Annotated in this window: 92 protein-coding genes, 3 tRNA genes and 3 pseudogenes (2 of these 98 only partly in view); 43 read left to right on the forward strand and 55 right to left on the reverse strand. The window is 37.9% G+C overall.

Features of this window, described 5'->3' with window-relative positions; translation table 11 throughout:
• The 3 genes from DRZ93_RS04005 to DRZ93_RS04015 all read left to right on the forward strand — a co-directional run.
• Positions 1-82: the final stretch of an IS66 family transposase gene (locus tag DRZ93_RS04005; RefSeq protein WP_172458021.1), read on the forward strand. Its footprint begins 2855 nt before the window's first position; 82 of the gene's 2937 nt are visible here — the last part of the coding sequence; its start codon lies off the left edge, out of view; its stop codon occupies positions 80-82.
• A 1078-nt stretch (positions 83-1160) separates the two neighbouring features.
• Positions 1161-2354, forward strand: coding sequence for a class I SAM-dependent rRNA methyltransferase (locus tag DRZ93_RS04010; RefSeq protein ID WP_113745899.1), 1194 nt, complete (start codon positions 1161-1163; stop codon positions 2352-2354).
• A gap of 9 nt (positions 2355-2363) precedes the next feature.
• Positions 2364-2996 carry an MBL fold metallo-hydrolase gene (locus tag DRZ93_RS04015; RefSeq protein ID WP_113744854.1) on the forward strand — a complete coding sequence of 211 codons (633 nt, stop codon included), beginning with the start codon at positions 2364-2366 and terminating at the stop codon, positions 2994-2996.
• A gap of 92 nt (positions 2997-3088) precedes the next feature.
• On the opposite strand, the gene DRZ93_RS04020 is transcribed toward DRZ93_RS04015, so the two are convergent.
• The 3 genes from DRZ93_RS04020 to DRZ93_RS04030 all read right to left on the reverse strand — a co-directional run bounded on the left by DRZ93_RS04020 (position 3089) and on the right by DRZ93_RS04030 (position 5077).
• On the reverse strand, positions 3089-3415 hold the full coding sequence (locus DRZ93_RS04020; RefSeq protein WP_113744855.1) for a YcgL domain-containing protein: 327 nt from the start codon (positions 3413-3415) through the stop codon (positions 3089-3091).
• 152 nt (positions 3416-3567) lie between these two features.
• Positions 3568-4470, reverse strand: a complete 903-nt coding sequence (locus DRZ93_RS04025; protein ID WP_113745900.1) for a macro domain-containing protein — start codon at positions 4468-4470, stop codon at positions 3568-3570.
• Positions 4463-5077 (reverse strand): hypothetical protein, encoded by a 615-nt coding sequence (locus DRZ93_RS04030; RefSeq protein ID WP_113745901.1) that lies wholly within the window; start codon positions 5075-5077, stop codon positions 4463-4465. Before DRZ93_RS04030 ends, DRZ93_RS04025 begins: the two co-directional genes overlap by 8 nt.
• A 999-nt stretch (positions 5078-6076) precedes the next feature.
• On the opposite strand from DRZ93_RS04030, the gene DRZ93_RS04035 reads away from it, so the two are divergent.
• The 23 genes from DRZ93_RS04035 (at position 6077) to DRZ93_RS04145 (ending at position 31545) form a co-directional block, all read left to right on the forward strand.
• Positions 6077-6931 carry a septum site-determining protein MinC gene (locus DRZ93_RS04035; protein ID WP_113744858.1) on the forward strand — a complete coding sequence of 285 codons (855 nt, stop codon included), beginning with the start codon at positions 6077-6079 and terminating at the stop codon, positions 6929-6931.
• A 275-nt stretch (positions 6932-7206) separates the two neighbouring features.
• A complete protein-coding gene (gene minD, locus DRZ93_RS04040; RefSeq protein WP_113745111.1) occupies positions 7207-8007 on the forward strand; it encodes a septum site-determining protein MinD in 801 nt (266 codons plus the stop codon).
• A 9-nt stretch (positions 8008-8016) separates the two neighbouring features.
• Entirely contained in the window at positions 8017-8301 is a 285-nt protein-coding gene (minE, locus tag DRZ93_RS04045; protein WP_113744859.1) for a cell division topological specificity factor MinE, read from the forward strand.
• Positions 8302-8343: 42 nt separating this feature from the next.
• Positions 8344-8817: a DUF805 domain-containing protein gene (locus tag DRZ93_RS04050; protein WP_113745902.1), complete on the forward strand. Its 474-nt coding sequence runs from the start codon at positions 8344-8346 to the stop codon at positions 8815-8817.
• 24 nt (positions 8818-8841) lie between these two features.
• The gene (locus DRZ93_RS04055; protein WP_113745903.1) at positions 8842-9258 is read left to right on the forward strand and encodes a DUF805 domain-containing protein; all 417 of its coding nucleotides are present in this window, start codon (positions 8842-8844) and stop codon (positions 9256-9258) included.
• A gap of 197 nt (positions 9259-9455) precedes the next feature.
• The gene (locus DRZ93_RS04060; RefSeq protein WP_113745904.1) at positions 9456-11168 is read left to right on the forward strand and encodes a polysaccharide biosynthesis/export family protein; all 1713 of its coding nucleotides are present in this window, start codon (positions 9456-9458) and stop codon (positions 11166-11168) included.
• Positions 11169-11214: 46 nt separating this feature from the next.
• A complete protein-coding gene (locus DRZ93_RS04065; RefSeq protein WP_113745905.1) occupies positions 11215-12297 on the forward strand; it encodes a CDP-glycerol glycerophosphotransferase family protein in 1083 nt (360 codons plus the stop codon).
• Positions 12297-13571, forward strand: coding sequence for an adenylyltransferase/cytidyltransferase family protein (locus DRZ93_RS04070; protein ID WP_113745906.1), 1275 nt, complete (start codon positions 12297-12299; stop codon positions 13569-13571). Before DRZ93_RS04065 ends, DRZ93_RS04070 begins: the two co-directional genes overlap by 1 nt.
• Positions 13572-13614: 43 nt before the next feature.
• Positions 13615-14661 (forward strand): pyridoxal-phosphate-dependent aminotransferase family protein, encoded by a 1047-nt coding sequence (locus DRZ93_RS04075; protein WP_172458029.1) that lies wholly within the window; start codon positions 13615-13617, stop codon positions 14659-14661.
• Positions 14662-14731: 70 nt separating this feature from the next.
• Positions 14732-15466, forward strand: coding sequence for a GNAT family N-acetyltransferase (locus DRZ93_RS04080; RefSeq protein WP_172458030.1), 735 nt, complete (start codon positions 14732-14734; stop codon positions 15464-15466).
• Positions 15456-17219 (forward strand): HAD-IIIC family phosphatase, encoded by a 1764-nt coding sequence (locus DRZ93_RS04085; protein ID WP_172458031.1) that lies wholly within the window; start codon positions 15456-15458, stop codon positions 17217-17219. The genes DRZ93_RS04080 and DRZ93_RS04085 overlap by 11 nt, the downstream gene beginning before the upstream one ends.
• A gap of 8 nt (positions 17220-17227) precedes the next feature.
• Entirely contained in the window at positions 17228-17458 is a 231-nt protein-coding gene (locus DRZ93_RS04090; RefSeq protein ID WP_113745909.1) for a hypothetical protein, read from the forward strand.
• Positions 17459-17634: 176 nt separating this feature from the next.
• Entirely contained in the window at positions 17635-20535 is a 2901-nt protein-coding gene (locus DRZ93_RS04095) for a LicD family protein (protein ID WP_113745910.1), read from the forward strand.
• A gap of 75 nt (positions 20536-20610) precedes the next feature.
• Entirely contained in the window at positions 20611-21393 is a 783-nt protein-coding gene (gene rfbF / locus DRZ93_RS04100) for a glucose-1-phosphate cytidylyltransferase (RefSeq protein WP_113745911.1), read from the forward strand.
• A 10-nt stretch (positions 21394-21403) separates the two neighbouring features.
• On the forward strand, positions 21404-22498 hold the full coding sequence (locus tag DRZ93_RS04105; protein ID WP_113745912.1) for an NAD-dependent epimerase/dehydratase family protein: 1095 nt from the start codon (positions 21404-21406) through the stop codon (positions 22496-22498).
• Between the two features lie 2 nt (positions 22499-22500).
• Positions 22501-23769 carry a nucleotide sugar dehydrogenase gene (locus DRZ93_RS04110; RefSeq protein WP_172458032.1) on the forward strand — a complete coding sequence of 423 codons (1269 nt, stop codon included), beginning with the start codon at positions 22501-22503 and terminating at the stop codon, positions 23767-23769.
• Between the two features lie 2 nt (positions 23770-23771).
• Complete coding sequence (locus tag DRZ93_RS04115; RefSeq protein WP_113745914.1) at positions 23772-25079, forward strand: protoporphyrinogen/coproporphyrinogen oxidase; 1308 nt, start codon at positions 23772-23774, stop codon at positions 25077-25079.
• Complete coding sequence (locus tag DRZ93_RS04120) at positions 25048-25938, forward strand: NAD-dependent epimerase/dehydratase family protein (protein ID WP_113745915.1); 891 nt, start codon at positions 25048-25050, stop codon at positions 25936-25938. Before DRZ93_RS04115 ends, DRZ93_RS04120 begins: the two co-directional genes overlap by 32 nt.
• Positions 25931-26854 carry an NAD-dependent epimerase/dehydratase family protein gene (locus DRZ93_RS04125; protein ID WP_113745916.1) on the forward strand — a complete coding sequence of 308 codons (924 nt, stop codon included), beginning with the start codon at positions 25931-25933 and terminating at the stop codon, positions 26852-26854. Before DRZ93_RS04120 ends, DRZ93_RS04125 begins: the two co-directional genes overlap by 8 nt.
• Positions 26851-27816 (forward strand): NAD-dependent epimerase/dehydratase family protein, encoded by a 966-nt coding sequence (locus DRZ93_RS04130; protein WP_113745917.1) that lies wholly within the window; start codon positions 26851-26853, stop codon positions 27814-27816. The genes DRZ93_RS04125 and DRZ93_RS04130 overlap by 4 nt, the downstream gene beginning before the upstream one ends.
• 2 nt (positions 27817-27818) lie before the next feature.
• Positions 27819-28382, forward strand: coding sequence for a dTDP-4-dehydrorhamnose 3,5-epimerase (rfbC, locus tag DRZ93_RS04135; RefSeq protein WP_113745918.1), 564 nt, complete (start codon positions 27819-27821; stop codon positions 28380-28382).
• Positions 28383-28547: 165 nt separating this feature from the next.
• Positions 28548-29921 (forward strand): hypothetical protein, encoded by a 1374-nt coding sequence (locus DRZ93_RS04140; RefSeq protein WP_113745919.1) that lies wholly within the window; start codon positions 28548-28550, stop codon positions 29919-29921.
• Between the two features lie 1228 nt (positions 29922-31149).
• Positions 31150-31545 (forward strand): VOC family protein, encoded by a 396-nt coding sequence (locus DRZ93_RS04145; RefSeq protein WP_113745920.1) that lies wholly within the window; start codon positions 31150-31152, stop codon positions 31543-31545.
• 153 nt (positions 31546-31698) lie between these two features.
• Here DRZ93_RS04145 and DRZ93_RS04150 read toward each other — a convergent pair whose 3' ends face one another.
• The 28 genes and pseudogenes from DRZ93_RS04150 to DRZ93_RS04280 form a co-directional block, all read right to left on the reverse strand.
• Positions 31699-32370 (reverse strand): hypothetical protein, encoded by a 672-nt coding sequence (locus DRZ93_RS04150; RefSeq protein ID WP_146741094.1) that lies wholly within the window; start codon positions 32368-32370, stop codon positions 31699-31701.
• A 712-nt stretch (positions 32371-33082) separates the two neighbouring features.
• Positions 33083-33637 carry a DNA-binding protein gene (locus DRZ93_RS04155; protein ID WP_113742988.1) on the reverse strand — a complete coding sequence of 185 codons (555 nt, stop codon included), beginning with the start codon at positions 33635-33637 and terminating at the stop codon, positions 33083-33085.
• 42 nt (positions 33638-33679) lie between these two features.
• Positions 33680-34435: an ATP-binding protein gene (locus DRZ93_RS04160; RefSeq protein WP_113742986.1), complete on the reverse strand. Its 756-nt coding sequence runs from the start codon at positions 34433-34435 to the stop codon at positions 33680-33682.
• Positions 34436-34444: 9 nt separating this feature from the next.
• Positions 34445-36277: a Mu transposase domain-containing protein gene (locus DRZ93_RS04165; protein ID WP_113745922.1), complete on the reverse strand. Its 1833-nt coding sequence runs from the start codon at positions 36275-36277 to the stop codon at positions 34445-34447.
• Positions 36278-36482: 205 nt separating this feature from the next.
• The gene (locus tag DRZ93_RS04170; RefSeq protein ID WP_113745923.1) at positions 36483-37397 is read right to left on the reverse strand and encodes a hypothetical protein; all 915 of its coding nucleotides are present in this window, start codon (positions 37395-37397) and stop codon (positions 36483-36485) included.
• A gap of 982 nt (positions 37398-38379) precedes the next feature.
• Entirely contained in the window at positions 38380-38949 is a 570-nt protein-coding gene (locus tag DRZ93_RS04180; RefSeq protein WP_113745925.1) for a glycosyltransferase family 2 protein, read from the reverse strand.
• A 1-nt stretch (position 38950) separates the two neighbouring features.
• Positions 38951-40474, reverse strand: a complete 1524-nt coding sequence (locus DRZ93_RS04185; protein ID WP_113745926.1) for a glycosyltransferase family 4 protein — start codon at positions 40472-40474, stop codon at positions 38951-38953.
• A gap of 9 nt (positions 40475-40483) precedes the next feature.
• The gene (locus DRZ93_RS04190) at positions 40484-42454 is read right to left on the reverse strand and encodes a glycosyltransferase family 29 protein (RefSeq protein WP_113745927.1); all 1971 of its coding nucleotides are present in this window, start codon (positions 42452-42454) and stop codon (positions 40484-40486) included.
• Position 42455: 1 nt separating this feature from the next.
• Positions 42456-43577 carry a UDP-galactopyranose mutase gene (locus DRZ93_RS04195; RefSeq protein WP_113745928.1) on the reverse strand — a complete coding sequence of 374 codons (1122 nt, stop codon included), beginning with the start codon at positions 43575-43577 and terminating at the stop codon, positions 42456-42458.
• Positions 43574-44512, reverse strand: a complete 939-nt coding sequence (locus tag DRZ93_RS04200; RefSeq protein WP_113745929.1) for a glycosyltransferase family 2 protein — start codon at positions 44510-44512, stop codon at positions 43574-43576. Before DRZ93_RS04200 ends, DRZ93_RS04195 begins: the two co-directional genes overlap by 4 nt.
• A gap of 2 nt (positions 44513-44514) precedes the next feature.
• Positions 44515-46404, reverse strand: a complete 1890-nt coding sequence (locus DRZ93_RS04205; RefSeq protein ID WP_245933768.1) for a polysaccharide biosynthesis/export family protein — start codon at positions 46402-46404, stop codon at positions 44515-44517.
• A gap of 12 nt (positions 46405-46416) precedes the next feature.
• Entirely contained in the window at positions 46417-47424 is a 1008-nt protein-coding gene (locus DRZ93_RS04210) for a KpsE/RkpR family capsule polysaccharide export protein (RefSeq protein WP_172458033.1), read from the reverse strand.
• 301 nt (positions 47425-47725) lie between these two features.
• Positions 47726-48388 carry an ABC transporter ATP-binding protein gene (locus DRZ93_RS04215; RefSeq protein WP_113744895.1) on the reverse strand — a complete coding sequence of 221 codons (663 nt, stop codon included), beginning with the start codon at positions 48386-48388 and terminating at the stop codon, positions 47726-47728.
• The gene (locus tag DRZ93_RS04220) at positions 48385-49110 is read right to left on the reverse strand and encodes an ABC transporter permease (RefSeq protein WP_218564249.1); all 726 of its coding nucleotides are present in this window, start codon (positions 49108-49110) and stop codon (positions 48385-48387) included. The genes DRZ93_RS04215 and DRZ93_RS04220 overlap by 4 nt, the downstream gene beginning before the upstream one ends.
• 84 nt (positions 49111-49194) lie before the next feature.
• Positions 49195-49584, reverse strand: coding sequence for a hypothetical protein (locus tag DRZ93_RS04225; RefSeq protein WP_113744897.1), 390 nt, complete (start codon positions 49582-49584; stop codon positions 49195-49197).
• A 16-nt stretch (positions 49585-49600) separates the two neighbouring features.
• On the reverse strand, positions 49601-51691 hold the full coding sequence (locus tag DRZ93_RS04230) for a capsular polysaccharide biosynthesis protein (RefSeq protein WP_113745933.1): 2091 nt from the start codon (positions 51689-51691) through the stop codon (positions 49601-49603).
• Positions 51692-53428 (reverse strand): sulfatase-like hydrolase/transferase, encoded by a 1737-nt coding sequence (locus DRZ93_RS04235; RefSeq protein WP_172458034.1) that lies wholly within the window; start codon positions 53426-53428, stop codon positions 51692-51694.
• Positions 53429-53571: 143 nt separating this feature from the next.
• Positions 53572-54489, reverse strand: coding sequence for an SDR family NAD(P)-dependent oxidoreductase (locus DRZ93_RS04240; protein ID WP_113745935.1), 918 nt, complete (start codon positions 54487-54489; stop codon positions 53572-53574).
• 6 nt (positions 54490-54495) lie between these two features.
• Complete coding sequence (locus tag DRZ93_RS04245) at positions 54496-55092, reverse strand: GNAT family N-acetyltransferase (protein WP_113745936.1); 597 nt, start codon at positions 55090-55092, stop codon at positions 54496-54498.
• A 10-nt stretch (positions 55093-55102) separates the two neighbouring features.
• Positions 55103-56383 (reverse strand): capsule biosynthesis protein, encoded by a 1281-nt coding sequence (locus DRZ93_RS04250; RefSeq protein WP_113745937.1) that lies wholly within the window; start codon positions 56381-56383, stop codon positions 55103-55105.
• A 125-nt stretch (positions 56384-56508) separates the two neighbouring features.
• Positions 56509-57846, reverse strand: a complete 1338-nt coding sequence (locus DRZ93_RS04255) for an aminotransferase class I/II-fold pyridoxal phosphate-dependent enzyme (protein ID WP_113745938.1) — start codon at positions 57844-57846, stop codon at positions 56509-56511.
• Positions 57847-57859: 13 nt separating this feature from the next.
• On the reverse strand, positions 57860-65584 hold the full coding sequence (locus tag DRZ93_RS04260) for a type I polyketide synthase (RefSeq protein ID WP_113745939.1): 7725 nt from the start codon (positions 65582-65584) through the stop codon (positions 57860-57862).
• A 601-nt stretch (positions 65585-66185) separates the two neighbouring features.
• Positions 66186-66374 (reverse strand): hypothetical protein, encoded by a 189-nt coding sequence (locus DRZ93_RS13675; protein WP_218564250.1) that lies wholly within the window; start codon positions 66372-66374, stop codon positions 66186-66188.
• Positions 66338-66793, reverse strand: coding sequence for an SPASM domain-containing protein (locus tag DRZ93_RS13855; protein WP_281268112.1), 456 nt, complete (start codon positions 66791-66793; stop codon positions 66338-66340). Before DRZ93_RS13855 ends, DRZ93_RS13675 begins: the two co-directional genes overlap by 37 nt.
• A 36-nt stretch (positions 66794-66829) precedes the next feature.
• A pseudogene (locus tag DRZ93_RS13860) lies at positions 66830-67165 on the reverse strand (radical SAM protein); the annotation flags it as partial.
• Between the two features lie 178 nt (positions 67166-67343).
• Positions 67344-69004 (reverse strand): annotated as a pseudogene (locus DRZ93_RS04270) (sulfatase family protein).
• Positions 69005-69432: 428 nt separating this feature from the next.
• Positions 69433-70515, reverse strand: a complete 1083-nt coding sequence (locus tag DRZ93_RS04275) for a YeiH family protein (RefSeq protein WP_113744906.1) — start codon at positions 70513-70515, stop codon at positions 69433-69435.
• An 87-nt stretch (positions 70516-70602) separates the two neighbouring features.
• Positions 70603-71490: a LysR family transcriptional regulator gene (locus DRZ93_RS04280; RefSeq protein ID WP_113745112.1), complete on the reverse strand. Its 888-nt coding sequence runs from the start codon at positions 71488-71490 to the stop codon at positions 70603-70605.
• A 202-nt stretch (positions 71491-71692) separates the two neighbouring features.
• Between DRZ93_RS04280 and DRZ93_RS04285 the strand changes: the two genes are divergently transcribed.
• The 3 genes from DRZ93_RS04285 to DRZ93_RS04295 all read left to right on the forward strand — a co-directional run bounded on the left by DRZ93_RS04285 (position 71693) and on the right by DRZ93_RS04295 (position 78577).
• Positions 71693-76345 (forward strand): MG2 domain-containing protein, encoded by a 4653-nt coding sequence (locus tag DRZ93_RS04285; protein WP_113745940.1) that lies wholly within the window; start codon positions 71693-71695, stop codon positions 76343-76345.
• Entirely contained in the window at positions 76345-78429 is a 2085-nt protein-coding gene (locus DRZ93_RS04290) for a transglycosylase domain-containing protein (RefSeq protein ID WP_113745941.1), read from the forward strand. Before DRZ93_RS04285 ends, DRZ93_RS04290 begins: the two co-directional genes overlap by 1 nt.
• Positions 78430-78487: 58 nt before the next feature.
• Positions 78488-78577 (forward strand) — tRNA-Leu (locus DRZ93_RS04295).
• Positions 78578-78755: 178 nt separating this feature from the next.
• Here DRZ93_RS04295 and DRZ93_RS04300 read toward each other — a convergent pair.
• Positions 78756-79010, reverse strand: a complete 255-nt coding sequence (locus DRZ93_RS04300; RefSeq protein ID WP_172458036.1) for a helix-turn-helix domain-containing protein — start codon at positions 79008-79010, stop codon at positions 78756-78758.
• A gap of 1022 nt (positions 79011-80032) precedes the next feature.
• Between DRZ93_RS04300 and DRZ93_RS04305 the strand changes: the two genes are divergently transcribed.
• From DRZ93_RS04305 to DRZ93_RS13515, 4 genes are all read left to right on the forward strand, one after another.
• Complete coding sequence (locus tag DRZ93_RS04305; protein WP_113744910.1) at positions 80033-80422, forward strand: flagellin N-terminal helical domain-containing protein; 390 nt, start codon at positions 80033-80035, stop codon at positions 80420-80422.
• A gap of 224 nt (positions 80423-80646) precedes the next feature.
• Complete coding sequence (locus DRZ93_RS04310; protein WP_113745943.1) at positions 80647-81666, forward strand: NAD-dependent epimerase/dehydratase family protein; 1020 nt, start codon at positions 80647-80649, stop codon at positions 81664-81666.
• A gap of 185 nt (positions 81667-81851) precedes the next feature.
• Positions 81852-83186, forward strand: a complete 1335-nt coding sequence (locus DRZ93_RS04315) for an NCS2 family permease (RefSeq protein ID WP_113745944.1) — start codon at positions 81852-81854, stop codon at positions 83184-83186.
• Between the two features lie 317 nt (positions 83187-83503).
• Complete coding sequence (locus DRZ93_RS13515) at positions 83504-83659, forward strand: hypothetical protein (protein WP_172458038.1); 156 nt, start codon at positions 83504-83506, stop codon at positions 83657-83659.
• A gap of 210 nt (positions 83660-83869) precedes the next feature.
• Here DRZ93_RS13515 and DRZ93_RS04320 read toward each other — a convergent pair.
• A tRNA-Thr gene (locus DRZ93_RS04320) sits at positions 83870-83942 on the reverse strand.
• Between the two features lie 55 nt (positions 83943-83997).
• Here DRZ93_RS04320 and DRZ93_RS04325 point away from each other — a divergent pair.
• Positions 83998-84630, forward strand: coding sequence for a tetratricopeptide repeat protein (locus tag DRZ93_RS04325; RefSeq protein WP_113744913.1), 633 nt, complete (start codon positions 83998-84000; stop codon positions 84628-84630).
• Here the strand turns inward: DRZ93_RS04325 and DRZ93_RS04330 are convergent.
• Genes DRZ93_RS04330 through rimP form a run of 5 tightly spaced genes read right to left on the reverse strand, consistent with a single transcriptional unit; the run spans position 84622 to position 89978 of the window.
• Positions 84622-85020, reverse strand: a complete 399-nt coding sequence (locus DRZ93_RS04330) for a hypothetical protein (RefSeq protein ID WP_113744914.1) — start codon at positions 85018-85020, stop codon at positions 84622-84624. The genes DRZ93_RS04325 and DRZ93_RS04330 overlap by 9 nt on opposite strands.
• A gap of 47 nt (positions 85021-85067) precedes the next feature.
• Positions 85068-85427, reverse strand: a complete 360-nt coding sequence (gene rbfA / locus DRZ93_RS04335) for a 30S ribosome-binding factor RbfA (protein ID WP_113744915.1) — start codon at positions 85425-85427, stop codon at positions 85068-85070.
• An 8-nt stretch (positions 85428-85435) separates the two neighbouring features.
• Positions 85436-87973, reverse strand: a complete 2538-nt coding sequence (gene infB, locus DRZ93_RS04340) for a translation initiation factor IF-2 (RefSeq protein WP_113744916.1) — start codon at positions 87971-87973, stop codon at positions 85436-85438.
• An 11-nt stretch (positions 87974-87984) separates the two neighbouring features.
• Positions 87985-89460 (reverse strand): transcription termination factor NusA, encoded by a 1476-nt coding sequence (gene nusA / locus DRZ93_RS04345; protein ID WP_113745946.1) that lies wholly within the window; start codon positions 89458-89460, stop codon positions 87985-87987.
• 14 nt (positions 89461-89474) lie between these two features.
• Positions 89475-89978 (reverse strand): ribosome maturation factor RimP, encoded by a 504-nt coding sequence (gene rimP, locus DRZ93_RS04350; protein ID WP_113744918.1) that lies wholly within the window; start codon positions 89976-89978, stop codon positions 89475-89477.
• A gap of 552 nt (positions 89979-90530) precedes the next feature.
• On the opposite strand from rimP, the gene DRZ93_RS04355 reads away from it, so the two are divergent.
• The 4 genes from DRZ93_RS04355 (at position 90531) to DRZ93_RS04370 (ending at position 95208) form a co-directional block, all read left to right on the forward strand.
• Positions 90531-90917, forward strand: a complete 387-nt coding sequence (locus DRZ93_RS04355) for a FluC/FEX family fluoride channel (protein WP_113745947.1) — start codon at positions 90531-90533, stop codon at positions 90915-90917.
• On the forward strand, positions 90907-91326 hold the full coding sequence (locus DRZ93_RS04360) for a fluoride efflux transporter FluC (RefSeq protein WP_172458040.1): 420 nt from the start codon (positions 90907-90909) through the stop codon (positions 91324-91326). Before DRZ93_RS04355 ends, DRZ93_RS04360 begins: the two co-directional genes overlap by 11 nt.
• Positions 91327-91531: 205 nt before the next feature.
• A complete protein-coding gene (locus tag DRZ93_RS04365) occupies positions 91532-93154 on the forward strand; it encodes a methyl-accepting chemotaxis protein (RefSeq protein WP_113745949.1) in 1623 nt (540 codons plus the stop codon).
• A 440-nt stretch (positions 93155-93594) separates the two neighbouring features.
• Positions 93595-95208, forward strand: a complete 1614-nt coding sequence (locus DRZ93_RS04370; protein WP_113745950.1) for a methyl-accepting chemotaxis protein — start codon at positions 93595-93597, stop codon at positions 95206-95208.
• 195 nt (positions 95209-95403) lie between these two features.
• On the opposite strand, the gene DRZ93_RS04375 is transcribed toward DRZ93_RS04370, so the two are convergent.
• Both DRZ93_RS04375 and rluB read right to left on the reverse strand, forming a co-directional pair.
• On the reverse strand, positions 95404-97011 hold the full coding sequence (locus DRZ93_RS04375; RefSeq protein WP_113745951.1) for a TerC family protein: 1608 nt from the start codon (positions 97009-97011) through the stop codon (positions 95404-95406).
• A 371-nt stretch (positions 97012-97382) separates the two neighbouring features.
• On the reverse strand, positions 97383-98666 hold the full coding sequence (rluB, locus tag DRZ93_RS04380) for a 23S rRNA pseudouridine(2605) synthase RluB (RefSeq protein WP_113745952.1): 1284 nt from the start codon (positions 98664-98666) through the stop codon (positions 97383-97385).
• Positions 98667-98805: 139 nt separating this feature from the next.
• Here rluB and DRZ93_RS04385 point away from each other — a divergent pair, with 139 nt between their 5' ends.
• Together DRZ93_RS04385 and DRZ93_RS04390 are read left to right on the forward strand one after the other, a co-directional pair.
• Positions 98806-99138 (forward strand): cell division protein ZapA, encoded by a 333-nt coding sequence (locus DRZ93_RS04385; protein ID WP_113744925.1) that lies wholly within the window; start codon positions 98806-98808, stop codon positions 99136-99138.
• A 37-nt stretch (positions 99139-99175) separates the two neighbouring features.
• Complete coding sequence (locus DRZ93_RS04390; protein ID WP_113744926.1) at positions 99176-99772, forward strand: 5-formyltetrahydrofolate cyclo-ligase; 597 nt, start codon at positions 99176-99178, stop codon at positions 99770-99772.
• 61 nt (positions 99773-99833) lie between these two features.
• On the opposite strand, the gene DRZ93_RS04395 is transcribed toward DRZ93_RS04390, so the two are convergent.
• The 5 genes from DRZ93_RS04395 to sixA form a co-directional block, all read right to left on the reverse strand.
• Positions 99834-100574 carry a nitroreductase family protein gene (locus tag DRZ93_RS04395; RefSeq protein ID WP_113745953.1) on the reverse strand — a complete coding sequence of 247 codons (741 nt, stop codon included), beginning with the start codon at positions 100572-100574 and terminating at the stop codon, positions 99834-99836.
• A 9-nt stretch (positions 100575-100583) separates the two neighbouring features.
• Positions 100584-101672, reverse strand: coding sequence for a chorismate synthase (gene aroC, locus DRZ93_RS04400; RefSeq protein ID WP_113745954.1), 1089 nt, complete (start codon positions 101670-101672; stop codon positions 100584-100586).
• A gap of 2 nt (positions 101673-101674) precedes the next feature.
• Positions 101675-102571 (reverse strand): 50S ribosomal protein L3 N(5)-glutamine methyltransferase, encoded by an 897-nt coding sequence (prmB, locus tag DRZ93_RS04405; RefSeq protein WP_425450893.1) that lies wholly within the window; start codon positions 102569-102571, stop codon positions 101675-101677.
• A 181-nt stretch (positions 102572-102752) separates the two neighbouring features.
• Positions 102753-102950, reverse strand: coding sequence for a DUF1107 family protein (locus tag DRZ93_RS04410; RefSeq protein WP_113744930.1), 198 nt, complete (start codon positions 102948-102950; stop codon positions 102753-102755).
• A gap of 115 nt (positions 102951-103065) precedes the next feature.
• The gene (gene sixA, locus DRZ93_RS04415; protein ID WP_172458043.1) at positions 103066-103527 is read right to left on the reverse strand and encodes a phosphohistidine phosphatase SixA; all 462 of its coding nucleotides are present in this window, start codon (positions 103525-103527) and stop codon (positions 103066-103068) included.
• 495 nt (positions 103528-104022) lie between these two features.
• On the opposite strand from sixA, the gene DRZ93_RS04420 reads away from it, so the two are divergent.
• A complete protein-coding gene (locus DRZ93_RS04420; protein WP_113744932.1) occupies positions 104023-104424 on the forward strand; it encodes an H-NS family histone-like protein in 402 nt (133 codons plus the stop codon).
• A gap of 70 nt (positions 104425-104494) precedes the next feature.
• On the opposite strand, the gene pyrF is transcribed toward DRZ93_RS04420, so the two are convergent.
• The 7 genes from pyrF to DRZ93_RS04455 form a co-directional block, all read right to left on the reverse strand.
• Positions 104495-105196, reverse strand: a complete 702-nt coding sequence (pyrF, locus tag DRZ93_RS04425) for an orotidine-5'-phosphate decarboxylase (protein ID WP_113744933.1) — start codon at positions 105194-105196, stop codon at positions 104495-104497.
• Positions 105197-105214: 18 nt separating this feature from the next.
• Positions 105215-106378, reverse strand: a complete 1164-nt coding sequence (locus DRZ93_RS04430) for a hypothetical protein (protein ID WP_146740848.1) — start codon at positions 106376-106378, stop codon at positions 105215-105217.
• A 19-nt stretch (positions 106379-106397) separates the two neighbouring features.
• On the reverse strand, positions 106398-106700 hold the full coding sequence (locus tag DRZ93_RS04435) for a lipopolysaccharide assembly protein LapA domain-containing protein (protein ID WP_113744935.1): 303 nt from the start codon (positions 106698-106700) through the stop codon (positions 106398-106400).
• Between the two features lie 65 nt (positions 106701-106765).
• Entirely contained in the window at positions 106766-107071 is a 306-nt protein-coding gene (locus tag DRZ93_RS04440; protein WP_113744936.1) for an HU family DNA-binding protein, read from the reverse strand.
• Between the two features lie 419 nt (positions 107072-107490).
• Entirely contained in the window at positions 107491-109161 is a 1671-nt protein-coding gene (gene rpsA, locus DRZ93_RS04445) for a 30S ribosomal protein S1 (protein ID WP_113744937.1), read from the reverse strand.
• A 103-nt stretch (positions 109162-109264) separates the two neighbouring features.
• Positions 109265-109945 (reverse strand): (d)CMP kinase, encoded by a 681-nt coding sequence (gene cmk, locus DRZ93_RS04450; RefSeq protein ID WP_218564270.1) that lies wholly within the window; start codon positions 109943-109945, stop codon positions 109265-109267.
• A 364-nt stretch (positions 109946-110309) separates the two neighbouring features.
• A complete protein-coding gene (locus DRZ93_RS04455) occupies positions 110310-112136 on the reverse strand; it encodes an AAA family ATPase (RefSeq protein WP_113744939.1) in 1827 nt (608 codons plus the stop codon).
• Positions 112137-112556: 420 nt separating this feature from the next.
• On the opposite strand from DRZ93_RS04455, the gene ribA reads away from it, so the two are divergent.
• On the forward strand, positions 112557-113156 hold the full coding sequence (gene ribA / locus DRZ93_RS04460) for a GTP cyclohydrolase II (protein WP_113744940.1): 600 nt from the start codon (positions 112557-112559) through the stop codon (positions 113154-113156).
• Between the two features lie 220 nt (positions 113157-113376).
• On the opposite strand, the gene DRZ93_RS04465 is transcribed toward ribA, so the two are convergent.
• A tRNA-Ser gene (locus DRZ93_RS04465) sits at positions 113377-113466 on the reverse strand.
• Between the two features lie 17 nt (positions 113467-113483).
• Between DRZ93_RS04465 and DRZ93_RS04470 the strand changes: the two genes are divergently transcribed.
• The gene (locus DRZ93_RS04470) at positions 113484-113816 is read left to right on the forward strand and encodes a TusE/DsrC/DsvC family sulfur relay protein (RefSeq protein WP_113744941.1); all 333 of its coding nucleotides are present in this window, start codon (positions 113484-113486) and stop codon (positions 113814-113816) included.
• A gap of 206 nt (positions 113817-114022) precedes the next feature.
• Here the strand turns inward: DRZ93_RS04470 and pgsA are convergent.
• Together pgsA and truA are read right to left on the reverse strand one after the other, a co-directional pair.
• A pseudogene (gene pgsA / locus DRZ93_RS04475) lies at positions 114023-114577 on the reverse strand (CDP-diacylglycerol--glycerol-3-phosphate 3-phosphatidyltransferase); the annotation flags it as partial.
• Positions 114578-114633: 56 nt separating this feature from the next.
• Positions 114634-115343: the 3' portion of a tRNA pseudouridine(38-40) synthase TruA gene (truA, locus tag DRZ93_RS04480; protein ID WP_113744943.1), read on the reverse strand. It continues 76 nt past the right edge of the window; the window shows 710 of its 786 coding nt (coding positions 77-786); the start codon falls outside the window, past its right edge — the gene reads right to left on this strand; it ends in the stop codon at positions 114634-114636.

Raw genomic sequence — 115343 nt, forward strand, 5'->3', positions numbered from 1 at the left:
TAAGACCATATTTGATGAAATCAGCTATGAAGGACTTACCCCATACGATTTCAAGACTCTGATCTTAAGTCATGGAGAATGATAACCAAGCCTCGGCTCTTTGTGAGCCAAGGCCTATATAAGTGATTAAATGTGTCTTATATTGAGCGCTGCTGAAAATTTTACCTCTGATAACAAGGCTTTTTATCAAAGCATGCATTTAAATAAAAGCCTCTAATGATCCTACACTCTCTGCACTCGAGCTGCTGACCGTCTATAGCCATATATCAAAGCCGGCATGGCTACTCTAATCTATTTGCAACAAGGCAGATCCTATGGGTTTCCCCATGGGAGTTATAGTAATCTGACTTGGTTTTACAATCTAGGGTCGCAATAGTTACTAGTTACAGTTGTTACATATTAGTGGTGCTAACAGGTCAACTGCCAAAAGCGACGCAGTCTGTTGGCATCTTAGATCATGCTCATATGAATATTTAAGATCACATCATATTGTCACAGCAAAACTGTCAATCACTTACATAACGAAGTGGCTTTACCTGGCCTTTGACTAGCTGTCAGTTTTTGCTTTTGTGGTAAGAATGTAATAGCATTGAGACTTTAGAATAGGCTGAGTTACTTTATAAGACAAAAATAAAGTGCAAGAGTAAAATCAAACAGCTTTCAACTTGCGTCGTTTTTTGTAAAAGATCTCTTACTTTGAGTGTAACAAGATAAACTTTAATCAGTTCTGCTACAGATAAAACCTGCATCAGTTTTTTGATGAAGAGAATCTTGGTCTTACTCTTATAATAAGGTAATGGTGGCTTAAACCAGATACAGCTATGTTTACATATTCTGAAAAAGACTAAGTATTGACAGTAATGCCTTAAGATTAGTTCTCCTAACTCTGTCTTATTTACACTAGATAAAAACCCTGTTCTTATTAAACCACTCCTTATATGTGTATGTAGGCAAAAGGGTCAGGGGTATATACTTATAAGCTATCTTTTTACGCTCACTGCGCTAAGAGCCACGCTACCTTAAAGTCTAATTATCTTTACATTATCTACAGCTCCCACCGCTTTAGCCGTCATTATCTGTCATGAACTGTCTGTTTTATTAAAAACGAGCTTTTAACTTTACCTTTTTGTTATAATCAAATCATACAGACTGAGGTAAATATGTATAAAAAAACCTATCTTCATGCCGATCGTGAAAAATCACTGTTAAGAGCCCATCCCTGGATTTTTTCAAAAGCCATAGACAGATATGATGATACTTTGGTCTCTGGCGATATAACCGAGGTATATGATGCCTCTGGCAACTATCTTGCAACAGGTGTTTTCTCAAGACACTCACAGATTGCCATAAGAGTTTTAAGCTTTAAAAAGCAGTGCATTGATTATGATTTTATTTATGCAAAAATACAACGCGCCTTATCTTTAAGAGAGGAGCTTCTCCCACCTGGCAATGATGGTATACGCCTTATAGCCTCAGAGGGTGATGGCATGCCAGGTCTTATTGTAGATAAATACAACAGCCATCTTGTTATATCCATAAGCTCCTATGCCATGGAGGTTATGCGAGACAATATTATAAAGGCCCTGCGCTCTTTACTGCCGGATATGTCAATCTATGAAAGATCTGACACCTCAGCGCGCAAAAAAGAAGGCCTTGAGAAAAGAAATACCATAATTTACGGCACTGAGCCTTCTGATGTTATCTACGTTAGAGAAAATAATGATATTTTTATGCCCATTGATATAAAAAATGGTCATAAAACAGGAGGTTATCTTGATCAAAGAGCCTCACGCCTAAGACTCTCGCAGATTGTAAAGGGCAAAAGCGTTTTAAACTGTTTTTGCTATACAGGCTGTTTTGGACTGTGGGCTCTAAAAGGTAGAGCCTCTCGCGTGATAAATGTCGATGTCTCAGCTCATGCCCTGTCTCTTGCCAAAGATGGTGTTATCTACAATCATCTTGATCCTGGCAGATGCAGATTTATAAAAGAGGATGTTTTTACCTATCTGCGCAAAGAGATTGAACTAGGTCACAGCTATGATGTCATAGTGCTTGATCCGCCAAAGTTTGTGCAGTCACAAAGCACCTTAAAATCAGGCTGCCGCGGCTATCAGGATATAAACAGACTTGCCATGCAGCTTGTATCTGACGGTGGCCGTCTTTTAACCTTTTCCTGCTCAGGTCTGATGCACAGCGATCTCTTTCAGAAAATTGTCTCAGATGCTGCCCTTGAGGCTAATGTTGAGGCCAGAATTATAGGCACACTGCGTCAGGATAAAGATCATGTTGTCCAATCCTCATGCCCCGAGAGCTTTTATCTAAAAGGTCTTGAGCTTGTAATATACAAAAAATAGGAATATGCCATGCTAGATATAATGACATTACCCGTTACAGTTTTTGCCCAGAACTGCCGTCTTATTGTAAATCAGGACAGCGGTAATGCTGTTGCCTGTGATGTGGGCGGCTCTGCAGCTGAGATTTTTCAGCTTATAGAGGATAATGGCTTTAACCTCAAAGCCATTGTGCTCACCCATGGCCATCTTGATCATGTGGGCGGTGCCAAGGCCTTGTCAGAGCTGGCCTCCTGTCCTATTATAGGACCATGCGTTGAGGACAGATTTTTATTTGAATCACTGCATGAGCAGGCAACAGCTTTTTCACTTCCAGACTGTGCCCCTTTTGAGCCTTTGTATGTCAAAGATGGCGATATTTTAAATTTCTTTGATGATGCCTCCTTTGAAGTTATCCATACACCAGGTCATACCCCAGGCGGTATATGTCTGTACTGTAAAGAGGAGAGCTTTTTGCTAAGCGGTGACACCCTCTTTGAAGGCTCTATTGGCAGAACAGACTTTGAGCGTGGCAGTTTTGATGATCTTATATCATCAATTAAAAATAAGCTCTTTACCCTGCCAGATAATGTTGATGTTATGCCAGGTCACGGCGAGGATACAACCATAGGTGCAGAAAAGGCCTCAAATCCTTTTGTGCGCTAGCGTGTTTAAGCTAAAGGCACAGCCTTTAGCTTGGATGTTAAGATCATGTTTAAGGCCCTTTGTCTAAAGATACATACAGGGCCTTTGCTCTCTTAGTGAAAATAATCTGCAATCTTATCCTTTTCAAGAGGTGGCAGACCTAGTCTTTTTCTTTCGATATTGAGCATATTCTCCTCAGGATCATCAAGATCTATACGCACAAAGTAGCCCTTGTCATTAAGTGCCTGCATCAGATCTGCAGCCTTGATCTTTGGCAGCACTCTGTCCTCATGCAGGGCAAACATCATCACAAACTGTGGGGTACCAAAAGCATCAAGCAGTCCAGATGGGATATGTGAAAATACATCCTTTTCTTTAATATAAAGGTATGATCTTAATTTCTTGGAGCTTTTGTATACATATACAAGCTGTTGTGCCATGTTTAACCTCAATTTAATCTTTTATATCTTATCTTTATTGAGTATTAACCTCAATAACCCATCTATACAGCAAAAGTACATCTTAGCTATAACATCATATGTTAAGATGATCTAAAGTCCGTGTGTACTATAAATTTAGAATTTTATGAATTTCAACAAAATTCACATTTGTAATCAAGGTAGATTTTTAATTGCTCAAAATCAATAACATCATCAAGGTAATCTCTTGGATTGATAGATATAATCACTTTATTAGCAATTTTATCTTTAGAGTTTACAAAGCAATCAATTATCATGCGACTCACACTTTCCTTTGTTGCTTCTTTTATTGCCGCTCTCCCAGAACCAATGAGTGGAACACAGAGCGTATCACAATGTCCCATCTCCAGAATAGCATCAACAACTGCTTTTAGGGCTATGCTAACATTTTCTATTGACTGCTCTATGGGCTTTCCATACTTATTAACATCATTTAGAGCAACAAAGTAAAAGTGTTTTCCTTCATGATTAATTTTGGCTACTGTACCAATAGGATATTTTTTTGTAGTTCCAAAACAATCATTAACATCATCTCCTGAAAGACCTTGGAGCTCTAAACTTTCGCTGATCTTTTTATCAAGATTATGTATGTTTTTTTTAAAATATTTTAACTGAAACCTTCCCTGAACACTTCGATAGCTAATATACTCATCTTGCATTTGCGTTCGAAAAAACGTATTGGTTGGAATTATATAACTATTTGCACCTCTAATAGAGAAAATGTCCTGAACACAAATTGCTAATTCCATATCACGATTAGATACCTTTTTTATATAGTTAACCATTTTTCGGTTAATTACACATGAAAAAAGCAATCCGACAATCATAATTATATGCCAATGCTCTTTTATAAATACCTCAAGCTTATCCCATGCGGCTAAATCTTTAAATAAAACAGCCAATGAATAAAACGAAGAAATATAGCCTATAGCGGTACAGATTAACTTATAAATACCCTTTAGTGTATTTACCTCTCCTGTAGTTAATTTCCAAAAAAGTCTTAGCCTATCAATCATATCCGAGGGCCTTCTTAATGCGTTGATAATTTCCTACATTTTTGCTTTCACCTTTGTTTATCCAGAAAGGAAAGGCTTCTGATTCATATTCTTTCATATATGCTGGAAGCCAACTTGGCTGATTATTCAAGGAATTATATATTATAATGATATCTTTTTCCCTTTTCTTGGCTTGGTAAAATTCATGTTGAAGATAAGAAAACTCATTAATATAACCTATATTATCATAAGGTTTAGAAGTTTTATCAAATTTACATTTACTGGTTCCAAGCGAGTTTTGTTTGTATGGGGTGCAGTCACAATGTTCACCGTCTTTAACACGTCTACAAAGATTTCCTGCAGTTCTAGTTCTTGTTTTATCTCCAATTATAAAAATAACTATTGAAGATATATTTATTTGTTTATTAAACTCATTCTTTAAATCACATGGACGACAATCTTGATCCTTAGAAACGCTACCGGAGACTACTTGGGCAGTATCAACATAATTTACCTTATAACGATTATCTTCTGCCCATTTATGCAATTCATCTACAACATCACGATCTCCGTTTTCTTCATCATAGTCCGCGCTTATATAAACACGTTTGCTTTCATTTATGTCCATTTTTAACTCCATTCATTTATACTATATAATTATTCAACTTTCCAGGTTGATAATTATAAGATACACTTAACTAATATTTTACTCTAAATGAGTTTCTAGCCTTTTTAACTCTTAAAGAGTCAATGTTAGCACTTTACCATATATTAAAACCAAAATCCTAGTATAGTTGTTTTATAAGTAAATTACCATGAACCCATAATTTATAAACAATGAGCCTTGGTGCTGAGTCTAAAAATAAATATCCAAGATGAATGTTAGTAGCTTTACTTATCCTCTGTATCTGTGCAAAAGTTGATCTTCTACTTCCTTCCATGCAATTAAATAGTATTTAATGGAATCAGATAAATCTTCAACTTGAATATTTCTAAATATCCAATCTAGGATCTCCTATGAAATATCAACGTGTACGACCATCTTAACTATTCCCAAACATAATCATTTTTATAGCAGGCACCTATATTTGCATTAACACTATGTGGCAGAGCAGTTATAGCTACTTAACCTATTCTCTCTATTGTCTGTCTTTCATCAGAGCTCTTTAACCTTTTACTCAATCTAGCTTATATCTTTGCTACAATTTTATCTATGCTTTTAAGTCTACTTTTCCAATATTTTTTATATTGCAGCAGTGCTATTTTAAAGATTAAAAGCATACAGGCAAAACTTATCTTTCTTATCCACAAAGCTTCTGTAAAGCCTATGATGTTGCAGCGCAGTTTATGAACCTATGCGTCATTCACAGCTTAATTTGTACCTGCATCAGATTACCTATAGCACACCTTTACATGCCAAAGTCAACCTGCCTGTCTTAATCATACTAATAACTACCCGAATATTCTCAAGTACCCAAATATTTTCATGGACGATGCTCTGTATAGCATTTTAAAATGCCTTGATTTATCCAAGTCATACAAGTGCACAATTTGCCCTATGCAAAATCTTATAAATATTAAGATGATGTGGTAAAATCAGCCGATAAACTGTTTAACTTTAAAATATATGAGCAATACATCGTTTCAGGCTTCAGGCACACTCTCACAGGTCAGTCGCAATGCCTATACAGTAACCACAGTTACTGTAGATAACGGCAGTGCATCAGAACTTGAGTCTATCTTAAGTGCCAAATTTGATTTAAATGCCAAGGCCTATTTTAAAATCCCTGTCATTGTAGATGTCAGCCATCTGCGCTACATCGACAACCTTGACTATGAGGGCATGGTGCAGGTCTGTCAGAATCATAATGTATGCCTGCTTGGAGTAAGCGGTGTGGATGATGTTATGTGCATTGATTATCTGCACAGCAAAGATATACCTCTTATCAACTCCAATAAATATATAAAGGTCAAACAGGAAATGGAAAAACCCAAGGTCATTACACAGACCTTTGAGGTAAAAGTTCCAGTTGAAGTACAGATTCCAGTTGAGGTAAAGGTTCCATACGAGGTCAAATGCAATATTCCACCTGTGGTTATAACCCGCCCTGTGCGCTCAGGTGAGAGTGTGGGTGCCCCTGGCAATTCCATTGTTATTTTTGGATCTGTTGGTGCCGGCGCCAAAATCATTGCCGAGCATAATATATTTATCATAGGCGATGTCAAAGGTGCCAATCTTTATGCAGGCAATCCAAAATCCAATGATGATCCGGGCTTTACCGATGCCATTATTTATGTTTCAGGACATTTTGATCCAGGCTTTATTGCCATAGCAGGCAATTATCAGACAGCCGAGGATATGGAAAGAGATCCTTTAATTGGTCCTGGCATAGGAAAAAATGAATCTATTGTTGTATCCTTAGATAGACAAAGTCTACACTACTGGTCGGCAAAAGAATTTATGCAAAACAAAAATGTCTAAATTATAGGAATTAAAAAATGTCAAACACCAAAAAAAAAGACACTGCTGCAGTTACAGATAAAGATGTAGAGCTTAAGACCGTGCAGTCTGATAATAGCGGCTCTGATGTAAAAGGTGATGATAAGGCTCAAAAAGACGAGGCTCAGCAGGATAAAGAAAAAGACAGCAAAGAGACTGATGCCAAAGCTGATGCTAAAAAAGATGGTGGCGATGTAGCAGAAGAGACAGCTGATAAAGACAGTGGCGTTGACAATGATCCATTTAAGGCCCGCGTTATAGTAGTCACCTCTGGCAAGGGCGGTGTGGGCAAGACCACATCATCTGCAGCCATAGCCACAGGCCTTGCTATGGAAGGTCACAAAACCTGTGTTATCGACTTTGACGTAGGTCTTAGAAATCTTGATATCATCATGGGCTGCGAGCGTCGTGTGGTTTATGATCTTATCAATATTGTACAGGGTGAGGCCAAGCTTAATCAGGCCTTAATCAAAGACAAGCATGTGGATAATCTCTACATTATTCCTGCCTCTCAGACTAAGGATAAAGATGCTCTTACTCTTGAGGGTGTGGGCCGAGTTCTGCGCGGTCTTGACAATGCTGGCTTTGAATACATTATCTGTGACAGCCCTGCAGGTATTGAATCAGGTGCCCTTATGGCTCTATACTTTGCCGATGAGGCAGTTGTTACCACCAATCCTGAGGTCTCATCAGTACGTGACTCAGATAGAATCATTGGTATTTTAAATTCAAAATCACGTCGTGCCACCAATGACTGGGAGCCGGTGCAGGCCAAACTGCTTTTAACCCGTTATGTACCAAATCGCGTGACTAAGGATGAAATGCTCTCAGTTGAGGATGTACAGGAGCTTCTGACCATACCGCTTTTAGGTGTAATTCCAGAGTCTCCAGATGTGCTCAAGGCCTCAAACAGCGGTCATCCTGTAATTCTTGAGAAGAATTCGGAGGCAGGTATGGCCTATCAGGATGCTGTGCAGCGTCTGCTTGGCAATGAAGTTGAGCTGCGCTTCACCACTGAAAAAGTGGGTCTTTTCAAAAAACTCTTTGGCAAGAAATAAGGTGGGCTTATGTCTTTAATCAGTATAATTTCAGATGCCTTTACAAAGGATAAGAAACAGTCTGTAAGGGAAAGCGCCAAGCAGCGTCTGCACCTGGTGCTTATCAATGACAGAGCCAATCAGAATGCTCCTGATTTTCTGCCAAAGCTGCGCCTTGAGATCCTGGATGTGCTCAAAAAATACGTCCCTATTGCCAGTGAGGATGACGTTGAGATAAATATTGAGCAGCGAGATGAAACCTCCATTATGGAAATGTCCATCTCCTTTGATAAAAAGGATATAGACAATCAGTAATATAATGCGGCAGTTCTGCCGCTTTTATCTAAGGATTAAAATATGCTTTTTGAAAACCTCAAACAGTCAGTAAGAATCTGCCTTAGTGAAAAGTTCTTTAAGCTAAATGGCAGAGCCCCAAGGGTTGAGTTCTGGTGTTTCATGCTCTTCTCTTTACTGTTAAATATTGCTCTTACTTTAGTAGATTCACTGCCTATTCTGCCAATTGATATTGCCAGCATTGTCTCTTTAGTAATGTTCTTCCCTTCACTTGCTGTAACAGTAAGACGTCTGCATGATCTTGACAGATCTGGCTGGTATATTGCCATTCCTGTCGGAGCTGTTTTAGTTGCAGCACTGCTTTTGATTATGGGCACCACAGTATTTGCCTCTGCAGTTGTGACCTACCTTGGTATGTCACTTATGATTGCAGGTCTGTTTATTGAATTTGCCCTTTTAATCTATCTGATTAAAAAAGGAACAAACGGTGCCAACAGATTTGGTGAAGATCCTCTCTCACAAGGATCATGGGCTTAAACTGACTATATAGCAGACTGGACCATGCAAGATACAATTTTAATTATAAAAAATATTATCCAAAACCGTTACGGCAGTGCTGAAGGCAAGGCCTGCCGTAAAGAGTTCTGGACTTTTGCCCTATTTAGCTATATATCAATAGCTATAGGCTTTATAATCAACTATATTCCTGTTGTTGGTCCGGTTTTCTCTGCAATTGTCGTTATGGGACTCTTTATCCCCTATATAACAACCTCAATGCGCCGGCTTAATGATCTTGGGTTTAATAAATTCCTGGCCCTGCTCCCTTTTGCTCTTGTGGCGCTTGGCCTTAGCGCACTGGCTTTTGCCTCTATTTATAATGATCCTGTGTTAAAAGCTGCCTACCCTATTTTGATTTACGCAGCAGGAGGCTTATTTGCTTTATTGCACATATTGTTCCTGAAAAAAGGAACATTATAAAAATGAAAATATATAACTATTGCTCCTCCAAAAAACTCTCACTCACAATCTTTTTTAACTTCTGATTCTATATTTGGCAAAATGTGACATAGCTCACATCAGATAATTTACCTTATGTAAAATACGACAACTCGTCCCAAAGTCAGTCATCAAGTCTTGGGGCAAGTTCCAACCCAGCTCCGCAAAGCCTTGGTGGTATGCCATTTGTCCCATCCAACATGGGTCAGAGCACAGGCTTAAATCCTTATTTTGGTGCACAGGTTTACAGCCAGAATAACGCTGCAAATTTTAGTAAAAATCAAAATGGAGTCTTACTCCATAATCCGGGCAACAATAATTCCCAGAGCGCGCTTTATTATAGTGCAGGACCTGTACCTCAGGGGCAGCCTGCCTGGTCACAGGGTAATTACTACAGTCAGCAGGGCTATATTCTCATGCCTTTTGGTGCCTCACTCTTTAGAGGGCATTTTGCCAATACTTATGCTGATAACTTAAATGCCTCATACATCATATCCCCAGGCGATCGCATTGTTATACGCATATGGGGTGCCAAGCAATATGATGATGTTTTGGTTGTAGATCAGCAAGGCAATATATTTGTTCCTGAGATTGGCCCTATCAAGGTGGCAGGAGCCACCAATGCCAAGCTACTCTCTACAGTAAAAAGCCGCATAGCTTCTATCTTTACCGATAATATTGAGGTTTATGTAAATTTACAGAGCGCCCAGCCTGTAGGAGTCTATGTTACAGGTTTTGTGCCTCAGCCAGGTCAGTATGCAGGAGGCTCACATGACTCACTGCTCTCCTTTATAGACAGAGCCGGCGGTATTGATATATCACGTGGCTCATTCAGAGAGATACAGCTTTTACGTGGCGGCAAAGTTGTAGCCACATATGACCTGTATGACTTTATCTTAAAAGGTAAAAGACCTGCACAGAGATTAAATGACGGAGATGTCATTTTAGTTAAAGAGAAGACCAATGAGGTACGCGTTATAGGCGACGTGCGTCAGGAGGCCCTGTATGAGCTTAAAAAGGCTAATGAGGGTCAGAGCCTAATCAGCATGGCAAGCCCTGCGCCAAGTGTCTCTCATGTATCTGTATCTGGTATCAGAGACAACATACCTGTTCACTATTATCTGTCTTTAAATGAGTTCAAGAAATTTAAGCTCTCTGATGGAGATGTGGTTGATTTTGTTGCAGACAGAAAAGGTGAGAGCGTCATTGCCAAGATCAGTGGTGCCATTGTAGGCCCTTCAAGATTCCCTGTTGGCAAGGATGTAACTCTGCGCGAGCTTTTAAGCTTTGTAGAGGTGGATCCAAATCTTGCTGACACCTCATCCATCTATATAAGACGTAAATCTGTTGCCATGCAGCAGCAGAAGGCTATAAACGACTCCCTGCGCCGTTTAGAGCAAAGTGCCCTCACTGCTACCTCATCATCTGTAGATGAGGCAAAAATCAGAGTGCAGGAGGCAGATCTAATACAGGACTTTGTTAAAAGAGCAGGACAGATTGAGCCTGATGGAATTGTTGTTGTATCAAGAGGCGGTGTTGTAAGTGATATACGCCTTGAAGATGGCGATGAAGTAATCATACCGCAGCTAAGTGATGTAGTTCTGGTTACAGGAGAAGTCATGATGCCAAAGGCCGTTACCTTTGATGAGGATATGAGCCTTGATGATTATCTTGGTGCTGCAGGTGGTGTATCAAACAGAGCAGATGACAGCAACATTCTTGTGGCAAAGGTTAACGGCGAGGTTGGACTTGCTGATGATTTAGGTATTGCCCCTGGTGACAGAGTAATGGTAATGCCAAGATTTGATTCTAAAAACATGCAGCTTGCCAAAGACATAATGCAGATTATGTATCAGATGGCTGTGGCTACTAAGGTCGTTGTCGATCTATAGATAACTATATCTTTACTAGATCTTATGTAGCGAGTATATAACGCAAATGATAAAAAGATTAAAGCAAATAGCTGCAAATGCAACTTATTCTATTTTAGAAAAATTTTTAGAAAAAGAGCATATAGTTTTATTTGCTGGTTCTGGAAAAGAGGATCTCTTTGAGAATATAACATCTTTGAAAAGCTATTTAGATAGCGAGGGTACAAGCTACATATTATGTCATAAACCAGCTGGATTAATAGAATATATTAGATTAGCCAAAAATCTGTGCAAAGCTAAAGTAGTGGTTATCGATTCTCAATCTCCTGCTGCATATATAAATATTTCAAATAGTACAAAAGTAGTTAATGTATGGCACGCAAGTGGTGCATATAAGACACTAGGCTTTGATGCGATCAGATCAAATCAAAATTATGAAATAGAGTCAAAGCGAGTAGAAAGAATTTTTAAAAAAACTGATTATTTTATATGCTCTTCTCAGGAGCAGGCAAATATTTATTCTAAGGCTTTAAAGCAGGATGAAAAAAAGTTCTTACCTTTAGGAGTTCCAAGAACTGACATATATATAAGAAAAGCAGCTCAGTCTAGAGATGAAAACTCAGTATTTGATAAAGAAGGAATTAATATATTATATGCTCCAACCTTTAGGGGGCGCGAGCTTAGGAAAAACATTCACTTCCTAGAAGAATGTATAGATGTTCTCAATAAAGAGGAAGATATAAATTTATTTTATAAAGGTCATCCAACTACACCAGCCAATAATGTGACAAGCATAATTGATGTATCCAAATATAAAGTAAGCCAATTATTAAATAACTGCGATGCACTAATTACTGATTATTCATCAATTTTATTTGACTTTTTACTTGTAAATAAGCCGATTATTCTATTTGCTCCGGATCTAAATGAGTATAAGAAAAGTAACTTCAGTTTATACTTTGATCCAGAATATATTGCGCCGGGTATGACAGCAAGAACATCTAATGAATTAATAAATTTGATTCGTCAGATATCAAAATCAAGAAATTATTCTATAAATGAACAGCTTAAGCAAAAGATGCTTTCTTCATGCGACGGAAAGTCTACACAACGAGTATGTAATTTCATAAAAAATTTACTGGAGTCATAGTGAAAAAAGTTATTACATATGGCACTTTTGATCTGCTTCATATAGGCCATATAAATATTTTAAAAAGAGCCAAGGCATTAGGTGATTATTTAATAGTCGGTGTTACAGATGACTCTTATGATATATCTCGAGGCAAATTAAATGTTACCCAAAGTGTAGTTGATAGAATAAAGGCCGTTGAAAAAACTGGATTTGCAGATGAGATAATCATTGAAAAAAGAGATGGACAGAAAATTAATGATATCATTCGATATGACATTGATGTTATCGTATTGGGATCAGATTGGATTGGTAAAATTGATTATTTAAAAAAGTACTGTGAAGTTGTATATCTTCCTAGAACAAATAATATATCTAGTACAATGTTAAGGACCGGGCCTAGAGTTCTTACGGTTGCTCTTATTTCCGATTCTAAAGGTATTATAGACGACTTCAACGAGTGTAGACATATTGGAGAAATAGATGTTTCAACTGTATATACAACAGTAAAAAAAGCTGTTGATTTTTTCAATTGTAGCAGTGTCACAATAGTAGACAAAATTGATGACATATGTAATTCAAATATTGATATAGCTATAGTTGATTTACATACAAACGAAGTATATGAATTGATTATTAGATTATTAGAATCCAAAAAATCTGTCTTTATTAAACCTAACATATATTTAGCTAACAAGGATATAGCCTCACTATTTGCAATAGCAGAGTCAAATAAAGTTGAATTATTATTGACTCCACTAGTCCATTTTAACCCTCTTGTTCAACAAATTAAATCTCTTATACATAGTAACTATATAGGAACTCTTCAAAGCATCATTATCGAACAGTCCTGCTCAGAACGAAATCTTGATAAATACCTTGTAGAAGGTCTTTCGTTAATAGCAGACTGGTCAAAACTTGATACAAGTAAAATTAAAGAATCTATAAAGTTATTCGATTACTCGTCAAATGGGATAAGTGTCCTGATTATGAGTGAGAATAAATATTATATACTCAAACTTAATACGAATAAATTTATGGGAAATAGCATTAAATGCTCTGGTGAGTATGGCTGCATAACAAGCAAGTGTAAAATCAATAAACTGCATTATTTTAAGATTATTACAAATTCTCAAAGAAAAATAATTTCTGATCAGGAGATTGTATATTCTTCTCGATTTGGTTTTATTGAATTAATAAAAAACATAAAAAAAACTAAATCAAACTTTGTCATGAATTACGACACAAGTATTATTAATAATGTTCTTGAGGCATTAGTTGTTTTTAGGAGATAAACTTTAAATGCAAGAATTACTTATGATACTAGGACCGGTACAAATGGATGAACAGATTTTAGAGGCCGGCAGAATGCAAGTTCCTTATCCTAGAACGGCTGAGTTCTCTGAGTACTTTAGTAAAATTAACAAGCAACTGCAGAATTTATTTTGTACAAGCCAGCCAGTCTTGACGGTAACAGGCTCTGGTACAGCAGCTATGCAGATGGCTGTTGAAAACCTTGTTGGTCCTGAGAATTTTGCTGTTCATTTTGCTACTGGAACCTTTGGAAAAAGATGGGGTGAAATACTTTCACAGAAGAAACGTAACTTTTTGACCAAAGATATAGAGTTTGGATGTAATGTTTCAGTGCAGGCAATTAAACAGGTCATAGAAGAAAATCCTTGTATAGATACAATTTTTGTAACATATAATGAAACCTCCTCTACGGCTCTATGTGATATTCAGGAAATATCCAATTACGTACGGACAACAGATAAACTTCTTGTAGTCGATGCGGTAAGCTCATTAGGAGCTGAACCTTTGATGATGGATAAATGGGGGGTTGATGTTGTACTAACCGGATCACAGAAATTTATAGGAATTGCTCCAGGTCTTGCTTTTATATCATTTTCAGAAAAAGCCATTAAAAGAATAAACTCACTTTCTTGTGATAATTATTATTTTGATGCAAAAAAATATTTACATGAATGGGAAAGAGGTCAGGTTCCATATACAGCAAGTCTTGGTGTACTAAATCAGCTAAAGGTGCAACTAGACATCTTTGATGACAGAGGTATAGAGACTATACGTTCAGAATATAGGGAAAGGACTGATTATTTAAGAAATAACATAAAGAACCTTGGGTTTAGTCCAGTAGCATCACAAATGGGTAATTGCACATCTGCCTTTTATGTTCCAGATGATATAGATGCATATAAGCTTTCAGTTTTACTCAGACGTAAATATGGTATTTCAATAGGAGCCCCATACCCTGGTGGTAACTCTATCAGAATTGGTAATTTCGGTGCTATATATGAAAAAGAAATTGATTATTGCACCTCATCAATAATTAAATGTTTAGAAGAATTGAGGATGAATAATGTATAAATGTAATACGGACGTGGATTTTAATGATTTAAAGAACACATTGTTCTCAAATCTAAAAGAGTCATATTACATGTACGTTAATCTTGTCAAATATGGCCTGGGGTGTAGTAATGTTGACTTTTTTATTCACAGAAACAGTCAAAGCAAAATTAATATAGCATTAATGCGATACTTTGATACTCTACAAATTTTTTGTATAGATGAAGATATCGATGTTTCATGTATGCAATACGTTAAAAGCATGGTAAATACAATAAGGTGTCCCAATATAACAGGATCAAACTGTTTTATTGAAAAACTACAGGCTTTTTTACCGGAGTTTGAGTATTCTGTTGGTTATAACTATGAGATTAAAAACTACCCTAGTATTTCTTTCAATGAACTGATAGAAATACCATCCGATAAAGAGCTATTTGACTGCGCTGCGCTAATACTCTCAGATGAGATTATTGGCGGCTTTTATGAGCATGAACAGTTAGCATCTCAATTAATAAATCGTAGGAAAGACGGATTTGCTCGTAACTTCATAATAAAAAAAGATAATAAGATTATAGCCCATATTGCTACCTACGCAGAAGCGTCTAAAGTAGCTATTACATCTGGTTTGATAGTTAAAAAAGAATATAGAAATAAACCATATGGTTTTATTCTTGAAAGTAAATTGATTAACGAGCTTCTATCTGAAGATTATAGGGTTTTAACATGCTTACGAAATGAGCAAAGAATTAAATTGTTTGAATCCTTTAACATAACAGATAAAACAACAACTGGCAAGTTAGTAAGGTGTAATGTACATGAATCATAACTTCGTTGAATTATTAAAACATCGCACTGCTTCTATTAAGTTAATGCAACAAACTTTCACAGAAAACAATATCAAGCGTGTAGCTATTTTATCGGATTCAACAACCCAGGAAATCAAAAACTGGGTTCTATACTTCTGTTTAAAAAGAAATATAAATCTTGATTTTTTTGAAGATTCCTTTGGTAGACTCTTTGAAGAATCAACATTTGATAGTAGCAGACTTTTTACTTTTAAGCCTGACATTGTAATTTTGATACCATCTTCAGATAGGTATATAAATAATTCATACAATTACGATTTAGAATTTATAAATAAACAATTTTGTGAGTCAAAAGAAAAGCTACAAACAATAATTTCAAATCTGAAACAATTAAATATACCACTTATATTCTGTAATTTTCCTTATAAGAAAGAGAGAGTTTTAGGAAATTTAGACACAAGACATCCAATAGGTGTAAACGCACAGATACGTAAACTAAATCAATTAATTGAAGATCTAGTAGATACAAATGAAAGCTGCTATCTATGTGACGTACATTATTTATCTGCATATCATGGGCTTAGCAACTGGGAAGATAAATCCCAGAAATTCTTATTTAAATACGATATGTCTCAATGTGCAATTATGGAATTAGGCGATGAGTTGTCTAAAATTATTGCTTCGCTACTCGGAAAAAGTAAAAAACTTCTAATTTGCGACTTAGACAATACACTTTGGGGAGGTATTCTTGGAGAGGACGGAATAGATGGTATTCAGATAGGAAGTTCTTCAGTACAGTCAGAGATATATAATGAGATTCAACGATACATCCTTGCATTAAAAAATAGAGGCATCATACTTGCCATTTGCTCAAAAAACAATGAACAAGATGTTATTGAAGTATTTAATAACAAATCGATGATACTCAACTTAACAGATTTCTCATCTATCAAGGCCAATTGGGACCGTAAGAGTATAAACATTACTAAAATTGCCAGTGAATTGTCATTAGGAATTGATAGCTTCGTTATGCTAGATGATAATCCTGTTGAACGTGAAGAAATAAGGTCAACTATAAGCGAGGTAGCAGTAGTAGATCTCTCTAAAAGTCTAAACTTTGTCGAAGAGCTAGATAGAAGTGGATTTTTTGAGCCTATTAGTATTACTGATGACGATTACAAAAGATCATTAATGTATAAAGAACGTAAACAGAGAGAAGAATATAAAAATACGTTTGCTGATTACTCTGAATACCTTAAAAGCCTGGAGATGATAAACACTATTGAGTATATATCTAGCTCAACTCTTGATAGATGTGTTCAATTAATAAATAAGACAAATCAATTTAATTTAACAACTCAAAGATTGAACAAGGATGAGCTAATAAAGTTTTTGTCTGAGGAAAATAACCGAGGTATTCTAATTAGATCAAAGGACAAGTTCGGAGATAATGGCATTATCTCTGTTATGCTAGTAAGTATAATCAATAAAGAAGTAAATATTATATTATGGCTTATGTCTTGTAGAGTAATAAAAAGAGACATTGAGAAGGATGCAATCAGCGCGCTTTATAAATATGCACAGGACAACCAGCTTGCGTTAATTAGGGGTAAATATAAAAAGTCACCAAAAAATGACCTGGTTGCATCTCTTTATTCAGATTTGGGTTTTAAAATCGAAGCTTATGGTGAATCTGATGCATTGTATTCATTAAATGTAACAGATGAATCCTATAAAACAAGTCAAGTATCAACCTTAATAAATAATATTTAGGAGCATTTATGGAAATAAAAAATTTTATTAGCTTTTTAGAAGACTTCCTGAGATCTTTTTGTGATGATGAAAGTATAAAGCTTGATGAAAACACTACATTATCTGAACTGCCAGGGTGGAGTTCAATGGCTTTAGTTTCATCATTAACAACAATTCAATCTAATTTTAATGTCGTAGCTGACCTAGATAAGGTATATTCTGCCATTACAGTAGGTGATTTATATAAGGCATTTCAGTAGAACAAAAAACAATTTGGGGTACATCATTGATCTACTCCAAATTATACAATCGCATAGTATAAAGTCGCTTACATTTATTTAGATCTATTGAAACTTAAATACTTTCAATAAATGAATTAAAGTTAGTTTGCCGATTAATAATTCGTCATAAATAATATTTACAGTAAAGAGTTTTCATGAATTTACAACAACAAAAAATTCTAAGTCTATTGAAAGTAATCAAGACTATTTGTCTTCAAAATGATATCAAATGGTTTTTGATGTATGGAACGTTGCTTGGTGCAGTAAGGCACAAAGGATTTATTCCATGGGATGATGATGCTGATATTGTGATGTTAAAAAGTGAATATATAAAATTTGAAAAAGCATTTTCATCATCAAATTATAAAAATCAATACTCTTTAAGATCTGCTTTTATTGACCATAAATCAGATGGCCAGCCTTTCGCAAGGTTCTGTGATAACGCCAGTGAAGTAATTTTAAAATTAAATACTGCTTATGATAAATCATATGGCTCTATAATTGATATTTTTATATTGGATGATTTACCATCGGATATTGTAAACCAAAATACTTATTATAACCAACTAGCAGAAAGCATAGAGGTTGCTCATGACAGATATTCTACAAGTTTTTTTATGAACAATAGAGTATCAGCAGCCAAGATAATTTGGAAAAAGATTTTCCTTAAGGGAAGAACACTTAAAAAGTTTGAAAAATTAACAGACTCATTGGGACATAGTAACTCTGAATATGTTATTCAAAGATACAGTATTACTCATATTTACAAAAGAGAGTATTTTGATGAAATGCTTTTTGTAGATTTTGAGACTGAAAAGCTACCTATTCCTTCTTTCTATGTTGATGTATTGAATATCCAGTTTGGTTATATGTGGGATGAGATTCCACAAAATCGACTGGATCATGGTGATAATTTACTCATGCCTTATAGTAAGTTAAGTTATTCTGCAGTGAATCATATACATAGCAACACAAATAACTTGATAAATAAATTTGTACACCTGTTATATAAATACTACTCCATCAAAGAAAAAAATTGTCTTAGAGACAACTGGACTTTAGCTAGAAACATAATTGATGAGATACTACAACAACTGATATCTGGTAATTTACTAACAAGAAATGAAAAAATTGGCATTTACTTATTTTATCAATTGTCACCTTATTTTATAGGTAGGTTAGTTGCACAAAAGTATTATAATATGCATGCATACAGAAATCCTCACGTGCTGCATGTTGATGAAACTATTGCATGTGAATCTATAAAACTACTAATTGATGATGGCATGCTAAATTATGCAGTAAGACTTGCTACGCTTATACATGCTTGTAAAAAATGTACTTCAACTGAATTTAATAATTTGCTTCACCAATTAGATCAGTTATGCAAAATTCATAATAGCTTCCACTACGAAAAATATAAAGAATGTTCAAAAATCTCACATGATTATATAAATGAATATGGTAGTGATAAAATTGTGACTAAGTATCTTAATATGTCTCTTTTTCTTGATGGTAGAGAAGATGAAATATATATAAATTGCGATGATTCACTATTTTACAATACATTCATTAACTATACTAAAAATAGAAGTCTTAAACGTACAGTAATCAATTTTTATGAATACTCTAAATATTCTAAAAATAGTTGCCTACTAAACTATATTAAAAATAGAATAAATTTCATTGCAGACTCAAAATATGAATCAGATCTGGTTGATAAATTAAACATTCAATTAAATTTTTCTCTTGGCTATTCACAGCAAAGATATAATATTAAAAGCTTTTCAACTCAACTAAACAGAGTGCAAAAATTTATTCAATTGGGAAAAAGAAAACTATTTTCACTAGATAAAGGCTTTAATTTAGATCAGCTTGGTGGAATTTTCAAAATCTTAGATAAATCATTAGTACGCCTATATTCAAAAGAGAAGATACGCTCAGAGTTATTCATTCTATATAATGATATAGATCTCTTCTTAAAATCGCTAGATATGAATGAAGATAGAATAAATGGAAACATATTTTATGGATTTACCTCTAATTCACCAACAAATTTTTCTCTAGCGATAAAGAATACATTATATATAGATGCGAAAAATGGAATATCACCAACAAAACGAGCAGGTATTAGTATTAATCCACTTTTTCCAGTTCCTAAAAGTGCTTTATTATTAAAACTATCATATTTTTTAGATTTAATTTATACAAGAAATCTCAGCACTGCACGTTCAATAAATCCAATAATTTTTATATTTTTATCTATCGTAAGTGTATTTGGTATTAAAAAACTTTCTAAGTCATTTTGGTCTTATAAATTGTTTACAATACGTTTTTTTAAACTGTTTGGGTTTAAAAAAGGAGTCTACTATACTTATTTAGATAACAAACTTATTATTATAAATAAGGAAGATCTTATTTATGAAAACATAGATGTAGGGCAATTTACTCGTTATAATTTACACTGCATCCCAAATTACTTTGCAACTTCCAAAGGATTTAAATTTATTCACGAACTTACAGCCTCAAGCCTTGAATCAACACAGATAGTGAATAATAAAATTATTGATACTATGGAAAGAAATGCTTCATATTTGCAATCAACAAATCCAATTCGCTATTTTATTAATAGTAAAATAAACAAAATTTGGAACCGTTTAGAATTGGAGTATTATAAAGCTTTCTTCCATATACTATATAAAAATTTTATTAATGATATTTATAAAATAATAAAGATTAAAGGGATCTCTTATGCATATGATCCACTTGAACCATATATAACAAAATTTTTATACTTTTATCAAAGAGGTCTAATTCTTAATTCAAACTATAATCTTACATTATACTCATTAAAATGTATAAATTTAAAATTTCCGGATTTTAATATAGACAAAATAATAATAAATCTTGATAACTCAGATTATCCAGATTCGAATTCGTACTATCAAGAAAGTGTTGATATTTTAATAGATAGAAAAATTCAACCTTTACAACAAGAAATATCTGAAAAAATTCAACAAATTCTAAAAAGTTCAGAGGTAAATAACCATATGTAAAAATAAGTAATAAATAATTTTATTTATATTGTTATTACATGAACTTTTTTAAAACTTTTCTAATATGGAGTTATTATGAAAACAGTTATTTTAGCAGGTGGACTTGGTACAAGACTAAGTGAAGAAACAGTATCAAAACCTAAACCTATGGTAGAGGTTGGTGATTATCCTATATTATGGCATATAATGAAAATATATAGTCACTATGGATATAATGATTTTATTTTATTGTGTGGCTACAAAGCAAATATGATTAAAAGTTATTTTACAAACTTTTATATCAATAATGCCGATATTCAAATTAACCTTGAATCAAATGAAATCAATATAATAAAAAATCAGAGTGAAGACTGGAAGGTAACCATTTTAAATACTGGAGTTGAGACCCTTACCGGATCTAGAATTAAGATGGCAAAAGATTATATTCTTAATGACTCAGATGATGAATTTATGGTGACATATGGAGATGGTGTCTCAGATGTTAATATTAAATCACTGTTAGAATTTCACAGAAAAAGTAAAAAAACCGCAACTCTTACGGCCGTGCAGCCAATGGGAAGATTTGGCACTCTCTCACTTGATGACTCTGATAATGTTAATCACTTTATAGAAAAGCAGGCAGGTGACGGTGGTTGGGTTAATGGAGGCTTTTTTGTTTTTAACAAAAATGTCTTTGATTATATCCCTGATAGAAACGTTATGTTGGAGGAAGATCCTCTGTTGGATCTAGTCAAAGATAAGCAACTTGCTGCTTATAAGCATACTGGTTTTTGGAAACCTATGGATACTTTAAGAGACAACCATGAGCTCAACAAAATGTGGGCAAGTGGTAAAGCCCCATGGAAAATTTGGAAATAAGGAATAAACTATGAGCTACAATCAAATAATAGTTGAAGATACAAGACGTATGTTCAATGATCTTAACCAAGATCAGAAAGCATTTTTTTCAAACTCAAGCATAATGATAACAGGTGCAGCAGGCTTTTTAGGTTACACCTTTTTACATTTTTTCTGTTTGAAAGCCAAAGAGCTTAATATTAAAAAAATTATTGCATTAGATAATTTTATGTTAAGAACTCCTTCCTGGATTGAAAAGTTAAATAATGATTTTGATATTTTAGAGCTAAAGAAGTTCGATGTAATTAGCGACAGTTTTGAACAAGTCGCTGAGGCTGCCAATGTCGATGTTGTCATTCACATGGCATCTATAGCAAGTCCAACTTTTTATAGAAAATATCCAATTGAAACCATTGACGCTAATATAACTGGCCTAAGAAAGCTGCTTGACTTTTATAGGGATAGAAATTTAAAAGGACTTTTATTTTTTTCAAGCTCAGAAATATATGGAGATCCAAGCCCTGATGCGGTTCCTACTGATGAGGAATATAGAGGATTAGTTTCATGTACCGGTCCACGTGCCTGTTACGATGAATCTAAGCGCTTTGGTGAGACAATTTGCATGCTATACGCTCAAAAATATAACATGCCTATAACTGTTGCAAGACCATTTAACAACTATGGTCCAGGAATGGATATTAACGATTTGCGCGTTCCGGCAGATTTTGCTAAATGTGCATTGAACAATCAAGACATCACAATTCTATCTGATGGTACACCAAAAAGAACCTTCTGTTATGTTTCAGATGCTGTAACTGGTTATTTAAAAGTTTTAGCATCTGGAAAGTATGATTATTTTAACATTGGTATTGATAAGCCTGAAATTAGTGTATCTGAGCTTGCAGAAATCTACAAAAAATCAATAAAAGATCTCAATGGCACAGACATTAATGTTGTAAAACAAACATCACAGGACAAGGATTATCTGACACATAACCCTCAGAGACGTTGTCCAAAAATAAATAAGGCAAAGGAAAAATTAGATTACAACCCTAAAATTCATGTAGATGAAGGTGTTTCTCGTTTCCTTAAATTTTTATTAATTGAGCAAGGTATGGAGAAATAATAATGGTAAATGTTTCAGTTTTAGGCCTTGGTTTTGTTGGGCTAACTACAGCTGTTGGATTTGCAAAACATGGAATCAAAACAAAAGGTTTCGATGTTATTCAAGAAAAAAGAGAGATTATAAAGGGGGGACAAACTCCTTTTATTGAAGAAGGTCTAGACACTGCCCTTGTAGATGTTTTAAATTCAAATGATTTAGTTATTTGTGACGATATTATATCTTGTCTTGCCGATAGTGACGTTGTTTTTCTGTGCATGGGCACCCCTATGGGAGATGACGGTAGTGCTGACTTAAGCTATATTATCAAAGCACTTTCAGATGTTGCATCTTGTCTTAAGCAAATGCATAAAAACCCTGTTGTTATAATTAAATCAACAGTGCCTCCATCTAGCTCTATGACTGTTTTTAAGCCACACCTTGAAAGCCTTGGCTTAACAGTTGGTAAAAATGGTGACATAAGATTATGCAACAATCCTGAGTTCCTGCGAGAAGGACATTCATATTCTGACTTCATGGAGCCTGATAGAGTAGTTATCGGTTCACTCAATGCAGAGGAATACGATGACATAAAGGAAATTTATCAACCTTTTAATGCTCCAATAATTTTTACAACACTAAATACTGCTGAGTTTATAAAATACTTAAGTAATACAACACTATCAACTCTCATATCATATGCTAATGATATGTCGCTACTAGCTGAGTCAGTTGGAGATATAAATATCAAGCAGGCATTTAACGTTCTTTCAATGGATAAGCGCTTTTCAGGTAACCCTGCGAACATAACATCGTATATATATCCAGGATTAGGATTTGGAGGATACTGCTTACCTAAAGATACATTTGCTTTATTGAAGAAGGGAGAGGCCAGTGGTTATCGTTCACCAATTTTGCAAGGAGTACTTGAAGTAAACAAGAATATAGTTACTTCAAGAGCAAAATCAATTATAAGAGATGTTCCAAAAGATAGCAAAATACTTATTCTTGGACTAAGCTTTAAACCTAACAGTGATGATGTTCGTGATAGTCGTTCAGCACTATTAATAAAGCATCTTCAAGAAAATGGCTTTAAAAATATTTTTGCATACGATCCTGTCGCAAATGATATTTTCCAGAAAACATACAAACTTGATAATATTTCATATATATCAGATCTAAAAGCAGGTACAACCGATGTAGATTGCTGCATTTTAGCAACTGCATGGGAAGATATAAAAGAGTTTTACAAGAACTCATCTTTTAAATATATGTACGATTTTAGATTTTGTTAATTATGAAAAATATTCTTGTAGTAGGTGCAGGCCCTTCGGGGCTTGCCTGTGCCAAAAGGCTATCAGAAAACGGCTTTGATGTAACTGTTATAGATAAAAGAGGATATAAGGGAGGGCTCTGCTCTTCTTTTAACATTGATGGCTTTAATTTTGACCGTTTTGTACACTTTAGCTTTACTCAGGATAAAGAAGTAATTTCTTTATTCAATAAATCCTGTAAAGGAAAAGTGAGAGAGTTTAAGCCTAGTGTATATAATTACTTCAAGAGTAAATACATAATGCACCCAGTTCAAAATAATTTGAACTCTCTTGGAGTTGCTAAAGGGCTATTGTATCTTACTTCATATATAACACGAAAAAGATCCAATATAGTCAATTATTATGATTGGCTATGCGCATCTTATGGTAAGAAATTTGCTGACGACTTCCCTGTTTTGTATACCCAAAAATACTGGTGTGCAGATCCCAAAAACATGGAAACAAAGTGGATTGGACCACGAATGAGTAATATATCATTCATTGATTATATACAATCCATTTTTTCAAAAAATGAACGTGTAAAGTATTATCATAAAACTCAAAGATACCCAGAGTTTGGTGGATATGGTTCTTTTTTAAATGAACTAGATGGCTGTTATAAATTAGAGCTTGATACCGAACTTATTTATATTGATGTGACTAATAAAGTCGCTAAAACAACACAAAAAGATATCAAATTCGACTCTATTGTATATACAGCCCCTTTAAAAGAATTTCATAAATTCATAAATGAAGATACATTAAAGAGTAAATGCGATCAGTTGCACCACACAAGCGGTTACATGGTTTCTCTAGGGTTGAATAAAAAGCCTAATAACAAAGGTATTTTCTTTTACATTTATGACAAAGATATCTTGTTTGCAAGAGCATACTATCCACATTTAAAAAGCACAAACAATGTACCTGATGGTTGCTACTCTATGCAGCTTGAATTTTATACGCTTGACGGAAAAGAGATAGAAGCACCTCAGGACACTTTACAATCTTCAATAAATAAAGTTTTACAGTCCATTGATCTGTCTAATGAAAATATGCTGTTTTGTGATATCAAATTTGAAAAATATGCAAATGTATTATTTGATCACGGCATATATAAGGCCAGAGAAGAAATTATTAATGTAGCTAAAAATAATAATATATATCTTGCTGGACGTTTTGGATTATGGGACTACTTATGGTCTGATCAAAGTATAAAAAGTGGCTTTGATGCTGCACTACAGATTATAAATAAGAGGGATTATGATAAAAACTGCTTTAATAACAGGAGCTAAGGGTTTTGTCGGTTCAGCTCTGTGCCAATCATTGCAAAATGACTATCAAATTATTAATGCAAGTCACAGTGACTGCTTAGATTTAAACAGCTTACGTGATTGTTTTGATGCTAATATAAATAGCCATGAAATTGATGTTGTATATATTTTAGGTTGGAGCGGCGTTGCTGTGCAGTCTCAACGCAATTCAATTGACATCCAATTTAACAATGTACAGAGCGTTGTAAATTTGTTAAATGCGTTACGCGCATATAAAGTCAGAAAAATTGTATTTGTAGGATCAGTCTCTGAGTTGGAGTTTATATTTTCATTTGGTAAAAAAGAAAAACTTCCATTAATCACTTGCTATGGTGCAAGCAAGATATATGCAGATACACTCACTCGATATTATTGTCAGGAGAGAAATATATCCTATTCAAGTGGATTTATATCAAGCATCTATGGCCCTGGTGAAATAAGTGATAAATTTATATGTTCAAGTATAAAAAAGCTTTTAAATAATGAACATTTATCATTTTCCTCAGGGAATCAATTATATGATTTTGTATATATAGATGACGCAATATTAGACTTAATAACTCTTAAAGAAGATGAATTTAATGGTCAGTACATTATTGGCTCAGGAAAATATATACCTCTAAAATCTTTTATTCATCAAATGTGTGCAGTCTTTAACAAAGATACTGATGAATTTAGAACGTTTGGCTCAACAGGTGGCGAGAGTCTGGACTTATCTAAACTACCATATAAACTCGAATTTATCTCAAATGTTGCTAATCTTAAAAGAACAGAATTTGTAGAAGGTATCAGAAAAACAGCTGATTTCTTAATTAGTCAAGGAGTTATAAATAATGGATAGAGCAATTGTGTTTGGCGCCAATGGCAATCTTGGTAGTGCAATTGTCAACGCACTGTTAAGTCACAATGTTGAAACACTAGCACTGTCAAGACATAATGACAGATTAGATTGCATTGACAGTCCCATTTTTAGACAAGCTATTGTAGATGCAAAAGATCTTTCTATGATTGATGGAAATACGCTATTGGTTAATTTCGTTAAAGGACATGACTGTGCTTTCTACTATACAGCATGGAAAGGAAATGAGCGTCTAAGAGATGGAACACTACAAGAACAGATGGATAATGTTACATATGTTTCCGATGCCATTGTTCTTGCTGCAAAACTTGGCTGCACAAAGTTCATTTACACAGGAACACAAGATGAGGCAATTTTTGAAAACTATCTTAAAAGTGAATGGAAAACAAAAGCCTGCCCTGAGCATGACATAAACTACATGAGTGCTAAACTTGCAGCACGGGATATGAACCTACTTATAAGCTATTTAAATAAAATAGATTATATACATACTCGCTTCTCTGCTGTTATTAACACAAATCTTGAAGGTGTAGGTTTTATTCCAAATACATTAAAAAAATTGATGAATAATGAACCAATACCAGAAATTGTTAACAATAACCCTATGGAAATCATATCTATAGATGAACTGGCTGAGGCTTATTACCACCTAGGTCTTAAAGGAAAAAATAAAGCTAATTACTATCTTGGTTGCGGTGATGTTGATACTATCAGTAATTTATTTACAAGATTTGTAGCAATAAAAGATAATAAAGATCTTAATTCTTTGAACTTACAGTCTACAGATTTTAGTAAGCAACTTTTGCAAGAGTACGATCCGGCACTACTTTATAAAGATACTAATTTCAAATTCACAAAGAACTTTACCCAAATAGCAAAGGAGATAGTCTTAAAATGAAAAGTGCAATTATAACAGGAGCTACAGGATTCATAGGATCAAGACTTGTAAGATACTTGCTTGCTAATAACTATAAAGTTGTAGCATTGGGACGTGTCGATTTTTCACTAATCGATCCATTGCGCATGCAGAAGCACGAAAATCTGAAATATATCAAATTGGAAATGGAAAATATTGAGGCTTTATTTAATTTTAAAGATCAATTTGGTTTTGATAGTACAGATGAATGCGTATTTTATCACTTTGCTTGGAGTGGACATAAAGGACTATCTGATTTAAGTGTTTCAGGACAAATGAAAAACGTAATTCAGAGTGTTAATGCCTATAAAGTTGCCAACAAACTTGGATGTGATAAGTTTGTTCATGTAGGAACAATGGAAGAGGCCTTTGGCGACGCATACCTAAAATTAGACCATCATGTAAATAACGAATATAACAGACATGTTGTATATGCTGTTGCTAAACAGATAACCCGATTTACGTTAAAGGCACTGCAAAAGGACTTAAAGACTAAACTTATATTAGTATGTAAATCTCATGTGCTTGGGCCAAACGATGCTAGAGACTCGTTACTGAGACAAACTATGAAAATGATTGTCAACGGAGAAAAACTAGAGTTTACTTCAGGCGAGCAAACATTTGATGTAATATCTATTTCTGATTGTGTAAAGGGATTTGAGTCTATTGGCCTTAAAGGCAAAGACAATGCTGAGTATTGGATTGGGTCTGGGCAGCCAAGGGCTCTTAAGGAGTATCTTGAAATTATGATAAATAGATATTCAAAGGGGCACCCTCATGAATTCGGAGCTAAAAAGTACAGTGATCTCAAGCTATCGAAGGAAACTTTTATGCCGCCAGAATTATATAATGACACTGGGTTTAAATGCACACAATCATATGAAGAAGCTTGTGACGAGATGTATGCCTGGTTCCATGATAACAAGCTTGTTGAGGAAAACTAATTATGAACAGATTTGATTTTGAGAAAACTTGTATTGACGGAGTCTACATTGTAACCCCAAAGCCTTTTAAAGACGATAGAGGTTATTACGAAAGGTTTTTCTGTGCCCAAGACTTTTCAGAATTAGGTGTATCAAAGACAATTTGCCAAGTTAATCACTCATATACAGCAAAAAAAGGAACAATTAGAGGATTTCATTTTCAGCATCCACCATATGCAGAGACAAAAGTAGTCAGATGCACCAAAGGAGCAATTATAGACGTAGCCTTGGACTTAAGGCAGGGATCTAGCACTTTTTTACAGACATTTGCTATAGAGCTTAATGATAAAAACTCAAAATATTTAGTTTTACCCAAAGGTATAGCTCATGGCTTTCAAACCCTAGAGGATGATAGTGAAATTATTTACTTTACAGATCACATCTATACCCCAGAGGCAGATGATGGCATTAATCCGTTTGATCCAAAAGTAAATTATAAGTGGCCTTTAGAAGTTACCTCTATAAGTGAGAATGATAAAAATAGAAAACATATATCAAACAACTTTTTAGGTCTAACAGTAAAATAAAAATTAGTTTAAATTGTGTAATTAGAATATTAAAGCAGGTAAGTATTTAATATAAGTATGTGTATAAAACATACTTATATTACCTGAATGCTTTAAATCCACAATTTGATTTAAAAAAATTATACATCTTAATATATACTGCCAATCCATTTTTAGGATTAAATTATGAAAAAAATTTGTATTTTCTATTCTGCTACACCGGGTCGACTATTTGCTCTAGGAACTAGTTTAAATTCATTTTGCAAAGTTCATAAAGACTTAGATTTTGATGCATATGTTCATATTGAAGATATGCAGTCTTTGGACAAAAATAATATTAATACTCCACCAGAAACAGATATTGCAGCAATAAAAAAGATTTGCCCAAATGTTAAATTTCTCTATACCTCTAAAGATAAAGATACAATTTATTCTAATTTAGATTTCTCTCTTTTTACTGCCAAAGATTCAGATAAACCAACTATGAAATTGCCAATAAATATATTGTCATGGCAGTTTCTATTCTCATTACTAGATCAATATACATTTCTTATAAAAATTGATGATGATACTGTATTTAATACGTCCATAGAGAATTGTTTAGACGATTCACAATATGCCATATTGAGAGCTAGTACTAAAAGGATTCATAAAACTTACCTTGGCGCAATAGATCTTATAGAACGCAATTTTGATTATAAATTTACAAGAAAATACAAAGCGTATAATGTTGGTCTATCTATATTTACAAATAGATTATCTCAATTTAGTGAGTTTAGAGATCAATATATAACCTTCGCAAATATGTTTGCAAAGTCAGATGCTTTTGTTGCTCCTATAGATGAGTTTTGTTTCGCCATGACCTGTGCTCATTTTAATATTAAAATTACTAATGACGTACGCTTACAGGTGTTTCCAAAATATGCTAATAATCAAACTGTTGCCTTGCACGCCACAGGACCTGAAAAGTTCTGGAATTCCGAGATAACATCATATATGTCACCAGAGTGGCTTGATAATTATATAAATTGGGTATCTCTAGGAGGATCTAGATATGTATGTGATAATAAATCTCCTTCTATTAACCGCTTGGATAGGTGGAATCAACTTATAACGCCTAAATACTGGATTCAGTTTTTGCAACACCACTCCTTATTTCAGTATATTGAACAATTAGATGATAACTACAATACACAAGTTAAAATTTTTACAATAAAAGGACTGCCAAAAGACTTTATTTACCTAGATATAACATTGGTTTCAACTTCTAATAAAGTAAACAACATTCAGTCTACATTCTGTTTAAACAAGAAATTATTGTCAGAAAAAAGTGAAGAATGTTTAATAGATATCTTTAAAAGAAATAATTATGATGTAATTAATAAAGAGGTGTATTTGTACTTTAAGAGAAGCGCCTCTATTTTGTCTATAGATCAAGAAATTGATTTTCTTGAATTGTTTCTCAATAGAAACATAAATAATATATCGTCTATTTTTGCAGGGCAAAAAGATAAAAGATTTTTTTACACGTCTATTTTTAAGAATAGAAAAAACACTTAACTACATTAGACGATATTAGTAGCATTAAAAAGTCTTCTTTTTAGATTTTGTAACTGCGGGAACACCCCAACAGTTGTTCTTTAAAAATTTACTATAAGTTATTGTTATACTTGAGAAAAGTGTGACGCGAGGATCTCTTCGATCAAATTTCTTTAAAAATACTTATACACTGGCCATATTTTAATATTATGTATTGTCATTTTTCTCGAGAATTAATAGACACTTAATCTTTAACCTTCTTTCAGAGTTGTAATGAGTAGTATAGAGTTCAAGCCAATAGATAACTTGTTCATGCCTAGCTAAATGCGAGCCTATAGCTTTTATATGGGCTAAGGACTATGAACCGCACAAACAAGCTTATTATGATAGTGTACTTCTTCCTGACATTGAAAGGATGAAGGCCTCTTGCGCTATGCAGCCAAACATGATTCGTAAGCAGGAAAATAAAGCCTGTCTTTTAGTTGAACGGCTAAGTTTGACCACGACATATTGCTTGATACTGCTTCCGGTAATATTGTCAATTTCTATAGGAAGAACTACATTGCTCTAAAGCTTCTAGTACCAGGTATACCGGAAAAGGGCTATATGGTAATTCAAAGAACGGTAAATACTGCACACAGGCTTATAGATAAAGAGTTTATTAAAGGAAATAAAAACTATTGCAGGTATGTCATATATTAGAGACTACTGGTTTATAGAGCAGGCTCATAATACTCAGAGTGACCAATTATTCAATCAGAATCAGCTGAAATGTTACAATGAGAATAGTATCTCCAACCACGCTGATCTAAATAAGATTAGAATGAATATATTAAGCTACAATGGGCAGGTTCTAACCTAGGCTCTTGGCAAAATCTATAACTGTAAGTTATTGATATACAAAAGAATATATCATTATTTATCGGAATTTAATGTGTACGAATATCTAGCCGTATTCTGTGTCACAGCGTAATAAAAAGTCCATCTGAATAAGATGATTTTCTAAAAATTTCGATCCAATTCCTCAAAGCCTCAAAAACCATACTGAACTGTTCTTTTTATGAGCAAAATAGCGACATATCTATAAGAGTCTAGGCTAATAAGGCTTACAATGACTTAAAGTAAAGTTTTAAAGAACAACTGCAATGTATACTTGCAAACAAAATTTAAATAAAAGATATATAAATTTATAACATTTTTTGATTAAAACTTAGAGAAAAAATAAGTTCATATTTTTTATTGGTGATTTATGAAAGAAGAGTTAAAAAGTCATATAGGATGGGTCGTACCTTCAATTTCTCAAGCAGTCTCATTTTTTAAACTAATTGGTTATAATGAGATATCAGAAAGAACATATGATCCTATAAGAGAAATTAATATTCTCTTTATTTCAAATATTAACCAAGTTATAGAATTGATTGAACCATCATCAAATAAATCTATAGTCTATTCTTACCTGAAGCGAAATGGACCTGGACCGTATCATTTGTGTCTTTCAATTGATTTAAACAAAGAGATTTCTTCATTGGAAAAAATTAAATTTTTTCCAATCACACAAAAGCAGGAGGCTGTAGCTTTAGGAAATACAAATGTACAATTCTATTATAGTAATAATATTGGAATGATTGAGATTGCGTCAGATTAATGTATATAATTATGATCTTTTCTGCTTTAAAATTGATTTTAATTAAAAGTTTCCCAAAAATCTGTACTATTAAACGGCTTCAATATTTGACGCTATCATAAAGGAAAGTTGTTCCACTCAAGAAGCCGTTTAAATAATAGCATATTTAAGTGTCTATGAACTCTTTTTGGGCCTGCCAACCGGTCTTTTAATCTTGTCAGTTTTTTCAATTTTAGGTCTGCCAGGTTTTCTTTTGGGTCCAATAAATTCAGGCTTTTTCTTTGGTCTTCCTCTTGGTTTGGGCTCAGATGTAACTCCTTGCGAGTCCACTTCTTTTTTCTCTTTATGAGGTCGACCAGCTTTAGCTTTTCTAAGTTTTTCAGGTGCCTGCTTATTGGTACAAAGTCCAAGTTTAATTAATGCCTCAAAGCTCGATTTAACCCCCACTTCCCAGTATCCATCATCTAAATCAGGTATGCCTTCAATAGGTGGATCAGTTCTTCTCCATACGGCATTGAGATCTTCCATAAGCTCTCCATATGTTATGCCGTTTAGTACATTATTTTCCTCAAGCTTGTTTAGAATCCTTGATGTAATCAAGGTTGATATGAAGTTTATAAACTCAAGACCCTGCACAGAAAAGTCATTGTGAACTCTTGTCTCATCAAAGTACTCTTCATTTTTATAGCGATTAAACATAAGCTCAAGAAGCCATCGCTCCTTGAATGTCTTATATACAGAAGATGGTTCTAGATCTAAATCTGACTCAAAAACAATCAATCCGGACTTTTCTTCTCTAGATTTATACTCCTGAGCGTCAAATGAGTTGTTTTTTATCGTTCTCATTATGTAGTTTGTATTTTCTTTTGCATAGCCTGATATATCTCTGAAAGAATACAGATAAAGACCGTCTTTTGTTACAACTTTCCTGCAAACTACTGCTTTGTCCTCATTGTTGAATATTGCGAAGAAGATCTGACGATCTTGTGTTAGAAGATCCGTGGAGTGGTAATTTTTAATATGACCTTCTGGGGTATTTTTAGCTCACAAAAAGACAAAATCTCATCCCTTTTGGCTTACTTTTTTATTATTTCATCATCATTTTTAATTTGTCAATACCTTATTTTTGTAGAAATTCCCGTTACTTTGAACCCATGAGGCTTAAATCTAGCTAGTGTAGCAAAACAAATTTCAATAACAACATATTGATACATAAGGAAATATTGTCCATAAAGATCTGGCTGTGCTACGCTAGAAGATCTTGAAATATTTTTTTAGAAGATCTTTAAAAGCACCATAACTTGTATTGTTTTTGAGAGATATCTAACATATTGGCGTCATATGTCACATAATATGTAAATTAAAGGAACACGCTCCTTTTGTCTAAAAAGAACATGCTCCTTTAATTAAAAGAACATGCTCCTTTAATTAAAAGAACATGTTCTTTTAACTTGTACCTTTAAATGTTCCTTTAATTGTAATTTTTTGATTATAATCAAGTGGATACTCAACAAAAAAGGCCAGCTTTTAAGCCAGCCCTTGTCTACTTTACCCAGTTTTATTTACCAAGCCTGGCTATAGCCTCCAGTATAGCCTGCTGCTTGTCATCGCTTTGCTGCTCCAGCCGCTTGGTTAAATGTGCGTTGGTCTTGGTTTGCTCCGCTAAAAGAGACTCAAGCTCTTTTATCCTTTCATCCTTTTTAGCAATTTGAGCATCTTGCTCTTTTAGCTTCTCCTGAGCTAGATGCAGCTCCTTTTGTGCCTCTGACATAAGCTCACCTATTTCCTTATGCTTTGCATCATACTCATTTTGCAGTCGGGTTCTGTCGGCATTGATCTTATCTCTAAAAGACTCAAACAGGTTTAATGCCACCCTTTGCATGTCCTGCTGGAAGCTTTCTGGCATAGTTTCATTAAAACTGGCCTCCATAATGGTTTTATTGTACTGACGCATAAATGCTGATATGGTTTCATTAGCGCCTCCGACAAGCTCTTTAATAGCACGTATAGTCAGTTTTTTACCTTGCTTATTAAGGGTAGATACAGCCTCATCAAATTTCTCTTTGGTCAGATCGTCACGAAAAGCTTTTTTATCTGATTTAGATGTTGTCATAATAATTATTCTCCAGGTTTTAAAAGAGCATGCTCTTTTGATTTAATCTTCATCAACAGAAGTACGGCGGGAAGTGCCTGGTACAATAAGTGTGTAATTATTGTTAGAGCATCGCTCAACAATAGATTCTGACAGTGAATCACCATCAATACCTCCTTTTAAAATATCAATCCAGGCATCTGGGGATTTTTGAGAGAGAATCACTGTGCTCTTTTTGCCATAGCGCTTGTCCAGAATGTCAAATAAAATGCTTTTCTCGTCAGCATCATATGGGGTGAGGCAGAAGTCGTCCAGGATAAGCATGCTTTTACCTGTTATAACTTTTAACTTGGTGGCGTAGCTTGCAGAGCCTAAATTCATGTGCAGGTTGGCTATAATGTCTTTGGTTGAGTAGTATAAAGTTGAGTTGCCAAGACAGCAGTTGCGTCTCCCTAAAGCTGAAGCAATAAAGGTTTTACCAGATCCAGCTTTACCGTATATGGTCAGGTTGTAGCACTTTTCTACAAACTCAAGAGAGCTTAAGCTATCTATCTTATTGATAAATGTAGGGTCACTGCGTTCTAGATCTTTTAATATCATGCAAAGCTCTGCCTTTACCGGCAGTCTAGAAGCTTTAATTAAAGACTCCTGACGTCTTTTATTTCTTGTATTCTGCTCAGCTGTGAGCATATTGGTCAAAATGGTATCAATGCTGGTGGCCTCCAGCTCCTGAGGGTTGTTTACATATGCATTAAACTGCTCTAAAGCTCCCCTCATATCCAGCTCACGTAATAAAGATTGAATATTTGTAAGTGACATAATTAACTCCTAGCTAAGTTGATTTTTTATATAAGCAAAGCGCTCATCGTATACAGCATGGCCGTTTAAAAATTCTTTAGGCCTAGATTGGTTCTCAGAACCCTGCGTAGATGAGGTTTGTGATGTGATTTCTTTTTGAGGCAATGGCCAGAGCATGAGATCGCAATGTCCTAAGATGACAGCTTCACCAAGGGCCATATAGGTCTTGTCATTGTAGACGTCATCATAATTGTATATGGCAGGCTTTTCATATCTCTCCCATATCTTTATAAGCTCAGAACATATGATACTGTCAAAGCCTTTGTACATATGCTCTTTGACGCAGCGATCAAAGATGCTGTAGTGAGCTTTATTGGCTTTAACAATGGTCAGGAATTTGTGTATATATCTTATTTTGTCAGCATATCCATATTTGCAGTGCGTGAGCTGGAAATCACACCAGCTTTTAACATGCTCCCCAATAGCTTCTGCCCACTCCAACAGTAAATCTTCTTGATTTTTTATGCTAAAGATGTCATATATAAGGTGTTGTTTTTCAATAACACCATGGATGGCTGACAGGCCTTTTACGCCATCCATTCTTTTATAACTTACAATAACAGTATCAAGGCTTAAAAAACTAACTGTCTGATTAGTGGTATGCACTGTGACTTTCTGTCCAATCCATTTAGATGGTATTGCGTATGTATGATCTTCAAAAGTAAAGCGGGCAGTCTCAGACACTGTTATAATGAAGCTTTCAAAGAACCTGTAATCCCATGAGGCAGGCTGTTGCAATAAACCTTTTTCAATATCAAAAAGCTCCTTTCTTGAGCTCTTCATGCCCCTTACCTTGCATTCATTCATCCTGGCAATATGAGGCGCGATAAAAGAGTTTATCTCATCTAATGAACTGAAAGGATTGCCGTCTTTTACGTGGTTGTTGGCAATAGACAGAGCATAACGGGTAACATACTTTACAGCAGCTTCGACAGCGCCCTTGTCTTTAGGCCGTCCGCTGCGACAGGTAAAGACCCCTATATTAAAAAACTCTTTAAAATTAATCATCTCATCTGTAAGCTGACCCTGATAACGAGCAGCCTTCTTAACAGCTGCTTTGAAATTATCAATGCGTATGACATGGGGACAGCCACCAAAATATCTAAAGCTGTCAGCTATGGCATCACACACCACAGGTTGAGACTGATTGGCAATAGCTTTGACAAAGATATAGCGCGATCCAGTAAGTACAGCCACGATAAATGTGGCATAGTGGGTGGCGCCGTTAACCACATAGGGCAATCTAACTCCTGTAAAGTCATACTCAGCCTCACCAGCCATTTCATGCTCTTTCATATAAACAGGCCTCTTAATCTGTTTTTCATGCTCCCGCCATATATGGCATACACGAGATAAAGACAAGAAGCTACTCTCTCCACTATCAACGAACTCTTTATTTTTTGGATCATTGAAGTAATAAAGCTCAATCACTGACTTCCTGGTTAAAGCCAGTTTCTTTTGTGACGGTGTCTTTGCCTCAAGATGCGACTTGATATATTTGTCTTGTAGGTAATCTATATCAGGCATAATTTTATTGTTGCTTTGTACAGGCCTTGTCTTTTTATAGTAGAGTTTATGAAGCTCTTTACTGGTCATACCTCCAATAGACTCTCGGGTTAACTTGAGCTCAGCAACTTTACGACGCAGACGCTGTGCCGTGCCATGAGAAAACCCCTCATGCTCCAGCTGTGCTGCCGTCATAGTCAGGGCTTTAATTAAAGCCCGCTTTAAGGTATCTGGATCCATTTGTCCTCCACTACCAATTTTCTTTTTATGTTTTGCAATGTAATTTATCCTTGGCATAAAGCCTCCTTTAAAAATTGGAGACTCTAAGATACCAAAGATGCCAATGTAAGAATGACAGGGAGGAAATGTTAGTTTTTGTTACTTTGATTTGAAACAAAACTTCAAATCGAGGGGAGCTAAAAATTGACCGCAGGTTTAGGTGCAAATAGAGCACTGAAATACAAGTTCATGTTCCGACTCTTCGGATCTTCTTGCACAATATTCAACACTCATATCTGATGGCACTGTCAAACTCTAAAAGAGAATACTCACTGATTCGTACATCATTGCGCCTTATTGGGGTTATATAGTGAAGATCTTTGTGCTCAGCGAGCTCCTGTCTAATTTTATTTGGTGGAAAGCCTTTGTCGGTTACTATAATTCCTTTTTCTATATTATTGTTCCTAATAAAGGCTCTATAAGCAGAGGCATCTATAATGTTTCCAGGTAAAATCATAGAGCATAATGGCTCCATGGTTTCTATTACATAAGCATAGATAATAGAGACATCTCTGCAACCTTTGACACGAGCCTTCCTTGAAAAATTAGACAAATCGTTAACTATACTTGTATTCTGCTTAAGAGTTCCATCTATAGCAATATGACAAGAAGGCAGGAGTCTGTCTATACGTCTTGCATAAAAATCATGCATCAATTGAGAATTTGAGCCAAGGTGGTAGATGAACTTTGCTACTGTATTCTTGCTAAGGCCCACATAAGGTATAAATTTTGAAATAAAACAATGCTCATAGGCGGACTTCAATCTTGTATTTGTAACTCTAGGTCTTATTACCCTTAGCAAGGCCATAGCGAGAATTGTATCCACATCCCCGCACTCATACACGGCCCTCAAATCGTCTTTTATATCGCCGACTACCGAGAAAGCAAGAGCACTGGCTCCATAAGACAATTTATCTGGCATTACTCCCTGAGATACAATTTTAGTCTCTTTGGCAACATAACGACCATCAATAATATGACCAATAATAGCTCCATTGATAGGCTGGGCCTTTCCTTTGGCATCATACTTAGTACCAGATCTTTGACGAACAGCGTACCTATATCTGCCAGTTCCAGATAGAACTACGACAGTATTTGTAGGTCTTGGGACGGCTCTTATATTCTCAGGTATAGACATAACTAAAACCCTCAAAATATTATCTATTAATTAAGATATAACTGTACATATTATATCATATATGTACAGTTAAAATAATATATTTATAGTATTTTTTTTATGGATTTTATTAATAATGTCACAATAATAGAGCAAAGAAGAATCTGTTGTTAACAAAGGATTTATGTAATTATTTGGTAAGATTAGGGAGATAGTGAATATGATATAATGAGCTTAAAGTAAATCACCATTAGTACAGTTTATGGGGAATCTTTTATTTAATTGTTTATATTAGTCAATTAAATTTTACACAATTGCATTATATCGCAAATTTTACAATAATCAGATTTTAGACAGAGAAGTTATATGTTAAAATTATACAAATTGATGAATGTAACTAGTTAAATCAGAATAAGATCTAAATTAACCTTTTAAAAAAAAGGGGGGGGGGGGGCTCCCCCCCCCCTTATATACCTTTAACTGAGACAAATGTTATTCATTATCATGGGGAGTTTATAAGTCAATCTAAGCTTACTGATCGTTATTATACATGTTCATCTTAAGTTTAAAATTTGCTGTTTTTTCAAATATGCTTTTTGCATTCAATGGATCTATACATAATTCCTTAATGTAATTATATTTTACCGCAGAAATCTCTAAAAGCTTAGGACTTAGATGTTCGAACAAGTTTATATCAAAAACCTTGTCAATATGTCGTAACTGCTCTAAGCAGAGGTAATTGACAACTACTGCGCTGTAGCAATTATAGTAATTTAGAAGGGTTTTGGTATCGCTAAATTTATCAGAAATATTAGCAAGAAAACTATAAGGATTTTTAGAAATTGTAGCTGTTCTAGTAACGCTCTCAGATGTAGAATCATACAAATAAACTGGATCAGTTACACATACTACTCTTGAACACAATTCGAAGAGTTGAAGAGCATATAACCAATCCTCATGCATAACACCTTCAAGGAACTTTAATTTAGATGCAATTTCAAATTTAATTACCCCCACAGGAAAAAAATATGTATTCTACATTGTAATCTTTTAGTCGTGCTAATAATTGGGAATTAGAGACTATATCTTGATTATTAAATTTTAATTTGTGAAGAAAAGACAAATGATACCAATAAAGATCTGCATCATTGTATTTGCTAAAGATAGAAGTAATAAAATTTTTATTCCATCTATCGTCAGCATCTAAGTATACAACATAATTAACAGACTTAAAATTAAATACACCAGCATTTAATGTTAACATATTAATTTTCTTTTGACTAAAATTCTCTAGCTGCCCTTTGGTTGGTAATTTATTATTCAATTGAATATAATTTAGAAAATTAATACCCATGTTTCTTGCGGCGCCTTGTCCCCTATTTTCTTGGCTAATTAAAACCATATTGTCATAATATTTGTATTTTGAGATTTGTTTAATTGTATTATCTACACTCCCATCATTAATTAATATGATTAGTAAGGAATTATATTTCTGATTTATAATAGAATTTAAGCACCTTTCAATATATTTTTCTTTATTGAAGACAGGAATAATAACAGCAATTTTGGGCATATTATTTCAACCTCTTAAGAACTAAATCTTTAAAATATAATTTCGGGTTTTTTACCAATTTTCTCAGTTTTCTTCTAGTTGGTGATATAATTTTTGAACTTACTTTTTGGTCGGAAAGTTTAGGTAAATTTTTATCGACTTCAATATTGTTTGTAGAGTGCTGTTTTACTTGTGAAACAGTTGCAGCATTTACTAAGCTAACTGATGAAATGTTAGCAACAGGATAACTTGTAATTTTGTCACAATATGATAATGAACAATACTTATCTGATATTTCAAAATAGTTATATATATTATCTATTGTACTACAATAATTTTCTTGAAAATTCTTTAAAGATAAATAAGATTCATAGAAATTACGATTTTCATTAGATAAAACAATTCGTCTGTTTTTGTCAGTATTACAAAATTCTGTTATTGCGTTGATAAAAGAGTCGACATTATTTCTTTCAGCATAAAATACACCAGAAATTTTTTCTTTAAGCCATTTATAACCACCAACGTAATTGCAAATAATAACTTTGCCTAATGATAAAGACTCAATCATAGAAAGATCAAACAACGAACCTCTATTAGGGCATAAAACAGCATCAGCCGCATTTATATAGTTTCCAGGTTTTTTAGTAAAAGGGAGTTGAATCCAGTTTGGTGAAGTTATTGGCGCACGAGTAGATTCACCCACTACCACAAAATATATATTTTTATTTTTTGATAATATTTTTTTTGCGGCTTCTATAAGTATGTCATACCCTCTAACATTGACAAATCTTCCAAGATATAGCAACATTGTAGCATCTGATGGAATTTTAAGCTCTTTTCTAATGACTGAAGCACTTGTGTCATAATTTTTTCGTTCTGTTGCAGTTGTACAGAAGAATACAGGTTTGTTTTTTACAATCGTCTGAAATTCAGGCCATGTTTCAAAATATCCCTCCATACTTTCTTCAGTTGGAAAAAATAACGCGTCAGCCAAATTGAAAGCCCAATAATCACGTTGGCTATAGAAATATTTAAATACTTCTATATCTTCTTTCTTGAAATTTCTACCTCTAGTAATTAACTCTATATCTTCACATTCTGGTTTAAATGGATTATGTGTCGTTAAAATTTTAACAACTCTTGATTCTACTCCCATTCTTATTAGTGAGTTATAAATAGGTAAAAAATTATATGCGCCATGTATATGGACAGAAGTAATGTTTTTAGAGTTAATTTTCTGATACTCTGTAATTGGTATAATCTCTCTGAACCATTGTCTTCTTTGATTTATAAATGCCTTGTTTGCGTTATTTAATTCATAGTTATCAATATAGCAAAATCTGGGATCTAAAATTGATTGTAGAGGCTGATAAGATATTCTTTCATCTGGTAAAATATTTGGAAAAATGAAATTACACTTTATATTATCCTTTGTAAGAAATGATGAGTTAAATTGAGAAAAACTATTATATAAAGATGAGATATATCCGACAGATCCACCTTTATTAAGATCATATCCTTGGTGACAGTGTATATAGTGTTGCATATTATTCCCCTATTTTAACTTATTAATAATCATATGAAGTCTTTGCTCTTCTAAATTCCATTTATGAAACGATAATTTTTTCCCGTCACTAGGATCTCCTTTAAAATAGTGTGTGACGCCTTTAGTTTGTGATTTTAAGTCAAATCCAACAAAAGAAATGGTATTAATATTTTTTCTATTTTCATAGAGAAGCTCGGCTACTAAAAGGCCAAGACTCATAACTCTTACATTATTCTCCCATAAATACTTATCACATGGTACTAAAGCAACTCTTATCCCCGATTGTGTAAAGTTATTCAAGGTATTTACACGTGCCTTATTATATGTAACATTTGATTTAAAGCATAGAATGTAATCACAATTTATACAGTTGATTTTATAGTATATAGAATCTAGTGCTGGAGTTAGTACCCAAACGGATGTTTTGTATCCCAAATCTTCTATAAGTTTATATTCTACTGGATAATTATTGAATCTAATGACAATATCATGGCTATCAATAAATTTACCCATCTTACTATTTAATATATTCGGTGCATTCCCAACAACCACTATAGATTTACCCTTAATATATTTTAGAAAATTTTTATAATATTCATTTCCATTTTTATAAAAATGATAAAAATCATTATAGTGTTTAGCAGTGGCCCATTCTTCTGTGGTTATAAGACTTTCTGAGTAAGCTCCGCTTAAAACCTGTGGCTTTAAATACGAAAGGTCTGTAATTATATTGAGATCTTTTAGGAGAAGAAAAAGTCTGCTTTTTATTTGTTCCGAGAGTTTGCTTAATCTTTCAAATGTAATTGTTTGAATAAACCATATAATAAATCGTTTAAATACTACATCATTTCTAGAATGATAACAATTTTCATACACAAGTATGTCATTAAGTGTTTTAGTTAAATTGTTTTCTATCTCAATGGAATTGATTCTTAGGAGCGAAAACAAATAATGGCTATATGATACTATATATGAATAACTTTTATCTAATGAGTCACCCATAGTCGGTAGTGATTTGTACTGAATCTCTTTTTGAACAGAACAACAACTAAAGTCATTTTTGAAACCTAAATTAGTCAAAGTATGCCTTATATTAGGTCTAATATAAATTTGTTGTTCACTGTTTTCTTCTAATACATATTCAATATAGTTTTTGATTTCTTTATTAACTAATAAGCAATCTGTGTTTTTACTTTTATTATAGTATGATACAAGGTGAGCTAAGCAATATCCTAATATTGCACCTTTATAAAATGGATCTGTATTTATAGTTGAATGCAGTGAGAATTCTATGGATTTTATAATATTCAAAAATTTACTTACATTATTAACAGATTGCGCCGAACAGTCTTTGTGGTATAAATATCCTACACCAGGCATTACTCCTATCTTTCCTTCGCGCGTAAGTATGTTAAGAATAAAACCCACATCTTCGTAACTTTTTGAAGATTCATCCATTTTTATATTATTCTTTGTAATATATTCTTTTTTGAAAATACAGGTAGTAATACCGACATTAGCTAGTGCTATGCGTTCTTTGATTTGCTCACGTGTTAACTCTATAGTATCTGAGAAACAAGGAGTGTACATTGTTATTAAATTGTCTTTAAATCCTTCACGAACCTCTATATAAGAATTATAAAAACAGACATCTAAGTTTCTAAGCCTGCTCTCCTTATATAACAACTCATAACAATCAGGTAGTACTTCATCATCACTCTCGCATATGGCGATATACTCTGAACTAGCAAGTTCCAAAGCTGCATTTATTGCACTGCCATATCCGCCATTTGACTTATTGATAATAGTAATATTTTTTTTTGAACAAAAACTATTTAAAACCTCAAGAGTATTATCTGACGAGCCATCATTCACACAAATAATTTCAATATCAGTTAGCGTCTGCAACGCTAACGAATCTAAACAACGCGTTATATACTTATTTACATTATAACAAGGAACAATTATACTTACTGACATTTTATACCCTAATGTTTTGGCACAGTTTGAATGCGTTATCTACTGTGTTTTCCATATCAGTGTAAGCATAGTTACCTAATCTACCAACACAGTATAAATTCTTATATTTGACAGCTTCAGTTTTATAAGTATCAAATTTCTTCTTATTTTCCATATCACCAATAGGGTAATAAGGAGTATCATCAGTATTTTTATCAAATTGCTTTGAGTATTCCTCTATTAGTAGTGACTTGTGATTCTTAGTATACTTATCTATATAAAAATGCTTAGGCTCACAAACTCTTGTATATGGGAATTTACTCTCAGGATAATTAATAACACTGATACCTTGCATGTCTTGCACATTATGGTATTTCATTAGAAAGTATACAGTTCTCCATTCTAAATCTCCATACTTATAATTAAATAGCTTATCAATAGGGCCACTATAAAATGTGAGGTCATCTTTAGCATACTCAAATACTTCCTTATTTGATATTTGATTACTCAATGTTAGGTAGATATTTTTATGATCAACCATTTTCTCAAAAATACTATGATAGCCATCATCGGGTAGAAAAGAGTATTTCTTTTTATAGTATGTAGATTGATAGTTACTCCTAATAGGTATTCTTGCAATTGTATTAGTTGGAAGGTCGGAAGGATTCTTTCCCCATTGTTTTATAGTGTACCCTTTAAAAAATGCTTCATACAATTCTGAGCCAATCTCTGAAATAAGGAAGTCTTCCATATTATTGATACGCTCTTTCGTCTCTGCTTTACTCTTTAAAAATGCTGCCAGCTCAAAAGGTTTTAAATTAAGATTAAAGAACTTATTTATTGTTTCAAGATTAATTGGCATTGGATAAAGATTGTCTTTATAACATGTTTTCACTTCGTGATGAAAATATGACCAGTCACCAAATCGTTTTAAGAAGTTTAAAACTTCAAGGTTATCTAAGTGCAGAATATGAGGTCCATGAATATGATATAAAATTCCTGTTGTTGCATCTACAGTGTCTGCACAGTTTCCTCCAAGGTAAGCGCGACTGTCATATATGTGACATTTATATCCTTTTTCCGCGAGGATTCTTGCGCAAGTTAAGTTGAAAAGTCCTGCGCCAATTAAATAAATATCTCTCACATTAACCTCAATGTAAATAAGTAAAAATTTATAAATTCAATAATGTTCTTTCTTAAAGAAAAAGCCTTTATAAAGTCAACTCTACATGACCTATAAAGTTCAAAGTAAAGAGACTTAAGTTTTATATAATTTTCGTAGCTTACTTTGTTTTTTATACCTTTAATTTCTCTATAAAAACTATAAATAAAAAAAACTAGTTGCCCGCTATAGTGTAATTTAAGATAACTATATTCTTCTTTCCAGTTTAAAATTATGTTATCAATTTTGTCATTATGATTAGAAACAGACTGATTGTCATGAAAACAATAAATGTATTTACAATCATCTATTATTAATATTCTCGGGTTTGCATACCATATACTAATTCTAAACTGCTGATCCTGGTATGACGCACCTTTACCATGACAAAATTTTATCCAATTCTTTCTTAGAAATTCCTTCCTATATATGCCATTTGTAATAGAAGGGTGTGAATACCCTAATCTTTTATATGTGTGCATATTAAAGATTTTATTTGTGTAATTTTTATTATAAGAAAATATTTTGTAGTCTTTATTATCTTTTCTTTTTATCAGTCCATTATATTTGATAATGTCTATACTATTACAATTTGCATATTCTAATAACACAGAAAAGAAATCTTTTTGGATAATATCATCGGGCTCATATAGTCCAATATATTCGCCATATGAATTATCAATACCATAATTAACTGCGGCTCCATAACCTAGATTTTTATTAAGCCTTATTAAGCGAACTCTTTTATCATCAGCTTTCTCAATTTTCTTTTTAAGTTCACTATATATATCTTCTTTAGATCCATCATCTACTACTATAAATTCACAATCTTCTACTTGTTGAGCTATTATGCAATCCAAAAATCTATCAAAAAATTGTGAATTGTTGTATATAGGGATAATTACACTTAGCTTCATGCCTATAAATCCACTATAACCTTAGTAGCCACAGCCATCTGATACATAATCTGCATTATGTCTTTGGCAAGCTGCATGTTTTTAGAATCAAATCTTGGCATTACCATTACTCTGTCACCAGGGGCAATACCTAAATCATCAGCAAGTCCAACCTCGCCGTTAACCTTTGCCACAAGAATGTTGCTGTCATCTGCTCTGTTTGATACACCACCTGCAGCACCAAGATAATCATCAAGGCTCATATCCTCATCAAAGGTAACGGCCTTTGGCATCATGACTTCTCCTGTAACCAGAACTACATCACTTAGCTGCGGTATGATTACTTCATCGCCATCTTCAAGGCGTATATCACTTACAACACCGCCTCTTGATACAACAACAATTCCATCAGGCTCAATCTGTCCTGCTCTTTTAACAAAGTCCTGTATTAGATCTGCCTCCTGCACTCTGATTTTTGCCTCATCTACAGATGATGAGGTAGCAGTGAGGGCACTTTGCTCTAAACGGCGCAGGGAGTCGTTTATAGCCTTCTGCTGCTGCATGGCAACAGATTTACGTCTTATATAGATGGATGAGGTGTCAGCAAGATTTGGATCCACCTCTACAAAGCTTAAAAGCTCGCGCAGAGTTACATCCTTGCCAACAGGGAATCTTGAAGGGCCTACAATGGCACCACTGATCTTGGCAATGACGCTCTCACCTTTTCTGTCTGCAACAAAATCAACCACATCTCCATCAGAGAGCTTAAATTTCTTGAACTCATTTAAAGACAGATAATAGTGAACAGGTATGTTGTCTCTGATACCAGATACAGATACATGAGAGACACTTGGCGCAGGGCTTGCCATGCTGATTAGGCTCTGACCCTCATTAGCCTTTTTAAGCTCATACAGGGCCTCCTGACGCACGTCGCCTATAACGCGTACCTCATTGGTCTTCTCTTTAACTAAAATGACATCTCCGTCATTTAATCTCTGTGCAGGTCTTTTACCTTTTAAGATAAAGTCATACAGGTCATATGTGGCTACAACTTTGCCGCCACGTAAAAGCTGTATCTCTCTGAATGAGCCACGTGATATATCAATACCGCCGGCTCTGTCTATAAAGGAGAGCAGTGAGTCATGTGAGCCTCCTGCATACTGACCTGGCTGAGGCACAAAACCTGTAACATAGACTCCTACAGGCTGGGCGCTCTGTAAATTTACATAAACCTCAATATTATCGGTAAAGATAGAAGCTATGCGGCTTTTTACTGTAGAGAGTAGCTTGGCATTGGTGGCTCCTGCCACCTTGATAGGGCCAATCTCAGGAACAAATATATTGCCTTGCTGATCTACAACCAAAACATCATCATATTGCTTGGCACCCCATATGCGTATAACAATGCGATCGCCTGGGGATATGATGTATGAGGCATTTAAGTTATCAGCATAAGTATTGGCAAAATGCCCTCTAAAGAGTGAGGCACCAAAAGGCATGAGAATATAGCCCTGCTGACTGTAGTAATTACCCTGTGACCAGGCAGGCTGCCCCTGAGGTACAGGTCCTGCACTATAATAAAGCGCGCTCTGGGAATTATTGTTGCCCGGATTATGGAGTAAGACTCCATTTTGATTTTTACTAAAATTTGCAGCGTTATTCTGGCTGTAAACCTGTGCACCAAAATAAGGATTTAAGCCTGTGCTCTGACCCATGTTGGATGGGACAAATGGCATACCACCAAGGCTTTGCGGAGCTGGGTTGGAACTTGCCCCAAGACTTGATGACTGACTTTGGGACGATCCGTCGTATTTTACATAAGGTAAATTATGAGAAGTTGATTCTGCATAGACGCCCTGCGCTGTGAAAATAAGTAACAGAGTAAATAGATTTAATTTATATTTTAAGAACACTATATATACTCCCTATACTAAGCCCAGGTGCTCTTTTATTGCGACAATAATAACGGATATTATAGCCCACATTAAATTTAAAGCAATAAGTAAATAAAATGTATATAAAAGTGGCTTTGGATAGAGCGATTCATCAGGTAATGATGGTTTTGCTATATTTACTACATATAGGTTTTGCGACATTACCTCTATCTTAGCCTTTTCAAGTGAGGTCATTGCAAACTCAAGTTGCTTTCTTGCAAATTCAACATCTATAGTCAATGACTCATAGAGGCCTGCAAGTGTATTAATTGACTGTCCCTGAGTTGATAGTGATGTGACCTTCTCCCTCTCTCTTTCAAGCTGTTGTTCAACGCCAGATAATTTAGATCTCAAGGCTTTGATAGATGGAGCATCTTCCTGCATATATGCAAGAGCTTCAGCAATCTGAGTTCTTATAGAAGTTGCCTGCCCTTCAAGCTCTATGATTAAGCTTTGCAGACCTGTTGCGGTAGTCTTTAAATCTAGATCCTGATGCTGATTTCTAAATTCCTTAAGAGCATTCTGAGCCTGATCAAATTTGTTTTTGGCCACATCAACTTCATTCTGCGCAAGCAACAGAGCATCGTGACGAGCTCTTTCATTCATGCTGTTAATCAGCTTTTCACACTGCATCAGAGCATTTGAAACAATAGAGTGCGCCATTTCTGGGGTATAGGCCCTTACCGATAATGAAATAACACTTGAATCGTTGTTTACTTTTACTAGACTTATCTTCTTCCAGAAAGTTATAACATCATCCGATGTAGGATTTGATGTAAGACGTGAAAACCAGTCATATGAGCTGCTAGTATAATGTTTAAGAACATCAAGCTCCTGATTTATTACATGGACCACATCGGGAGATTTTAAATAATCCTCAACAATTTTGGCCTCCTGCATGGAAGTTGAAGGCACATTAAAAATTTGAGAGGCAAAATCTATGCCTCCAGTTGTTGGAGATATAGTTCTAACAGCAAACTTTGCCTCTGATATATACATAGGCGAGGCAATAAATATATTATAAAAAAGATAAAGAAAAACAGGTGCCAGCACACAGATAAAATATAACTTTACCTTAAATGTAAGTTTTGACCACCAGTTTTTTAATTTAAAAAATACTGTTGTTTTTTCCTCTTTTATCCTGACTTCTGAGTCCAGTACCTCTGCTTGTATTGGGCGCTGAGTATCAATTTCAGAAGAAGCGCTACCTGCCCCACAATTGCTATTCTCTACGCTTACCTTTGTAGTTTCAGGTTTTTTAGGTGCAGTATTTTGATTGTGTTCAACCATCTTTGTTTCTTTATTTTCTTGCATTACAAATTTCCGTATATTTTTCTATAGCCTGTTTAATATCACTGTAATATTCAAGTTTACCCTGATTTAAAACAGCCCCGGCGCTGCAGTGGTGTATGACAGATGATGCTGAATGAGACACATAAATTAAAGTGGCCCGCTCTTTTAATTTATTTAATTCAAGCGCGGCTTTGCGACGAAATACCACATCACCTACAGAAAAAGCCTCATCAATAAGATAAAAGTCAAATCCTACCGCTAATGACAGACCAAAGGCCAGTTTTGATCTCATACCTGATGAATAAGTTTTAAACGGCATGTCAAGGTATTCACCAAGTTCTGAGAATTCCTCAACGTACGCTGTCACCTGCTTTATGTTGGCCCCATAAATTCTACAGACAAAACGCAGATTCTCTCTTCCTGATAAAGATCCATGAAAGCAACCTGCAAAGCCTATTGGCCATGATACTGTAGCATCGCGTATAATGCGACCAGAGTCTGGCTGTTCAGATCCGCCTATAAGGCGAATCATGGTTGACTTGCCGGCACCATTAAGTCCCAGAATAGCTGTGTTTACGCCCTCTTTAAAGGTAACTGACACATTATCAAGAACCTTATGCACTCCAGTATTGGTTCTGTACGATCTGCAGACATTTTCAAGTATAATCACACTTTTCTCCTTGGTCTTACGTAACGTTCAAGCAGTAAACCAAATGATAAAAATATAAGTGTAATCATACCTATATAACTAAAAGAACATCCCTCTGATGGATAACCATAAAACATTGAACTTCTAGCAAGTTCAATCAGTTGCAATATAGGATTGTAAATTAGTATATCAGCAATATCTTGAGAAAAAGTATTTGCAGAAAAAAACACTCCAGAGACAAAAAATAAGACTCTTAGAAAGATTGGAACAATTCTTTCTAGCGCAGGAATGAAAACTGTAGCCGCTGATAGAGTAAGACCAATGCCTAGCCCTAGTAAAGGAGCTAAAAATAGAACAATATATAAATGACTTATTGAGTATATATCTAAATTACCATTAATAGCATCATCAACAAACAACAGAATTATAGATACAATAATTTGGGTAAACCACAATACAATCATTCTTGATAGCATAACATCTAACTCTGTAACTTGAGGAAATGTTAAAAGTGGTTTATTTGCGTCAACTGCGCTAATACATTTACTTATAGTCCCAGAAATAATCGACCAAAAACCAAACCCAATAACAAGGAACTGAGCTGTAGGCATGCCATGAGGAGATGGCGCTCTCATTATTTCACGTAAAATTAAAAAAACTGCTATGCCAAATACAGACTGAATTACCACCCATAAATAGCCAAGGGATGAGTGCCCATAGATAGTATGGATCTCACGCAACATAAGAGCAGTTATAACCCTATACTCTGTTACAAGTGAGCTTTGTAGTTTTTTAAAAAAAGAAAAAGGCATATTAAATAAAATATACTATTTATTTATAGCTTTATTTAAAGAAGGAATATAGTACCAGGTTATGCTGTCATCAGTACATACAGCAAACTCCTGCACTGTTGATGAAGTTTCAAATACAGCTTTGCGACATTTTTGATTTAATGCATTGGTATAAAAGTTAAGTGCATTGACAGTCATTGCGTTACCTACAGGAGAAAACTCAAAGATATCGCTTGAACCTACACTCATCATAGATACATTTTTGGCAAATTGAGCAACCTGTGCAGACTGTTTTACAGCGCTTATCTGTGCCACAGGACGTGAGGCCTTATGCTGCAGCCCTCTTGGGGTGGAGCAGGCAGCAATTGCTGTCAGAGCAATAACTATTATTGAGGCACATCCAACTGCTTTTTTAAAATGTATCATTATAAATTCCTAAATTTTATAATCTTTTTAATCCAAGCTTCTGCTTGAGACGAATAATTAAACGTAATACTTTAACTAAAGCACTGTCTTTAAGGCGTGGAGCATTATCCTGACTAAGGACAGTGCATATATCCTCAACATTGGCATACAGTTTAGTGTGCCAGTCAAAATATGTAGGGTATAAAATCAAAACCCCGGCAACAAGCTCTTTTATATTCAGTATGGCATAGCGTGCTTTATTATCACACATGTCATGGGTAAGCCCCCACCCTGAATAAAAAGGTCTGCCATAGACTTCAACGCTACAGCCTCGAAGCAGAGCTTCAAATCCTGATTGTGATGAGAGCACACAAACTTTATCTGCGATATTATATAAAAAAGCAATGTTAAAATCACTTACTATCATATCACACAAAGTGTCTATTTTATCTCCTGACCTACTGCCTTTTCTGGTAAGAGCCAGAACATCTGGATGAGGTTTATAGATAATAAAAGCGTCTTTGTTGTGCTCCCTGACCCTTTGTAGCAGCGTTAAATTATCCTGTATGTCTCCACCAGCCTTTTTTACTGATGCATCTGTTTCAACCTGTCCTGGCAGCAGAATTATCTCTCTGCCTCCGGCTCTTTTTTTTATATCAGATAAAAATGTATCTATATCAAGAGATGTACCAACATTATATTTGGTAATATTATTTTTATTAAGATAGTCAATAAGCAGCTCAGCCCTCATTATAAGATCTTCATAATCATCTCTTTGTTTAATATTGTTTAGTATGGTATCAAGCTGTGAACCTGACATTGGATCATAATAAATACCATGAGTATCGAGCACAAGGGACATAGGTTTTTCATAGGTGGAGCCAAGCCCCTTTGATCTGACAAAGCCATCTTCAATAAACAAAGTTGCAATACCCTGTTTTTGTGCTCTAAGTTTAATGCTCTCATCAGCCCTTGATGCCCACTGCACTAAAGTTGCATTATGCTCTGTACACAAAGATAAAGCATCATCTGCCTTATCAGTATAAAAAATCTTTGTGCTGTCCTTTAAATAATGCTCTACAAGCTCCCTCTTCCAGGCTGTAGGGTGCAAGAGCACAAAGTTTTTAGTATACATCTGCCCTTTTTCTTTTTGCAGAGCAATTAGATTGATAACCTCATCTATTGAGCATTGCTTTTTAGTTATAGGGTTGATATAGCGACATAATTTTAAATAGGAGGCTGCAAATAAAAGCTCAATACTTACATTTTTGATATGAGATCTGCGCTGTATAGCTACATTGTCTGTAAGATCGTGCGTAAGGCCATAACCTGCATAAAAAGGAGTACCAAAGCAATAGACCTTTTTATTCAAAAGTAAAGCCTCAAAACCCATCTGCGATGTAACTGCAAAAACAGTATCAAATAATTTTAATAAGGATATGGCGTTATAGTTGGTATCTATTACCTCAAGCCCTGTAACTTTTTGCTTTAGCTCCTGTATGTCAATAACACCCTGTTTTTTGCCCTCAAGCACATCAGGATGCACCTTGATATAGATATCATGATCACAAAAATCTTTATTGATTATATAGGCCATGTTTTTAGCTAAATCATCCATGGCCAGGCCTAAAGTTAAACTTGCATCATTTAAGGTCTGATCAATAATCAGTAGTTTTTTACGTCCACTATCTTTATTTGCTTTAAAGATTTTATCTGTAGCTCTTATACCCCTGTTGTACTTTGAAATCTCAAGCTTACATATTTTTTTTATTAAATCTAAACTTTTTCTTGCATATGATGCATCAAACCAGTCTTGGTGTTCAAGATAATGCTCTATAGAAGATTTTTGTCTGGCATCGTAATAGCAGCCGATACTATCTACTGACATGCTGAACATGGGGGCATTATTGACCCCTAAATCATAAGATCTGATAAAGCCATCTTCAAGGGCTATATATGGCACATTAAGCCTGACAGAGAGTGCCCGAGCTTTTCTGGCAGTAGCCTTATGTCCCCATCCTGCAACTGCCTGAACTTCATCCTCTTTGTTATATTGTTCAAGTTCCTTCTGAATGAAAACATCTAAATTTAGAATATCTTTAATACCAGATGACAAAATCTTAAGCATTTAGATATCTCCCTGCTTTAATGTTAGTAAGTGCACTGATATAGGATCCATCATATATGTATCTTTGCCATCAAGATTACAGTGCGCTATCTTAGTGTTATCTTTAGCCTTATCATCTCTCAAAGCAACAGTATGCTCAGCGCATAAATCTTTGCTAAGCTCACATGTAACATCCCCATGCACTGTTTTACAGTCAGAACTGCAGGCATTGAGCTTAGCTACATCACTTTTATCATATGCACTTATGTTATAGGCAAAAATATCAGGTTTTAAGCGCTCATCTGTTGCATAAATGTCCTCTAAAGATGGCAGGTGATCCCCATAGACAATTAAAGATGCACTGCTATCAAGCGCACAGACAAGATGCTCTATGGCACAATCAAAATCATGCTGTCTGCGCCTGTAAATTTCAAGTGGAGTTGCAGGACAGCCATCGTTAGTCGCACTGTGTGCTTTTAAATGTCTTTTTTTATACTCACTTACACTATATGGCCCATGAGCTGCCATAGTTATGGCAAATATAAACACTCTGCCACTACCTCTACAAAGAACATCTGTAAGTTCCCTTGGCAGCGATGCTGTGTCATTTTTGTTATCTGTATCTAAAAGCTTTAATATATACTTACAAAGAGCCATATCTGAATTCATAGCCTTAAAGGCAAGATTATCACCCATTATTTCCTTTGATATAAATAGATCAAAACCAAGATTACGCATAACCTTATGACGCGAGAAAAAATATTTTGAATTTGGATGAATACATATACAGGTATAGCCCCTGCTCTTTAATTTAGAAACTAAGGACGGGAATTTGTAGCGACTTAACAGAATATAAGGGTCATAGGCAAAAATACCAAGTTTTTTTCTTTCAATTCCAGTTAACACACTAAACTCAGAGCGCATGGTATAGGCTCCAAGATAATCTATATCCAAAAGAGAACGCTTGCAAATAGCGCTGCTTTTATCAATAAAACCTGGTTTAGTATCAAGACCCAGGCGATAAAGAGAACAATAGGACTCAGATTGCATTAAAATGATATTCTTTTTAGCGCAGGTTTCAGCACTATCCTTAAGAATATCGTGATCCTTTGCATACCTTGTTTTACATTCTGATAGATGTGCTTGAGATATTTCACTCTCAATGCCTTTGTGCTGAAGATAAGAGGTCAATGAGTGTTTGTGTATATAATGCCATGAGCGTATAAGATCTATACATTGCACAAAAAAAGCACTAAATACTGATAAAGCTGCCCCATCAAAAAGAGCATCATACTCAAGATTATATCTGCCTGATATAAACAGAGCTGTTAACAGACACACTACAGATATAAAGGCACATACAACTCTTACAGACAAGGCAACGTAGGTGTAATCAATGATAAGAAGTATATACAAAAGCAGGGCAAGAGCTAAAGCTATAACAAGATAGTATCTTGTTTTTACATAGGAAAAGTAAAATGAAGGTTTGAGGATTATTTCCTTTAAAAGATAAAAATCCGTAATGACCAGTGGCTCTTTTAAAACTGCAAATTTAAAATAACTTATAATATAAAAAGCAAGAGTAAAGCTTACAACAATAAAAACACCAAGCTCAAACAGAGGACACAAAAGCAGAACAAAACACAAAAAAGATACACATACAAGCGCAGGAAGCAACAGATAGCAGGTACCAAAACCTACACTTTTTTTTATCTCCAGAGCGCTTAAACTCTCCTTTCTGAATCTTTTTATACTCAATAAGCATAACCTGCCAGATAGATAATTTAATAGCACAGAGCCTAAAGCTGTAAAAGCTGCTATGACACAGATCTGAAAATATATCATTTTTGATTCACATGGTAGGTTTTATGTATAAATGCTTTTGTGACTTAGTACAAGATTTATCCTTTGTGTTTAGAATCAGTATCTTGTGCACAAACTCTGCTGCCGCTTTTATCAAACTCCTCTCTTTCCCTATCTTTTTGCACACTAAAATCAAAAGCTCTCATAATATATCTTAAGATAAAATCAGGTACCAGATAACTTAATTTAATACCAAGGTATAGATAAAATGGAAAAGCAAAAACTTTTTTGTGCGCTCTTAGAGCATTTAAAATAAGCTCTGCCGCCCTGTCTGATGAAACCATACCACTTTTTGAGCCAATAAAACGTCTTGACATATCTGTACTTATAAAACCTGGCAGCACTAAAGTGGTTTTTATAACAGAGTGCAACTGCTTTGGCACTGAGGCGTTAAGAGCTCTAAGGTAGTAATTTACAGCAGCCTTTGAGGCACTGTACAGGGGTGATGAGCGCAGGGGCAGTAATGAAGCTAGCGATGAAACAGCCACCAGATGTATGGATCTGTCAGTGTTCTTATAGCAATAGCAGCTCTGTGCATCATTTTTTATGCCTGTGTAGGATATTTTTTGAAGAAACAGATCAAGAGCATAGTATAAAGTCTTGACTGTACCCTTGGTGTTTACATCAAAGGCCCTTTCTATTTCAAAGTCATCCTCTAAAAAATGCTCTGACTCACGGCTTAATGAGATACCGGCATTGGCTATGACAAGAGTCTGACCAGTATGCTCCAAAGCCTTTTCAAGAAATGCCTTTAATTTTGTATTATCCCTTATATCAAAGCTTGCAATATGTAGATTTACCTGATGTCTGTTAGCAAGAGCCGTAAGTATACTGTTGTGCCTGTCAGATCTTACCTGTACATATAAATTTTTAACTAAGGATTGTGTGATTAGTCTTTGTGCAAGAGACAAACCAAGCTGTCCTGACACGCCACTTATAAAAACGCTCTGATACATGTCTTATTAAAGCTCTAATCTTAAAATATAGCCTTTTTCATGTTTAAATGAAGGCAGTGCCTCATAGCTTATACTGTCATGAACTTTAAAGTCATATTTTTCATACATGCCAAGAGCTTTGCTGTTATCTGCATAGCAGTGTAAAAAGATATCCTTGCACTGACAGTCCCTTGCCGCCGCCTTAGCCAGTTCCATAAGCAAAGAGCCAAGTCCCTGCCCCTGATATTTTTCATTTACATATACTGTATTTATATAAAATGAACCTTTATATCCTGAGAGCATTACTTTTTTTAAAAGATTAAATCTCTCCTTATTGAGCATAGATCGCAAAATTAATGGCAGATTGTCATCTAATACCTTATAGGCAAAAAGCATAGCCGCTATCTGACCGTCAGCTCTTGCTTTTACAAGATAGATATTATCGCAGTTAAAGATGTCAGAGCCGTTTTGAGATACAAGCAGCATGGCCTTTTTTATATCTATACGGTTAAAAAGCTTGTCAAGCAGAGTATCTGAAACCTCTGATATTATCCGTATACACTGCTCAAGGCTTGCCTCATCTGCCATCTGCAGTGAAAAGTCAGACTCAAAATCCATACTCATAATCTTTCCTTTAACTATTTATAAAGCGCTTTATAGTACCCTCAACTGCTGCCTGTACACCCTGCTGTGTGTAAAAATCACCCTCTACAAGTGACTGTGAACATAAAAGAGCACAGTAGGCATCAAGCAGTTTTTCATCAACCTTGTCCTCTGTGGACCAGAAATCATGCAGTTTATCGGTAAAGGCGCTTTTGGCAAGACCAGGCATTGAGTAGACGCTATAGCCAAGACAAAAAACGTTTTTCTTCTCTAAAAGGGCACTAAGACCTACAGTTGAGTTGATAAGTACCACAGCCTTTGCGTGTTTGGCCAGAAATACAGTATTGCCATCTTCTATAAAGCACACCCTGTCTTTCACGCCAAGCGATGATGCAACAGCCTTAATAAATCTTCTGTATGGAATAAGTCCATTATCAAGTGGATGATTTTTTATAAGCAGACGCGTGTTTTCAGGTGCATAGCGTGCAAATGAATATATGACACTTAAAATAGCCTCACCCTGTCTTGTGTAAGGGGAGTAGAGCTGAACCTGAGAGTCGTGATTTAACTGCAGCGGATAGAAAAAATAAGGGGCTCTGCTTTTTAAAAATTTATGCAGACTGACGCGCGATTTTCTCTTGCGGCTGTTGCGGGTCAGATATCGGGGCAGAATACCAATCAATTCAAAGAAAATATTATGCTCACGATGGGTTCTGTAATGGAAAAAGCAAGGAAAGAGCAAGGTATTGCCCACATGATGTCTTATGGCATACATAACCTTCTGACGCATTGATTCTACCTTGACTCTTGAGGGCTTAAAAGGCTCAAGATTTTTGGCTATGTCCATGATTTTTTCAGGGCTTTTTGGCAGCGGACTTCTGCCATTGACTCCGTTTTGCTCAAGTGTCACAAAGCCATTGCGCAGATATCCCTCCTCAAACACCCAGACTCTGATTTTCAAATAGCGCGCCAGAAGAATTGCATCCTGATGCATTGGTCTCCAGTCAGAGTATAAGACCAGATCATCTACACCATAATCTTTGAAGATTTTAGATATATAGTAGGTAAAATCGCAGCCTCTGCCATGATAGTTAAAAGTTTTAAAGCTGTCAGCTGCACAATTGCGCGTTTTCCATAAAAACACATCTCCACCGCAGAGATTTATTTTTATAACAAATGCTCCCATCCTGGTCAGTGCCGAGGCAAGTTCGCTGTAAAAATAACTTTGTGGTCCCTGCAAAAATACAAAGACTCTGTCCTTTAGTGAAGAGTCCTGTGATGATAAGTCTGTCAGTGTAGCTTTATTTAACATATTAAAATATATAAACTCTCTTCACGGCACTATAAGAGTCAGCTGCTCTGTGCACTTTTATACTCTAAAAAAACACTATCTTTACGAATTATCTAAATAGATGCCGTGTCATATAGACACAGCCTTTAGTCAGCGCTTATGGTATCAACCTTCTTCTCTGCTTCAGCATCAAGACTCTTTATCAGATCAAGACAGTGTTTTATATCATCCCTGCTATGGCTGTAACTTAAAAACAGACGTATACGTGCCTTTTCCTCTTCAACGGCAGGATAGATTATAGGCAGAGCCAGTACTCCATGCTCAAAAAGCAGATTGGACAGAGCTGTTGCCTTAAGGGATGATCCTATAATAATAGGCAGTACAGCTGTTCCCTGGGCATTGCCTACATCAAGGCCACACTCTAGGGCATAATCTTTGGCAAAAGCACAGATATCCTGCAAAGCGCTTACTCTGAAAGTCTCCTTGTGCATTAAATCCAAAGCTGTATATGAGGCCATAGCCAGTACAGGAGATAAACCTACAGAATATACAAATCCTGCAGAATAATACTTAAGTATTTCAATGAGCTCTTTGCAGCCTGCAATATATCCACCACATGAACACAATGTTTTTGACAGTGTGCCCATATAAATATCAACCTGCACAGGGTCAATACCGCAGTGCTCAAAACTTCCGGCTCCGCTTTTACCTACAACACCTAAAGCATGTGCCTCATCAACCATTAAAAAGGCATTGTAGCGCTGTTTTATGGCCACCAGAGACTGCAGATCAGCCACATCACCGTCCATTGAAAAAACACCCTCAGTCACAATAAGGGTATTTTTGTGATTATGCCTATGTGTCCTTAACAGTTCCTCAAGTGAACTCATATCATTGTGTTTATAGGCAAGACAGGTGGCACCTGAAAACTTAGCGCCAAGCATAATGGAGTTGTGCGAGAGTCTGTCATACACAATAAGATCATCTTTACCAAAGAGAGTTGATATGGCAGAGACATTGGTGGCATGGCCACTTACATAAACAATAGCACTCTCCTGGCCATAATGGGAGGCAAGAGAGTGCTCTAAAAGCTCATGACACGGTCTTTCTCCTGCCACAAGACGTGAAGCTCCGGCACTGGTGCCAAAATCCTGCATGGTCTTATATGCTGCCTCATTGATTCGCTCATCGCCATTGAGCCCTAAATAATCATAGGTGGCAAAATTAAGATAATCCCTGCCATTTATTACACTGTGAGCCTTGGCTATTGTGCTGTGACAGAGCATAAAAGGATTTTGTACACCAACCTCAGAGGCAATATCGCTGTGTGCCTTTATCTTTTTATATAAAAGAAAATCCTTAAACTGTGCTTTTTGCACCTTTTCTCTGTTTAAAGAAACCTGACCACCGGTATTGCCACTGACCTGTCTTGCTTTGAATCTGCTTAACAGAGACTGCGTATCTTTATTATTTGTGTTATGCATAAATTACTTTCTTTTACTGTTTAAGTCCATGCTGTCTGTGCAGATCTGCAACAATACTGTCATCCTCAGTGCCTTTTATCTTATTGACACAGTAAAGAGCAATACCTTCAATGGTACTTCTTCCACTTAAGGCCGCAACCGAGGTCTTAATCTTAAGGTCGCGCTCAAGAACAGCCATAATCTCCATTAAGGATAAAGAATCTATACCCAGATCAATTAAATTGACAGAAGTATTAATCTTGTCTGCCTCAACCCCAAGCTGCGATGAGATTAAATCCACAATCCTTAATGTTAAAGCCTGTGCGGCCACATCAGATGGACTGTTTAAAATAGTATCAACAAGTGAGCTCTCTGACTGAACACCTGCCACACCATACTGTCCGCACAGTGTGTCAAACCTGCTCTCTTTAATGCAGTTTAATGTGCCTATAGAATCAAGAGCTATTGAGCATATAGAATAATTATCATTATAATCTAAAGCTTTGTGCATACTCTCAATAACATCTCTTGCTTTAAGTGCACCAAGGCCAAGCTTGCTTTCAAAAATACTCAAAAGCTTATCATTGCCCTTTAACAGACCCACATCACCAATAGGTCCTAGCAGGAGAGCTACTATATTGTGTCCATACTGTCTTAATTTTGCAGCATAGGCCTCTACCATGGCATTAGCAGCAACATAGTTGGCCTGTCCCTCATTGCCAAATACAGTGGTAATTGAAGAGAACAGCACAGTATAGGCAAAAGGAATTTCTTCTAAGGCAAAGGCCTTTAAAATATTGGCAGCACCATCGGCTTTAGTATGAATTAAAAGCTCATAATCACTAGCTCCAAGATCCTTAAGATAGGCATCATGCAGCTGCACTGCAGCATGATAAAAGCCATCTATGCGCGCACCACTGCTCTTGATGGTTTGTGCAAAAGAGGCAACCTTTTTAAAGTCAGTAACATCAAGACTTATATAATCAACCTGACAGGTACCACCTGCCATAAGAGCCTGCAGTGTCTGCTCTATAGATGCTGTAAGTGTCTTTCTTCCTGTCAGATAAATATGCTTTGCACCTTTTTCAATAAGGTATGAGGCAAGTGACAGACCCATGCCTCCGGTACCGCCTGTGATCAAATAACTGCCACTGCGTTTTTCTGAACTGTCAGATAAAGATCTGCTCTTGTGCCCTGCAATCTCTTTTGTGCTCAATGCGTCACTATCTGTGTTGCATGTAGAGCCTGATGATTTAACAATATCATCGTGTTTTTGTACAAAGCCGTTGAAATCTACTACAATTTTGCCTATATGTAAGGATGATTTCATATCTAAAAATGCCTTTTTAACCTGCAGTGCAGAGTAGACACTCTTAAACAGAGGATGATATGTGCCATTTTCAAACTTCTCAAGTACTTCATTGAGCAGTTTTATTGCAAGATCCTTCTTATAAACAAGAAGCTCATCTACATCCACTCCCATAAATGACAGATTATCTTTAAAAATCTTGAGATTTAATGCATTGTTTTCAAAGAAATCTCTCTTGCCAAGTTCAATAAATCTGCCAAAAGGCCTGAGCAGTCTGATAGAGGCCAGAGCTCCATCCTTATATAAGGAGTTTAAAACTATATCAAGACCTTTACCCTCAGTATCCTTTAAAATCTGCTCGGCAAAATCAAGAGATCTTGAATCATATACATGTTTTACTCCAATTCTTTGCAGCATCTGACGCTTATGTACGGTGCCTGCTGTAGCATAGATCTCAAGACCTAGATCCAAGGCTATCTGTACAGCTGCAAGACCAACACCACCTGCAGCTCCATGAATAAGAATACTCTCGCCCTTTAAGGCCTGAGCCTTGGTTACTATGGAATAATATGCAGTTAAAAATGCAACAGGCAGTGAAGCTGCATTGTTAAATGACATATTCTGAGGAATTTTAAATACTGACTCAACCTTGGCTTTTACATAATTGCCAAAACAGTGGCGGGTAAATGCCAGAACCCTGTCATTGACAGCAACACCTTCAACAGCTTTGCCTGTCTTTACTGCAACACCTGCACACTCAAGTCCAAGAGACTGACCTGAATAGCCATTTTCAAGAGCTTCAGCAGGCAGCAGACCCATAGCCCACATCACATCTCTGTAGTTAAGGCCTACGGCGCAGTTTCTAATTAAAATCTCATCATCTTCAAGTTCACCTAAATCCTCAGGCACAAAAGATAATGATTTTATTGATCCCTGCTGTTTAAAATCAAGGCGATAGGATAAATTCTGACGGGTAGGATCGCTGGTGCTGTCTTCATAAACAAATTCTACACTTTCTCTTAGACAGCCATTAATGAATACCTCATTGACATTGTCTGAATCAAAAGACTGCATTGAGCTTGCAAGATCTAAAAGAGCATGACAATAAGAGATATCATCATCTTTAACACTTAACACCCTGATATCAACAGAAAGCTCATTTCTTATTGTTCTTACAAGATTTAAAAGTGCAAAAGCTAAAATATCCTGACTATAAAGGTCATATTGACCCATCTTTTGAGATTGGTCAGACAAGGCTACATTGGCGCTGATGCTATTATCATCTGATGTCTCAATTAGCTCTTTGCAGTATGGCAGCAGGATTGAAATACTCTTTGGCAGATCATTAGATGCAAGGCTGAGCATTACTTTTGAGATTCTTTCACAAAGACTGCCAAGCTCTCTGTAATCATGTATATGCTCAAGAGAGCTAAAATCAAACACCACGTGTCTGTGGGCAAAGCCTTTATAGGTTATGCGCTGTCTGTATAAATCGCAGCTGTCTTGGTACAGAGAAGATAAATCATATAATCTGCTGCCCTCTTTAAAGATAGAGCAGACATTTGTGTCTGTGATAACAGCTGTATTTTCTATAAAGTCAGCTATAGCCTTTTTATAGGAGGCACTTACAGTCAAGTGCTCTGCTGCCATATTCTTGTCAAAATATGACACACAGCTGCATGAGCTATTGTCCTGCTCTAAAGTAACAGCTGTACTGTTATCTTTGAGTGTTGATGCTGCACAGCCTATCTGCTTTATATAAAAATCATAATTATCTGTTGTATGGTGCACATGATTTTCTATAGCTACCTTAAATGCACAGTTTTCAATCAGACTGTGCAAAATATCACTATTTAATCTTAAATCATGATACCTGTCGGCAAATGAAAGCAGTGTACATATGTAATTATTATAGGAGCTGTCCTTTAAATCAAAGCCTGCAATAATGGCTCCTGCCTTTAACTTTGAGACAAGAGCAGCAAATTGAGAGGCAAATGCTGCATCACACAGAGCATTGTTGCTGATTAAAAGATCAAAACTGCCATCATCAAGAGCGCTCAGCTCATCTAAAGCTACAACCTTTAACTTTCTTAAATACTCATATTTACCTGATATCAGATTTTTGTGCTCAGCATCTTTTACTACAAGAATATACTCTACTTTTCCACTGGCAATAGAGCTCTCTAAAGAGTCAAGCACAATATCATTTTTATAATTGATATCAAGTACGCGCAACACTTTATCTTTTTGTGTATACAGCTCTACCATATCGCCAACAAATGACGCAATTGTTACGCTTAAATCATTTACAGCCTCATTTTGTAAAAAGTAGCTGTCATAAATATTATCTTTGCCAAAACCAAAGAGGGTGTCTATATTCTCATCACCCTCTAGCAGGGCTTTAATAACACAGGCAGTGCGGCAAATAATCTCGGCAGGAGCAAAGCACTCTGGATATTGTCTTACAAGTGAACTAAAGACATCGTCAATATCAGCATCTTCAAGCTCTCTGTCAATTGTGTACCTGCCCTGTTCATCCTTGATGGCAAGATTATATGCGCACAGAAAATCACATAGATAGACAGCAAGAGCCACTCGCTCCTGCTCTTTATCATCTATTATCTGTTCTATGCCAAATATGCTCTTGACATCTGCATAGCTGTCAAAAACTCTGACATTAGACATAATGGCAAGACAAATCAGAACATTGAGGTAATTGACTTTATCCTCATGAGAGCTTAACTTATCTAAAGTATCATCTCCAGGAGCTGCAGAAAGTGCCTTATCTTTTAGCGCTGTAGCAAGAGTGCTGTCAATTGTGTCATCAATAAGCGATCTTAATGTCCTGACTCTGTTTGCAAAAAGACCATCTAGCTTAACTCCATGCTGTGCAAATCTTATATAGCGCACCCCATGCATTGACATCAGACACTCAAGCTTGTCGTTAAATACAAAACAGTCTACAACAGCATTATATCTGTTGATTCTGTTAAGTCTGATGCAGACACTGATGCTTGCAGAGGAAGATACATCCTTATTAACTCTTATTTTAGAGATTAAGGATGGCAACATAAGATCAAAAGATCTGCCCTCACTGTCATCAAGGAAAGCAAAAAGAGACTGCAATATACCGTCTAGGGCATAGATATTTAACTTGGAGCTGTTATTAAAATGCTCTTTGTTATCTATGCGCATATACAGCATATCATCCCTGCGTTTTATCTCTAAAACAGATTTAAAGCAGTTTTTATACTCTATGCCAAAGGACAGTGCCTTTTTATAAAACTCGTCTATATCTATTAAAGAGCAAGAATTATCATCTGCAAAGCACATAGTGCAAACAGGCATGGCAGTGGCCTTAGCTAAGGTGGCCTTGACAATTTCTTCAAAGCTGCCATTATCATTGTAGATCTTTGAGGCAATGGATAAGGCTGTGCCTGAAACCTTGGTTTTAAGCTGCACAATATCATGCTCATTAAAACGCGTTGAGCTTTTTATAACAAAATCATCAAGCGCTACAACAGAGCTGTCCTTTATATCATGGGAGGCTGTCAGCGCTATATTGATAAGAGCAGCTGCCGGCAGCACGCACTCTTTAAAGACAATATGATCATTAAAATAAGGATTACGCTTTAAATCAAATTCATTTATATAGCAGTCACTCTCATATGGAGTCTTTTTGCCAAGAAGCTCATCATAGCTGTATCTGAAGACACCCAGATTCTCATTTGAGATCTTAGATGGCACAAAAATATCATCAAAAGGATATAAAGGTAAAGACAGATTTCTGTCTATATCTTCTTTGGCAAAGACTGCCTGTGTCTTGACAAACATAGGAGAGCTTAAAGCACAGCACAGCTCGTGTCTTAACTTCGCGCCCTTTTTAGCAATAAATGACAGTGTATTTACGCTCTTGCCATAAGTTGAGGCAATATCCTTTACATAGTGCAGTAAAATATCTCTAGGGCCAATTTCAACAAAGTTTACAAAACCATCATTCAAGGCGCTCTCTATGGCATCTGCAAACTTAACCTGATTTCTTATATTATGCCACCAGTAGTCACGGCTCAGACTCTCTCCCTTTCTTAAAAGACCCTTGGTTGCTGTATAAAAATCATATTCTATCTTTTGAGACTGTCCATCATGCAGTGAGCCCAGATCTAAAAGCAGATCATCTTTTATAACATCCATATAGAAGCTGTGGAATGGATAGTTTAAAGATAAAATCTTGGCGCCTACTCCAAAATCCTTTTTAAGCGTATCAACAAGGCCGTGAAGGGCTTCTTTGTCACCACTTAAAGTAAAGCTCTTATGAGTGTTTTCAGCAGCTATTTCAACTTTATCTGTAAAACCGCCTTCCTGCATAATATTAAGAAGCAGAGCCTTATCAATCTTGACTACAGCCATGTCTCCCATATTATAGGTTTTGGCCTGAGCTTTGGATCTGCAGACTATAACATTGCAGGCCTCGTTAAGAGTCAATGCCTTACAATAATAGGCAGCTGCCACCTCTCCTACGCTGTGGCCACAGACACCATCGGCTTTAATGCCATAGAGCTCAAGATAGCGACATAATACAACCTCAATAGCAAAGACTATAGGCTGTACTATTTTGGTATCAGCCAGATCCCAAAGTTTTGCATCCTGATTTATATAATCAATAACCGACCAGTCCTGATACTGTAAAAGGGCTCTGTCAACCTCGCCAAACAGACTGCCAAACACAGGTGAGGCAGATAATAGCTCGCGGCCCATGCCAACATACTGAGAGCCGTTGCCAGAGAAGACAAACATACTTTTGGCCTGATTCTTAAGCCTTGAGACTACCTCAAAGTTTGCCCCGCTGACACTGTCCTTATTATCTAAAAACTCTGCAATAGAGGTTTTTAGCACCTTAAAACTATCTGCCTTTAGATAAAGACACAGTTCAAACTCACTCTGTGTGTAATATGAGGTTGCAATAACAGCCTTGTAATTATCTTCGTTAATCTGCTCATCGTAGGCTTTGACAAGATTATAAATGGCACTTGCAGAGGCTGCAGAAACTTTAAAAAAGCGCTCTAAAACCACATTTAGAGCATCAGTGTCCACTTTTTTATCCGTATTATTTAAAGCTTTTGCGTCATCTTTTGATGTATGCACGCAAGTGCTCATGTTGTCATCATAGGCTTCAATAATAACGTGAGCATTGGTTCCGCCAAAGCCAAAAGAGTTAATACCTATAAGCTCACTGCCACTGACTTTAGGCAACGACAGCTCCTCTTGCACCACCTGTACGCCAAGAGTATCAAAGTCTATTTTTGGATTGAGCTTTTTAATATGTATTGATGGTGGAATCTTCTTGTTTTTAAGTATGGCTATAGCTTTTAATAAACCTGCCATACCTGATGCTGTTTCAAGGTGACCAAGATTGGACTTGGCTGAACCTATATATAAAGGTCTTTTATAATCTGCTGCAACCTTGCTGCCAAGAGCTCTGCCAATAGAGCCAACTTCAATTGGATCACCTACTAAAGTGCCTGTACCATGGGCCTCAACATAAACAAGACGTGACAGATCCTTGTCTTTATATAAACTTTCAAGTAACTCCTGCTGACTTCTATCTGACGGCAGAGAAATACCCATTGTCCTGCCATCCTGATTTACCTTTGAGTCAACAATAGTGGCAATAATATGATCATTGTCAGCTAAAGCTCGATCCAGGGTTTTTAAAATAAGTATGGCACCACCTTCAGCGCGCACATAGCCGTTGGCACTTTCATCAAAAACCTTACAGCGGCCATCTGGTGAGAGCATATGAGCCTGAGAGAAGCCTATAAAAGGCAGAGGAGAGAGCAGAGCGTTAACTCCTCCTGTTATTGCCATACAATCAGGATTTGCTGCAATAAAATTAACTGCCTGATCAAGTGCGACAAGAGATGATGAGCAGGCCGTATCTATGGTCATAGAAGGTCCGTGCAGATCAAAGTAATATGACAGACGATTGGATATAATCGACAGATTGGTTCCTGTCATACCATATGAGCTAATGGCAGGCAAATCATCGGCCTTGGACATGGCCATGTCGGTTGATGCGGCACCTATAAAGACAGCTGTATTGGTTGAGGCAATATCCTTTGGTGACAAATTGGCATTAGATAGAGCATCAAGTGTCATCATAAGACACAGTCTTTGCTGAACATCCATACTTTCAACTTCATTCTTTGACAGGTTGAAAGCCTTATAGTCAAAATTATAAATATTATCTATAACGCCTGCACAGAATGTGGTTGAGTGTCCTTTTGTATTTTCAATTGATGATTCAAACAGATCGGTTTTAAATCTGTCATCAGTCACTCTTTTTACCAAATCACTTTTATTTTCAAGGGCCTTGAAATAGCTATCAAGTGTTTTTAAATTGCCAGGGAGTCTTAAACCTATACCTACTATAGCTATCTTTGGTTTGCGCATTTACTTACTAAAATCCTTGCTTATGCCTCAGGCATTAACTCATAGTACAAAAGTCACATATTTATCCGTATCTAAAAATAAAATGTACAGATACAGATCATGCAAAATAAAATGTTAATACCAATCAACTCTCTTTAAAAGAGATCATCTAAATCCCTATATTATAGCAATACAATACTTGATTGTCACTTTGAGAGATCCCAACTGCTTAACAGATTTGAGTATTTGCATGTATTACATAATCATATTTATATCTTATTTATGACTGTTTATATTTATGGGTAGACACAAAGATGTACACTGATAACAAACTATCCTTGCTCCTCTCTTATCTGTATAAAAGATAAATCTATGAGAAAACCTATCCCAAACAGTTGCCAAAGGCGCAGCTTATTTATATTAAAGCGCCATTATTTCCCACCTTGTGCATGTTTCTGCCTGTTATTACCTTTACTTTTTGCTATCAGATACCCTCTGTTTTTGATAAAAAAATATCAAGGACTGCCTTTATTAGTATGGCCTGTCAGCCTCTGCCAAAAAAAAGGAGTACATCCTCTCTTAGCCATACCCCTTTATAAGATGTTAATCTTGATTTATCCTTTTATAAAGAAGCAATCTTATCGGCAATCTCCTTGACCTTTACATAAGGGATCCTGCTTTGAGCCAGGGATACCATGGCATTAAGATATGGCACCATAATCTTAAAGAGCTCTTTATAGCCCTCACAGAAATAGGTCTGTGCCACACCATTGTTTAAATTGATTCTATGCTTTGGACAGCCGCGTGACATAAAGACAGATACTGACACTCAAGGCAGTCAGAGCTTAAGGTAGTTTTTACTTTATTAATTTTTGCAGCTTCAAGCTTTGTAATATCGCTTGTATGTATATTGCCTATTTTGTATTTTTCATAGACAGCCTGATCACACACATAGATATCACCATTGGCCTCAAGCACAAAATTATTGCAGCACTTATCCTCAAAGACGCATGACAGATGGCCATGACCTAAAACCAGTGAGATAAAGGTTTCAAACTGTCTGACAACAATATGTCCTATATCGTATTTGACCCAGTGTCTGAATATGTCTTTAAAAAAGATGGCATAATCCTGCGGCTCAAGGGCAAATTGCTTTTTATTATATTCAACTGCAACAGCATCAAAATCTCTGTTTTCAGGTGTGGTCTCAATAATCTCTGAAAACTGCATATAGGTTGATCCTATATTTTTTAAAAATTTATAGACCTCAAAGCCGTGTCTGTAATTGGCCTTGTTGATACAGGTCAAGGTATTGAATTTAATTTTATGTTTTTTTAGCAGATCTATACCGCGCAGCACCTCATCAAAGGTACCTTCATTGCGCATATTCTTTCTGTAGGCATCATGCAGCTTTTTAGGGCCGTCAATTGAAATACCTACAAGAATATTATGCTCCTTTATAAACTCACACCACTTGTCATTTAATAAAGTGCCATTGGTTTGTATAGCATTTTCTATAATCTTGGTGCCTTTGTATTTATTCTGCAGCTCTATTGCCTTTTTATAAAAATCAAGTCCCATAAGCAAAGGCTCTCCCCCCTGCCAGGTAAAAAAGACGTGACTGTCACAGGAAAGTCATCACCCTTTGGCAGATAAAAGCAGTAGTCACAGTTTAGATTACAGGAAAAGGAAGTGGGCTTGATGGTAAAGTGCATATACAATCCTTAGCAAAATAGGGGACATTGCTGTCCCCTGCACATATTAAGTTTAAGAAGTTATTCTACTTGGACAGAGCCTCAACAATCTTCTGATATTTTGGCTTGTTAATTGGATTGTTTGGCTCAACTGATTCCTCAAGACGCTTCTTGGCCATAGCCTTTAACTTCTCAACCACCTCAGGCTTTTCAAAGGTCAGATCATGCTTCATCTGCAGATCGCGCAGATCGTACAGAGCAAGAGCATTGTCCTCTGCAGTGTAGATAAGCTGATACTCATTGGTACGTACAGTATAGGTAAACTCACTTAAATTCTCAGTGTTTGGATTGTGAGGATAGTAGTCTGACTCATAGCGTACATACTTATGGTAATTATCCCAAAATGGAATATTTCTGGTATCAAACCAGTGTGAGAATGAGGTTAACCAGATAAGCTCATCGTGTGGAATGCCCTTGTTCTGACCATTTAGGTATGGAAGCAGTGATACACCGTCAAGCTTTAAGCTCTCTGGTACAGGAATGCCTGCTGCATCTAAAGCTGTTGGATAAAAGTCCATGGCTGAGACTAAATTGTCATAGGTGCCTGACTTTAGATGACCCTTCCAGTAGACAAACATCGGGGTGTGAACACCACCTGGATAGGTAAGTGACTTGTAGCCCTTCTGATTGCCGTTCAATGGCAGAGGACCATCAATTACAGCACCGTTGTCTGAGGTGAAGAAAATCAATGTATTGTCAAGCTGACCATTCTTGTCCAGAGTCTCAAGCAGTCTCTTTACGCCCTGATCTACAGAGTAGACAGAAGCATAGTAGTTATCAGCTGTCTGTGAACCTGTGTTGAACTTTGACTGATAGACATCAGGAGCTGCCACATCATTTGGCAGGTGTGGAGCAGAGTAGGCCAGATACAGCATAAATGGCTGGTCGATGGCTTTGGCATTATTTACAGCCTTGATGACAGCATCGGTGAGCTGATCTGAAATATAGCCCTCAGCCTTGATGTGCTCACGGTTTTCAAATAAGGCAGGTGAGTTGTAATAGGCAGTGCCAGCAGGATGGAAGCCCATGAAGTAGGTAAAGCCTCGGTTTTGTGGCTGACCTGCCTCATCACCGTAGGTGACGAAGTTGTCATGATAGTCACGGGTCTGCTGATCCTCAGGTACAGGAATATTGGTAATCTTGGATAAGTGCCACTTACCTACGCAGGCTGTGTAGTAACCATAGTTCTGGAAAAGCTCTGATAAGAATGTCTCTGACAGTGGAATACCGTCCGTGAATCGGTATTGCCATAAACGCCATAGCGTGATGGAGCACGGCCAGTCATAATGGCGGCACGTGATGGGCCTGACATGGCGTGGGCTACATAACCCTGGGTCAGACGAATACCGTCATCCATCATGGCGCGCAAAGTTGGAGTTGAATTCCTGGCAGCCTCAATAGCTTTATCTATACCTATCTTGTAGGTATCAACCACCTCTCTGTTCTCCATTGACTCAACGTCAAAGGAGCTCTCATCATAAGGCAGCTGACCATAGCCTAAATCGTCCATGGTAATAACTATAACATTTGGCTTGTTGGAGGTTGTGTACTCAACAGGAGTGAAGTCGGCAAAGGCCACGTTGGTGGCTGTAGCCTTGTCATTTGTGCCTGCCTGAGCCACACCTGACATGCAGGCTAAAGCTGCTGTTACGGCAAGGGCCATTGAGCTTTTGGAGAAAAATTTCATAACACATCCTCATAAATAAAAATGTACTACAACTATAGTCAACAAAGTGCCAGATCCTGCATTTTAATATTTAAAAGTCCGATATATATCACGAAAGAAAAGACATGAATTTGAGAAATAATAAAAAAGTTATATGGAAATGTATCCGTTTACATACATTTACATAGATGGAGATGATAAAACCGATAAGTTATATCAGATGATATAAAAACGCCATGCAGTATGATGCATGGCGCAAAATTTTAGTGTGTGCTAAAGTACTCGGTCTTTCAAAAATTTTTGCAAATTTTTACTCAAACGTTTACTTGAGCACTATTTTAACACTTTTTACAGAATCTTCGAGTTTTGTGAGTCAATAATGTTTGAAATTCTGTCCAAAGTCATAGTTTTTTGCATTATCCAAAATTGTTGATTAAAGGTCTAAAATATCAATTGCCACAGATTGTGACCACATAATCTGTAATAAAGTAGCCGCCTACACTAAGCCAGATAAAAAGCAAAAGTGCCAATATAAAAGGCTTTGAGCCGGCTTTTTTAAATTTATCAAAGGATGATTCAACACCAAGAGCTGTCATGGCCATAGTCAGAAGAAAATTATCTATATACTCTATCTGCGAATTTAAAGGAAGCTCCTTTACCGACTCTGCACCATACAAAGATGATAGAATTGTATTTAAAATTATGATAAGTACAAAGCCAAAAGCAAAATACGGTATGGTGATTCTGGTTTTGGTCTTTTCACTGTTATTGGCATTGGCACTTTTTTTAACTGACAGGATAAAAGCCATGATTACAAGCACTGGAGCTAGCATCATGACGCGTATCATCTTGGTGATGGTGGCTGTGGCGGCCATACCTGTCAGATCATTTGGATCAAGAGCGTTGCCGGCTCCTGCCACATGTGCCACCTCGTGCAATGTTGCGCCTGTGTAGATGGCAACTGCGGTATCAGACATTGATGAGAGCACACCTGATCTGTATAAAAGAGGATATAAAAACATGGCAATGGTGCCAAAAATCACCACTGTTGATACAGCAATAGCTGTTTTATAACTGTCGCATTTGACCACACCCTCAGCGCCAAGCACTGCAGCTGCGCCACAGATTGAAGAGCCTGTTGCTGTCATAAGGGCAGTCTGTCTGTCCATACGCAGTATACGTCCTAAAAGTACACCCAAAAGCAGTGTGCCTGAGACTATAATGGCATCGACAATGACAGCAGGCATGCCTACTGCATAGACATCTGTCAGCGTAAGTCTGAAGCCATAAAGAACAATACCGGTGCGCAGTATCTGCTTGGTGCAGAATTTAACTCCAGGCTGCCAGCTTGAGGGCAGCTTTTTATAAAGAGTATTGGCGTAAATCATTCCCAGCACAATACCTACAATCAGAGGCGAGATTGACAGTTTCATCACTGCAGGCAGTGAGGCAATATAAAAGGCAGCAAGAGAAAACAATATGATAAAGAGCAGTCCGTGCATGGTATCTGCTCTGTGCTCACGTGTAAACATAGATAGACTCCTTTAAAAAGTATCTATACTCTAATGCACAAAGATGAGCAAATCTAATTGTTTTATGCTATGACTTATAACTTAAAGTTATAGTGCTATATTCTCTTTTACAAAATCAGTAAATTTATCTATATAGTCAAGATGGGCTCCGCGGTTGGTGACAAAGGAAAATTTGCGCCTGAAGGTTATATTTTCAAGATCTATAATCTTAAGGCTTCTGTCAATAAGCTCACGCGCTATAGAGTAGATAGAGACAATTCCAAGGCACGAGCTGTTTTGTAAAAACAGTTTTATGGCCTCGGTTGAGCCCATATGCATGCGCACATTAAGATCGCCAAGCTTTATATTATGCTCATTGAGCACACTCTCTATTACCTCAAGCGTGCCTGAGCCATACTCGCGCAGAATAAGGGGCATACGTTTAAAACTCTCAAGATCAATCTCCTTGTCAATATGCGCAAGCCCTGATGCCACTATCACCAGCTCATCATCTAAAAAAGGTTCATAATCAAGATCTACGCTGCGTGTGGCATTTTCCACAAGCCCTACATCTATCTCATGATTTAAAAGAGCCTTTTGAATATTATCTGAATTGTCATTGACAAGTGAGATCTCAAGACCTGTGTAATGTTCACAAAAGGCGGCCAGAGGTTTTGGCAGCACATACTGCGCTATGGTGGTACTAGCCCCCACTCTTATTGAGCCTGTATAGTTCTGATTTAAAAGGTGCATTGCAAAATCAAGCTCGGTAAAATCCTTTTTTATTTTACGGGCATGGCTTAAAAGCAGCTCACCTGCAGCACTAAGGCTTATGGACGAGCCTTTTCTGTCAAAAAGGCTTACATTGTAATAGCTCTCAAGGGCGGCAATATGTTTGGTTATGGCAGGCTGACTTATACACAGCTGCCTTGAGGCCTTGGTAAAACTCAGATGTCTTGCCACGGCTAAAAAGACTAAAAGACGCGTATATAACATAAAACTCCCTGCCTTATTGCCAAACCCTAGTTTACAGTCAAAACTCTTTGGCATGAACACATTAAGCTGCCTTAGCCATAAGATAGACTTATTATAAGACAAAGTTATAGCAGATCTGCATCGCAAAGTGCTCTAGCAGTTACTTACGTTAAGATCATAACTGCTATAATTTACAAGCTTATTAGCATATGGGGAGCGTTCTATGAAAAAGGCCTTTTTACTGTACTCTTTATTTGTTTTTAGCAGCCTTGCCTCTGCTGCACAATCTGAGCTTAAAATCACAGCTGTGGCTGAAAAATCACTGCAGTATCCGCCATCAGCCTGCCTTTTATCAAATGGTGAGTTTGACTCTGATTTTGATCGCAGCAAAATTGCGCTTTTTGAAAATGAAAACAAAATCAGTGCTAATATCAGTGCCAGCGGCTCGCAGCTGTGCTTTAACAATCTGCACCATGGCAGTACCTACAAGGTTACTGTTGACAGAGGGTTTTCTGATCTAAACGGCCTTAAACTTTCAGATGATGCCACTTTTAACTTCAATCTGCCAGACTCTGCTGCCAATATCTTTAACACACAAGGCATGATTGTGCCGCCAGATGGAGATCTGGCCTCTTTTAGCCTTGAGAGTATCAATGTTAAAAAGCTCTATCTTGATATTTACAGTATTGGCACTAACAATATAGATGATATCAATTTTTATGATTTAAACGGCTCTGACTATGATAAAAAGCATGTGGCGCTGCAAAATGGCAGACTTGTCAAAAAGCTTGATATCAAAACCGCTTTTAAAAGCAATGAGAGAATTACAAGCACCATCAATTTAAAAAAGGATCTGGCGCTGGGCTCTGGCCTTTATATTATACGTGTGCACAATAACAAAAGCGGCTCTGAAAAAATCGAGCGCTATGTGTCACTTATTATCTCCGATCTGTCTTTAACCTCGCTTTATGGCAAAGACAATATTGCAGTTTTGGTCAAATCCTTTTTAAAAGGAACAGTGCTGCCTAAAGTCAAAGTTGAGCTGCGCTCCAGAAACAATGAACTGCTTGAGAGTGGTGTAACTGATAATAAGGGTTTTTATGCCTTTGAAGGACTGTATGACAAAGATGCCTATCATGCCATGAGCCCTGCCTATATCAATGCCTTTTTGGATGATGATCTCTACACTCTAAAGCTTGATGCTCCTGTGTATTTAAATGAAAAGTATTTTAAAAGACAAAGTGCGCAGCATGTCTTTAGCTACTCTGACAGAGGTATATACAGACCAGGTGAGACTTTGCATGGCAGAGTTATCATACGTGATAACAATTACAATGCCCATAAAGGATCTGATCTTGTAGTCAAAGTATTTAATGCCCAGAATCTTGAGGTTGACAGATTGATGTTAAAGGCAGCAGCCCCTGGTGCCTTTGAGTTTGAATACTGCTTTGATAAAAAGATAAGACGCGGCCATCAGCGTTTTGATTTTTCCTTTGACGGAGAACATGTAATAGACAGCCTGTCTGTAAGTGTTGATGATTTTATCCCGCCTACAGTAAAAATAAGTCAGGCTCACAGCGGCGATACCATAGATGTCACTGCCACAGATAAAATTGCCCTGCGTGCTGATTTTTTATATGGAAAAGGCGCTGACAATCTAAAATATCTTGTCACATCGCATCTGTCCTATGATGAAGGGGCCATCAAGGGTTATGAAGATTATCTTTTTGGTATGCAGCCACAATATACAGGGCACAGCACACAAGATGGTCTTACTGACAAAGACGGTCTTTTTTACCATAATTTTAGTGTACAGCAGAGTACCTATCCTCAGTCTCTTGTTTTAAATGCCCAGGTCAATGATACTTTAAATCAGACTGTAAGCTTTAAAAAGATCTTTCATCTTGACTCAAAGATGGCCTATACAGGAGCTTTGAGGGAAGATAAAGGCTCAGTGAGCACATTTGATCTTGTAAATGTCACACGCACAGGTGAGTTTAAAGATCGTGAGGCTTTATATACTCTTGAGAGAGTTAAAAGCTTTTATCATTATGTCTATGTCAATAACACCTGGGATTTTAGAGAGGTTAAAACCAAAAGCTATGTACAAGGCGGCAGTGTTTTAATCAAGGATGACCAAGGCAGGGCCGATCTGTCCTTTGATCTTGATGATGGCAGCTATCTTTTGACTCTAAAGGATAAAGAGTCTGGCAATATTATCTATCAAAGAGAGTTTTATGATGGCTTTAATACAAGCTTTGCTGACTCGCGTCAGAGTTTATTGCAGGTAAGTACAGATAAAAAAAGCTATAAAGCTGGGGAGAGTGTCACTCTTAGCTTTGAGAGCAGTTTTGATGGTATAGCCTCTGTTATGCTCGCCTCTGATAAAATTTTATCTCTTGAGAACAAAAAAATAAAAAAAGGCATTAATACCATCAGCATAAAGGCCCCTAATGAGGCGCGCTCTGATATCTATGCTCTGTTACATGTCACCCGTGCCTTTGCCGATGACAGAGGCTTTATACCGCGCAAGATAGGCCTTGTGCATATACCTTTTGATTTTAGCTCACGTATCTTTAAGATTAAAACCTCACTTGATAAGGATGCTCTTATAAAGCCTTTGAGCACTCTTGCCTTTGATGTTGAGATTGATAAGTGTCAAAACTGTTATTTAAGTGCCTCTTTAGTGGATGAGGCCATTTTATCCATGGCCGATTACAAGATTCCTGATATTGTAAAGGAGCTTTTAACCCCACTGTCCTTTTACTATACAGTCTATGACAGATACAGCTATCTTATGCCGCAGAAGGTAAGTCACAATCAGGGTTATGGTGATGAGAGCGAGGCCTTAGGCTCACTCTCGGCCATTCCCTATAAGATAACGGCCCTTAATAAAAAGCTTATCAGGGTGCAAGATGGCAAGGCTCATCTTGACTTTTCTCTGCCGCAGTTTGCAGGTGCGCTGCGCCTTAATCTTACAGCCTTTGATGATACACATTTTGGCTCTGCAAGCACCTTGATAAAGGTGCGCGACAGTGCCGTTGTCACACCGGTGCTGCCACGCTTTTTAGCTAACCTAGATAAATCCTATTTAAAGCTTGATATTGCCAATATAGAGAATTCAGGCTCAAAATTTGATATTAAGGTTAACTGTAAAGAGCCATTATCCTGTAAAGGCGCACAAAGCTTTGAGGTCAAGACAGATGAGCGTAAAGCCACGCTCTTTGAGCTAAAGGCTTTAGGCTATGGCGTGGGCAGTGTCGATATTGAGGTTACTTCTGATGATTTTTCGTATAAGGACAGTCTTTTTCTGTCTGTACGCCCGTCCTATCCTGATATAAAAGAGAGTGTGACCCATTATGTCAAGGCAGGTAATGAGTCTATGCTCTATCTTAAACATGACTTTGCCAAAGATGCCACCTTACGTGCCTCATTAAGCTCACTGCCAAATCTTAATCTAAAGGCTATAGCCGATGAGCTTTTATCCAGTCAGGGCTATTTTGTTTATGATGCCATAGCAAGAGCCCATGCTCTTTTATATTTAAAAAAATCAGGGGCACTTGATGAGTTTGGCAAGAGCGAAAAAGATGTAAAGATAAAAGCTTTATATGATGAGGCTGACAATATACTGCTTGAGGCTGTCAAAACACTTGAGGGTCTTATCTATCATGACGGCAGATTTTCTTTATCTGATTTAGATGGCAGTTATGATCTCTACTCGCTTTTATGCCTAGATTATCTGACAGATGCCAGGGATCTTGGTTTTAATGTCAACTCAAAGCTTTTAAATCTCTCCTATAACTATGTTAAGGATAATTATAATAACTTTGATTTGTGTGCGCAGGCTTTAGCCTTTAGCGTGCTCTCAAAGTACGACAGGGTCAATGTAGGCAGCATGCGCTATATCTTTGATGAGACAAAATGCAATGATCTGCTCTATTATGTGTATATGGCCAGATCTTTTTTAAATACAGCTGATATAAAAAGAGCCAGGGAGGCGTGTGAGCGGGCCCTTATTTTATATCCTGAGTATTTATCAATCTATGACAGATTATGCACACAGTCACTGTCATTACAAGAGCTCTCCTCTTTGCACTCGTTACTGCAAAGCTATGCTCCATCCCCTATAGCCACCCCTTATTATATAGGCTATGAGCTTTTATCCCTAGCTACAGTGCTTGATGACAATAAGGCTGTAAATACCATTACAGAGCATTTATCTGCTATAAGCTCAGATACAGCCTTTTTATCCTTTAGCGATAACAAGGCTATAGTGCATGCAGCAACAGATGGCAGCAAGATGAGCTTTTATAAGGATGTAGAATTTAAAGGACACAATCCTTACAGCATTGTAAATGACAGCTCTTATGATCTTTTTGCCACCATGTCAGCCTATGGTCTGACACAGTCCATACCTAAGGCATACGAACACAAACTTGGGCTTAAAAAATACTACTATGATAAAAACTTTAAAGCACTTGATAAAACAGATCTTAAAAATCTAAAACCATCTGATAAGATCTATGTGGTTTTAAGGGCCAAACTTATGGCTCTTAGCTTTGGGCATATGGTCATTGAGGATATGCTGCCAGCAGGCTTTGAATTTGAGGCTGTAGATTATAGTCAAGAGCAGATACAAACACTGCTGCCAGATAGTTTTAAAGGCTATTTTGCCTCGGTGCAGATGCAAAGAAGTGATGACAGGATAAGGCTTAAGAGCAATATGAGCTCAGATAATGATGTTTTATATATCTATGCTCTGCGCGCTGTCATGCCTGGCAGTTATGCAGCAGGCTCAGCTACTGCCTTTATGCACAATGCCCCTTTTATACGTGCCTTTGTGCCCTGCGATCAGAAACTTGTGATTAAACACTGATGGTTATAAGGGCCTTAAAATATGCAGCTTTACTTTTTGCTGCATATTTAATTATATCTGCTATTGCAGGAGTGCATGGAGCTACAGAATTTTATAACAGATCGCCTGTTCTGTATGATAAAGATGGCGGCATTATTGCCTATAAACTAAGCTTGGATGACAAGATCCGCTTTTTAACAGAGCATAAAAAGGTTGACCCTTTATATCTTAAAATGCTCCTTGCCAGTGAAGATGAGCGTTTTTACTATCATCTTGGTGTCGATCCTATCTCTATTGTCAGATCACTTATAAGCAATGCACAAGGTTACAATCTCAGCGGCGCCTCAACCCTTGCCATGCAGGTGGCAAGGCTCCTTGATAAAAAAGAGCGCACCTTAATCTCCAAAATCAAAGAGGCCATACAGGCTACCTATCTTACCCTCTATTATGGCAAAGAGCGTATTTTAGATCTGTATCTGACCTTAGCACCCTTTGGTTCAAATATTGAAGGTGTAAGTGCTGCCTCGCTTATGTATTTTAAGCATATGCCAGATAAGCTGACCCCGGATGAGGCTGCGCTGCTTGTAGCACTGCCGCGTGCCCCTGAAAAAATAAGGCCTGACAGGCATAAAAAAAGTGCTATCTATTATAGAAACAGAGTTTTAGATAAGGCCTGCAGGGACTTACTTATAAGTCAAGCCGTACTTGATACAGCGTCAAAGGCAGATATTGATACAGCTTTATATCGCCCATCTCAATCTGCAATGCATTTAGGTTACAGAGCTTTTGCCTCAAGCAAGGTCAAAGAGCATTACTCATATATTGATCCTAAGGTGCAAAATACTTTAAATGCTGTGGCATCCACCTTTGGAGCAAGAGCATCAAGGCATGAGAGTCTTGCCATTATTGCCATTGATAATAAGAGTCATACGGTTGCAGGCTACGTTGGTTCATCTGACAGTAAAAGACAGTTTGTGGATTTTGCAAAGGCCAGGCGCTCAAGCGGCTCTTTATTAAAACCTTTTATCTATGCTATAGCCTTTGACAGGCGCATAGTACTGCCCTTTAGTATTATTGATGATAAACAAAAAAGCTTTAATACCTGGCAGCCTAAAAATTACAGCCGTGAATTTGAAGGGCAGGTAAGTGTGGCCGATGCTCTTGTCAGATCGCTTAATCTGCCGGCAGTTGAAATTTTAAAGGCCCTGCAGCCAGATGAGTTTTTAAATATCATCAATAAAGATGACAGTGTGCTTTTAGACAGTGATGAGAATAATCTGTCTTTAGCTACAGGCAGTGCACAAAGCTCGTTATTAGCGCTGTGTGAGCTCTATGCCATGCTAAAAAACAATGGCCTGTACAATGCCGCCGCTCTTTTTTATCTGCACAATAAGCAAAACCTAACCCTTTCATCACTTTTAAAGAGTGAAAGTACCTTTAAAACACGCAAGGCAGATGATAGAGTCATGTTGTATGAAAGCGGCATAAGATTTAATGAAAGGATGATATCTCAAACCTCTGCTGCCACTATTTATAAAATACTAAAGAGGGTCAAAAGAGTTAAAGGCTATGAGGCTATGGACAGTCTTAGCTATAAAACAGGGACGAGTTATAATTATGTTGATGCCCACGCCATTGGCTCTTTAGGGCGCTATACCATAGCTGTGCGCACAGGAAGAGAAGATGGCAGCAGCAACAGTCCCTATACAGGCTTTAGCCGTGCTGCCCCTGTTTTATTTGAGATTTTCTCAAAACTTGATGTCAAAGATGATAGGAGCTATGTGCCAGGAGATCTTATGATAAAGCCTCCTGAGGGGCTGTCCTATCTGAGCTTTGATAATGAAAAGGATCTTTTTGACAGCACAGCTGAGAAATTACAGATAAACTTTCCTCTTGATAATTCACAGATAATTCCTATTGAAGGGCGTATTTATCTTGATTTACGCGGCGGTTTGCCCCCTTATACAGTTTTTGTCAACGGCTCTCAGAGTGACAGCTGTGAGTATATAGATGCAAATGATTTTGGCCTGTATAACATAGTGGTGCGTGATGCAGCAGGCTCAAGTCATGCTATAAGTGTCTATGTACCTGCAAAAAATCCGTAAAAAAGACTTTTAAAATTAAAAAAATCCTATATAATGAGTTTCACATTAAAAATCTGTTGCCCAGGTGGTGAAATAGGTAGACACAAGGGACTTAAAATCCCTCGAACCTTATACGTTCGTGCCGGTTCGACCCCGGCTCTGGGCACCAGCCTAAAGGATCATCAGATCCTTTTTTTATGCCCGCAATTAAACCATCTCTTTTCTGGCCCTACATTTTAATCTAAAGCTTTGCCCTGTAAGAAAGCTATTTGCAAAAAGAAAAAGCATGAGTTTTATCCCATGCCTTTTTACTTGGTGTAATCTTGTATCCTTAGTTTAAGATTACCTTAGAAGTTGAGCGTACTCTTTGAAGTTTCATGCTCATCTCTTATAGTAAAGACCAGTCGAAACAGTTCGTCATCGCCATTTACTACCGCATCGCGCAACAGAGTTTTGATTTTTAACTCCTGCAGTTCAGATACAGGTCGTTTATTGGTCTCTATCATTGAGATATAAACTTTTGAAACTGAAAGTTTCTCGGCAAGCTCAGCAGCTGTCAGACCCAGAGACTGACGCACTCTTTGAAATAGACGTCCATCCATAGCACACATTCCTAAAAATTTTTAATATTTTGTATAAACTAAAAGTTTAAATTATCTTTCCTTGCGGAAATTGTAATATAAAGTTTTCTTTCAGTTTAAATCTATCATTCACGCCTAATGAAATTCACTATACGGAATGACGTTTTATTTTAGTATAAATGGTTAGTATTTTGTATACTATTTTGCAATTTATACTAATGTTTTTTAATAACATTATCGTCTGTCGATTTTTTAAGATGATCTATGTCATAAAAAACGAAGTTTAGTTTATGCTAATTTTTAAGACTTTGCAATTAATTTTTGTTAACCTATTGTTAATATTAGTTTACTATAATTTAACTTTTACATTCAATTATTAGACTTTAGATAGTAAAAAGCAAAATAATACTCTGTTTATACAAAAACTAACATTTGTTCAAAAAAACTATAATATATTACTAATAATCAACATGTTATTTACTACATCACTTTAAAAAATATGTGCACTAAAATCCATAAAATGTGATATTTATCAAAATATTTCAAAAATTTTATAGAACAACAATGTTAAGCATTTGTCTTGCTTTTATTTTCAAATGAAAATAATTTTTAATCTTTTTATAAAAATTTTTTGAACTAAGATCACAAAAATTGAATATTAATTTTAATTATTCAAAAGTGTATTAATTAATTGTTTACACAAATTAGTCTATTTTTTAATCGTACACTAAAAAAAGCCTGCCATCTTATATGTAATGTCACAAAGCTCCTTTTTATAAGCCTTACACCAAAAGTGGCTACACAACATTTAGCCTCCTGATAATACATGATACAAATACATCCTTTTTCAAAGTTAACACAAGGCCAATGTGTCAAATCACAAGTCCTTCACCTGCTGTCTGCTCTGGCTTTTTATATACGCTGTGAACTGATCTTATCAGTATAAATATTTAAACTTGGCACGGTATTTTCATTAAAACCATAAGCAGTTGCGTGCCATATTTTTGGCATGTAGTTTTTTTATTATAAATTACGGAGAGAACATGGAAGTCCTGAATCGTGCTGACGATGCAGTGAAATGTCGCTCGCTTATGGGTCCGCCCATGCAGGATATTTCTGAAATTGCATCGAAGCTGTGCCTGGCTCAGGCATCTGATGATGCTGACTGCATGCAATACTATGAAGGTCTTGAGACTTTGCTGCATAGATTTAATCAATATGCCTCAAGTCTTAAAGACGGCTCAACCTTTCAGGTAAAGATGGATGAGACCTTATCTGAAATTGCTCTTTTGCTAAAGAGCATCAGATGTCTTACTGTCGATGCTGAAAGCAATACATATTCAGATGAGGAAAAAAGTGCTATTGAAGATGAGATACATATGATTGAATCTGAAATCAGAATGCTGCACAACCGCCTTATGAATAATATCTAGCCCATCATAGTAAGCTATTTCTCCACCTTTTATTACAAGGTGGAGAAATAACTCATCCCCATCCCCTCTGCCCCTGCAGCACAGGTCTTTTTCCCTGCCAAGCTCCTTTTTTAAAACACCATTTAAAAATAAGATATGAGCATTTTTAATTGTGCCGTATTCTGTTATGTTATTGGTATAGGATAAAATTAAGACTTTATTTATGTAAAAAAAGAGATATATCTATGGTTATTTGTGTCTGCGGTGCTTCGGGCTTTATTGGCTCAAATTTTATAAAAAGATGCATAGATGAGCATGAAATTGTGGTTTTAACGCGCAATGTAGCTCACTGTTTAAATATGCTGCGTAAGGTAAAGGCAGATATTGACTCATATTTAAATAAAAAGCTTTATATTATGACCTATGTCGATGCTCTTGATGCCTGTGCCTATCTTTACGGCAAGACCCGCGACATGAGCCGCAAGATTGATGATATTGATGATTTTATTATAAAGATCCACGACAAATCCCTAAATGAGGATATTATCTCTATTTTCAACAAGCTTATGGAGTCTGATGCCATAGTCAATCTGGCAGGAGCCTCAATTGCACAGAAGTTTTTAACTCAAAGCCGTCTTGAGGAGATCAAAAACTCACGTCTTGATGTAATTCAAAAGCTCTATACATTGTTTTTAAAAAAAGAGGGCATAAGCAAAAAAAGAATATTTCTACAGGCCAGCGCCACTGGTGTCTATGATGAAAGTGATGATGTGATAACCGAAAAAACTGCTCCTGGCAGCAATTTTTTAGCCGAGGTAGCCCTCTCTGCCGAGAATAAGGCTATAAGTCTTTTTACCTATGAAAATCTGGCCATACTGCGCTTTGGTGTGGTTATGGGCAAAGGTGGCGGTATTTTAAAGGCTATGGACAAAATGCCGCCTTTTAATATTATTGCCAAAAACTATGTATCATATATAGGTATAGATGATGCCATAGAGGCTGTGCTGCATATTATAAAAGGTCATCACTGTAAAACCTTTAATATGGTGGCTCCTGATCCATGCCGCTGCTATGAGCTTTTGCGCGCTGTGTTCAACCGTCAGACCTTTTTACTGTGGGTGCCTGGCTTTTTGGTCAAACAAACTGACAGACGCGGACTACTTCTAACTCTCAATCAAAAGGTTTATCCAAAAAATCTTATAGATACAGGCTATCGCTTCAGATGCCCTGATATCAGATCTCTGCAAAAGGCCATACACAGCTGACACAGGCTACAAAAGGCACCTTAAAACAGACTTTTATTACAAGATCAGGTGCCATGGTCCACAGCAAATCTCCTAATCTTAGAGCTTTAAAAAAGGCTTTTTTTGCTTGACCTTAAGGCTCTTTTTAGTTATCTTTTGCATATCTTTTTTTTGCTCTTTTTTATCATCTCTTTATCGAGGATCACATGTCATCTCAAGCTAATGCCAATCAGGGTTTTCTTGATAAATACTTTGGTTTAAGCACCAAGGGCACCAATATCAAAACTGAGATTATTGCAGGTCTTACCACCTTCGTGGCCATGGCCTACATCATTTTTGTCAACCCGTCTATCCTTAAGGAGGCTGGCATTCCGCATGAGGCGGCAGTTGCAGCCACTATCTGGTCTGCAGGTATCTGTACCCTGGCTATGGGTCTGTTTGCCAATCTGCCTGTAGCTGTTGCTCCTGGCATGGGTCTTAATGCCTTTTTTGCATTCTATGTCTGCGGTACTTTAGGTCTGCCATGGCAGACAGCACTGGGCGCTGTATTTGTCTCAGGCATTATCTTCTTACTTTTAACTATTACCAGGCTGCGTCAGCTTATTATTGACTCAGTGCCAATGTCACTCAAAAGCGCTGTGGTTGTAGGTATTGGTATGTTTATTGCTTTTGTCGGTCTGCAGGGCTCAGGTCTTGTAGTTGACAATCCTGCAACTTTAGTTGCCCTTGGCTCTTTAAAATCACCTAGTGTACTTTTAAGTGCTACAGGTGTGCTAATCATAGGTGTGCTTTTAAGTCTGCATGTCAAAGGCGCCATGCTCATTGGTATTTTAATTATCACCATTGTTGGTATGGCCTTAGGTATCACACCTGCCCCTACCTCTTTATCATCAGTTATAAGCTTTGATCTGCCGGCCTTTAGTGAAACTTTCCTGGCTATGGATATCATGGGTGCCATTTCCTATGGTCTTGTTACTGTAATTTTCACCTTTACTGTAGTAGAGCTCTTTGACAATATCGGTACCTTGATTGGTGTATCCCGTGCTGCCAATTTAATGGATGAAAACGGCAAGATTGAAAATATCGACAGAGCACTGCTGACAGACTCTGTAGGTACCATGTTCTCTGCTGTAATGGGAACCTGTACTGTAACTTCATATGTTGAGTCAACAGCAGGTGCCAATGCCGGCGGCCGTACCGGTCTTACTGCTGTGGTTGTAGGTATCTGCTTTATTTTAGCTATTGTGCTGGCTCCACTTGCAGGTCTTGTTCCTGCTTTTGCCACCGCTCCTGCTCTTATTATTGTAGGTGCCATGATGATGAAGAATGTATCTCATATCAACTTTAATGACTATACAGACTCCATCCCTGCCTTCTTAACCATTATTATGATGCCGCTTAGCTACTCTATTGCCTCAGGCTTTGGTTTTGGCTTTACAAGCTACTGCATCTTAAAGTGCATCTCTGGCAAATATAAAGAAATCACTCCTGTTATGTGGGGTGTAACCATTATCTTTATCATAAGCTTTGCTCTGCACTAATTAAATATAAGGCACGCTCTTTTATCTACACGAGCGTGCCCTACACCCCGCCTTATCTTTTTTCTCATTTTAAAAACCATTGCTTTCACTCTTATCATAACGGTGCTGAGATCTACTGATTTTTTTTAAAGATAGTATGTCATACAGATAGGTACAGACTCTGTTGTATGTTTTTTTTATATCAGATCTTAAATCACCCTATCAGATTTCAAAAAGATCTGTCTTTAATAATAAAAGACAGTCTGACAGATAAAATTTTTAGATGACTTACACTATGCTCTGTGTGGCTGCCCTGGTGTAGCACTCAAAGAGAGCTCATGTTTATTATTGAAAAAATATCCTGGACACTCATGGCTCTATTATTACAGCAGATAGATAAGATTATACATTCAGACACAGCTCTTAGCGTCTTTGATGATCCTCTCCTGGCATTGTGTATAACACTTACTTTATACGCAGGTAATGCTAGATAACAGGAGCAAAAGACATATGGCCTTTAAAGTTAATTTATAGCTAAAAAGCAGGTTATGAGTGCACTTTGTTGCTTAAATATACAATCTATGTCCATAACAGAGCAAATTAATCTGATGCAGTCACAAAGCTTGAGAGCACTGCTTTACAATTTGTCTTTAAAGTATAAAAATAAAGTATAAAAATTAAGAGAAGCTGGAGATGTGGTTTTTTGCTGACTGCAGGAATCGAACCTGCGACCTATTGGTTACGAATCAATTGCTCTACCGACTGAGCTAAGCCAGCGTGCATGTATTGTAACAAATTTTTATATTTTGTCCATTATAGCTAAAGGTTTACCATGATTATAAAAAAAATACTTATTACAGGTCTGCTGTTCTCCCTTTTGCCTGTAGCTATGTCCGAGGAGAGCGTAAGTGTCGAGACGAAAAACAGAATTGATAATGTGCCTTACAATGAGCGCAATGTCAGCTTTACTCAGGCAGGATCCAATGAGTTTGAGCAGATGATTACTGTTTTATCACAAAGCGATCCTGACTATAAACAGGCTTTTTATTTTGCCAATGCCTCTGCTAAATTAAACTTCTGTCAGGCCTATGGCTATCTTGGCACATTCTATATGCATGGTCTTGGAACCAAGGCTGACCATAATGAGGCCTATCACGCCTTTATCAATGGCGTAAAATGCTCTGATATTCAATCTATCTACGGTATGTCAACACTCTATGCCTCAGGCTTTAAAAATCCACAGGGTCGAGGCGGTGAGGAGGCTGTAATTGAGTATCTGCAAAAGGCCTGCGATTTAGAATATGCCCCGGCTCAGTATGATCTTGCCCTGATACTGCTTAAGAAAAATCCAAAGGATAAAAAGGGCCTGGAGCTTTTAAAGCTTGCAGCCAACGATCGCTATGGCCCTGCTCTTGATATGTACTACAAGCAATATGGTGCCGAGTACAAAGAAGACTCAGAATGATGCAAAGTCCCTGACGGCTCTTAAAAACAGCCTCAGGGCACAGATAAAGCTCAGCAGCAGTGCCGTGTATCTGAATATATTATAAATAACATAGGCATGCATAAGATTGCTTTTAAATACCTCCTTATCTATCTCTATAGCATTTAGATGCACATAATACATCTGCAGATAGAATAAAAAAGGCATAAGCGCTGTAATGATAAAAATCAAAGCCATAAAGCGGCGCAGCTTTTTGTGTAACCCTATTGCCACATAGATAAGATAGATGGCGGCAGCTGCCATAACGCACAGATCCAAAAGCGGCGGTAGCGTCGGCGACGAGCCTATAGCCATTATCCATACTGCAACTAGTATGGAGGTTGAATAAAAAATATCCTTATACTGTTCCATATAGAATAAAGGCGCATTAAAGCGCCTTTTTAACAAAAAAATCTACACTAGTCTGCCCTGCCAAGACCCTTGGCAATAAGTGCATCAAGCTTCATGCTCTCAGAGAGCAGCTTGTCAAAAATGAAGTGTATATTTGGCATATAACGCAGCTTCAGCCTTGAGGCAAGAGCACTTCTGACAAAACCCTGGGCACTTTGCAGACCTTCCATGGCACTTTTGATATCATCCTCACTATCAGTTAAAAATGAGATATAGATACGGGCATTGCGCAGATCGGGGCTGACACTGACCTCAGTCACTGTGGCCTTTTTCACACGCGGATCTTTTATCTCATTTAAAATGATATCTGACACCTCACGACGCACTGAGGCTGCCACTCTTTCATTTCTACCAAAACTTTTGGGCATAGCTTCCTTTACAGTGTACGTTTAATCTCAATGTTCTCAAAGACTTCAATCTGATCGCCTACGCGTACATCCTGATAGTTCTTCACACCAACGCCACACTCTGTACCTGATTTAACCTCAGCCACATCGTCCTTGAAGCGACGCAGAGAGTCAAGCTCACCTTCAAAAATAACCACGTTGTCACGCAGCACACGGATAGGGGCTGAACGCTTGATAACACCCTCTGTAACCATACAGCCGGCAATAGAGCCAAACTTTGGATGACGGAAGACATCGCGCACCTCGGCAAGACCAATGATCTCCTGACGCACCTCGGCCTTTAACATACCGCTCATGGCGCTCTTGACATCATCGATAAGATCGTAGATTACGCTGTAGTAGTGCAGATCAACACCCTCAGAGTCAATAACACGACGGGCCGGAGCATCGGCACGCACGTTAAAGCCTACAATAATAGCTGATGAGGCGGCGGCTAAGGTGGCATCAGTCTCGGTAATACCGCCTACACCTGAACCTACAATATGTACCATAACCTCATCGGTTGCAAGCTTGTTTAAAGCATCGGAGATGGCCTCAACTGAGCCTTGTGTATCGGCCTTGAGTACCACATTAAGCTCTGAGGCCTGATTGTCCTTGAACATATTCTCAAGCTTGGCCTTTTGCTGCTTGGCAATCTTAATCTCTCTGAACTTGCCCTGACGGAACAGTGCAACTTCACGGGCCTTGCGCTCATCGCGCACTACAGTAACCTCGTCACCTGCATCTGGCACACCTGACAGACCATAGATCTCAACAGGAATAGATGGACCTGCCTCATCAAGGTTCTGACCCTTTTCATTGCGCAGTGATCTGACACGTCCATACTCAAGTCCGCACAGTACCACATCACCCTTGTGCAGTGTACCTTCCTGTACAAGCACAGAGGCCACAGGACCACGGCCCTTGTCAAGACGTGATTCAATAACCACGCCAGTAGCCATACCGTCAGCTACAGCTGTCAGCTCTAAAACCTCAGCCTGCAGCAGTACAGCTTCAAGCAGATCATCAATACCCTGACCGGTCTTGGCTGATACCTCAACAAACTGTGTCTCACCACCCATGCTCTCAGGAATTACACTGTGCTGAATGAGCTCATTGATAACACGTGATGGCTCGGCTGATGGCTTGTCAATCTTGTTGATAGCCACAATTAAAGGTACCTTGGCTGCCTGGGCATGCTGAATAGCCTCAATAGTCTGCGGCATCACACCATCATCGGCAGCTACAACTAAAATTACAATATCTGTAGCCTGGGCACCACGGGCACGCATGGCAGTAAAGGCGGCGTGACCTGGGGTATCGAGGAAGGTAATACCTGCATTTCTGGTCTCAACATGATAGGCACCGATACGCTGTGTAATACCGCCAGCCTCGCCTGCAGCCACCTTTGATTTGCGGATAAAGTCAAGCAGTGAGGTTTTACCATGATCTACGTGACCCATAATAGTAACAACAGGAGCACGTGAAACCTTCTCAGCCTCACTCTTGCGCTCGGCTAGAATTGACTCTTCAAGCTCATTCTCCTTGCGCAGTATAACCTTGTGGCCCATCTCCTCGGCAACAAGTTGTGCTGTGGCCTGATCAATAACCTGATTGATAGTTACCATTTCGCCCATCTTCATGAGAGTCTTGATAACCTCGGCACCCTTGACGGCCATCTTCTGGGCAAGCTCGGCTACAGTAATGGTCTCGCCAATTACCACATCACGTGATACAGGGGCTGCAGGCTTGTTAAAGCCGTGCTGCTGCTGATTTAATTTGGCAGCACCCTTCTGGGCACGACCCTGACGTTTGACATTGCCGCGTTTGCCACCTGGCAGCATATTTTCATTCTCTTCACGCTTTTTAGAAGAGCCCTGACGTCTTTCCTGTGAGTTGCCACGGTGACGGCCACGGTTTTCAGCCTCGCGCTCCTGACGGGCCTCAGCCTCACGCACATATAAGGAGGTTCCATTGTCGCTGTCACTTTCACTTTCCTTGCGACGCTCTTCCTCCTCCTGCTCCCAGCGTGCTGCATTTTCCTCAGCCAGGCGACGGGCCTCCTCCTGCTGACGGCGGGTCTGCTCTTCAATCTGCAGTGCTCTTTGAGCCTCCTGCTGACGCTTTAACTGCTCCTGAGCCTCTTTGTCAGCGTTGTTTTTCTTAGTATCAGCAGCGCTCTTCTTAGCCTCGGCCTTTGCCTTCTGCTCTGCTGCAAGTTTAGCTTCTTTTTCCTTTTGAGCGGCAGCAAGTCTCTCTTTTTCTTCCTGCTCCTTTAAAGCTCTCTGACGCTCAGCCTCAGCCTTGGCTTTAGCTTCCTCCTGACGGGCGCGCTCTAGTGCCTCCTGCTCTTCTCTCTGGCGTCTTGCAATCTCTTGTGGATCAAAGGTCTTTTTCTTACGCACCTCAACCTGAACCACTTTGGATTTACCGGCATTGCTAGATAAAGTCAGAGTTGAATGAGTTTTCTTGTTCAATGACATGCGCTTTGGGGCGCCGTTCTCTACATTGTTGTTCTGTTCAGTCATATCTGCCCCGCTTATTCCTGTTTAAACCAGCACTCGTTACGTGCAGTCATAATAATCTCACCTGCCTTGTTCTCATCAAGGCCTTCAATGGAGCTTAAATCATCAGTAGCCATTTCTGCCAGCTCTTCGGCATCATGAATACCAGCCTGTACCAGCTTTAGAGCCAGCATGCTGTCAATACCATCAAGCTTTTCAAGCTTGGCGCAGCTTTCCTTGACCTGATCCTCATTGCGCTTTGCAATAGCCTCTTTGGCATTATCCTGCAGAGCATTGGCAATGGACTCATCCATACCGTCAATAGTTAAAAACTCGCTGACAGGTACATAGGCAATTTCCTCAAGTGTGGTAAAGCCGTTGTCACAGAGTACTGAGGCAAAGTCATGATCAATATTGAGTGCGTCCATAAAGACATTGACCACCTTATCCTCTTCATCTTTGAGCTCTTTTTCCATCTGAGATTCGGCTTTGACTTTAAGATCCCACTTTAACAGTGCAGAGGCAAGGCGCACATTCTGACCGTTTCTGCCGATGGCTAAAGCCAGATTCTCATCAGCTACAGCAATATCAATAGTATGAGTATCTTCATTGATAATAATGCGTGATACCTCAGCAGGCTCCATGGCATTAGTTACATACTGAGCGAGGTTCTCATCATAAAGCACCACATCAATCTTTTCGCCAGAGAGCTCATTTGAGACAGCCATAACACGGGCGCCGCGCATACCAATACAGGCACCTCTTGGATCAATGCGCTTGTCCTTGGAGCGCACAGCAATCTTGGCACGTGAACCTGGATCGCGTGATACCCCCATGATCTCAATGATATCCTCACCAATCTCAGGCACTTCAATTCTAAAGAGCTCGGCTAAAAACTCAGGTGAGGTACGTGAACATATAAGCTGCGGACCCTTGCCGTCTGCCTTGATATCAGAGAGCAGAACCTTGACGCGATCACCGCGGCCAAAGGTCTCATGCGGAATGAGCTGCTCACGCTTTAATACTGCCTCGGCATTGTTTCCAAGATCAAGTATCATAAAATCACGGCCCTGTTTTTTAACCACAGCATTGATAACATGGCCAAGGCGCTCTCTATGCTCGGCAATAATCTGCTCGCGCTCTGCGTCCTTCACCTTCTGTGATAAAACCTGCTTGGCAGTCTGAATAGTAATTCTGTCAAATTCAACTGAAGGAATTTCATCTTCAACAAAGTCACCTACCTGCACCTGCGGATAATCTACCTGTGCTGCAGATAAAGTGGTCTGTGTGGCAGGTGAGTGCAGATTGTCATCATCTACAACCTCCCAGCGTCTGAAGGTTCTGTATGAGCCTTCTTTTTTATCAATAGAGACTCTTACTGCAATTTCAACCTGATATTTCTTTTTAGTTGCAGTGGCCAGTGCTATCTCAAGGGCCTCAAAGATTTTGTCTCTAGGAATTGCGCGCTCGTTAGACAGAGCCTCTGCAATGGCAATAATTTCCTTTCCCATTATCAATTAACCTCTTATTTATGCGCCTTGGCAGCTTTTGGCACAGTGTTTGTCTTAAACTTTGGTACAACACGTAATAAAGAGACATTGGCAAAGGCAATTTCCATCTGTCCCTGATCTTTATCATCAATTACAAGTGTACCATCTTCTGATACTGATAATAATAAGCCCTCAAGCTTGCGTCTGCCCATAAAAGGTATACGCAGCTCAGCCCTTACAGTATTGTCTGTATAGTCTCTGACCTGATCTAATGTAAATAAAATTCTGTCAAGACCTGGAGATGAAACCTCAAGAGTGTAGGCAGGTGCAATAATGTCTGCAGCATCTAATGCAGGAGAGAGTACATGGGTAATATCACCGCACAGATCGGCGCTTACACCATCATCATGCTCAATAAAAATCTGCAAAAGAGCGCGTGTATGTGAAGTCTTGTAGCGAACTCCCCACAGTGTAGCGCCCATAGATTCAATCAAAGGACAGACTAGATCATAAATTCTGTCTTCTATGGTTCCTGACATAAAAACCCTCTTCCATAAAAAAAGCCCCTTAACTGGGGCCTCTTCCTAAGTTCCACCTGTATTTGCCTAATAAAGGCGCGAGTGCAGTGCAACCGCAGTGGTATTGACCACCATCACTTTCATTATTAAAAGTAATAAATAAAAGCTCTTATATTCTACTAATTTTGCATAAATAATGCAAGGATGATTAAAGCATTTGCCATGCTTAACGCAAAATACGACCCATCTCATACTACCTTGCCCTTTACTTACAAAACTTAAGGACACCTGCCATCAAAAACGTAAAGGACAATATAATCTTTGCCTCTTTTTTATCTTAAGGGCTTTTGCACGTGGCACCAAAAACCAAGATCTCAAGGCCTTATCTTAACTTTGGTATTTATAGCTGTTACACTGCTTTTGCACACAGCATTTTAAAGTCTGAGCCTAAAAGTGCTTTATCTTTGAAATGACATGACATGCCATGTCAGTCTTAGCCTGTCTGTCATAATTGAGTGCACTGATGCAAGCTGCAAACGCTTTAAGGTATAATCAGTTTTGTGGGGTCTTATTATGCTCAGTGTCAATCTAAATACTTTTATCATTGTTTTTATTGCAGGTGGTCTTGGGGCACTGACGCGATCCTGTATTCTAAATTTTATATCAGGACTGTCAAATACCCTGCCCTATGGCGTGGTGGCTGTAAATGCTCTTGCTACCTTTTTAACCGTCTATTTAGGTCTGTCACTGCCCGTTACCATAGCCTTTGCACTGATCTCAGGTTTTGCTGTGGCCCTTGGTACCTTAAGTGCTCTGTGTGCCGACTGTATTGAAATGATTTTAAAAAGACGCTTTGTGCCCTTAATCATATATCTTCTGTTAAATGCTGTATTTGGACTAATATCAGCCATGCTGGCTATACAGACTTATGCTCTTACAGGAGATATCTATGCGCCATAGACAGTTTAAAACACAGTTCTTTATTTTTTTAGGAGGCGCTCTTGGAGCCTGCCTGCGGCTGTTTTTATCAATGCTAGACTCCCCTCTTTATGACAGACTGCCGCTGACCATAAGCTTTTTACATACTGCAGATATCCTAAGCTGCGCGTTAATTGGCATACTCTACTGTCTTATTGTGCACAGTTTAATACGCGGTCCTTATTTAAGAGCATTTTTACAGACAGGATTTTTAGGCGGCCTCTCTTCCTTTTCCGTATTGGCAGTATTTCTTGCACGAGAGCACAGCTATATTCTCTCCGTACTTATCATAGCCCTCGAGCTTATTTTCTTTGTCATAATCTGCGCCATTTCCTTTGCCATCACTCTGTCAATTTTAAGGCTTATAGCTTATAAAAAAGTAAGAGGCTGATTATATAAAATCAAGATAGACTTTAATTTCTTATGTTTTTTCAAGATATTTTTGGTCCATATAACAAATTTCAGCGATTTTTATACACTTAAAAATTATCTACTGCTATACTCACTACATGAATTATTTTTTCAATTATTACAAAATAGGTAGATATTAAAGCATTTTTTGTCTTTGATATGTCCCTAAACTACTAGGGAAAAATATGATTAAATCATTTTTAAACTTAAAGGTTTCGATAAAGCTTTTTATTGTATTTATTACAATTATCATCATGTCAGCATCTGTAGCAGGCTATGCTACAAAGCAGCTATTAAACTCCATTTCTGTAGCCTCAGATGTGCATGACAATCTGTCATCACGCTATGGCCGTATTTCATCAGCCCGTGATATGCTACATGAGGTACACAATATGATTGAACAGGAAAATCAAAGACAGAAGATTGACCACAATTATATTGTGCAAAGATTAAATGCCCTCAATGACAGAGTGCAGAGATTTGATGAAACTCTCTTTGGTGAAGAAAAAAGAAAGGTTAAACAGAATATTAAAGAGTACACTGAAGTCTATAACTCTATATTTACAAGAGCTCTGCAGTCACAAAATCCAAATCTTGGCAATACTGTGCTGTATATGACCATGACTCCTGTCTATATTGATGCCATTATCAATCTGGATAAAATCATTGGCTATCAGATTGAAAGATCACGAAGCTCAACTGATACCCTCTCAAGCTATGAGCCAATCTACTATGTACTTGGTGTAACCCTGTTCATGACCCTCTTCTCCATGTTCATGGCCCGCTTTATATCACTTAGCGTCACCGAGTCTCTTGATCACACTGTAAAGAATGTAGACACCATAGCCAACTCAGATCTGTCACAGGAGATTAAAGCTCTTAGCAATGACGAGTTTGGCAGAATGACAAGACGTCTTGATGATATGCGTGTGCAGTTATCTGACAAAATTGCCCATATCAAGAATAAGATAAACGATCTTTCAGATATTACAGGCGGTATTCAAAAAGCCTCTGACAATATGATTCAAAAGGCACAGGAAGGTGAAAGTCTGACCATCACAGTAGCTGCCGCCACCGATGAGATGGCCTCAACTACAGCTGATATTGCCAAAAACTGTCAGAGTGCCACCGAAGCTGCCAACCATGCCCGCAATATTACCGAGCAGGGTATGCATACTCTGCAGGAGACCATCAGCAATATCTATGCTCAGGTTGAGCAGACCAAGATAGATGCCAAGCACATTGATGAGCTTGTAGCACAGACTCAGAATATTACCACCATTGTTGAGACCATTTATGGTATTTCACAGCAGACCAATCTTCTGGCCCTCAATGCCGCCATTGAGGCAGCCCGTGCCGGTGAGGCAGGTCGCGGCTTTGCTGTGGTGGCCGATGAGGTACGTGCTTTAGCTCAGAGAACCTCAAATTCTACACAGGAGATCTCAAACATGGTCTCACGTGTGCAGAATGATGCCAAGACTGCCTCTGACTCTATGAATCAGTCTGTACATAATATGGACAATGTGGCACAGATTGCCAAGACTCTTGAGGAGATATTAGGCAGTATTATCAGCAATGCCGATGATGTAAATATGAAGATCACACAGATTGCCACAGCAGCTGAGCAGCAGAGCTCATCTACAGCTGAAATCTCTGGCAATATGCAACAGGTAACAAGTATTACTCAGGAGGTCTCACAGGCCTCACATAAAAACTCTATTGCTGTTAATGATGCAAGCGAGGCTCTGCAGCAGGTTATGGATGATCTTTCACAGTTTAAGGTAAATCCTGGCGAGAGTACTGTATAGAATATGTATCTCAAATAAAAGGCTGCATCTTAGTATGTGGCCTTTTTTATCGGCCCTGCCTTATATTCACTCTATCTGTCTGCACTCTTTTATGTTCTCTTTAGTGCTGTGCTGGCACAAATATCTTAAAGGTCATATTAAGGCCCTTTAATTTATATAACAGAATTTATAAATGTGAACTAAAAAAGTTGCGCACAACAGCGCATATTTTATAAATGAAGATACAAATTATAAATAATGCAGATAAATTTTAAGACTGTTATAGCAAAATTGTTTTTGGGCTCTACTAGATTTTATAAGCACTGTTATACTTAGTATGAAGAATACAATATTTTTACTTTAGTCAATCTCTTTACAACCACATGTGTAACATGAGGTTGAATCGATCAAGATATTTGCATTTCTTCTCATTATTCCTTTGATATATAAGAAGGCTCCTTATGTTAAAATACCTATCAAATCTCAAAGTTGCAAGTAAACTCTACCTTGTTTTTATAACTATTATTGTCTTGTCAACAGCTGTAGCAGGCTTTGCCTCCAAACAGCTTTTAAATTCCATTTCAGTATCTGCTGACGTTCACAGCAATCTTACCAGCCGCTACAGTATTGCAGCTAGTGCACGTGATGCCTTCCATGAGCTGCACAATATGATTGAAAAGGAAAATTTACGTCAGAATATAGAGCATGAGCTCGTGGCAGGTAAATTAAAAGAGCTTGAAAATCTAATCTATAACTTTCCAGAAAAGCAGTATGCCTCAGAGTTAAAACAGATAACTTCCAACTTAAAAGAATACAGCGATGTCTATACCTCAATCTTTACCAGGGCCTTGCAGTCACAAAATCCAAATCTTAGCAACAGCGTCTTTTATGTGACCATGAGTCCTTTGTATATTGATGCCATTGTCAATCTTGATAAGATAATCTCCTATCATGTAGATGCCTCACGCGAGGCTACAGATACACTCTCAAGCTATGAGCCTATTTATTATGTGTTAGGTCTTACCCTGTGCATGATTATCTTCTCAATGGTTATGGCCACCATTATCTCAAAGAGCATTACCACTTCACTGTCCCATGCCATGAGCAATGTTGACACTATAGCCAACTCCGATCTGACACACGATATTGTAGCTGACAGCGCAGATGAGTTTGGCATGGTGACAAGAAGACTTAATGATATGCGTATACAGCTCTCAGAGCGCATACTGCATGTCAAAGATAAGATTTCAGCTCTCTCCAGCGCCTCTGCAGATATTCAAAATACATCAGATATTATGATTCAAAAGGCACAGCAAGGTGAAAGCCTGACTATAACAGTAGCTGCCGCCACCGATGAGATGGCCTCAACTACAGCTGATATTGCCAAAAACTGTCAGAGTGCCACCGAAGCTGCCAACCATGCCCGCAATATTACCGAGCAGGGTATGCATACTCTGCAGGAGACCATCAGCAATATCTATGCTCAGGTTGAGCAGACCAAGGTAGATGCCAAGCACATTGATGAGCTTGTGGCACAGACTCAGAATATTACCACCATTGTTGAGACCATTTATGGTATTTCACAGCAGACCAATCTTCTGGCCCTCAATGCCGCCATTGAGGCAGCCCGTGCCGGCGAGGCAGGTCGTGGCTTTGCTGTGGTGGCCGATGAAGTACGTGCTTTAGCTCAGAGAACCTCAAATTCTACACAGGAGATCTCAAACATGGTCTCACGTGTGCAGAATGATGCCAAGACTGCCTCTGACTCTATGAATCAGTCTGTACATAATATGGACAATGTGGCACAGATTGCCAAGACTCTTGAGGAGATATTAGGCGGTATTATCAACAATGCCGATGATGTAAATATGAAGATCACACAGATTGCCACAGCAGCCGAGCAGCAGAGCTCATCTACAGCTGAAATCTCTGGCAATATGCAGCAGGTGACACAGATTACACAGCAGGTGTACAAAGCCTCGCAGGAAAACTCTGTGGCTGTAAACAATGCAGGCCTTGCACTTAAGGAGGTTTTAGACAAACTTTCCGAGTTTAAGGTCAAAGGTCGATTTTAATTAAAGTCCTTGCAAAAGGCTGCCCTGCTGCAGCCTTTTTTATTGTGCCCTACTCTATCTGCCATAGGCATAAAAAATCCATACCCTGCCTGTCTTTAATAAAAAAGCGCATTGTTTTTTTTACTCAGGTTTTGAGTTTTAAAGATAAGATCTGCACTCTTGATTTGTATTTAATCAAAGAGTGCAGATAAACAATTACTTCTTATTTTCTTTGTTAAGGGCGGTAAGATTGATAAGTTTTACAGATTCAATGGTCATGCCATCAACCTTTAGAATATCAATCTCCCATTTTGGCAGAGCTATTTTCTCACCCTCTACAGGCAGTCTTTGCAGATAGTCAAGAATAAAGCCTGCAATGGTGTGATAAATATCAGACTGCGGCACTATAAAGCCTGTAAGACGGGCTACATCCTTTAAAATGGCATCGCCTTCAATCTTAAAGACAGCAGGAGAGAGTTTGACAAGCTCAGGCACTTCAGCCTGATCCGGCAGTTCTCCTGCCATCTCCTCCATAATGTCATGCAAGGTGGCAATACCCTCAAAGTTGCCAAATTCATCAACAATAAAGGCAAAGGACTTTTTGGATTTTCTAAACTCCTCAAGTGCCTTTAGCACATTAACTGTCTCTGGCAGATACAGAGGCTCTCTAATATAAGAGTCAAGCTCTATACTTCTGTCCTTTAAATCAAGACTTAGAAGATCGGCCTTCTTAATATATCCAATAGGATTCTCCCTCTCGCCGTCTTTATAGGCTACAACACGGGAGAAAGAGCAGTTACCAATATCTGTAAAGAGTCTATCCTTGTCGGTTATATCTACCATGTCTATATCAGTTCTTGCTGTCATCACTGTCTTGACAGGCAGTGAGGATAACTGTAGCACGCGCGAGACCATTTCCTTTTCCTGGAAATTAAAAACCGAGGCATCAGTCTTTGAGACAATGGCCTCTTTAAAGGTCTGCACCTGATTTAAATTGGAGCCTAAAAGACGTAGCACCAGATTGGCGGCCACCTCGCGGTTCTGCATAGATACAGCAGTGCCAGATCCTAACTTCAAAGTATTTTTTCTTGCCACCTGATTGAAAACTTCAATAAGAATGGAAAAGCCAATGGCAGCATATAAATAACCCTTTGGCACATGAAAGTGCAGAGCCTCGACAATAAGACTAAAGCCAATTAGCAACAAAAAGCCCAGGCAGAGAATAACCACTGTAGGATGATGGCTTACAAATTCTGTAATAGCCTTGGAGGCTAAAGTCATCACGCCCATGGCAATTACAACTGCAAACATCATGATAAAGACATGATCAATCATACCTACAGCTGTAATAATGGCATCGAGCGAGAATACGGCATCAAGCACCATAATCTGTATAACTACAAGACCAAAGGCATTACCTGCTGCCTTGGTGGCCGAGAGCTCCTCATCAAAGCCCTCAAGCTTGGCATGCAGCTCATGTGTGGCCTTATAGAGCAGGAAGATACCACCAACAAACATCACCAGATCGCGCCCCGAGACACCAAATTCACTTATATGAAATAAAGGCACCGTCATCGAGACAATATAGGAGATGAAGGTCAAAAGAATAAGTCTTATCACCAGCGCACCGCCAAGACCTATATAACGGGCCTTGTTGCGCTGCGACGGTGGCAGTTTGGCAGAGAGAATAGCAATAAAGACCAGATTGTCTATACCAAGTACAATTTCAATGACTACAAGGGTCAGTAAACCAAGCCATGCAGTCGGATCTGAGATCCAGGCCATGTCAAACATAACCTGATGAGCAACAACGGCACTATCCATGGTAAATCACATCGCTTGTAGAAAGATTAATAAAAAGGGGGGATTTTATAAATAAACCGCACGGGCTATTACTACTGTCTGTTGACACTTTTTTCTATCTTAATATTGCTTATGCCTTATGGCAGTAGTATGAATATACACTAAATTTATGCGTTTTTAAATAGTAAAAAGCGCCACATTTATGTATTTAAATCGCAAATTAACCATTCTATTATCCAAAAATATGATGAAAGTTTTATGTTATCTGAAAAAAGACAGATGCTTTAAAAGTAGATACTTTATACGGGATAATATTTAAAAAGCTGCCATGAACAGCAGCTTTTTACTATTTATAAGATTTAAAGGCAGATTAAAATCTGTCTTTGTATTTTCTATGACCAGTCGCGGCCGCGCCTTGCAATTATTTTTTTGCCGCCATGGCTGCTGTCCCTGCGCATAGTACGTGACTCATTTTTTTCTGAATAATGACGGCTTTGAGAGTCTTTGTGCTTATAGGAGCTGCTATCAGATCTTTGCGATCTTACAACTTTAAAATTAAGGCCCCCATCTTTGCTGCCATATGAGCCAGAACGTCTCTCATCGTGACGGGATGAGCCCCTATCCATTCTATAGCCGTCTTGTTTGCCTTTGCCTGCTGATGAGCGTCTTAGACTAAAGGAGCTTTCATAAGAGTCTGCATCTTTGGCAAAACGTACAGAGCGTCTGTCATCCGATCTGCCATAGGTTCTCTTTTTATCATCACGTCCTCTTGAGCGCAGTGCATCTTTGGCATCAGAGCGTCTGAGTGCTCTATCATCTGATCTTAAATCTCTTGCAGCTCTGCCTTTAGGTCGGGCAGCGGCCGATCCCATCTTAGGACCTTTTTTGTGCTGAGATTTTAAAGCAAGAGGAGTTCTTGCAATCTGAGAGTCAGATAGTGACTTAAGCCCTGAGAGGGCTCGTATATTATTAATCTCAGAGAGGGTAAGCTCACGGTACTGACCTGTCTTTAAAGTCTCATCAAGCGCAAGTCCTGCATATTTGATACGAATCAGACGGCTAACCTTAAGACCCACGCCTTCCCACAGACGTCTTACCTCACGGTTTCTGCCCTCTTTGAGGCTGACATGATACCAGGCATTGCGGCCATCACCGCCCTGAAAGGACACTTTATCAAACTTGGCCATGCCATCTTTTAATTTTACGCCAGTTAGCAAAGCTGAAATCTGCTCATCACTTACATCACCATAGATACGGGCCGCATACACACGCTCAATGGCATTTTTAGGATGCATAAGCGCATTGGCAAGCTCACCGTCTGTGGTAAAGAGCAGAAGACCTGAGGTATTTAAATCAAGACGACCCACATAGATCCAGCGTCCTGTATCTGGCTTTGGAATATGATCAAACACTGTAGGACGGCCTTCAGGATCGCTTATAGTGGTAAGCTCGCCCTCTGGCTTGTAATACATCAGAACTCTGCACTTTGGATTTGAAGATAAAGGTGTAGCAACAACTCTTCCATCTATTTTTACAGTAATGTCATCTTCAACTCTTTCGCCTACTGTAGCAACTTTACCGTTTACTTCAACTCTGCCCTGGGCAATTAATGCGTCTAATTCTCGACGTGATCCTACTCCCAGCCTAGCCAGGACCTTCTGCAGTTTTTCGGTCACTTTTCACCTTTATTTTAAAAATTCCTATATAGACCCTAAATACTAAGAGCATATATACAATTATGACAAATTTGCTATATTATACCTTTAAAATCACTGTTTAGATAAATAAAAAGTCTTAAGTGTTAAGGAGAATTTCATGTCAGAGGCAGGTCCATCACAATCTGATATAAACATTTCTTTTACCATTTTAGGTGAGAATTTTTCCGTACGCTGTCGTAAAGATCAAGAAGAGGCACTTGAAAGTGCCATTCAGAAAGTTCAGGATCTGTGTGCAAAAATACTAAGAGACAATCCCAATCTGACCCCGCAGCAGGGTGCCATACTCTGTGCCCTTGAGGCTCAGTCAAAACTTATGGCCATAGCACAGGGCCACACTCCCTTTGCCATGCAGGCTCAATCTACACTAAATCGTGTCTATGGCAATTTAAATGAAATAAGCCGCTGTATTGAAAAAATACATAACAGATAATTTTACATATAAGTTTTATTAAGATTAGTAACTATCAATGTCAGATTTTATCAAAGACCAAAGAGCACAGCTGCGCTCTTTAATGAAACAAAAGCGTCACGAGCTTGATACATACAGTCTTTACTCAAGCTCATCTGTAATATTCAACACCATAGCCTCCCACCCTTTTTTATCACAAAAAAGGATTATAGGCTCCTATAGCTCCTTTAAAAATGAAATTGATATGCAAAATATCAATGCCCATCTAAAGGCTTTAGGGCATGAAGTCTATCTGCCTGTAATTAACAGCAAGATTAAAGGTCATATGGATTTTTACAGCTATGATGAGCATAACCTTGTTGTAAACAGCTTTGGTATAAAAGAGCCTGCTGCGCTTACACAGAATAAGGCAGATACAGCAAAACTTGAGATTTTGCTTGTACCTATGCTGGCCTTTGATTTAAAGGGCAACCGTCTTGGTATGGGCGGCGGCTATTATGACAGAATGTTAAAGCGTGTCTCATCTGACTGTCTTGTCATAGGTATTGCCCATGAATTTCAAAAGCTTCAGTATATTCCGGTGCAAAGCTGGGATATGCCACTTGATGAGGCTATAACAGAAAAAGAGCATTATATTTTTATAAAAAAATACTGATGCCTGATATATATCAGATGTAAAAAGACCTGCTATAAGCAGGCCATTTTGTGTAAGCTCTTTAGTCAAAAGAAAAACCCTGACCTTTAAAATACTCAATAATTGGATTTAGTGAAGGCTTTGCTGCTGTATTGCCAAGCATTGCAGAGCAGGCACTGCTCCAGTCAATTGAGCGTCTATTGTACTTTCTGTTTTCATAATATTCTCTTAAAGTGGCATTATACTCATCAATACCCTCTTTGGTGACTACATCTTTATAGGTGTTCTCAAAGATAAGATAGTCAAGAGGTAGACGAGGTTTCTGCTGCTCAAGATAATTGACATCTGGCACACCAAGGATAAGACCTAAACATGGGGCCACACCAAAAGGCAGATTTAGCATCTTTGAGATCTCAACAATACCTGGCTTGAAGCCGCCTATAATGGTACCGCCAAGACCCATGCTCTCAGCTGCTGTCAGTACATTCTGACAGGTAAGTGAGGTATCATTCATGCCTGAGTAGAAAAATCTGAATGGAAAAGGAGCTTTAAGCTCATTTTGCTGCATAAGCAGTGTCAGATCGATACAGAACATCCAGAACTCGGCGCATCTGGCAATATGCTCCTGATCGCCAGAGAGCTCAGCTATGCGCTCAAGTTTTTCCCTATCAGTAATTCTTATAACTCTTACAGTCTGGAAAAAGCAGGAGCTTGAAGTTCTTGCCACAACCTCTGAAAGAGTTTTAACCTGCTCATCTGTAAGGCTCTGACCTGTAAAGTTGCGTACTGACTGATGATTTAAAATAGTTTCAACAGCATTCATATTAAATCCCTATGGCAGCCTGTAGCTGCTGTTTACAACATTAAAACACTGACCTTTAAAGGACAAGAGCGCATCTAAAAGACAGATAGCAAGCATGGCCTCGGCAATTGGCACAGCTCTTATACCAACACATGGATCATGACGTCCTTTAGTTACAATGGATATGGCTCTGCCTTCCTTGTCAATGGAGCGTCCTGGCACTAATATGCTTGATGTTGGCTTTAAAGCCATGCGCACACAAATATCCTGCCCTGTACTGATACCGCCTAAAATGCCACCCTGATGATTGGAGATAAAGCCCTCTGGGGTTATCTCATCACGCGCCAGGCTGCCCTCCATGGAGGCTAGAGCAAAGCCATCGCCTATCTCCACGCCCTTTACAGCATTGATACTCATCATGGCATGAGCAATGGTGGCATCAAGACGATCAAATACAGGCTCACCAAGGCCCTGCGGCACATTTCTGGCCACAAGCTCAACTACGGCTCCGCATGAGTCATGACGTGCCATTAAATCATCAAAATAAGTCTCAAGCTGCCCTATACACTGCGCATCTGCAAAGTTAAAGGCATTTTGTGCAGCATAGTTAAAATCAATGCTTTGAGCCTTTACTGGACCTATGGCTGTCACAGCACCCTGTATAGTTACATCAAAAAGATCGGAGAGTACCTTTTTGGCAATGGCGCCTGCTGCCACACGCATAGCAGTTTCACGGGCCGAGGCTCTGCCGCCGCCTCTGTAGTCGCGTATGCCGTATTTGGTCTCATAGGTATAATCAGCATGCCCTGGGCGAAATGAATTTTTAATCTCGCCATAATCCTGACTGCGCTGTGAGGTATTTTCAATAATAAGACCTATAGGCGTACCTGTGGTTCTGCCCTCAAACACACCAGAGACAATGCGAACCTGATCTGGCTCATTGCGTGGCGTGCCATATTGAGTAGAGCCTGGACGACGTCTGTTGAGATCCTTTTGTATAAGATCCTCACTAATCTCAATTAAAGGCGGTGTACCGTCAACTATGGCCATTAAAGCCTTACCATGACTCTCACCGCAGGTTGTAACCTTAAAATTGGTACCAAATGTATTTCCTGCCACTTTTATACCCCTGCCTTAAAGACATCGGCATAGGCCTTTAGCTGATCACAGGTTAGAACAAAGACTCCGCAGCCTCCCTTTTTAAGATCGATAAAGTGGAATGGCACCTGAGGGAAGGCTTTGATTAAATGCACCTCGGAATTACCAACCTCCATAACTAAAATACCATCGTCTGTAAGATAGTCAGCTGCCCTTGCAAGAATGATTCTGGCACAGTCAAGACCGTCATCACCAGAGCCTAAGGCAAGAGACGGCTCCTGATGATACTCAGGTGGCATAGACTCAAGATCCTCAAGATCAACATAAGGAGGATTGGCCACAATAAGATCGTACTTATCGCCTTCTGGCAGATTTTCAAACAGATCGCTCTGAATAGGAGTTACTACGCTCTCAAGCTCATAGCCTTCAATATTAAGGCGGCAGACATCAAGTGCCTCCTCGCTCAAATCCACAGCATCAACCTCACACTCGCCGTTAAAGTGCAGAGCAATGGCAATAGCTATACAGCCAGAGCCTGTGCACATATCTAAAACTCGCTCAGGAATTCTGTCAACATATGGATCAAAGCCGCTTTCTATGAGCTCGGCAATTGGCGATCTTGGCACAATAACGCGTCTGTCGACATAAAATTCATGATTACAGAAAAAGGCGCGGTGAGTCAGATATGGAGTTGGCACGCGTGAGAAAATACGGCACTGTACAATCTTGGCAATAAGTTCACGCTCCTTTAGCGTTAAAGCTGAGCTTAAAGTGCTCTCATCACATGGCGGCTGCAGATGCATCACAGCCTGCACAATCTCTAAAGCCTCATCCCAGTAGCTCTCGGTACCATGGCCTACATAAATCTGATGGGATGAAAAGCACGATACTATATAACGTACAGCATCCTGTACTGTCATCAGTTCTTCACACAAAGCCTTGTAAATCTCATCACCTGCAGGTGGGGTATCAAGACTTTCATAAATTTCTGCTATAGCAGTATCTAAGAGGGCATCACTCATATTTTTTACATCATCTAAAATTTAAAAAGGCACTTTATTGTAGCTTAAAGTGCCTTTTATTTCATGCTCAAATGGATAATCACTGTTTTTGTGCCTGCAGCAGTGCATTAATTTCCCTGGCTACCTGCTTTAATGTCAGCTCCTGGCTTTTTTCAACAATGACTCTGCCAAACTCAAATCTAAACGTACCTATACCCTGAATAGTAAAGACGCCAGAGAAAAAAGCTCTGACATGTTTTGCTATATGCACAGGTGAATAGAATTTGAAATGTCGCATGCGCTAATCTCCATCTGTGTGGTACACACTATAATAATAGTCTTAAGATCGGCCCATTTAAAGCTTTGTCATGCAACAAATTATCAAAATTCAGGCTAAATTATAAATGTGCGATCTAGGTGTATATAATTTCACTGCTTGGGCTTAAAAATGACACGAGATGTGCTTTATCATGCTCTATTTTTACAATTAATGCCGAGGCTGTAACAAAAGGCGGAAAATTACTGTTTTTTAAAAGCTCGCAGGCTAAATTTTCAACCTGAGGTATATGTGAAACCAAAAGCACAGTATCATCTGCTTGGCTTATGGCCATAATATAATCAATTACCGCAGATGCATTGCCAGATGGGGTCAGATCTTTGAGCTCTTCAAATGGCACATCATTATGTATATGTTCTAGTACTATTTTTGCAGTATCAAAGGCTCTGGTTTTAGGTGAGGTTACAATACGGTTTATATCATAGACAGAGGTAAGCTTGAGCGCTGTGGAGTGAGCCTCGTCAATGCCTTCAGGAGTGAGTATTCTGTCGGCGCCCAAAAAGGTGGCGGCCCCATGACGCATTATAATTATGTGCATAAAACTCTCCGTGCTCATCTTTTGTTAACATATAATCTAAAGGCATTTCTATATTAGCAAGTACACACAATATTTACAACAGAACATTCAACTGTGCTTTAATCAGCTTACTCAATTTTAGACTCTTCATGCATACATTTGCTTTATAACTTTAGCCTCCATTTTATCCATACATTTGTATTTATCATACACAAAGGCTTTATAACATACACTAATCCCACTTAACTCGTAGACATTACATGTGCTTATTAAATATGATGCTGATTTTTGTATATATTTTTTATAGATATTAGTTTTTTTATACACCTAAAGACCAAAAGTGCCTGAAAATATCATAATTTTAATATGTTATTCAGTGTAAATTAAGCTTTGTCTATTTTTATAAAAGAGCATATTATTTATTAGTAATAATTAAAGTTTGCACTTTTAATAAATATATAATATTATTATTTTATTATATTATTTTACGTATTAGATATTATAGAGGAAGATGTCATGCCAATGTCACTTAGGGCCTTGAAAAATGCCCGTAATCTGCAGGCTGCCCTGCGAGGTGCCACAATAGAGGATATTGATTCTATTATTGCCAAGCTACAGGAAATTCGCAGTGTAATTGAAGAGGCTGAGCTTGAGGAATCAATAAAAGAGGCAGAGCGCAAGGAGAAATTAGAGCAGGCTCTTGAGTATTTACAGGTTAACAATATTAGTGTTGATGATCTTGTAGCTTCAAAGTCATTAAACAAGCATCAGAAATTAAAGTTCAAACCTAAATATAAATATACTGATCTTGACGGTGTTGAGAGAACCTGGACCGGTCAGGGCAAGTTGCCTACCCATCTGCGCAACCTGCTTGAGCAGACAGGCAAGAGCAAAGAAGATTTCCGTATTGATGATTAATTGATAAATCAATCTGCCATTTTATGAATAAAGCCTTGTATAAGGCTTTATTCATTTTTATACCTAAATTTTAACCAGCCTTTTGAATCTGTTGATTAATCTCAGTTAATGCCTGTACAGGATCTAAAGCCTTGGTTATAGGCCTGCCAATAACCAGATAATCAGATCCGGCCTCAATAGCCTGTGCTGGTGTCATAATGCGGCTCTGATCGCCAATATCACTGCCTGCAGGGCGAATACCAGGTGTTACAATTAAAAAGTCATCACCGCAGCTTCGACGTATGATTGAACTCTCCTGTGCTGAGGCCACTACACCATCAAGACCGCTGTTTTTTGCAAGAGCTGCAAGTCTTAACACCTGCTCTTTTGGACTTATATCGATGCCAATCTCTTTAAGGCCTGCCTCATCCATGGAGGTAAGTACAGTAACGCCAATGATTTTAGTAGCACTGTTGTTGGCCTTAAGAGCCCTAGCTGCCATCTCCATCATCACAGAGCCTCCTGTGGTATGTACATCTACAAGCCATACACCAAGATCAGATGCTGCCTCACAGGCCTTTAACACTGTATTTGGAATATCATGAAACTTTAAGTCTAAAAATACACGAAAATTTCTTTTGACAAGCTCTTTGACAAAGTCAGGTCCTGCAATGGTAAAGAGCTCCTTGCCTACCTTTAAATTACACAGTGAGCTGTCAATTTTATCCACAAAATTAAAAGCATCAGCGGCACTTGCATAGTCAAGAGCCACAATAACCTTAGGATCTATCATATTTACCTCAATTAAAGATTAGTCACCGGCAAGACCGCGTATGGCCTTTAAGGTATTCCAGCGTCTGCATGAAGGGCACTGCCAGAACAGCATTTTTGACTCAAAGCCGCAGCGGCAGCAGCTGTACTGAGCAGATGATGCAATCTGAGCATCCACAAGACTTTTTAGCTGCAAAATGGCATCATTGGCACTAGCATCAAGCTCTTTAGAGCGCAGACGCATCAGTGCTGAAAACAGTTTTAAATTAGGTCTGTCCTTTATATAGGAGGTTAACAGAAGCTTGGCATCATGCACAGAGCCTGTAAGCTCAATAACCTCAACAAGCTCAACAATGGCAGCCGATGACAACGTACGGCGAACCAGATCCTCAAGCTCTATTCTGTATTTTAAATCAGCCTTGTTGGTGTAGATTTTCTGCAAAATTTCAAGACAGACAAGCCCTGCATCATGATCAATACTGCTTATCTGACGCTGCAGCTCAAGAGCCTTTACAAAATCTTTGGCTCTTATGTAGCGCAGTGATAAAAGATAACGGGCTCTGATTGAATCTTTATCAACATCTATAGCTCTTTGCAGCGAGGCTAAAGCCTTGTCATCCTCACCTGAGGCCTCCTCACTCTCTGCTCTCTGGCAGTAGAAGTTTGAAAGCTTGCGTATGACAATGTCGCCAAGATCGTTCTGATAATCAAGAGCTGCCTTTATGGCTCGGTTATAGTCATGCTCATATTCATACAGTGTTACTAAAAGCGAGGCTGCATTGCGTCTCTGGCGAGGAATATCAACTAAAGCTGTAAGTATGATTTCAGCTCTGTCCAAAAGTCCGGCACTTAAAAAATCGCGGGCCAGCTCCAGCTTTGCAATTTCAATCTGTGCGCTTTCATATTCAGTATTTAAAGATAAGGATTCATGCACAGAGATGGCCTTGTCCACCTCTCCGCGCTGACGAAACAGATTGCCAAGCGCCAGCGAGGTTTCAAAGCTTGGATCTGACTCATTAAGATAGGCAATAAATTTATCTACTGCCCTGTCCTTGTCATTGTTTAAAAGATACTCCACACCTCTTAGGTAAGTGACATTCTTTTTGCTCTGCACTTCCTGACGTTGTGAGCTGACTGATGAGCGGCCCATGTAATAACCATAGGCTGCCGCAATAGGTAGTAATAAAAACAGTAATTCGAACATTAACCGCTCACAGAGGAGATTAGTCAGCGCCCTTGGCGTTCTGCTCGGTCTTTAACTGCTTATGCTCGCTTTTCTTGTAACGCTTGAACTCACTCTTTACCTGATGAGCATTGCGCCATACTCTAAGGCAGAAAAGTAAGGAGGCGTAAATACCTAGAAGTATACCAACACCAATACCTACAGCAAATACTGCAGATACTGACAGATCGGTCTTTAAAAACAGAAAATCAAATGAAACTACAGTGCCGTTGGCTGAGCCTACAGCCAGGCCCCAGAAGAAAACAACAGCAAAAATAACTATATAAAGAGAAAACTTAAGCATAAAAAACCTCGGATTCAATAAACCTATAATAGCATTTTTAATACTTATTAGGTATAAAGAAGTATTTAATCTTCAACTAAATCCTTGTCTTTTAATGAGTTTACCTTTTCTTTAAGATCAACTCCAGGTTTAAAATGCACCACTCGTCTCTCTCCTACTTCAACCTTTTGACCTGTCTTTGGATTGTGAGCCACGCGCGGAGCTCTGACTCTGACTTCAAAGCTGCCAAAACCTCTAATTTCAATTCTCTGAGAGGAGGCCAGAGATTTGATCATCTGCTCAAACAGCTCTCTGACGACATCATCAACCAGGGCAGGTGGCAGTTCTGAGTATTTAGCTACTAAAGTGTTTATTAAATCGGCACGAGTCATAAGGCATTCCTTTACGCAGCTTTAATAGCTGTAGTGAGCTATAAAAACTATATAGACCAGATGTTTTTTTTAAATATATCGGATATTTTATATCACATATGCAATTTAAAAAAAGCATTTAAATCAAAGATTTTTAAAAATTTAGCATTATATTGACAAACTGTGAGGGATATTAGATTTTGTTTTATAAACACATAATTTATAAGACAAAAATGCCTTTTTTGGGTTTTATATTCATTGTATAAAGTAACTTTACAAATAATAATTATTTTAAACCGTTATGGATAACTGTTATCTAAAAGCTAAGCTTTTATTATCATTTGAAAAGCAGGAGGGGTAATAATGATTTTATATAGTACAGATAGCAGACAGGCGCCTTATGGCGCCTGTCCTGTAATAAGTGCTACATCAGAAAGCTCTTATTCGCCTTTACGGGCAGCCTCGAAAGCTGCAGCCATAGCTGACTGAGCCTCAGTGCCCTTTGACTGCTCTTTTAAGCTCTCTAAAGCCTCTTTCTCCTCAGCCTCATCCTTGGCACGAATTGAAAGGCTGATGTTACGGGTCTTGCGATCAACGTTGATAAGCTTAGCCTCAACCTCGTCACCTACCTTGAGCACAGTGCTGGCATCCTCAACACGCTCACGTGAAGCGTCCTGAGCACGGATATAGCCAGTTACACCCTCTGCTAAGGTGATGGTGGCGCCGCGGGCGTCAACAGACTCAACTACACCCTTGACCAGAGCACCCTTCTGATTGGTTGAAAGGTAATCACTGAACGGATCTTCTGAGATCTGCTTTAAGCCTAATGAAATGCGCTCACGCTCTGGGTCTACCTGCAGAACGATAGCAGTGATTTCATCGCCCTTCTTGAAGTCGCGAACGGCTTCTTCGCCAGGCTGCTGCCATGAAATGTCTGACAGGTGAACTAAACCGTCGATACCGCCATCTAAGCCGATGAAGATACCAAAGTCAGTGATTGACTTGATCTTGCCGGTTACCTTCTCGCCCTTTGAGTGTGACTCTGCAAACTCAAGCCATGGATTTGGCTTGCACTGCTTGAGGCCTAAAGAAATACGACGACGCTCCTCGTCAATCTCAAGAACCTTAACAGTTACGCTGTCACCTACTGATACAACCTTAGATGGGTGGATGTTCTTGTTGGTCCAATCCATCTCAGATACGTGTACCAGACCCTCAACACCTTCCTGGATCTCAACAAAGCAGCCATAATCGGTAAGATTGGTTACCTTGCCTTCGATGTTGGTGCCAACTGGGAAGCGGGTGGCGATATTGGCCCATGGATCCTCACCAAGCTGCTTTAAGCCTAATGATACGCGCTGACGCTCACGGTCAAACTTTAAGACTTTAACATCGATCTCGTCACCTACAGTTACGATCTCGCTTGGGTGCTTGACGCGCTTCCAGGCCATATCGGTAATGTGGAGAAGACCATCAACACCACCAAGATCAACGAATGCACCATAGTCAGTAAGGTTCTTAACGATACCCTTGACTTCCTGACCTTCCTGCAGAGTGGCCAGTACTGACTCGCGCTCTGTTGAGTTCTCTGACTCAATAACAGCACGACGTGATACAACTACGTTGTTGCGCTTCTGGTCAAGTTTGATTACCTTAAACTGAAGCTCTTTACCCTCAAGGTGAGTTGTCTCGCGAACAGGACGAACGTCAACAAGTGAACCTGGCAGGAAGGCGCGGATGCCGCCTAACTGAACAGTAAAGCCACCCTTGACTTTGCCGTCGATAAGACCCATAACTGGATCGCTGTTCTTAAAGGCCTCTTCAAGCTTGGCCCAGGCTTCGTTGCGCTTGGCTTTGTCACGTGACAGGATGGTCTCGCCATCACCTGACTCGAACTGATCTAAGGCAACATCTACTTCATCGCCGACTTTAACTTCAATCTGGCCCTGAGCATCAAGGAACTGATCTACAGGAATTGAAGCCTCTGACTTGAGGCCGGCGTCTACAAGAACATAACCATTATCAATGCCAACAACAACAGCCTTGACAATTGAACCTGGGCGAGTTTCTACTGATGAGAACTCTTCAAAAAGTTGTGCAAATGATTCCATTAAGGTAATAATTTCCAGTTGCGCCCCTTGGCATCATGCGTTTGGGGGGTTATTTACTAATATCATCATCCATGACGATATACTTTTGTCACAATGACAAATCCTATATATGGCGTTTGATCTCTGCCATAGCCATTTCAACCACCTGCTCTATGCTCATATCTGATGAATCTATTACAAGAGCATCAGCTGCAGGAACAAGCGGTGCAACAGGACGATTTCTATCTCTGTCGTCTCTGTCTTTAATATCCTTTAAAATCTGCTCAAAATCGGCATCTTTACCTGCCTTCTCAAGCTGCAGCACACGGCGTCTGGCTCTGACATCGGCGCTGGCATCAAGGAAAATCTTGACCTGAGCATTTGGAAATACCACAGTGCCCATATCACGGCCATCTGCAACAAGACCATTTTGTGCCTCAAGGGCAAAATCTCTTTGTCTTTGCAGCAGTGCCTGACGTACAGAAGCAATGGCGGCCACCTTGCTGGCATTGACTCCAGCCTCTTCAGTTCTGATGGCACTGCTGACGTCCTCGCCGTTTAATAAAACGTGCACGCCGTCATCTTTAACCTCAAAGCTTAAATTTAATACCAAAGCTTCCTGTACTAAAGAGTCCTCGTCAAAAAGAGCAAGTCCTGCCTTTCTTGCAGCATAAGCCAGCACTCTGTAGATAGCACCTGAATCTAAAAGATCAAAACCAAGCTGCTTTGACAGACGACGTGTAAGTTCACCCTTACCAGCACCGCCAGGTCCGTCTACTGTAATTACTATACTTTCTGCCACAATTAATTTCCTAAACTATAAAATTTAGCTATTATTGCATTATAGGAGACTATATACAAGCTTTTTTGCGCAAAATTGCAAGCCTAGGAACTTAAGCATTCAATGGAGCTGTTATATTGTTCATGCAGCGACAACTGCGTTAAACACCTGTATTTTAATGCGCTGCACGCTAAAATTAAAAACGTTACAATGGTAGACTGACTTTTAAGATATAGAGTGCTATATATTAAAAAAGCGGCAGACTCTTGTCTATGACATATTAGTATGACTCATTTTAGAGAAGATGCAGATCCATGTTAACAAAGATACAGTCTATATAGTTTTTGATATTGAGCTATTGATACAAATTTCTGTATTAAGCCCAAGCTCAATCAGCTTTAGCCTGCTTTGCAATATTGCCAAGTGATGCTATCTCACAGTATTTTCTACAAAAGCCAATACCTATACCATATACCTGTGTATACTGTGTATCAAAAAGATCTGCATATCTTTTTTTAATAATCTGCTCTGTGGCCTCATTAGCTGTCCTAAGGCATAGATCTTCATCGCCAGCGCGTTTGAACTCCAGGATTATAGCTCTTTTATACATAAAATCTTTAAGTATAATATCGCTATAACCAATACCGCTCTCGCTCTCATCTAGTACCTTAATATTGTTCTTTTGTGCGGCGCTAATTAAAAGACCCTGCATCAAGCCATGATAGTATTGCTCAGAGCCTGAGTGTCTTATACTTATATAGACTCTCAGAACAGAGTTTATAATAGCCTGAGCCTTGTCAATATCATTGCCCATCAGTGCCTCTAAAAGCTTAAAGCCTTCATCTTTCCAGCTATCATTGTCATTAGAATATAAGTAAGAGAATTTGGTCTCAAAAGCCTTTCTTACTTCATAATTTGGTATTTTCACACTCACATATTCAAAAAGCTTTGAATTTTCATCAAAGGTGACATAGCCTGTTTGCAGCATCATGGTACAAAAGGTATCAAAGCTCATACCTTGTTTAATATCAGGATAAACACTAAATTCAGAGAGTTTTATTAAAACTGATTTATCATCCATTAAATCCTGTAGCTTTTGTATATTGTCAGCATCATTAGCCTCTATTGAGTTTTTAGTGTACAGAGTGATAATGTCATTACCTGAGCTGTTAACCCAGAAAGGCTTTGGTTCATCGTTACCATCTGTTAATGAAAAACAGTATTCCATTAAAGACCATGGGCAGTAGACATAATCATTGCCAAATCTATAGCCGTTATACCACTTTTTAATCTCATCTTTTTTAGACTCTACACCAAAGTCATCAAGGATTTTATCTGTCTCCTCCTGTGTAAAGCCAAAGAAGGATGAGTAAAGCTCATCGTTTACATTAAAGGTGGTAAAGTTATTAGCATCAGTAAAGACACTTTGATGGGCAATTTTTAAACAGCCTGTAATAATACCCTTATACAGCCAGGCATCAGGATCCTGCTTAAAGGTATTAACACTTATATCACGGATAATGCCAAGCATTTTATTATAGTAAGGCTTCTCAGCCACAACTGCCTTTTGCAATGGCACATCATACTCATCTATGAGAATTAAAACTTGTCTGCCAAACTCTGTATAGAGCATATCTGCAAGTGTTGGTATGAAGGTTCCACAATAAGATATTGCCTTATCAAGCAAAGCATCATTTTTTAATTCACCTTTGTGTTTGAAACAAAAATTGTAAATACTTAAAAAAAGATCCTTTTGCGCCTGAGGAATTTTTTTACTATCAGCAAGAAACAGAAAATATTTATACAGCAGTGCTATCTTAGTAATAATTTTATCAACGGCCTGATGAAAACATAGGCCCTCAACGCCTCTAAAAGAGACATAGATAACAGGCAGCTGTCCCATGACCTTATCGCGCAGCTCTTTATACTCATCCTGAGCTACAGCAAGATTACGGCCATTGTCTATAAAGAGTTTTTGCTGATATGATGTGTCCCCAGGATTTTTATAGTTAAGCTCACAAAAGACCTTAATCATGGACATATTTAAGGTTTTGCCAAAGCGACGGGGTCTTGTGAACAATGCATTTTTTCCACGTCTTTTAACAAAGAGATCGCTAAGATAAGATGTTTTATCAACATAATAGCCATTGTTTAAAATATGACTGGCAAAGTTTTCTTCACCAGATAAGACATCAGTGCCATTGTTTTTAATCATAATACATCCCTTTATCCTGATTATTTATAGCTGCTCTTGTATAAAGATTCGTACTTTATCCAATCTTACTCTAAAATCAACAAGAGACAAAATTACAGATACATAAAAAACAAGATAGCATAAATTTAGATTCTAAAATTGCGCAATTAAAGCATAAGAGATTTTAGTTTACACAGTTATCCTTTCCATCCTTCAATATAAGCTTCTTTTTGCAAATAAATTGCATCTGCTTTTTTGCATCTTCATAGCAACTCACATTTTTAAGTTTTAAACACGCAAATAGGCTTTAGTTTCTCATGTGATTCACGCTCTTTAGATCAAATGATGTATAATCTTGTGATATTTTAAAATTCATCTTAACCACTAAGTCTTAGTTCATTGATGATTTTTAGTAACTATTACAAATAAGAAGGTTTAATTGTGACTACAAAAATACAGCAGGGCCCTGTTGCCAAGCTTCCAACCAAGCATGCTATTTTTAATATAACCATTTTTCGTGATGAAAATCTTCTTGATCATGCTGTTATATTTCTTGGCAATCTTGCAGATGGAGAGCCGGTTTTAACCCGCATTCACTCTGAATGCCTGACAGGTGATGCCCTAGGCTCCCTGCGCTGTGACTGTGGTTTTCAGCTTGATGCCGCCCTTGCCAAAATTGCCAAGGTAGGACGCGGCGCACTTTTATATATGCGCCAGGAAGGCCGCGGCATTGGACTTTTTAATAAGATCAGAGCCTACAAGCTGCAGGATGAAGGCCTTGATACAGTTGATGCCAATTTAAAATTAGGCTTCCCATCAGATGGCCGCACCTATGATGTCTGTGCACTTATGATGCAGCAGCTGGGCTTTAACAAAATCATTCTGATGACCAATAATCCAACCAAGATTAAAGATCTTGAAGAGCATGGCATACAGATAGTTTCACGTGAGCCTCTTGAATACGGTCGCAATGAATTTAATGAAGGCTATCTAGATACCAAGGAAAAACGTATGGGGCATCTGCTTCATCATCAGGACTGATAGCTTCAAGGCTACCTTTAAAGGTAGCTTTTTTATTTAGAGCCTATATCCTGCTCTTTTTATAAAGTGCATGTATTTAAGCTCTGTTGCAGACACACAGTTCCTATAACATATACATATAGGATCTGATATAACAATACTTTGTAATTTAATTATGACAGGCTTTCTTATATGAGAGCCACAAGGCGGCGGGCATAAAAAAAGCACCATATATGGTGCCTGGCGGATGGGGTGAGATTCGAACTCACGGAGGGCGTAAACCCTCGACGGTTTTCAAGACCGTTGCATTCAACCGCTCTGCCACCCATCCAATGAGGGCTATTATATATGACTTTTACATTTAATAAAAGAGTTTTTTTAACAGATGCTGAAGGTTTTTTAGAGGATATGAGCTTATGGAATCAGGAGATCATGCATGAAATGGCCCGTCTTGATGGTCTAGAGCTTACTGACAGGCATATAATTATTATTAAAACGGTGCGTGATTATTATGAAAAATTTAATACCACACCTCCTATGCGCTCTCTTATTGCCTATCTAAAACAACAGGGACTTACAGATCTATCATCATCCATGGCCCTGGCCGCCCTCTTTCCAGATGGAGCCGCCAAAAGCGCCGCCAAATATGCAGGGCTTAAAAAACCTGTCAAATGTGTCTAAAAGATTACCCTGAGACAATTAAAGGTACAGTTTTTACTTGTACCTTTAATCTACCTAACTCTTTAAATACTGATAATATCTTAGATCTTGGTATTATCTGAAAGGCCAGGGGCTACACTCTCATCATGCTTACTGTCATTATCCTTTACAGGCAAGTCTGTCATGCCCTTTTCTTTTGTGCTGCTCTCCTGTATATCCACAGTTTTAAAAGCTGCCCTTAAATACATGACCATAGACCAGATGGTAAGTACAGTGGCCACAAGCAGCAGAGCAATTGAGCCATAGATTATAGGCTCATTATGTCTCCATATAAGACCTGTTATAGCTGTCATCTGTATAGCTGTTTTCCACTTGCCAACCCAGTTGACAGCAACCTGTGCCCTAGCTCCAATCTCTGCCATCCACTCTCGCAGAGCTGATACTACAATCTCACGCGAGATAATAACAATGGCAGGAATGGAAACCAAAAGATTGATATGCTCAAAATAATTGCCGGCCTTGACTGAGTAGAACTCAACTATAAGCACCAGGGCTGTACAGACAATAATCTTGTCAGCTACAGGATCTAAAAAGGCGCCAAACTTTGTAGTCTGCTGCAGCTTTCTTGCAAGATACCCATCTAAAAGATCGGTAAAGGCTGCCACAACAAAAACAAAGGCGGCCAGAAGATTGGAGCCTGGGTTTGGCAGGTAGAACAATAAGACAAACACAGGGATTAAAAGCACCCTGAGCATAGTTAGAATATTTGGCAGATTGTACATCTTTATTTTCCTTTGACACTACTGCTCTATTATAGTCCTAAGCTACAACAAATACCTTAGTTAAACCACAGTGGACCCAAAAAATCCCTTTTTGGAAGCATAAAAGACTCAGGATATGTAACATCCACAAGATACAGACCATTGGCAAAGGCTGTAGGTCCTGCAATATTTCTGTCTTTGCTCTCAAGCACCATGGACAGCCACTCTTTATCGCGTTTGCCAGAGCCCACCTCTAAAAGCGAGCCTACAATATTTCTAACCATATGGTGTAAAAAGGCATTGGCCTGTATATCAAAGACAATATAAGGCCCAATACCTGATACATTTAAAAAGTGCACACAGCGAAAAAAGGAGCGTGACTCATCATCACTGGCCTTAAATGCTGAAAAATCCCTCTCACCAAGCAGTAACTGAGCTGCCTCATGCATGACACTTACATCATACTGCCCCATATAGGTACTCACTCCCTTATTTAAAATGGCAGGACGGTAAAGTGAGCTTTGCATAATGTAACGATAGCGTCTGGCCTTGGCGCTAAAGCGGGCATGAAAGCTCTCATCTACATGCCTGGCCCAGGTAATAGCTATATCATCTGGCAGTTTAGTGTTGGTACCAAGTACCCAGGCTCTATCCGATCTTTCCTTTGTCACATCAAAAGATACAACCTGACCTGTGGCATTGACGCCTGTATCAGTACGTCCGGCACAGTTAAGAGTAATGGGCTCATCAGCTACAAATGACAAAGCCTTTTCAAGCTGACCCTGTA

Source organism: Anaerobiospirillum thomasii, from assembly GCF_900445255.1.
Taxonomy (GTDB): domain Bacteria; phylum Pseudomonadota; class Gammaproteobacteria; order Enterobacterales; family Succinivibrionaceae; genus Anaerobiospirillum_A; species Anaerobiospirillum_A thomasii.

Coding starts and splice junctions, on each gene's coding strand:
- DRZ93_RS04375 (WP_113745951.1), bottom strand. CDS start 97,011: ATGGATAGTGCCGTTGTTGCTCATCAGGTTATGTTTGACATGGCCTGG.
- DRZ93_RS04395 (WP_113745953.1), bottom strand. CDS start 100,574: ATGAATGCTGTTGAAACTATTTTAAATCATCAGTCAGTACGCAACTTT.
- DRZ93_RS04035 (WP_113744858.1), top strand. CDS start 6,077: ATGAGCAATACATCGTTTCAGGCTTCAGGCACACTCTCACAGGTCAGT.
- DRZ93_RS04325 (WP_113744913.1), top strand. CDS start 83,998: ATGATTATAAAAAAAATACTTATTACAGGTCTGCTGTTCTCCCTTTTG.
- DRZ93_RS04125 (WP_113745916.1), top strand. CDS start 25,931: ATGGATAGAGCAATTGTGTTTGGCGCCAATGGCAATCTTGGTAGTGCA.
- DRZ93_RS04020 (WP_113744855.1), bottom strand. CDS start 3,415: ATGGCACAACAGCTTGTATATGTATACAAAAGCTCCAAGAAATTAAGA.
- DRZ93_RS04385 (WP_113744925.1), top strand. CDS start 98,806: ATGTCAGAGGCAGGTCCATCACAATCTGATATAAACATTTCTTTTACC.
- DRZ93_RS04120 (WP_113745915.1), top strand. CDS start 25,048: ATGATAAAAACTGCTTTAATAACAGGAGCTAAGGGTTTTGTCGGTTCA.
- DRZ93_RS04245 (WP_113745936.1), bottom strand. CDS start 55,092: ATGAGTATGGATTTTGAGTCTGACTTTTCACTGCAGATGGCAGATGAG.
- DRZ93_RS04435 (WP_113744935.1), bottom strand. CDS start 106,700: ATGCTTAAGTTTTCTCTTTATATAGTTATTTTTGCTGTTGTTTTCTTC.
- DRZ93_RS04115 (WP_113745914.1), top strand. CDS start 23,772: ATGAAAAATATTCTTGTAGTAGGTGCAGGCCCTTCGGGGCTTGCCTGT.
- DRZ93_RS04190 (WP_113745927.1), bottom strand. CDS start 42,454: ATGTCAGTAAGTATAATTGTTCCTTGTTATAATGTAAATAAGTATATA.
- DRZ93_RS04075 (WP_172458029.1), top strand. CDS start 13,615: ATGGATGAACAGATTTTAGAGGCCGGCAGAATGCAAGTTCCTTATCCT.
- DRZ93_RS04060 (WP_113745904.1), top strand. CDS start 9,456: ATGCCATTTGTCCCATCCAACATGGGTCAGAGCACAGGCTTAAATCCT.
- DRZ93_RS04165 (WP_113745922.1), bottom strand. CDS start 36,277: ATGCCAAGGATAAATTACATTGCAAAACATAAAAAGAAAATTGGTAGT.
- DRZ93_RS04065 (WP_113745905.1), top strand. CDS start 11,215: ATGATAAAAAGATTAAAGCAAATAGCTGCAAATGCAACTTATTCTATT.
- minE (WP_113744859.1), top strand. CDS start 8,017: ATGTCTTTAATCAGTATAATTTCAGATGCCTTTACAAAGGATAAGAAA.
- DRZ93_RS13675 (WP_218564250.1), bottom strand. CDS start 66,374: ATGTCACGCGGCTGTCCAAAGCATAGAATCAATTTAAACAATGGTGTG.
- rfbF (WP_113745911.1), top strand. CDS start 20,611: ATGAAAACAGTTATTTTAGCAGGTGGACTTGGTACAAGACTAAGTGAA.
- DRZ93_RS04365 (WP_113745949.1), top strand. CDS start 91,532: ATGATTAAATCATTTTTAAACTTAAAGGTTTCGATAAAGCTTTTTATT.
- DRZ93_RS04220 (WP_218564249.1), bottom strand. CDS start 49,110: ATGTTGCGTGAGATCCATACTATCTATGGGCACTCATCCCTTGGCTAT.
- DRZ93_RS04280 (WP_113745112.1), bottom strand. CDS start 71,490: ATGTTATATACGCGTCTTTTAGTCTTTTTAGCCGTGGCAAGACATCTG.
- DRZ93_RS04105 (WP_113745912.1), top strand. CDS start 21,404: ATGAGCTACAATCAAATAATAGTTGAAGATACAAGACGTATGTTCAAT.
- DRZ93_RS04285 (WP_113745940.1), top strand. CDS start 71,693: ATGAAAAAGGCCTTTTTACTGTACTCTTTATTTGTTTTTAGCAGCCTT.
- DRZ93_RS04090 (WP_113745909.1), top strand. CDS start 17,228: ATGGAAATAAAAAATTTTATTAGCTTTTTAGAAGACTTCCTGAGATCT.
- DRZ93_RS04430 (WP_146740848.1), bottom strand. CDS start 106,378: ATGTTCGAATTACTGTTTTTATTACTACCTATTGCGGCAGCCTATGGT.
- infB (WP_113744916.1), bottom strand. CDS start 87,973: ATGACTGAACAGAACAACAATGTAGAGAACGGCGCCCCAAAGCGCATG.
- DRZ93_RS04230 (WP_113745933.1), bottom strand. CDS start 51,691: ATGCTTAAGATTTTGTCATCTGGTATTAAAGATATTCTAAATTTAGAT.
- rfbC (WP_113745918.1), top strand. CDS start 27,819: ATGAACAGATTTGATTTTGAGAAAACTTGTATTGACGGAGTCTACATT.
- DRZ93_RS04050 (WP_113745902.1), top strand. CDS start 8,344: ATGCTTTTTGAAAACCTCAAACAGTCAGTAAGAATCTGCCTTAGTGAA.
- DRZ93_RS04160 (WP_113742986.1), bottom strand. CDS start 34,435: ATGTCACTTACAAATATTCAATCTTTATTACGTGAGCTGGATATGAGG.
- DRZ93_RS04155 (WP_113742988.1), bottom strand. CDS start 33,637: ATGACAACATCTAAATCAGATAAAAAAGCTTTTCGTGACGATCTGACC.
- DRZ93_RS13855 (WP_281268112.1), bottom strand. CDS start 66,793: ATGCAGTTTTCAGAGATTATTGAGACCACACCTGAAAACAGAGATTTT.
- DRZ93_RS04080 (WP_172458030.1), top strand. CDS start 14,732: ATGTACGTTAATCTTGTCAAATATGGCCTGGGGTGTAGTAATGTTGAC.
- DRZ93_RS04015 (WP_113744854.1), top strand. CDS start 2,364: ATGCTAGATATAATGACATTACCCGTTACAGTTTTTGCCCAGAACTGC.
- DRZ93_RS04420 (WP_113744932.1), top strand. CDS start 104,023: ATGCCAATGTCACTTAGGGCCTTGAAAAATGCCCGTAATCTGCAGGCT.
- DRZ93_RS04330 (WP_113744914.1), bottom strand. CDS start 85,020: ATGGAACAGTATAAGGATATTTTTTATTCAACCTCCATACTAGTTGCA.
- DRZ93_RS04055 (WP_113745903.1), top strand. CDS start 8,842: ATGCAAGATACAATTTTAATTATAAAAAATATTATCCAAAACCGTTAC.
- DRZ93_RS04180 (WP_113745925.1), bottom strand. CDS start 38,949: ATGCCCAAAATTGCTGTTATTATTCCTGTCTTCAATAAAGAAAAATAT.
- DRZ93_RS04110 (WP_172458032.1), top strand. CDS start 22,501: ATGGTAAATGTTTCAGTTTTAGGCCTTGGTTTTGTTGGGCTAACTACA.
- DRZ93_RS04185 (WP_113745926.1), bottom strand. CDS start 40,474: ATGCAACACTATATACACTGTCACCAAGGATATGATCTTAATAAAGGT.
- DRZ93_RS04410 (WP_113744930.1), bottom strand. CDS start 102,950: ATGCGACATTTCAAATTCTATTCACCTGTGCATATAGCAAAACATGTC.
- DRZ93_RS13515 (WP_172458038.1), top strand. CDS start 83,504: ATGTTTATTATTGAAAAAATATCCTGGACACTCATGGCTCTATTATTA.
- sixA (WP_172458043.1), bottom strand. CDS start 103,527: ATGCACATAATTATAATGCGTCATGGGGCCGCCACCTTTTTGGGCGCC.
- DRZ93_RS04305 (WP_113744910.1), top strand. CDS start 80,033: ATGGAAGTCCTGAATCGTGCTGACGATGCAGTGAAATGTCGCTCGCTT.
- DRZ93_RS04455 (WP_113744939.1), bottom strand. CDS start 112,136: ATGATTAAAAACAATGGCACTGATGTCTTATCTGGTGAAGAAAACTTT.
- rpsA (WP_113744937.1), bottom strand. CDS start 109,161: ATGGAATCATTTGCACAACTTTTTGAAGAGTTCTCATCAGTAGAAACT.
- rimP (WP_113744918.1), bottom strand. CDS start 89,978: ATGTCAGGAACCATAGAAGACAGAATTTATGATCTAGTCTGTCCTTTG.
- DRZ93_RS04025 (WP_113745900.1), bottom strand. CDS start 4,470: ATGATTGATAGGCTAAGACTTTTTTGGAAATTAACTACAGGAGAGGTA.
- DRZ93_RS04390 (WP_113744926.1), top strand. CDS start 99,176: ATGTCAGATTTTATCAAAGACCAAAGAGCACAGCTGCGCTCTTTAATG.
- prmB (WP_425450893.1), bottom strand. CDS start 102,571: ATGACAGTACAGGATGCTGTACGTTATATAGTATCGTGCTTTTCATCC.
- DRZ93_RS04150 (WP_146741094.1), bottom strand. CDS start 32,370: ATGAGAACGATAAAAAACAACTCATTTGACGCTCAGGAGTATAAATCT.
- DRZ93_RS04275 (WP_113744906.1), bottom strand. CDS start 70,515: ATGTTTACACGTGAGCACAGAGCAGATACCATGCACGGACTGCTCTTT.
- DRZ93_RS04140 (WP_113745919.1), top strand. CDS start 28,548: ATGAAAAAAATTTGTATTTTCTATTCTGCTACACCGGGTCGACTATTT.
- DRZ93_RS04310 (WP_113745943.1), top strand. CDS start 80,647: ATGGTTATTTGTGTCTGCGGTGCTTCGGGCTTTATTGGCTCAAATTTT.
- DRZ93_RS04370 (WP_113745950.1), top strand. CDS start 93,595: ATGTTAAAATACCTATCAAATCTCAAAGTTGCAAGTAAACTCTACCTT.
- DRZ93_RS04095 (WP_113745910.1), top strand. CDS start 17,635: ATGAATTTACAACAACAAAAAATTCTAAGTCTATTGAAAGTAATCAAG.
- DRZ93_RS04300 (WP_172458036.1), bottom strand. CDS start 79,010: ATGGATGGACGTCTATTTCAAAGAGTGCGTCAGTCTCTGGGTCTGACA.
- DRZ93_RS04250 (WP_113745937.1), bottom strand. CDS start 56,383: ATGTTAAATAAAGCTACACTGACAGACTTATCATCACAGGACTCTTCA.
- DRZ93_RS04240 (WP_113745935.1), bottom strand. CDS start 54,489: ATGTATCAGAGCGTTTTTATAAGTGGCGTGTCAGGACAGCTTGGTTTG.
- DRZ93_RS04130 (WP_113745917.1), top strand. CDS start 26,851: ATGAAAAGTGCAATTATAACAGGAGCTACAGGATTCATAGGATCAAGA.
- DRZ93_RS04255 (WP_113745938.1), bottom strand. CDS start 57,846: ATGCATAACACAAATAATAAAGATACGCAGTCTCTGTTAAGCAGATTC.
- DRZ93_RS04315 (WP_113745944.1), top strand. CDS start 81,852: ATGTCATCTCAAGCTAATGCCAATCAGGGTTTTCTTGATAAATACTTT.
- DRZ93_RS04260 (WP_113745939.1), bottom strand. CDS start 65,584: ATGCGCAAACCAAAGATAGCTATAGTAGGTATAGGTTTAAGACTCCCT.
- DRZ93_RS04210 (WP_172458033.1), bottom strand. CDS start 47,424: ATGTATATATCAGAGGCAAAGTTTGCTGTTAGAACTATATCTCCAACA.
- DRZ93_RS04030 (WP_113745901.1), bottom strand. CDS start 5,077: ATGGACATAAATGAAAGCAAACGTGTTTATATAAGCGCGGACTATGAT.
- DRZ93_RS04440 (WP_113744936.1), bottom strand. CDS start 107,071: ATGACTCGTGCCGATTTAATAAACACTTTAGTAGCTAAATACTCAGAA.
- DRZ93_RS04360 (WP_172458040.1), top strand. CDS start 90,907: ATGCGCCATAGACAGTTTAAAACACAGTTCTTTATTTTTTTAGGAGGC.
- DRZ93_RS04145 (WP_113745920.1), top strand. CDS start 31,150: ATGAAAGAAGAGTTAAAAAGTCATATAGGATGGGTCGTACCTTCAATT.
- DRZ93_RS04225 (WP_113744897.1), bottom strand. CDS start 49,584: ATGATACATTTTAAAAAAGCAGTTGGATGTGCCTCAATAATAGTTATT.
- DRZ93_RS04200 (WP_113745929.1), bottom strand. CDS start 44,512: ATGAAGCTAAGTGTAATTATCCCTATATACAACAATTCACAATTTTTT.
- DRZ93_RS04355 (WP_113745947.1), top strand. CDS start 90,531: ATGCTCAGTGTCAATCTAAATACTTTTATCATTGTTTTTATTGCAGGT.
- DRZ93_RS04290 (WP_113745941.1), top strand. CDS start 76,345: ATGGTTATAAGGGCCTTAAAATATGCAGCTTTACTTTTTGCTGCATAT.
- nusA (WP_113745946.1), bottom strand. CDS start 89,460: ATGGGAAAGGAAATTATTGCCATTGCAGAGGCTCTGTCTAACGAGCGC.
- DRZ93_RS04170 (WP_113745923.1), bottom strand. CDS start 37,397: ATGTCTATACCTGAGAATATAAGAGCCGTCCCAAGACCTACAAATACT.
- rbfA (WP_113744915.1), bottom strand. CDS start 85,427: ATGCCCAAAAGTTTTGGTAGAAATGAAAGAGTGGCAGCCTCAGTGCGT.
- DRZ93_RS04470 (WP_113744941.1), top strand. CDS start 113,484: ATGACTTTTACATTTAATAAAAGAGTTTTTTTAACAGATGCTGAAGGT.
- DRZ93_RS04010 (WP_113745899.1), top strand. CDS start 1,161: ATGTATAAAAAAACCTATCTTCATGCCGATCGTGAAAAATCACTGTTA.
- DRZ93_RS04085 (WP_172458031.1), top strand. CDS start 15,456: ATGAATCATAACTTCGTTGAATTATTAAAACATCGCACTGCTTCTATT.
- pyrF (WP_113744933.1), bottom strand. CDS start 105,196: ATGATAGATCCTAAGGTTATTGTGGCTCTTGACTATGCAAGTGCCGCT.